The following is a 101253-nucleotide window of genomic DNA, read 5'->3' on the forward strand; positions in this document are numbered from 1 at the left end:
CTCGGAGGACGCACGCCGGTGACGCCATCTCCACGCCGACGGCGGCGACGGCGTACAGGTCGGCGCGCGGGTCCGGGGTCGGCGCCGTACCACTGCTCGGGCGCCATGTAGCCGGGTGTGCCGATCGCCATCGACGCACGGGTCATCCGCGGCTCGTCGAGAGGGGCGGCGATCCCGAAGTCGGTCAACCGCACGTGCGGGCGTCCACCGCCGGTGGAGCTCGAGCAGGAGGTTGGCCGGCTTCACGTCGCGGTGGACGATGCCGGTCGCGTGCACGGCCTCCAGTGCCTGCAAGGTCTGGTCGAGGATCTCGCCGACCCAACGGACCCGGGAGTGCCCCGTGGTCGCGAAGGAGGTCGGCGACGGACCCGCCACGCACCATCGGCATGGTGAAGAGCACCCGGTCGTCCACGCCCGCCCAGGACTGGGGGGTCACCACGTGTCGGTGGTCGATGCGCATCGACTGCTCGCGTACGAAGCGGAGCAGCGAAGCGGCGTCGGACTGGCCCAGGATCTTGGCCGCCTTCACCTGACCGTCGGCGTGGATCACGGACGCACCAGACCGAGCCCATGCCGCCGGTAGGCGATCTGCTCGAGCAGCTCGTAGCGGCCAGCGAAGTAATCGGTCACGGCGCTGACCCTACCCATTTGGCGCATGCTCACCCCCCATCAGGGAAGATGGATGTCATGAGTCAGCAGCCGTTCTCGCGTCCCGGTGCCTTCGACCTCTCCGGCCTCGGCCAGCCTGCCCCCGGTGTCCCGGCGAACCCCGCCGGCGCAGCTGCAGGAGACCGTCTCGGCTCCGCCTACGCGGTGGAGATCGATGAGCAGAACTTCCAGTCGGTGCTCGAGGAGTCACGCATCGCCCCGGTCGTGGTCTTCTTCCACTCCGCCTCCCGCGCGCCGGAGAGCGCTGCGATGGCCAGCGACCTGGTCACGGTCGCCGATGAGAACGCGGGCCGCTTCCTGGTCGCCCTCGTCGACATCGATGCCGTGCCGCAGATCGCGCAGGCGATGCAGATCCCGCAGGTGCCGATGATGATGGTGCTGCTCGATGGTCGCCCGGTCACCCAGCCGGTGCCCGGTGCGCTGTCGATCGACGAGCTGCGCACCCTCTTCGGCCAGCTCACCCAGCAGCTCACGGCGCAGGGCATCGTCGACCGTCACCAGCCGCGTTCGCAGGCGGTGGCGGGTGACGAGGAGAGGAACTCGACCCGCGTTACGCTCCGGCCCAGGACGCACTGGCTGCTGGTGACATCGACGGCGCGGTCGCCGAGTACGAGAAGCTCGTCGACGCCAACCCGGCCGACACCGAGGCCGCCGCCGGCCTGGCGATGGCCAAGGTGCTCCAGCGCACCCAGGGCGTCGACCTCAATGCCGCTCGCGCTGCCGCGGCGGAGCGCCCCGACGACATCGCCGCGCAGACGATGGTCGCCGACCTCGACATGCTCGGCGGTCACGTCGACGACGCGTTCAACCGCCTGATCGACCTCGTGCGTCGTACCTCCGACGACGACCGCGACGCCGCCCGTACCCATCTGCTCGGCCTCTTCGCCGCCGTCGGGAACTCCGACGAGCGGGTCATCCGGGGTCGGCAGAACCTCGCGTCGGCGCTGTTCTGAGCTGCCGGGGCTGAGCCCGCAGCGCGCTCAGGCCCGGCCGGACTCCGTGTAACCGGGGCCGCCGTCGAGCGCTGCCAGCGCCGCCTCGATGCGGCGCGCGGTGAAGTCGGCCGCCCGGTCGCGGATCTCGTCGAGGGTCAGGAAGCGGGCCTCCCGGATCTCGCGGGCCTCGTAGATTGCACGGTCGAGGAGTGCGGCCTCGTGGACGCCCCCGTCGAAGACGAGGCAGACCGCGTCGTCCCAGCCGCCCCACGGCGGCAGCCAGTCGGTGAGGAGGAGCTCGCCGGCCGGCAGCTCGAGGCCGAGCTCCTCCTCGAGTTCGCGAGTGACCGCGAGCTTGGGTGACTCGCCGACCTCCACCACCCCGCCGGGCAGGTCCCAGTCGCGCTTGTAGGTGAGGTGGCACAGCAGCACCCGGCCCTCGGGATCGCGCACCAACAGCTGGCCGATGGCGCGCTTGCGCGGCAGGAACGAGTTGAGGAGCGCCCGGAACGACGAGGGGTCGCTCAGCGGGGGATCAGTGGCCATCCTCGCCAGCAGGACCTGCTCGGTCTCGCTCTGGTGACCGGGCACCAAGCGGCTGACACCTTCGCGGAGCAGGCCGGCCCGGGTGGCGACGCCGAGGGCTTGCCGGTTGTCGGCAGGCACCCGGGCCTCCACCCGTCCGAGCCCGCGTCCACCCTGTCCGGTCTCGGTCATCGCCCAGTCGGTGAGCAGGCGCAGGGCCCGGGTGGCGCTGCCACGACCGCGGTGCGCTTCCCCGAGCCGCCACACCAACCGACCGGTGCCGGCGCCGACGTGGTGCAGCTCGACGGTGCCCACTGCGGCACCGTCACGGACGACGGTGAAGGTCTCCCGGTCGCCATCGCGGACGTGGTCGGCGAGTCGGACGGTGCCGTCGGTCAGATCGGGGAAGGACACGGCCTCACCCTATGACCCCGTCCCCAAGCCAGCCGCCCTCCCGGAAGCCCGGAAGGACGGCGAACTCGGCCGAGCCGACCGCGGTGGTCCACTCGTTGAGGGCGTCGGACTCGTCGAGGCTCTGCTGGATCCGGGTGAACTGACGTTCCACGTCGACCTGGTAGGAGGAGAAGAGCAGGCCGGTCTCCACCCGGGTGCCGCGTGCGTCGGTCACCGTCTCGGTGAAGTTGGCACCGATCCGATGGATCCGGGCACCTCCGTTGAGGCTGGGATGGGCTCGCAACGCGTGGGCGTCACGGGCGATCACCCAGCGACCCTCCTCGCGGGCGTCCGGGTCGATGTCGGTGAGCTCCTCGCCGCCTGTCAGTGGTGCTCCGGTGGCCAGGTCGCGACCGACGGAGGCCTCCATCTCGACACGGGTCAGCCGCTCCCACTCATCCATGTCCATGAGGATCCGACGCACGACAAGGGTGGTGCCGCCCGTCCACGGGCCGCGCGGGATCCACACGGTCCGGTCGAACAGATCGGTGTCGGGAAGTGCGTTGGCCGATCCGTCGACCTGCGCGAAGAGGTTGCGCCCGGTCACCCTCTTGCCTGCACCGTCGGTGCCCCGCCAGGTGCCCGACTGCTGCCAGCGCACGGACGCGAAGGGGCGAGCGTCGCGCACCAGTGTGCGTACGGCGTGGGCCACGCTGGTGCCGTCGGCTCCACCCACGACCAGGACGAGGTCACCACCACTCCAGCGTTCCTCGAGTCGGTCGTGCTTCATGGCGGGGACGGCCACCAGCCCGGGCGCGTCCAGGCCGAAGCGGCGTACGGGGGCCCGGCCCAGGCCGACGGTGACGGTGAGCCGGGCAGGCTGGGACAGGTCACGGGCAGGATCGCCCGGCACTGCGCGTCCCTCCGCGAGGGCCACGACATCGGTGGTCCACACCTTCATCAGGCGTACGACGGCAGCGCGGTCGACGTCATCGTGCAGGTCGAGTGCCACCAGGGTGCTCGCTGCGGGAGGCGGGGCGGCGATGCCGGGTTGGTGGGCGCCGTACGGACTGATCACGGGGGTGGCCGCGATGCCGCCGGGGCTGCGCGAGCCACGATCACTCGATCGGGAGTCGAGCAGCGCCGCCGTGGCGGGAGCGGCGATCGCCGCTCCCGCCACAGCACTGCCCACGTGACCGAGCAGCTTGCGCCGCCCGATGCCACGGGTCTCCATCAGTGTTCGTGCCCGTCTTCCTCGACGACCTTGTCGTCACCACCGTGGGTGTGCTCCGGGGTGCCGGGCTCGTGGTAGTGCCCCTCCTCCTCGGTGAACTCCTTCACCGGGACGGTCACCGTGACCGAGCTGCCGTCGGAGAAGCCCAGGGTGAGGTCGATCTCCTCACCAGGGGTGAGCTCGCGGGTCAGGTCCATCAGCATCACGTGGTAGCCGCCGGGCTGGAGCAGCATGTCCTTGCCGGCCTCGATGACGATCCCGCCGTCGACCTGCTGCATGACCATGTCGCCGTCCTTCATGGCCATCTCGTGCAACTCGGTCCGTCCGGCCACATCGGTGCTGGCGCTCTCGAGCGTGATGTCCTCGTCGCTCGGGTTGTCGAGCAGCATGAACGCGGCGCTCATCGTCGAGTCGGTGCTGCCGACGGTGCCGCGGGCCCACGGTTCGGAGATCGAGATGCGGGCCGCGACGGCTTCGGTGGTCCCGTCACTGGGTGTCGACGAGTTGCTGGTGGTGCCGGACGCGTTGTCGTCGCTGTCGTCGCCGCAGGCTGCGAAGCCGGCGAGGGCGGCCACCAGGACGGCGGCCAGGGCGGTGCGGGTGGTCAGGGTCTTGCTCATGTGCGTGCTCCTCAAGGGCAGGCGGAATCGCGCTGCCTCGTGGGTCAGCGCGCGGGAAGGGGTGTGCTCGGGGCGAGGAGCGCCGGTGGACCGCGGTGGGAGACGACCCGGTGCACGAATGCGGGATGCGGCCTGGCCACCCTGAGGGCAGCGGTACGCCGCAGCGCGGCAGGAAAGCGTCGCAGTGCGGTCGTGATCGTGGCGGCAAAGACCAGCAGGGCCACGGCCTGACGGGGCGAGGCGGCGTCGACCCGATCGGCGCTGAGGGCGAGCAGGGTGGCCAGGGCGCGTTCGCCGGAAGCCAGCCACAGCGCCACGACAACGGCGGCCAGGGTGTGGGTGAGCACCATCAACGGGCTCGTGCCCACGAGGTGCTCCCACTGGTGGAGCAGGACCGCTGAGGGGTCGATGGCGGTGTGTCCGCTGGCAGCGGCGATCGCGTCCTGCCTCGCGGCGTACTGATCGAGGAGGGAACCGGCACCGGTGGGAGTCGCGACTGTCGGGCCGGCAGCGGTCTGGCTGACTCCGTGGCCGGCCATCACACTCAAGAAGGCGTGGAGCACCGCCTGCCCGCCGACGACGAGGGCCAGCAGACGCATCCGGCTGGCCGGGTGGTGCAGGAACCAGCGGACCACGACGGCCGTGCCCAGCAGCAGCCAGCCGAGGCTGGAGGTCGACGGCAGCAACCCGTCGGCGATGACATGGGAGAAGGCGGCGCACGACAGGATCACCGCTGCGAGCAGGAGCGCGCGCAGCAGCACCACGGGTGCGCCCAGGCGGCCTGCCGGGGGCGAACTGCTCAGCTGCATCGCCTCATCCTCCGAGCCGAAGTCTAGGCACGGCGGTCAGGCGAGTCGCAGCCAGTAGTAGCCATGGCCCCCAGGCTCAGTGCGTAGGGGGTGTCGGTGATCTCGGGGAAGGCGGTGCCGCCGAGCAGTTCCATCGGCGTGTGGCCCTTGTGGTTGCCGAGATCGAGCTCCGTGGCCTGCGGGAAGCGGGAGAGGTTGAGCAGGCACAGCAACACCTCGCCGTCGTGTTCGCGACGGAACGCCAACACGGCTTCGTTGCTGCCGCCGAGATCGGTGAAGTCACCCAGTCCGAAGGCAGGATGCAGCTTGCGCTGGTGCACCAGTCGGCGGGTGCGGTGCAGCAGTGAGGCGGTGTTGGCCAACTGGTGCTCGACGTTGGCCACCTCGAACCCGTTCCACGGGTCCTGGACCATCGGGAGCGGGAGTGCCTCTGCGGGTGCGGACGAGAAACCGCCGTTGCGGTCCTGGCTCCAGTGCATCGGCGTGCGGACGCCGTCCCGGTCACCGAGCCAGATGTTGTCGCCCATGCCGATCTCGTCGCCGTAGTAGAGCACCGGTGAGCCGGGCAGGGAGAGCAGCAGGGCGGTGAAGAGCTCGATCTGGTCGACCTCGTTGTCGAGCAGGGGAGCGAGGCGTCGCCGGATGCCCAGGTTGGCCTTCATCCGAGGATCCTTGGCGTACTCGGACCAGAGGAAGTCGCGCTCCTCGTCGGTCACCATCTCCAGGGTGAGCTCGTCGTGGTTGCGCAAGAAGGTGCCCCACTGGCAGTTCTCGGGAATCGCTGGCGTCTCGGCGAGGATCTGGGTGATCGGCAGTCGCGACTCCTGGCGCACCCCGAGGAAGATGCGCGGCATCAACGGGAAGTGGAAGGCCATGTGGCACTCGGTGCCGATCATCGTGCCGGTCTCGTCGGTTTCGGCGCCGAAGTAGTCGACCAGCTCGGTGGGCCACTGGTTGGCTTCGCAGAGCAGCACCCGGTCGGGCCAGCGCTCATCGACGAAGCGACGTACCCGGCGCAGGAAGGCGTGGGTCTCGGGAAGGGACTCGCACGCGGTGCCGTCCTCCTCGAAGAGGTAGGGGACCGCGTCGAGGCGGAAGCCGTCAACACCCTCGTCGAGCCAGAACGCCATGGCGTCGAGGATCGCGTCTCCGACGGCAGGGTTGGTGAAGTTGAGGTCAGGCTGGTGGTGGTAGAAGCGGTGCCAGAAGTACTGGCCGCGCACCGGGTCCCAGGTCCAGTTCGAGGGTTCGTCGTCGCAGAAGACGATGCGTACGTCGGCGTAGGGCTCGTCGGTGTCGGACCATACGTAGAAGTCTCCGTAGGGGCCGTCGGGATCGGAGCGGCTGGCCTGGAACCAGGGATGCTGGTCGCTGGTGTGGTTCATGACGAAGTCGAGGATGACCCGGATGCCGCGCCGGTGCGCCTCGGCCAGGAAGGCGCGGAAGTCGTCGATGGTGCCGGTGGCCGGATCGATCGCGGTGTAGTCGGCGACGTCGTAGCCGCCGTCGCGCAGCGGGGAGACGTAGAAGGGCGGTACCCACAGGCAGTCGACGCCGAGCCAGTCGAGGTAGTCGAGCTTCTCGATCAGGCCGTTGAAGTCGCCGATGCCGTCGCCGTCGGAATCGCGGAACGAACGCACCAGGACCTCGTAGAAGATGGCGGTGCGGTACCACTCCGGCTGGGGCGGTTCATTGCTGCCGACTGCTGGGAGATGGCCCGTCATGACGTGAGCCTTGCCGATCCCCGGGGCACGTTCAACTCAGGCGCGCCGCGCTCAGTAGGCTCGACGGCGATCAGTCCGAGACTTTCGCCGAGGAGGCACAGCATGGGTGAGTTCGTGAAGTTCGAGGTGGCTGACGGGGTCGGCACCATTCGGCTCGACCGTCCCAAGATGAACGCACTCAGCCGCGCGGTGCAGGAGGAGCTCCGCGAGGCGGCCACGGAGGCGACCCGACGCGATGACGTCAAGGCGGTCGTCGTGTACGGCGGCGAGCGGGTCTTCGCGGCCGGTGCCGACGTCAAGGAGATGGCCGACATGTCGTACGCCGACATGGTCAAGGAGTCGGGTGACCTGCAGTCCGCGTTCACCGCGGTTGCCCAGATCCCCAAGCCCGTCGTGGCTGCCGTGACCGGGTATGCGTTGGGTGGTGGCTGCGAGTTGGCTCTGTGCGCCGACGTACGGTTCGCGGCCGACGACGCGACCTTCGGCCAGCCGGAGATCCTGCTCGGCATCATCCCGGGCGCCGGCGGCACCCAGCGTCTCACCCGTCTGATCGGACCCAGCAAGGCGAAGGACATCATCTTCACCGGGCGGTTCGTCAAGGCGGACGAGGCACTCGCCATCGGTCTCGTCGACCAGCTCCACCCGGCTGCCGAGGTCTACGAGCGGGCCGTGGCGTGGGCCAAGCAGTTCGCCAACGCGGCGACCCTCGCGGTGCGTGCCGCCAAGCAGAGCATCGATGCCGGTCTGGAGGTCGACCTCACCACGGGCCTGGAGATCGAGCGTCAGCAGTTCGCCGGCCTCTTCGCCACGGAGGACGGCCCCATCGGCATGAAGTCGTTCGTCGAGAACGGCCCGGGCAAGGCCCAGTTCCTCGGTCGCTGACCCGACGAACCCCTCGCTTGCGCGCGTCGTCCTCGTTTTCCTGGACGGATGGGGCCCTGTGCTGGATAGGGTGCGGCGGACACATCCGATGAGTGAGAGGCGGGGACGGTGCGCAAGCAGATGGAACTGAGCACGGTGCGGGTACGTGTGGCCCAGCTGGTGTGGGCGTTGTGCGCGCTGGCCGCCGTGCTGCTCGCTCTCGGAGCGCTCACCTATGCGCTGAAGGCCAACTCCGACAACGGCGCCGTGACCTTCATCAGGGACGCGGCCGGGTGGCTCGACCTCGGGATCTTCGACGTCGACAACGGTGTCAAGCAGTTCTCCGGGGACTCCGCCGAGACCAAGAACGCCCTCTTCAACTGGGGACTTGCTGCCGTCGTCTGGCTGATCGTCGGTCGGATCGCGGACCGACTCATCAGGCCCTGACGTCGCGGGGCAGGGTGATTGGGTCAATTGTCCCTGAATTGGCGTGTGACCCTTCCCACATGCGTCATTTCGTGATCTAGTTACCGGCGGGTCACGAGGGTTTCGGTCTCGGCAGGAGACCACTTGGCGACCTCTGGCGGCGTTCAGCCGCCGCCGGTTGATTTGGGAGGATCAAACCGCATGCGTCAGATTCATCTGCGTCGTTTCGCTGTCGGAGGCGCCGCCGCCGCGCTCGCAGTGAGCGGGCTCGTCATCACTTCGCCGGCCCACGCCGACAGTGCTCCGTTGAACTACACCTGCGAAGTGCCGATTCTCGGCGCCCAGCAGTTCGTAACCACGTTGTCCGCCCCGGCCACGGTGGAGGTGGGTGCCCAGCCCACCCTGAACGCCGATGTCGAGGTGCCTGAGGGCCTGGTGAGCAGCCTGCGCGACCTCCTGGGAGGGAAGAGCGTCATGGGCGACGCCGACGCGCAGGTCATTGCCAACGAGACGCCCGCCACGGCGTCCCTGAAGATCCCCAAGACGGCGGTGCCCGCGTCGGGTTCGTTGGTCGTGAAGGCGTCGGGCAAGCTGGCGCTCCCCGGCAGTGCCGCAGTCGGCTCCACGGCCGCTCTCGTTGCCGGTGACTACACCGTGAACCTCACGGTGAACACCGACGGCGACCCGTTGGGGCCCCTGGCGGTTCCGTGCACCCTCGATGAGGGACAGGACAACGCGATTGGCACCGTCAAGGTCGTCAAGGCTGGCTCGAAGTCCAAGGTCACGGCCAAGGGCAAGAAGGGCAAGGCCGTCGTCAAGGTGAAGGTCGCCTCCACCACGTCGGTCAAGGCGACCGGCAAGGTGAAGGTCACCCTGAAGGGCAAGAAGAAGGTCACCAAGAACGTCAAGGTGAACAAGAAGGGCGTCGCCAAGGTGGCGGTCAAGAAGCTCAAGAAGGGCAAGTACAAGGTCACCGCGAAGTACGCCGGCGACAAGAACGTCAAGGCCTCGACGGCCAAGGGCAACGTGAAGGTCAAGTGACCTGATCGTCCTCACGGCGACCCCGTTCGGCTTCGGTCGGACGGGGTCGTCGGGATTTTCGACAGTACTTTGTGACTTATCGCATCGTGGGCTGTATTCCGTGACCTGATGACTACCTAGTAGCCTCCACGATGCTGGCCGCACTGCGGTTCAGGAACCGACTGCACACAGGAGGGGCCGTCCAGGCCACAACCACCATGAACATTGTTGTCTGCGTGAAGCACGTGCCCGACGCCACCGCCGACCGGCGGTTCGAGTCGGACAACACCGTCGACCGAGTTGGCGTAGACGGGCTCCTGTCGGAGCTCGACGAATACGCCGTGGAGCAGGCTCTCCAGATCAAGGAGAAGCTGGGCGACGACTCCGAGGTCACCGCACTCTGCATCGGGCCCGAGGGCGCCGTTGACGCCGTTCGCAAGGCCCTGCAGATGGGTGCCGACAAGGGCGTCATCGTCTCCGACGACGCCATTGCCGGTTCCGACGCGCCTGCGACCTCCCTCGTCCTGGCCGAGGCCATCAAGAAGATCGGTACGCCGGACCTCGTCGTCTGCGGCATGGCGTCCACCGACGCCGGCATGAGCGTCGTCCCGGCGATGCTCGCCGAGCGGCTCGGTCTGCCTCAGGTGACCTTCGCCTCCGTGGTGGAGACCCAGGGGGACCAGATCCGCGCGAAGCGTGACGGCGACGCCGCCACCGAGGTCATCGGCGCGACCCTTCCGGTCGTCCTGTCGGTCACCGACCAGACCGGTGAGGCCCGCTACCCGTCCTTCAAGGGCATCATGGCCGCCAAGAAGAAGCCGCTCGAGACCTGGGCGCTCGGCGACCTCGGCGTGGATGCCGGCCAGGTCGGCCTCTCCGTCGCCTGGTCCTCCGTCGAGGAGACCACCGCCCGCCCGCCGCGCACCGCCGGCGAGATCGTCAAGGACGAGGACGGTTCGGGCGCCAAGGCGCTGGCCGAGTTCCTCGCGTCGAAGAAGTTCATCTGAGGAGTTTGAACATGGCTGAAATTCTGGTTCTGGTTGACCACGTCGACGGCGCGGTCAAGAAGCCGACCCTCGAGCTCCTCACCATCGCCCGCCGTCTCGGCGAGCCGTCGGCCGTCTACATCGGCTCCGGCGACGCCCCGGCCGAGGCGCTGGCGAAGTTCGGTGCCGAGAAGGTCTATGCCGTCGACGACGCGCAGATCAAGGGCTACCTCGTCGCCCCCAAGGCCGAGGTGCTCCAGCAGCTGGTGGAGAAGACCTCTGCCGGCGCCGTGCTGATCCCCTCCTCCGCGGAGGGCAAGGAGATCGCGGCCCGCCTCGCCGTCAAGATCGACTCCGGTCTGATCACCGACGCCGTCGACGTGCAGGCCGGTCCGGTCACCACGCAGTCGGTCTTCGCCGGCTCCTTCACGGTGCAGGCCAAGGTCACCAAGGGCACGCCGATCATCACGGTCAAGCCCAACTCGGCCGCTCCCGAAGAGGTTGCCGGCGCCGGTGCCGTCGAGGCCTTCGCCCCGACGATCTCCGACGCCGCCAAGGCTGCCCAGATCGTCGCCTCGCAGCCGCGCCAGTCCACCGGCCGCCCGGAGCTGACCGAGGCCGCCATCGTGGTCTCCGGTGGTCGTGGCACCGGTGGCGACTTCTCCGCAGTCGAGGCCCTGGCCGACGCGTTGGGTGCTGCAGTCGGTGCCTCGCGTGCCGCGGTCGACTCCGGCTGGAAGCCGCACACCTTCCAGGTCGGTCAGACCGGCAAGACCGTCTCGCCGCAGCTCTACGTGGCCAACGGCATCTCCGGTGCCATCCAGCACCGCGCCGGCATGCAGACCTCGAAGACCATCGTCGCGGTCAACAAGGACGAAGAGGCTCCGATGTTCGAGCTCGTCGACTTCGGCGTGGTGGGCGACCTCCACACCGTGCTCCCGGCCGTGACCGAGGAGATCAACAAGCGCAAGTGACGCGCTGATCCTCACTTCACGCACGACACAGGACGCCGTGGCCCGATCGGGCCACGGCGTCCTCGTGTCTTCGGTCAGGGGCGACCGGGTCAGTACATGTCGCCGGAGTATCCGCTGTCGTCGATGATGCCGACGGGGAAGACCTTGACCTTGCGGTTGGCTCCCTTGCCGCTGAGCTTGACCTTGCGCAGCGCCACGTTGTTGGTGGTGTCGGACTCGACGAGGTTGCCCTCGGGGTTGCCCTCCACCGCGATGTAGTAGACGCCGTTGGGCAACTTGTTGACACGGAACGCCTGCCCGGCACGGAACTGGGCGTAGGTGTCGCCCGAGCCAGCGGCCAGCACCTCACGCAGCGAGACCGAGGAGCGGTCGCCGCAGTCGGTGGCGAGGTCGGTGTTGTCGGGGCGCCAGTCGGCGCCGTCCACCGTGTAGTCGATCGCGTCGGTGTTGGCCAGGCAGAAGGACTCCTTGCGGGAGCGCACCGCCTCGGTCTTGTCGGCCCGCAGCAGGGTGTAGCGGGCGAAGTCCTCGAAGTGCCAGTGGTTGTGGGTGGCAGCCTTGTGCCAGATCATCGTGCCGACCTTCTCGTACCCGGTCTGGTTGCCGTCGGCGTCCACGAAGTACTGGTAGGCATCCATGATGTCCTTGTTGCCGCGCCGGAAGCCGTCGACGAGCATCGGGCTGTTGCCGGCGTTCCACACGGTGGCGGAGAACCTCAGGTTCTTGCCGTTGCGCGACAGGCCGATGCCGTAGGCGGGGATCGACTGCAGGTCGGGCAACGGTCCGGCGGGAGCACCCGCGCTGTCGGCGGTGGGCTTGGCCGCGGGCTTGAGTGTCGTCGTACGACGCTGCTGTGTGCGTGGTGCGGTGCGGTGGGCGTGCTCCTCTTCTTCACTCCACTTCTTCACCACGAGGCGGAAGGTGTGGGTGGCGTCCGAGGCGGAGATGCCGAGTGCCTTGCGCCACTTGGGGGTGATGGTGGCGGTGACGTCGTACTTGCCCTTGCCGACCTTGAGATGGCCGATGGCCTCCGAGACGTTGCTGATCCAGCCCTGCTGGATGCCCTGGACCGAACCGATCGTGAACGGGTTGTAGGGGCATCCGTCGGGATACGGGTTGCGCAGTGGCGCGTCAGGGTTGCTGCGTTGGGTGCTCCACGAGTTGAGGCAGACGTTGCGCTTCTTGGTCTGCACCAGCTTCCCCATGGTGTTGCGGACCTCCACCTTGAGGAACTTGCTCAGACCGTCCCAGTCCTTCTGGATGCCGTCTGGCAGGGCAACTTCGCCGTCGGGGGAGTGCCACACCGTCGTGAGGGGGCTCTTCCAGTCGGCACGGTGGGTGCGGATCTCCATCGCTGCGTCCGGTGCCGACAGCGCGAGACCGTAGTCGCCTTCGGCGCGCTTGGCCTTGCCGTAGGTGTAGACGACTGCCTTCTTCGCACCCTTCAGGACCAGCGGCGAGCTGTCGGCAGCCGTGTCCGGCGCGACCGCATGGGCTGCCTGCCCGGTCGAGTGGGCGGCACCGGGTAGGACGAGACCGAGCGTCGCGAGTGCGGCGATCGGGAATCCGAGACGTTTCACGCTTCCTCCTTCGTGAGTGGGGAGAGTTCCCACACCGGGTAGACGCGTCACCGGGGCTCCAGGTTGCTTGTCGGACCGAACTATTTCTGTGCCGGGTGAGACGAAAGCCGCGCGAAGGGCGTCGCTGACTAGGCTTGTGGACATGAGCACCGAACAGGAAGTCGTCGACGCTGCCCGGCGGGCCCGAACTGCCAGCCACGCCCTCGCCCTCGCCACGCGCGCCACCAAGGACGCAGTGCTCCACGCGATGGCTGACGCCCTGTTGGAGTCCTCTGGCCCGATCCTTGCGGCGAACGCAGAGGATGTGCGCCGTGCCGAGGATGCGGGCACGGGTGCCCACATGATCGATCGGTTGCGTCTCGACCGGAGCCGCCTCGAGGCGATGGCTCAGGGACTGCGCGACGTCGCCGGCCTGCCTGACCCGGTCGGTGACGTGGTGCGCGGCAGCACTCTCGCCAACGGGCTGGAGATGCGTCAGGTCCGGGTGCCCTTCGGCGTGATCGGCATGATCTACGAGGCTCGTCCCAACGTGACCGCCGATGCGGCAGGCATCTGCCTCAAGTCCGGCAACGCCGTCCTGCTGCGTGGTTCCTCGAGCGCACGCTCAAGCAACGTGGCGATCGTCGAGGCGCTGCGCGGTGCGGTGGAGAGTGCGGGGCTGCCGGCTGACGCGGTGCAGCTCGTCCCGGGAGACAGCCACGAATCGGTCAAGCACCTGATGCGTGCCCGCGGCCTGGTCGACGTACTCATCCCGCGGGGCGGCGCCGGGCTGATCCGCAGCGTGGTGGAGGAGTCCACGGTGCCCGTGATCGAGACCGGAACCGGGAACTGTCATGTCTATGTGGACGCCGGCGCAGACTTCGCCAAGGCGCTCGACATCGTGATGAACTCCAAGACGCATCGCACCAGCGTGTGCAACTCGGCCGAGGCGTTGCTGGTGCACTCCGCGATCGCCGACGAGTTCCTGCCGACCGTCATCGAGGCCCTGCAGGAGGCCGGCGTCGAGATCCACGGTGACGACAGGTTCGGCGAGTACGACGGCATCACCCCGGTCAACGACGAGTCCTACGCCGCGGAGTTCCTCGGCCTGGAGATCTCCGCGAAGGTGGTCGCCGACATCGACGAGGCCATCGCACACATCCGTGAGTTCAGCACCGGTCACACCGACGCGATCGTCACCGAGGACCAGAGTGCGGCGCGCAGGTTCGTGGCCGAGGTCGACTCCGCTGCCGTGCTCGTCAACGCCTCGACGCGCTTCACGGACGGTGGGGAGTTCGGCTTCGGTGCGGAGATCGGCATCAGCACGCAGAAGCTGCACGCGCGTGGACCGATGGGTCTGCCCGAGATGACCAGCACCAAGTACGTCGTCACCGGCGACGGCCACATCCGCTGACCTCCGGCCCGTGGCCTGACTCCCGAACCGATCAATTAGGATCTGCACCATGTCGCTGACCTCCTTCGTCATCACCGCGTCCGAGTCCACCGGTGACCCGGCAGTCAACCCGTTCGTCATCGGTGGCATCGCGCTCGGGACCCTGCTGTTCTCCCTCTTCGTGCTGCTGATGATCGCTGGCGGCCGAGAGCACAGCTGAGCCACATGAGCTGCCCCGCCGGTGAGTGATCAGGAGCCCGGACGCCGTCGGATCGGTGTCATGGGAGGCACCTTCGACCCCATCCACCACGGCCACCTGGTGGCGGCGAGTGAGGTGCAGTCGTGGTTCGACCTCGACGAGGTGATCTTCGTCCCCACCGGGGCGCCGTGGCAGAAGTCCGATCGGGTCGTGTCGCCGGCCGAGCACCGCTATCTGATGACGGTGATCGCGACGGCTTCGAACCCGAGGTTCGGGGTGTCGCGCGTCGACATCGATCGCATCGGGCCGACGTACACGATCGACACGTTGCGCGACCTCCAGACGCAACATCCTGACGCGGAGCTCTACTTCATCACCGGTGCAGATGCGCTGGCCAACATCTTCACGTGGCGCGATGCGCGCGAGCTGTTCGAGCTCGCGCACTTCGTGGGATGCACCCGCCCCGGCTACGAGATGGACCCGTCGATGCTCACCGACATCCCTCCCGAGCAGGTGACGCTCGTGGAGATCCCGGCGCTGGCGATCTCGTCCACCGAGTGCCGCAAACGCACCATGCGCGGCGAACCGGTCTGGTACCTCGTGCCGGACGGCGTCGTCCAATACCTGGCCAAGTACGACCTCTATCCTGCGGAGAACTCATGACTGCCACAGACCACGCCCTCGGCCTCATCCACGCGGCGGCGCTGGCAGCCTCCGACAAGCTCGCACAGAAGGTCGTCGCCTTCGATGTCTCCGAGCAGCTTGCCATCACCGATGCCTTCCTCCTCGCCTCTGCCGGCAACGACCGGCAGGTGCGTGCGATCGTCGACGAGGTCGAGGACAAGCTCCGCGAACTCGGCGCCAAGCCGATCCGTCGCGAGGGACACAAGGACGGGCGCTGGGTGTTGCTCGACTACGGCGACATCGTGGTGCACGTGCAGCACGAGGAGGAGCGTGACTTCTACGCTCTCGAGCGGCTCTGGAACGACTGCCCCGCGATCGACCTGCCCGAAGAGGCACGCGGAGAGCAGTGAGCCGCCGCATCGTCCTGCTGCGCCACGGACGGACGGCCTGGAACTTCCAGCGCCGCGTCCAGGGTCACGTCGACGAGCCGCTCGACGAAGTCGGGCATGCCGAGGCACGTGCCGCTGCGTCGTGGGTCGCCGGCTTCGAGCCGTGCCTGCTGTGGACGTCTGACCTCGTGCGCGCGCGGGTGACCGCTGAGTACGCCGCCGAGGTGCTCGGGCTGCCGGTGCACGTCGACGGACGGCTCAGGGAGTTCAACTTGGGGGAGCGGGCCGGACTGACCTGGGACGAGTACCGTGGCCAGTTCCCCGAGGAGTTCGCGCAGTTCCGACGCAGCGACTTCCGGTTGATCCCCGGCGCCGAACAGGTACCCGATGTCGCCAAGCGGATGTGCGAGGCGCTCAACGACGTCGCTGCCGGACTTCCTGAAGGTGGTACGGCGCTCGTCGCGTCGCACGGCCAAGCAATCAAGGCCGCCGTGCTCGCGATGACAGGGCAGCCGGTCGTGCTCAACGCGCTCGGAAGCCTGCCCAACTGCAGTGTCGCGGTCCTGGCCGAGACCCGGACCGCGCCAGCCGGATGGAGCCTCGCAGCCTTCGCGCTCACCGCACCCGCCTGACGCCGCCCTCCACCAGAGCCCGCCCCCATTGGTCGAGCTGGCACCCCGGTGGTCGAGCCCGTGCCCCGTTGGTCGAGCTTGTCGAGACCCCTGCCGCATCCTCGCTGGTCGAGCTTGTCGAGACCCGCGCCACCGTTGGTCGAGCTTGTCGAGACCCCTGCCGCATCCTCGCTGGTCGAGCTTGTCGAGACCCCGACCCGGGCCGTGCCGTCCGGGGCAACCTCCGTCGCTGGGGCGGCGCGTCGTGCGCGCGGCTCTTTGGGTGGGTTGCGTTGGGTGGGCGCCCGCCGCGGCCAAGCCCCTTGACGCTCCGTCGGCAACCCCGGACGTCCCACCCCGGCCCTGTGCGCCGTTGGTCGACCTGTACGCCGTTGGTCGAGCTTGTCGAGACCTTTCCCCGCGGGTCAGAGCTGGTCTCGACAGGCTCGACCACCGGGATCCTGTTCGCGAGCCCATGGCATCCCCGCCGGTCGAGCTTGTCGAGACCATTGCCGCACCCCGCCGCTCGAGCCCGTACGCCGTTGCCCGAGTCCCTACGTCGGTGGTCGAGCCCGTACCCCGTTGGTCGAGCTTGTCGAGACCCCTCCGGTCGGTGTGTGGGCGTGCCTGTGCCCCGGGAGACGTGTGTTCTCCCGGGGTGGGCGGGTGGTGCTTGTTCGGCAGGCGCTGCTTGTGCCCCGTGCTGTTGGCCGATGGCTGGTGGTGCTCAGCGGGGCTCAGCTGGTGTCGCTGGTGTCGTGGGTGCCTTGTGGGGTGACCAGCCAGGTCCTGCCGTGCTGGCTGGTCCAGATATACGTTCCGTCCCTGGCCCGGCGATAACGCCACCTACCGTGGGTCTTCATCAGGTGGTGACGCCGACACAACGGCGCCAGATTCTCGGGCCGGGTTTGCCCGGGCGGACCACCCTCACCAAGTGGAAGGTAGGGGTCGATGTGGTCCAGGTCGGCGTCCCAGCTGGAGCGTTCACAGTTGGGATACACACAGTGCGGGTCACGCAACCGGACCAGGGTGTCCATCCATTCGGGTGGATCATGACGATCCACCGCATCGGTCCTGTTCAAATCGACCACCGGGGTGATGGTCGCAAGCGAACCGTGACGGGCCAGCCAGTCGCGTAGCTGGGTGGTGAGGACCTGCCCCAACCGGTCGGTGGAGGCGATGCCGTCGCCGTCCAACCCCAACTCGTGGGGGTCGAGGCCCAACGCGAACAGGTCCGCGAGGTTGACGTGGGCCATCACCCGCAACCCACGACGGCGTCCGAACGGGCCTGGGGTCGTGGCCAACCGACCCGGCTTCACCCCGACCACCGGCTCGCCCACCACCGGCTCGCCGCCCACCGCCGCAGTGTCGTCGGTGAGCCGCCCGATCGCTTTGGCACGGCGTTGGTCGATGGTGTCGGTGTCACCCAGACGCCGCATCGTCTCGGCCTCGGCAGACAACAAGTCCATGAACCTGGTGAGGTCCAAGGATTCACCGACGGCCTGCAACTCGGAGGTGCCGGCGATGCCGCCGGCTCCTTCTTCGTGTCCGGCGTGGGGGTGGTGCAGCCACACACCCCAATCAGCCTTGCCCTTCGCCGCGCTGCGGTCTTTGACCAGTTCGGGGTGGAATTTGGCGATGGCCATCGCCAACCACTTCTCGATCGTGGGCCAGCCGGTGAGGCCGGTGGCGGCGAGGTGGTCGTCGAACCACCGTGCCGCCTCATAGGACAGTTTCCTGGTGAGCAGGGCGACGCGGCGGGCGTTCCACCCCGGCATCTCCAGGGCCTCGACCTTCGCCCACAACAGCGGCAACCGGTGCACCAGATCCAGGGCATCGGCGACCAAAGCGAACCCAGCAGCACGCGAGATCCCGGCCGATGCGGCGAGCTCCTCCACCGCGAACAGGGCGACATCAGGGGTGCCGTCACCCGAGATCCTGTCTTCACAGTCGGAGGGAAACAGGGTCTCGTCACCCACCACCGCCTTCGGGTGCTCCGGAGACGGCGGGTGCAGGATCGCCCACTGATAAGCCAACCGCAGCTTGCTGCGGACCATCTTGAGTTCAACGACGCGGTTCTCAGCCATGAAACCAAGCAGGGTCCCGCCATCGAGGTCAGAGACCTCGTACGGCTGGTGACGGGCGTCGATTTCGATCATGGAACCAGTCCAACATTTGGCTCCGACACAACCTGGGGCACCGGGACTCAGGCTGTGGACAACCACCGGCCGCACTGCCGGAACGAGGTCTCGGCGGGCTCGACCAACGAACGGTCTCGGTGGGCTCGACCTCCGGGTGGGCGAGGCGAGGTGGTCTCGACAGGCTCGACCACCGGATGGGGCGGTGGGTGGGGGCCCGATTTCACATCTGGATCGGGACATGGTTAGTATTCTCGACGTTGCGGGGCCGGGAACGGCCACGAAACAGATGGGGCTGTGGCGCAGCTGGTAGCGCATCTGCATGGCATGCAGAGGGTCAGGGGTTCGAGTCCCCTCAGCTCCACCAACACGTAGGTCACGGGCCGTGCTTGAGTCCTTAACAAGGGGTCGAAGCATGGCCCGCTGGCGTTTCCCAGCACTTTGACTGGATCTTCAATCTCCGCAGGGATCACGTTCGGCGAGCATCGGGTGCTCTCGGATCGGGTCGTGCACCTGATCGGCTTGACTCGTACGACCATGGACGCGTCCAGGGCTACGTCCTGTCCCTGGCCGATGACCGGCTCACGATGTACGCAATCGCAGACAGGCTCTACTTCGACCACGTGGTCCTGATGCACCTACGCGACAATCTCGTCGGTTCGTGACCAGCACAGCGCCTACGTCGACCGTGCGGTCGCCAGCTTCGGTTCACCGGTGGCAGCCTTCACTTGTCCGACAGAGGCTACGACCCGCGACTTGCCTCTCATGGCCGCTGAGCTCCACCCCTTCATGATCGGTCGACTGCGGACGGCTGGAGAAAGCGCATCGCGCATCGCCTCCTGCGTGCTGACGGGACCTGGGTGGACGAGATCGACAAGTGGAACTACGACCAGATCGCAAGCACTCAAATCGGCGGTCGCTGCACCGATTCTCCAGCCGCGTTCGGAGATCCGTGCCCCGACGATGCAGCGACGAGGGGAGGCGTCACGCCGTCCGACGCGGAATCCTGAACGCCGTGAAGTGACGATCCCATCGAGGGACATGGCAGACCTGTGGGCTACCGACTGTCGCTGGGATCCACTCCCCAGAGACGGACGAGTCCGCTGCGGCCAAGGTCGCCACACTCCGCGTAGACGACGACAGTCTGATCGGGGGTGGCTCGTGCACGAGCCCAGCCGAGGATCTCCTCCACATCGGTCACGTCGGACAATCGATACTCTTCGCAGTGCCACATCAACTCTGTCGGCGCGACGCCAGCGGGCGCGGGTGGTTGGTGCCAGAAGTAGACCCGGTAGGCCGGCCGGTCCACTTCCCACTCGATGTTTCGCGGGTCCACGCCCTCAACGATCACCCGCAGATCCTACGGCGGGAATGCGCTGCCTGAGACGAACCCGTGCCGCTCACGGTTCGCTCCGGCCGCTTGGCAAGGGGAGTCGCCGATACATTGGGCCGGTGAATGTTCTGGGACTGCGGCGGGTCGAGCATCGCGTCCCGAACCTCGACGACCAACCGGACAGCCACGTCGTCAGTTGGGACTTCACCATCGACGGGATCACCCTCAACGAACTGCACCAGGATGACAACGTAGGAATGCTTGGGGGCATGGATGAGGAGTTCGCGAAGGAGAACCTTCTGCGGTTGCTCGGCGAACCGGTCCCGGCGCCGACATTCGAGATCCAGTGGTATCGAAAGCCGAAGCGCATCCTGGGTCTCTTCCCTCGATCCGGCGTCCCGTACGCCGTGTCAGAAAGTGCATTTCGTGACGGGCGCGTCGGTCTCACCTACTGCTTCTGCGGCGATATGGACTGTGGAGTCCTGTCGGCCAGCATCGAACTCACCCCGGCCTGGGTGGCGTGGCGTGAGGTGGCATTCCAAGTCACCTACGAAGACGCCCCGCAACGGGCCGCTCACGCCGGGCTGCCGACGTACGTCGCCGCGTCATGGTGGGTGTGACGTCAGCGACCTGACCTGTCCCGCAGAAGAGATGCTCCTTCCCTGGCGTGACGACTGCGAGCCCGTCGAGTCGGCTGCTAGCGGCAGCGGTTGGAGAGGATGGCCAGGTCTGCCTTCGCCTCGCGCACCTTCGTCTGGGTGTTGCGGACCTTCTTCTTGAGCTTGGTCACCTTCTGGCTGAGTTTGCGGACCTTCTTCTTGGCCGCTTGCTTCTTGGCCGGCTTGCTCGCCTTCTTCTTCGCCACCTTCGCGGCCTTCTTGGCGACCTTGGCCTTCTTCAGGCGCTTCTTGAGGGTGGTGAGCTTCTTCTTCACCTTGGCGAGCTTGGCCTGCGCGGCAGCCGTGGCGCCCGGCTCGACCACGCAGCCTGGATCAGTTGTCTCGTCCAGCACGAAGGCCACCAGGGCCAGCCGGTCGATGGTGGTCTGCAGCAAGGGGTCGGCGCGGAACTCCACCGGGGGCACCGGATCCGTCGCAGTACCCTTGATGTGGTCCGTGATGTGTCCCTCCAGAGCCGTCAGACGCGCGGTGGCGGTGGCGTTGAGCACGTCCTGTGGGTTGATCGACTCGGTCTTGCTGTTGTCGTGGGCATCGATCCACGGACCCTGCAGATCGCCCTCGTCATCGATGAGGTCCTCGGTGCCCGCAATGAGGCCGCGCAGTTCGCCGTCCACCAGCAGATCAGCAGGTACGCCGACCTCCAGGTAGGACTGGATCAGGCGCTTGGTGGCATACAGCTCGGCGGCGGCCGACTGCGCCGGTGAGCCGCCGGCCCTGGTGAAGGTGTTCTTCACGGCGGCATAGACCTCGTTCTGCTTGGTGCGCATCCAGCCGTCGACCATGCCGGTGATCTCGCCCTGGATGTCTTGGTCGTCGTTGGTCCAGTCGAAGCTCGGCCCGTTGCTGCCCCACTTCTGCTGCAGCGTCAGCTCGGGCGAGGTGCCGGCGCAGGTGTCCTCGACGTCAGTGACCCAGTCGTCCGGGTCGAGCGAGCCGCCGTCGTCGACGGTGGTGATCGTCTTGCAGATCTCCTGCTCGGGCCAGGTCCGCTGGGCATGCGCCAGCCACCTGCCCTGGGGAGTTCCAGCAGTGTGGGTGTAGTCCCACCGCACCTTCGCGTTCGGCTTCGCGAAGAAGGTGTCGGTCGTCGTCGTGATGATCCGACCGAAGCGACCGACCCTGGTGACCTTGATGTCATGGCGCTCGTCGACATAGCTGGCGTCGGCGCACATGTTGACGACGCCGATCCTGAGCGCCACGGCGACCGTGACCTGTGGGGGCACGTGGTCGGCATAGGACAGCCCCGGGCCCAAGGGCAGCTGCTGATTCGACGTGCAGGGACGTGTCGGGTCTCCGGTTCCGACCTTCAGATTGGTGTTCGCAAGGACCGGAGCCGGCACGGACTGGCGGGGTCCCTTCCACAGATCGACCCCGCCGGGCACGGTGTCCAGCACCGGCTGCATCGCCGCGCGCACAGCGCCGTCCACGGCCCGCCAGTCGGTGCGGTACTCGAGGAGGAGCGAGTTGAACAGCGCGCTGCCGGTGCCGCTGGCCGCGTCCTCGGCGTGGATCTTGGCCAGTGCGGTGCGCAACTTGACCCCTTCGGTCCGCACCTCCGCGAGGCGTCGCCGCCAGGTCGGGGTGACGAACTCCGGATTCTCCAGCATCAGGAGCTCCAGCGCCCGCGCTGAGAGCGCCCAGTCGCGCGGGTTGACCAGGCTCCCAGCGCTCGCGAGCCGGGTGCCGCCGGCTTCGGCCGCGTACTGGCTGAGGAACTCGACGTTCATGTCGAGCGGGTTCTCGTCCAACTGGTGCGCGATGCTCACTGCGTCGTAGCTGGCGGCGACCGGAGCCATCGCGACGGCGTCCTTGGCCGAGCTGGTGGCACCGGTGTAGAAGAAGCCGGCCCAGTCCTCGAACTGCTGCAGCAGCATCGGGGCGCCGGTGCGTTCGCGATAGCCGATGGCGGAGTTGATCGCCTGCGCCACCTGGCGACCCTCGACAGCGCGGAAGCTCGTGAAGAGGCGGGCCTCGAGGCGGATCAGGGAGGACTGCACGTTCACCAGGTTCGACTTCACCTCGCTGAGGTCGGCGTTGACGTCGCCGAGGGCGACGAGGATCTGGTTGAGACCGTCGGTCATCGCCGTGAAACCGGTGTTGAGGGCAAGGTCGATCCGGTCGAAGCGCTCGTGCATCTCCTGCCTGAAGTCCTCGATCTGCACCGTGAGGTCCTCGAGCGCCACCAGGACCGGGTCGGGAGCCGGCTGGGAGCTCGAGTCGTCGAAGAGTCCGAAGACCCCCATGATCCCGCCGATCAGGTTGCCGGCCGCCGCGACCCAGTTGCCGCTCACGACGTTCATCACGCCGTTGAGGACGTGGGTCCCGATCTCGATCAGCTGGTTGGCCGTCTTGGTGACGACCTTTCCGACCTCCTCGATCTGCTTGGCGGCCTCCGGGTCGAACTTGTCGACGATCCACACCGAGAGCTTGAGGACCGATTCCGTGGTCTTGACGACGTCCTTGGCTGTCGAGAGGTGGCCCTCCCACTGCTTCTTGACCTGCTCACGTCGTTGCTCGGCGGTGAGCTTCTCCTCAGGCGTCTTGGCCTTGGCGACGGCCTCTTCGGCATCAGCGAGCGCTGCTGCGGTCCTCAGCGCCGCGGCGTTGGCCACGCCGAGGCCGTCCGGCCCGTTGAGAGCCTTGTCCGCCTCGGTCAGTGCGTCCTGGCCCGACATCGTGAGGGTCTCGCCGCTGATGCCGTCAGTGATCCCGCTGGCCCCGGCCAGGTCCGGATCGGCGACGCGTTGCTGGATGCTGGAGGAGGTCGTGGACTGACCGGATTCAGCGGCCCACTCCTGGTCACGCGCCTCGGCGTAGTAGCTGTTGATCGCGGCCTGTCGGAACGAGTCCCGTGCCACCTCGTCGCCCGAGAAGTAGCCGTAGTCGCCCAGTCCGCTCCAGATCTCCTGGGTGGGGCTGATGGCCAGCAGCGACTTCTCGTCGGCCTGCTTGACCAAGGACTCCTTGACGACCTTGCGGGCGGCCCGCTTGGCCTTCTCGGTCTTCGCCGCCTGGGCGGCCTCCTGCTCAAGCATCTCCAGGTAGTGACGGACACGGAAGATCCCGGACACGCGGTCCGGGCCGGTCGGGGCCTCACCGTCGGCGGCGGCCCTGCTGGCAGTCTTCTTCGCCGCGGCCCGCTCAGAGGCCGCAACCTCGTCCATGTCGGCACGCATCTGCTCGATCTCCGCACGCGCTTCAGCGACCGGCAGCTGCGGCTCCAGCTCATACATTGCCTGCAGCACACGCTCCAGGACCGCCTCGCGCGGATTCTGGTTGAGGCGGGACATGTCGCCGGCGACGAAGAGCGCCTCGTGCAGTTCCTGACCCGAGATGGTGACGACCTCGTCGGCGTGAGCGGGGGATACGGGCAGCACCGTGAGGGTGGCGGCCGGAAGTGCGGCGAGGGCTGCCAACGCGGCCAACCGCTGGAGGGACCGAGAGATCTTCATCCGTGACCTTCTGTGCGGGTCGCGCTGAGACAGCGTCGACCACCGGGTGGGCCTTGCACGGTAGCGACGGGGGTGGCGGGTTCGCGTCGGCCAAAGGAGGACAACCGAAGTCAACCTTTCGGTGACGGTCGGCCGGTCGCTGATGCCCTGAGCAGTGGCGATTCGCCGACCCCGAGACGTCACTCGTCCTGTTAATCTATTGAGTCGGGAGAGTTTATGAACTTAATCTGGAGGTTGCGATGTTCGAACCCGCCTGTCCCGGTGGCGCCCGCCCGCGGATCGTCGTGATCGGTGCCGGCGCCGGGGGCACCCTGACCGCCCTGCACCTGGCCCGCAGCGCACGCCGCCGCACCACCCCCGTCGACCTGGTGCTGCTCGACCCGACCGACCGTTGGGCGCGGGGCGTCGCATTCGGGACGCCGGACGAGGACCACCTGCTCAACGTGCCGGCGTCCGGCATGACCGCGTTCCCCGAGGAGCCCGGTCACTTCGTCTCCTGGCTGGCCCGCGAGCAGCAGGGCATGGGGGATCCCAACGCGTTCGTGCCGCGCCGTTGGTTCGCCCGCTACCTCGACGACGTGCTCACCCAGGAGCTCGCAGCCGCCGACGACCTGGTCACCGTCCAGCACCGGCGACTGCTCGCCACCGGCATCGTGCGTGACGGCGAGGGATGGGCGGTTGTAGGCAAGGACGGCTCCCGGATCGCGGCAGACGCGGTCGTGGTGGCCACCGGCCTGCCCGAGGTCGGTGCCCGCTGGGCGCCTGCCACGTTGCGCGACTCCGCGTTCTTCGTCCCCGACCCGTGGGCCCCGGGCGCGCTGGACGTCATCCGACGTGACCGGACCGGACCCAGCGACGTACTCATCGTGGGCACCGGGCTCACCATGGTCGACGTCGTCCTCTCCTCTCGGGCGCCGGCAACCGCCCCGATCGCCGGCTCCTTGCCGTCTCCCTGCAGCGGCCGGCTGCCCCGCCGCCACCTCGTCGAGCCCAAGCTGGCCGTGATCCCCGACATCGCCGACTGGCCGCACGACCTCGACGGCCTGGTCGAGCGGGCCACGCGGCACCTGAGGGACGTGCGCACGAGCACGGGCGACTGGCGTCCCGCCGTCGACGGCCTGCGGTTCCGCGTGGCCGAGCTCTGGAGCCGGCTCGACGACGAGGGACGTGCCGCGTTCCTGACGAGGGTCGCCGCCGAGTGGGAACGCTCCGCCACCGGATGCCACCGTCCAGCGCGCTGCTGATCGAGTCGCTGCGTGAGTCGGGGCGACTGCGGATCGACGCCGCTCAGGTCGTCGACGCGAAACCCCTGCCGCGGGGCGGCCTGGACGTGACCCTCTCCGACGGCACCAGCCGCGAGGTCGGCTGGGTGGTCAACTGCACCGGACCCGGGCTCGACGTCCGCGAGCTGGGAAACCCGCTGCTCGACGACCTGCTCCGGCCCCGTGCGGGCGGTTCCTCGCGACGCCGGCCACCGAGGGCATGGGCTTTCTCACGGACGCCGGCCGACTGGTCCGGCCCGAAGGGGCCGCCGCGCCCATCTGGGTGCTCGGTGCGCTGCGGCGCGGTGAGCTCTTCGAGTCCACGGCCGTGCCGGAGATCCGGATCCAGGCCCGTGCCGCCGCGACCGCGGTGCTCGACGCGGTCCGCGCCGCTGCCACGCCGGCCGGAGGACGGTCGCCTGGTCGGTGGTCACCACCCGATCGCCCGACCGCGGGACCCCTCGGCATGCCGCTGTCGACCACCGCAGAGGCGGCGAACGCGTTCAATGCCGGACTGGAACGGGTGATGCGGTTGCAGTCGGGCGGTGAGGAGTTGATCGCGCGAGGCCGCCACCTCGACCCGGACTTCGCGGTCGCCCACCGCTGCGCTCGCCATGCCCGGTCACGAGGCCGGGGCCTCCTGCGACGTGACGGCCAGCCTCGAGGCAGCCGCCGAGGCGATCAGTCGTCGCGGGGACGCCCGCGAGGCGAGCCTGGTGGAGGTCGTACGACGACGCGTGCACGACGTCCGGGACACCGGTGCGCAGGCACTCATGCCGCACATCGCGACCTACCCTCGCGACGTGCTCGCGGTCTCGGCGGCAGTGCCGACAGATTGCGTTCTCCGGGCGTCACCGATGTGCAGCGGGAAGCCTGGGACCTGGTCGAGGGCCTGGCCCCGGCGTACGGCGACCACTGGTGGTACATCTCGCTCCTGGCGTTCGCGCGGCAGGACCAAGGACGCTTCGAGGAGGCCGGGCTGCTCGCGGAGAGTGCGCTCGTGCGAACTGTCCTCCGGTCATGCCGTCCACGCTCAGACCCACGTGCCTCTACGAGACCGGACAGCACGAGCTCGGTCGGACCTGGCTGGACCACTGGGTCATCGAGAGCAGGTCGAGCTGCCAGTCACCGGGCGCACTTCTCCTGGCACGCGGCCCTGCACGAGCTCGCTCTCGGGGACACCGAGGCCGTGCGGCAGCGCTACTACTCACAACTGGCACCGCCCGCGGTCACCGGCGTCCGTTCCCTGATCGACTCCGCCTCGATCCTGTGGCGCTGGCGGCTGAGCGTCACCGACTGGGATGTCGCCGCCGCGACCGTGGGCGCGACGCCGGTCTTCGCCGGCGAGGCGCCGCCGGCCCCGGTGGCGTCGGTGATCGGCGCGCTGGACCCGGCCCTGCTGACCCGCCCGCAGACGCCGTTCGTGGCCCTTCACGCCGCTGTCGCGCTCGCCGCTGCTGACCGTGCCGACGACCTGCGGCGCTTGGCGAAGCACCTGTCTACGCGCCGAGGAGACCGTCTGGCGTGCCGTCGTGGCGCCGGTGTGTGAGGCATTCGCGTTCATGATTCGGAAGGAATGGGCCAGCGCGGCACGCCTCCTCGACGAGGTGCTGCCCGACCTCGCCCGCGTGGGAGGCTCCGCCGCGCAGCGCGAGATCGTCGAGGAGGCGCTGCTGTTCTGCCAGGTCAGCGCCGGCGACGCGGCTGGCGCGACTGCCATCCTCGACGCCCGCCTCGACCGCCGCCCAGCCCATCTGGACCGGTGCCGCCGGGTCGGCCTCGACCCGGCCGGAGCGCCGGTGGGCTGAGAAGTGACTGACCGCAAGGCCTCGCCTCAGAAGGGTTGGGGTGCGTCCGCCGTCCGGAGCTGGCCGATCCGCTCGATCTCGCCAGTACCTCCGAGCGCGCGGGCGATCGCGGGAAGCTCGGCCCTGTCCACCGGGTCCAGCCCGTCGAGGCAGAGCCGGTCGCCGTCGTCGAACGTGATCCACAGTTGTGGGCGATCCCGCAGCTGCGACTCCCACGGCTCCTGCCAGCACACGTAGCGAACGTTGGCGTTCGCCCAGGAGTACCCGACCCCTGTCTCTCGGCGATCGCGCCGCCTTCGTAGATGTGGATGCGTGCGCCCTTGCCGCGCAGCCTTCCCACCGCGGTGGACACGAACATCACGGACAGCACGATGTAGATGAGCCCGGTGACGCCGGAGACCAACATGGCGAGGACACTGCTGCTTCCGCTGCGATCTTCGCCGCGTCGGAGGAGGGGCGCTGCACGTTGGCTGCTGATCGGGGGTCATGTGTCGGTCCTCCTTCAACGGCGCCGGCTCTCCCAGCGTGCGCCGACCTACGCCGAGCGCGAACGTCCTTGCTCCATCCTGCGCGAACCGCTGGACTTGCAGGATGCGCATTCTCGTTCTCGGCGGCACCGGGTGGCTGGGTCGCACCATCGCCCGAACGGCCGTTGCGGCCGGCAACCACGTCACCTGCCTGGCCCGAGGTGAGACCGGCGGTCTCGCCGAAGGTGTCCGCTTCGTGCGGGCCGACCGTGCCGATCCCGGCGCATACGCCTCCGTCGCGGTCGAGCGTTGGCAGGCCGTCATCGACGTCGCCCGCCACCCCGGGCACGTGCGCAGCGCAGTTGCCGCGCTGTCCGGATCCACCGAACGGTGGGCCTTCGTCTCGACCGGCAACGTCTATGCCGATCACAGCACGCTCGATGCCGACGAGGCCGCCCCGCTGCTCGATCCCCTCGTCGGCGACGTCATGGCCTCCATGGAGGAGTACGGCGCTGCGAAGGTCGCGTGCGAGCAGGCGGTGCTTGCTGGACTGGGGGAGCGGGCCGTCGTGGCTCGTTCGGGACTCATCGGCGGGCCGGGCGACGAGAGCGGACGATCGGGCTACTGGCCGCGCAGGTTCGCGCACCCGTCCAACCCTGCAGCCGAGGTGCTCGTGCCGGCAGCCGACCTGCCGACGTCGCTGATCGACGTACGCGACCTCGCGGCGTGGCTCGTGGCGGCCGTCACCGGTGACGAGCTCTCGGGGACCTTCGATGCGATCGCCAACCGCGTAACACTGGCCGAGCACCTCGAGACCGCGCGGGAGGTGGCCGGCCACGTAGGTCCGCTCGTCGCTGCCAGCGATGGGTGGCTCGCCCAGCAGGGAGTCGAGGAGTGGTCGGGACCGACGTCGTTGCCCTTGTGGCTCCGCGACCCCGACTGGCGGGCCTTCGCCGGTCGCAGCGGCGCGAAGATCCTCAGGTCCGGGCTCCAGCCACGGCCGCTGCGCGAGACCCTCGCCGACACCTTGGCCTGGGAGGAGTCACGCACCCCGACGGGCTGGCACGGCGCCGGTCTCACCGACGCCGAGGAGTTGGAGCTCCTTGCGTCCTACCACGGGGCTCCCTGATGCCCTCCGACATCACCCTGCGCGCGGCGCGTGCGGACGAGGCTGCGCTCCTCACCGAGCTGGCGCTCCGGTCCAAGGGGCACTGGGCCTATCCGGAGGAGTTCCTCGTGGCCTGCCGCGACGAGCTCACTGTCAGCGAGCGACTGCTGCCCCGGGTCACGGTGGCAGAGGTCGGCGGCCAGGTCTGCGGTTTCGCCCTCCTGGCCACCGAACGACGTGGTGACGAAGGCGAACTGGCCATGCTGTTCGTCGACCCGCCATGGATCGGGAAGGCGGTGGGCGGCGTACTCATGCAGGCCGTCCTGCGCGAGGCCCGCTCGCGGGGCCTGCGTACCCTCGTCCTCGATGCCGATCCGGGAGCCCAAGGCTTCTACGAGCGGTACGGCGCCACGAAGGTGGGGGTGTCGCCCAGCGGTTCGATCCCCGATCGGGTGCTGCCACGGATGCGTTTCACACTCTGAGGAGTCACGACCATGTCTGAGAGCGAGCGGACGGCCTCCGACGACTCCGAGCAGCGGACCGTCGGGGGTTTCGACGGCCCTGGTCGGGTGCTGGTGTGTGGACTCTTCGCCGCGGTGGGAGCCGTGCTCGGCGCCGTCGTGCCCCTGCTCGCGAGGTGGGCGAGCGATCTCCCGTGGGCTCCGTTCAGCGGGCCACTCGAACTCCTCGGCTCCTTCGACCAGGCCTGGCTGGTCTGGGGACGGCCGGCGCTGGTGGCCCTGGTCGGGCTCGGCTTCGCCGGCTGGGTCATCGCGGCCTCGCCGGTGCTGCAGGTCAGCAGCACCGAGATCCAGGTGCAGCGGCACGGACGGGTCGAACGCGTGATTCCGCGGGAGAAGGTGGACTCGATCCACCGGCGCGGTGCCAAGACCGTCATCGAGTCGACACAGGGACGCGAGCTCTTCGCCGACGAGGTCGAGGGCGGGATCGGCCCGGTCCGCGCGGCCTTCGTCGAGACCGGCTGGCCCTGGGAGGGCCCCGGGACTGAAGCGACGCGACGCGCGGCTCAGCCGCGGCGCGCGGAGCACCAGAGCGCCACCGGAGCGAACGCCAACGAGACGAGCCCACCGATCAGCGCGAGTGCGGCGAAGCTGGTGAGGCCCATGATGACCCCCGACAGCGCTGCACCGGCCGCGCCGGCGAGCGCGATCAGGACGTCGACGCTGCCCTGCGTGCTGGCACGGGTCGACAGGGAGTCGCATCGATGAGCAGCGCCGTGCCGGCGATCAGACCGAAGTTCCAGCCGAGGCCGAGAAGCACGAGGGAGAGCGTCAGCAGCGGCATCGAGTCACCGGGGGCGAACGCACCGACCAGGCCAGCCAGCAGCAACGTCACCGCCGCTGCGACCGCCATGGGGATGCGCCCGACGCGGTCGACGAGTCGTCCGGTGATCAGTGACGGCAGATACATCGCGGCGATGTGCAGGCCGATCACCAGCCCGATGTGGCTCATGGCGTGGTGGTGGTCGCGCATGTGCACTGGGGTCATCGTCATGATCGCGACCATGGCGAACTGCGTCAGCACCATCACCGTCGCGCCGAGGACGATCCCGGGCGTCCAGCCCGGCGCCTCGGCGACCCGGTCGGTGTCCGGGTCCGGTCGCGGGGTCGTCTCGGCAGCGGCTGCTGCCAGGGCTCGTGCCGTCAGCAGGGGATCGGGTCGCAGGAAGCAGAGGAGCACGAGCGCGGCAGCCGCATAGGCGACAGCCGCGAGCAGGAACGGTCCACTCAGCGTCGGGATCCCCAGTGCATCGGCCAGGTCGCCCAACGGTTCCACGAGGTTGGGGCCGGCGACCGCGCCCAAGGTGGTCGCGAGCATCGCGACGGACGCCGCGGTCGCCCGTCGCTCGCTCGGCGCGAGGTCCGTGCCGGCGTACCTCGCCTGCAGGTTGGTCGCACTCCCGGCCCCGTAGACGAAGAGAGCGACGAAGAACAGCACCGGGTTGTCGAGGACAGTCGCGACCACGATGCCGACAGCACCGAGGGCGCCTGCGGCGAAGCCACCCGCGAGACCCCAGCGGCGTCCGGCGACCTGCGACCAGCGCCCGACGAGGAATGCGGCCAAGGCGGATCCCAGCGTGAACAAGCCAGCGGGAAGGCCAGCGACGCTGTCGCTGCCCAGCATGTCCTCGGCGATCAGCGCGCCGACGGTGATGCCGGCGGCGAGACCGGCGCCGCCCAGCATCTGGGAGGCGACGACGGTCCTCAGCGTGCGCTGGTGGAGGGCAGCGACGTCGATCTCGCCGCCCAAGGCGTTGGCGGTGCTCAACTCTCCAGTCGCCTGCGTACGTCGGCCCGCAGGTCGGCGAGGGCACCCGTCAGCGCCGACATCTCGTCCAGCATCGCGCCGGCAGCCTCGGCCGTGCCTTCGGGGAGGTGAAGACCCCCTCGGCGATGTGTTGGGCGTGGAAGGCGATGTTGACCGATCCGAAGACTGGCACCATCTTCAGCGTCGTCACGACCTGCTTGAGCTGTTGCACGGCGCGAGTGCCGGCCGCGATGCCGCCGTACGACACGAAGCCGACGGGCAGGTGTGCCCACTCCTGGCTGAGGGTGTCGATGGCGTTCTTCACGGTGGCCGGGTAGCCGTAGTTGTACTCCGGCGTCACGACGACGACCGCGTCGCCGGCCAGCACCTGCTTGCTCCACGCCCAGGTCGAGTCCAGCGTGTACTGCCGCAGGCGCGGGTGGTGCGGCTCGGCCAGGAAGGGCAGGTCGAGCTCGGCCAGGTCGACCAGCTGCAACTCGTAGTCCTCCCGCTCCTTCACGAGATCGGCGAACCAGGTCCCGATCGGGAGGCCGGCGCGGCCGGGGCGGGTGGAGGCGATGACGACGGTGAGAACGGGGAGGGCCATGGCTCAGATTGAAACAGAGGAGGGGGTCGTGGGCCGGACTCGGCACGGCATCACCGTGGGTACGGCAGAATGGGCGCATGGCCGGCCAGAGTGATCAGACAGTTCGAGAGATCCGCCCTGAGGGTGGCGTCGTCGTCGGGGACGACGGTTCGGTCGGTGCGGCCGCGGCCGTCCGGTTCGCCGTCGAGGAGGCTGCTCGCCGCGGCACCACGTTGCACGTCGTCCGGGCGTGGTCGATCACCAGCGCGGTGCGTCCGGACGGTCTTCCGATCAACGTGACCCCGTCGCTGCTCGAGCTCGAGGAAGCCACCCTCAACGCTGAGCAGGCCCGCATCGCCGAGCTCCTGGGTGATTCACCCGAGGTGCCGGTGGAGGTCAACGTCGTCTACAGCCCGTCGGCCCAGTCGCTGATCAAGGCGTCCGAGACCGCCGACGTCGTCGTGGTCGGCGCCCGAGGCAAGGGTGGCTTCGCCGGACTCGTGCTTGGTTCGGTTGCCGAACAGGTGGTGGCCCATGCGGTCGGTCCGGTGATCGTTGCGCGTCCCAGCAGGACCGACTGAACCTCAGGTGATCGTCAGCCCGCCGTCGACAGGCAGCGTCTGTCCGGTGATGTAACCGGCGGCGTCGGAGGCGAGGAAGACCACCGCAGCGGCCAACTCCCTGCTGTCTCCCTTGCGACCAGCGGGGATCCGGACCGCCATCTGGTCGAGGTAGCCCTCGGGGTAGGTGTCGGTCATCTCCGAGGCGAAGAAGCCCGGGGCGATGGCGTTGACCCGAATGCCCTTGCGACCCGTCCACTGCTGGGCCAGGTCGCGGGTGAGTCCGATGAGCGCTGCCTTGGAGGCGGAGTAGGCGGCCTGGGGAGGCCGGCCGTGGTGAGGCCCAGCACCGAGGAGATGTTGATGATCGACGAGCCCGGCTGCATGACCCGACCGCACGCCTGTGCCATCCAGTAGCAGCCGTTGAGGTTGATGTCGATGACTCGACGGAACTCCTCCGGCGTCTCCTTGGTGGCGGGGACGGCGGTGCCCAACCCGGCGTTGTTGACCAGGATGTCGACCCGCCCGAACTCGGCCATTGCTGCGTCGACGAGCGCCTGGCAGGCGCTCGGGTCGGCGACGTCGGTGGACACCGACAGGGCACGGCGGCCGTGACCATCGACCAGGGCTGCGGTGTCGGCCAGCCTCTCGACCCGGCGAGCGCCCAGCGCCACGTCGGCGCCGGCCTCGGCCAGGGCATCGGCGAAGGCGACACCGAGGCCGCTCGACGCACCGGTCACGACGGCCACCTTGCCGTCCAGGCGGAAGAGTTCACTGAGAGTCATGCGGGTCACCCTAATGGCCCGAGGAGGAGTATCATCGAGACCGTGCACCGCATCCTCCTTCTTGCCCAGCCGCGCTGACAGACGAACCAGCGTGGCCGCCCTCCTGTCCGGAGGGCTTTTTTGTGCCAGATGGTGGCAGGCAGAAGGACCAGCAGAGGAGTGAGATGAGCGAGCAGGACGCCAACCGGGAGACCACCGAGGGTCCGGCGTACGACGTCGAGGCCGTGCAGGAGAAGTGGCGCGCGGTCTGGGACGAGCTCGACCTCTTCCGTGCCGACGACGCGGTGGTGCTGTCGGGGGAGCGCGAGAAGCGTTATGCCCTGACGATGTTCCCCTACCCTTCCGGCGACCTGCACATGGGTCACGCCGAGGTGATGGCACTGCACGACGTGGCGGCGCGCTACTGGCGGATGAAGGGCTACGAGGTGCTCAACCCGATGGGTTGGGACTCCTTCGGACTGCCCGCGGAGAACGCGGCCATCAAGAACGACGAGCACCCGGCGACCTACACCTACGGCAACATCGCCACGCAGCTGGAGTCGTTCAAGCGCTACGGCGTCGGCTTCGACTGGGAGCGCCGGTTCAACACCTCCGATCCCGAGTACTACCGCTGGACCCAGTGGCTCTTCCTGAAGCTGCGGGAGCAGGGGCTGGCCTACCGGAAGAACTCGCCGGTCAACTGGTGCCCCAACGACCAGACCGTGCTGGCCAACGAGCAGGTCGTCGACGGCGCCTGTGAGCGCTGCGGCGCCGAGGTCACCAAGCGGGAGCTGACCCAGTGGTACTTCCGCACCACCGCCTACGCCCAGGAGCTGCTGGACTCCCTGGACGACCTGGCCCTCACGTGGCCGAGCAAGGTCGTCAACGCCCAGCGCAACTGGATCGGTCGCTCCGAGGGTGCCCACGTCACCTTCGAGGTCGAGGGCAACGACCCGGTGACGGTCTTCACCACCCGCCCCGACACGCTCTTCGGCACCACCTTCATGGTGATCGCCGTCGACTCACCGCTGGCCGACACCTTGGTCACGGCCGAGCACCGCGCCGACTTCGAGTCCTACCGCGACGAGATCCGCAAGGCCAGCGACATCGACCGGTTGGCCACCGACCGCGAGAAGACCGGGGTCTTCCTGGGCGTGCACGCCACCAACCCGCTGACCGGCGCGCAGCTCCCGATCTGGGCAACCGACTACGTGCTGGCCGACTACGGCACCGGCGCCGTGATGGGCGTGCCGGGCGGCGACCAGCGTGACTGGGAGTTCGCCACCGCCTTCGACCTGCCGATCATCCGCACCACCGAGCCGCCGGCCGACTGGGACGGCGAGGCCTACGCGGGCGAGGGTGCTGCGATCAACTCGCCGGCCGCGGGCGTTGCCTGCGAGCTCGACATCAACGGGCTGGGCGTCGAGGAGGCGAAGCAGGCCACGATCGCGCACCTGGAGAAGATCAGCCGCGGCACCGGGACGGTCAACTTCAGGCTTCGGGACTGGCTGCTGTCGCGCCAGCGCTACTGGGGTGCGCCCATCCCGATCATCCACTGCCCGGTCGACGGCGAAGTGCCGGTGCCCGATGACCAGCTTCCGGTGCTGCTGCCGGAACTGAAGGGCGCCGACCTGAAGCCGCGTGGCACCTCTCCGCTGGGTGCGGCCACCGAGTGGAAGTCGGTCGCCTGCCCGACCTGCGGTGGCCCGGCCGAGCGCGACACCGACACGATGGACACCTTCGTGGACTCGTCGTGGTACTTCCTGCGCTATGTCTCCCCGAACGACGACACCCAGGCGTTCGACACCGCCCTGGCCAACGCCTGGGGCCCCGTCGACCTCTACGTCGGTGGCGACGAGCACGCGGTACTGCACCTGCTCTACTCGCGCTTCTTCACCAAGGCCCTGCGCGACATGGGACTGATCGACTGGGACGAGCCGTTCTCCGCCTACCTGAGCCAGGGCAAGGTCCTCAACGAGGGCCGCAAGATGAGCAAGTCGCTGGGCAACGGTGTCAGTCTGGGGGACCAACTTGCGGAGTTCGGGGTCGACGCAGTCCGGCTGACCCTGGTCTTCGCCAGCCCGCCGGAGGACAACATCGACTGGGCCGACGTGTCGCCGGCCGGTTCGCTGCGCTTCCTGCAGCGCGCACTGCGACTCAGCGGTGACGTCACCTCTGCCCCCGGCACGTCGCCGGTGGGCGGCGACCAGACGTTGCGGCGGGTGACGCACAAGATCGTGCACGAAGCCGAGCGACTGCTCGAGACCCATCGTTTCAACGTGGTCGTCGCCCGCACCATGGAGCTGGTCAACGCCACCCGCAAGGCGATCGATTCCGGGTGTGGCCCCGCCGACTCGGCGGTGCGTGAGGCTGCCGAGACCGTGGCACAGCTGCTGTCGCTGGTGGGGCCCTACACGGCCGAGGAGATGTGGGCGGAGCTCGGCCACCAGCCCGGCATCGCCGCAGTGCCGTGGCCCACCGTCGACGAGGCCCTGCTGGTCGAGGACTCCGTCACCGCGATCGTTCAGGTCAAGGGCAAGGTGCGCGCGCGCCTGCAGGTTGCCCCGGACATCTCCGAGGCCGACCTGGAGGCCGCTGCCCTGGCCGAGCCCGTCATCGCCGGCCTCATCGAGGGACAGACGGTGCGCAAGGTGATCGTGAAGGCCCCGAAGCTCGTCAACATCGTCGTCTGAGCCTGCGCCTTTTCCGCGATAGTCCCTGACGTATTTGTAGTCCGCCGCACGGATCGCGACAAATACGTCAGGGACTATCTCGATTTCGCGGGGCAGACTGGGGAGTGGACCAGGCGGAGATGTCTCGCGACCGGTGGGTGCTGCACGTGGACCTCGACCAGTTCCTGGCCGCGGTCGAGGTGCTGCGGCGTCCTGAGCTGGCGGGGCTGCCGGTCGTGGTCGGCGGGCGGGGTGACCCGACGGAGCGGGGCGTGGTCTCGACGGCGTCCTACGAGGCGCGCGCCTTCGGGGTGCGGTCGGGAATGCCGTTGCGTACGGCGCTCAAGCGGTGCCCGGAGGCTGTCTTCCTGCCGGTCGACTTCCCGGTCTACGAAGCGGCCTCGGCACAGGTGATGGATACGTTGCGCGGGTTGCGCTGGGAGGGGCGCGACGCCGTGGTCCAGGTGCTCGGCTGGGACGAGGCCTTCCTCGCGCTTCGTTCGGAGGACGATGCGCGGCACGAGGGCGATCCGCCGATCGATCCGCAGGGACTTGCCCAGAAGGTGCGGGCCGACGTGCTCGAGGTGACGGGGTTGCGCTGCTCGGTCGGGATCGGCAACAACCCGGTGCAGGCCAAGATCGCGACCGACTTCGGCAAGCCCGAGCCCGGCGTGCACACCATCGGCCATGCGACCTGGGGTGAGCAGATGGGACACCGCCCGACCAGGTCGTTGTGGGGAGTCGGAACGAAGATCTCCCAACGCCTCGCGAGGCTGGGCATCGAGACCGTCGACGACTTGGCTGGGGCCGGCATCGACGTGCTCGCGGACGAGTTCGGCCCCGGCACCGGGCCGTGGTTGCAGCAGCTGGGGCGTGGCCTCGACACGCGGCGGGTCGACGCCACGCCGTGGGTGCCCCGAGCGCACGGCCGCGAGGAGACGTTCCAGGCCGACCTCGAGGACTGGACAGAGGTGGAGGCGGAGTTGCGCCGGATCACGGCGCGGGTGGTGACCGACATCGATGCCGAGGGGCGACTGGCCGAACGGGTCGGCATCAAGGTGCGGTTGAAGCCGTTCCTCACCTTCACCCGGGTGCACAAGCTGCCGGCGCCGAGCAACGATCCAGAGGTTCTCGGCAACGAGGCGGTCGCGCTGCTGGAGCGGATCGAGCGGCGGGCTCCGGTCCGGCTGTTGGGGGTCCGGTTGGAGATGGTCGAACCGCCGGGAGGCTACTGACGGGTCCCCCCGCTATTCTCAGCGCATGTCACGGATCGCGATCGTCACCGACTCGCCGGCTTCGTTGCCGCCGGAGGTCGTCGAGGAACACGGGATCTTCGTGGTGCCGTTGCAGGTGATCATCGGTGCGACTGCCTACGACGAAGGTGTCGACGAGGGCGCCAGCCCGGCGATGGTGGCGAAGGCGTTGAAGGAGTTCACGCCGGTCTCCACCTCGCGTCCCTCACCGGCGCGGATGCTGGAGATCTATGCGCGCATCGCCGAGCAGGGTTACGACGAGATCATCTCGATCCACCTGTCCGGTGAGATGAGCGGCACCTTCGAGTCGGCGCTGGTTGCCTCGCGGACCGCGGTGGTGCCGGTGCACCCGGTCGACTCTGCGTCAGGTCGGCCCGGCCACGGGTTATGCGGCAGTCGCGGCAGCGGTCGCGATCACCGGCGGCGCCTACGCGGCCCAGGACGCCGCTGCTGCAGCCGCGGCGAGGGCGGCAGGTTCGGCGTCGCTGTTCTACGTCGACACGCTCGAGTACCTGCGCCGCGGCGGGCGAGTCGGCGCGGCGGCCGCACTCTTCGGCGGGGCCCTCGCGGTCAAGCCGCTGCTGCGGATCGACGAGGGAGGATCGAGTCGTTCGAGAAGGTGGCACCGCCGGTCGAGCGCTCGGCCGGCTCGAGGGCATGCCGTGCAGGCGGCGGGAGAGCAGCCGTCGAGGTGACCGTGGCCCATCTCGCGAGTCCCGAGCGGGCCGAGATGTTGGCGACCAAGCTCGCGGCACGGGTGGCGCTGGTGGCTCCGGTCCGACTCGCGGAACTCGGCGCAGTGCTCGGTGCGCACGTCGGCCCGGGGATGGTCGCCGTGTGCGTCACGCCGGCCATTGACGGTGCCGTGCCCTCGCGGACGTCGAGGCCGAGGAAGGCCTCGATGAGGAACCGGAGACCGGCTCCGACTGAGCCCGCCGGTCTCGGCTGCTCTTCTTGTGGATGACGTTCCTCCACAGCGGGCCGTACGCCAGCGCCGACAGCGCCAGGCGATGCCTACGGTCGCTGGCATGCGGTTCCCGTGCCAGCTCCGCCCATGCCGAGGCCCTCGCCCGCCGGCTGAGCAACTGAGCGGGGGAGTTGTCGGGCAACACCCGGCCGGGCCTCCACGGACCTGCGTCGAGCCCCGGGCCGCTCACCCTCACGACGACGGGTGGGACGACTACACCCGGATCCGTTCGGTGCCTCTGCTGGGAGCGGAGCCTTCGCCCGTTCCGCCGGTTCCGGAACCGGTCGTGGACTCGGGCCACCGCCCGCCCCGAGCCTGGCCGTCACGCAGCTCGACGGGGCGGTCCTTGGCTGGACGTCTCCGGATTGCGGGGCGGGTGGCCCTGGGGCCGGGCCACGTGGCGCTGGTGGCCGTGCTGGCACGCAGTCGGCCTCGGGATCACCTGCTGGTGGGTGCTGGCCGATGACGCGGGCGAGCCGTTGCCAGCCGCATACGCGCCGACGGGGCTGGTGACGCCGTCGGGCGAGGCACCGGCAGCACCGGCTCCGACCTCGGCCACCGAGGTGATCGTCGACGTGGCGGGGAAGGTCCGCAACCCGGGACTCGCCGTCCTGGGGCTCCGGGGCCCAGCGCCGTCGACGCCGTCGAGGCTGCGGGTGGGGCCAACGGGTGGCGCCGACCTTCCGGCCTCAACCTAAGGCGGGTGTTGGCCGACGGCGAGCAGATCGTGGTGGGGAGCCACAGCCGCAAGGGTTCGCTGCAACGGCTGCACCATCGGCCGCTCCGGGGCGCCGGGCCGACAGGCGCACTGGTCACATCAATGACACGGCTGGCGGTCGCCGAGCTCGACGAAACCGCCCGGCGTGGGGCCCGTGACGGCGCAGAAGCGGTCACCAGACCGGCGTGACGCCATAACGGTGGGTTCCGGCTTCGGTCGACCAACTGCTCGACGTCCAGGGCATCGGGGAGAAGACCCTTGCCGAGCTCGCGCCACTGGTCACCCTCTGATGGGAGCTGCCGTCGATCGGGCGACGGAGCGCGACCTCCGGCCTTCCGGTGGTGGCCTGGTCGCCTGGCTGGAGCACTGGTCGGCCTGCAACCGGGGTCGTGGGCAGCGGTGCCACGGGCGTGGTTCCTGGCTGCTGCGGCGGCGTTGGCCCGGTGGGCGGTGCCGCAGCGACGCTGGATGGTGCTGGCTCTGGGTGTTGGTGGCCCTGGCGGTCGCGGCGGGGGCCGATTTCGCCATCAGGTGGTCGGGGAAGGGCGGTGTCTCGCTTGGCGCAACCCGCGCCGCGGTCGAGGTGGAGGTGCGCGTGGTCGACGACCCCCGGGCGATCTCGGGCGGCTTCGGCGAGGGCCATCGAGTGCGGGTGCTGGTCCGGGTGCAGCGCATCGGCTTCGACGGCAACCAGTGGCGGTCCGCTCGCCGGTCCTCGTGTTCGGCGACGGAACGTGGCGGAAGGTGGAGACCGGCAGCGTGCGCCACGGCGAGGCTGCAGGCTGGCGCCGAAGACGACGCCGATTCGCCGCGACCGCGGTGCCGCTCACGCGCGCGGTCGCGAGAAGAGTCTCGGCGGGGGCCTTAAGTGGGCGGCGGTGGGCAGGGTGCGCAGGGTAGTGAGGCCGTCCCGGCGGCCGGGCATCCACAGAGCGCGTTGGTGCCAGCCCTCGCCGACGGGGACGATGCCGATCTCGCCGGAGCGGCGTGAAGGCCGACTTCCGCACGACCGGCTTGACGCATCTGTTGGCGGTGTCGGGCACCAACTTGGCGCTCGTGGTCGGTGCGCTGGTGCTGGTCGGACGGTGGTGCGGGTGCGCGCGTCGATGGCACTACCTGTTGGCGGCGCTCGGCATCGTCGGCTTCATCCTGCTGGCGCGCACCGAACCCTCGGTGGTGCGAGCCGCGGCGATGGGCACGGCGGCACTGCTCGGCCTCGCCCACAACTGGCCGCGATCGCGGGATCCGCGCGCTGGGCCTGGCGGTGCTCGTGTTGCTCGTGTGGGACCCGTGGCTGGCAGTGACCGTGGGCTTCGCCTCAGCGTGTTGGCCACCGCCGGAATCCTGCTGCTCACGCCCGCCTGGGTGGCGGCGATGGAACGTTGGACGCCGCGTTGGGTGGCGCGAGGCCGTGACGGACGCCGCTGGCTGCGCAACTCGCGTGCACGCCCGTGGTCGCGGGCATCTCCGGCGGAGGTGAGCCTCGTGGCGGTGCTGGCCAACCTGCTGGCCGCTCCCTGGGTCGCGCCGGCGACGATCCTCGGCCTCGTCGGTGGCCTGACCGTGCTGGTGGCCCCACCCGCTGGGGCACCTGCTGGGTCGCGGGGCGGGTTGGTCGGCGGCCGCGATCGTCTGGATCGCGGAGCGTTGCGCCCGCACGTCGCTCCCGGCGATCACGTGGGGCACCGGCGCGCTCTCCCTGACCGTGCTCGTCTCCGTGTGCCTCCTGCTGATCCTGATGGCCGGGCCGGTGCTGGCCCGGCGGGGAGTCGCCCTCGGCACCGGATGCATGCTGACGGTGGTGATGCTGGTGCCGTTGCCACGCCCCGGATGGCCACCCGACGGTTGGGTGATCGTCGCCTGCGACGTCGGCCAGGGCGACGGTCTGGCGCTGCGCAGCGGGCCCGGTGAGGCGGTGGTCTTCGATGCCGGACCCGATGCTCGTGCGATGCAGCGCTGCCTCGATCGACTGGGCATCGAACGGGTGCCGCTCCTGGTGATCACCCACTTCGATGCGGACCATGCGGATGGGCTCGCTGGCGTCCTCCAGGGGCGACAGGTGGGCACCGTCTGGGTGAGTGCTCGAGCAGATCCGCCCAGCTCCGCCGATCGGGTGCTCGCCCTCGCTGGCGCGCGGGCGGAGGTGCCGACGTACGCCGAGACGAGGCAGATCGGTGACGTCACGTTGCAGGCGGTGGGCCCGGTCCCCGGCGCTCCGATCACCGGCCCCAACGACTCCTCCGTCGTGGTGCTGGCCGAGGTGCGCGGGGTCCGGATCCTGATGACCGGCGACGTCGAGCCGGCCGGCCAGCGACTGCTCGCGCAGTCGCTGGCGGGATTGCAGGTGGACGTGCTCAAGGTGCCCCATCACGGGAGCCGCCACCAGGTCTTCGACTTCCTCACCGGGCTGGGGCCGAAGGTTGCGTTGGTGTCGGCGGGCGCCGACAACGACTACGGCCATCCCGCGCCCGAGACACTCGAGGCGCTGACCGATGCGGGGGTGAGCGTGCTGCGCACCGACGTGGACGGCGACGTGGCGGTGGTACGTCGCGGCGGAGTGCTGCGGGCGGTGCGTTGAGCCGAGGTCACTCGATCATGGCGACGACGAACGGAGAGTCGGCCCGAATGGGGCGTGGCCCGGCGGCGCGATGCCCTAGGCTCGGGGCGGTCGAGAGGAGTCGTCTTGTATCTGAAGAGCCTGACCCTGAAGGGGTTCAAGTCCTTCGCGTCCTCGACCACCCTGCAGCTCGAGCCCGGCATCACCTGCATCGTCGGTCCCAACGGCTCCGGCAAGTCCAACGTCGTCGACGCGCTGGCCTGGGTGATGGGGGAGCAAGGCGCCAAGTCGTTGCGCGGCGGCAAGATGGAGGACGTCATCTTCGCCGGCACCGCCGGGCGGCCGCCACTGGGGCGCGCCGAAGTCGCACTCACCATCGACAACTCCGACGGCGCCCTGCCGATCGAGTACGCCGAGGTCACGATCAGCCGCACCATGTTCCGCAACGGCGGCTCGGAATATGCCATCAACGGCAACTCCTGCCGGTTGCTCGACGTGCAGGAACTGCTGAGTGACTCCGGTATCGGCCGCGAGATGCACGTCATCGTCGGTCAGGGACAGCTCGACTCCATCCTGCGAGCGACCCCCGAGGACCGTCGCGGCTTCATCGAGGAAGCCGCCGGGGTGCTCAAGCACCGCAAGCGCAAGGAGAAGGCACTCCGCAAGCTCGACGCCACCGAGGGCAACCTCAACCGGCTCAACGACCTCCTCAGTGAGATCCGCAGGCAGCTCAAGCCGCTGGGACGACAGGCCGAAGTGGCGCGCAGGGCAGCCACCGTGCAGGCCGACGTGCGCGACGCCCGCGCCCGGCTGATGGCCGACGACCTCGTCAGGGCCCGCACCAACCTCGAGCAGGAGCTTGCCGACGAGACGATGCTGCAGGAGCGTCGCCGCAAGGTGGAGGCTGACCTGACCGCCGCTCGGGAGCAGGAGGCCGCGCACGAGGCGGCGTTGCGTGAGAGCCTGCCCGCGCTGTCACGGGCCCAGGACACCTGGTTCTCGCTGTCCGGGTTGCGGGAGCGACTCCGAGGCACGCAGTCGCTCGCCTCCGAACGACTGCGCAACGCCCAGGCGCAGGCACCCGAGGAGGACTCCGGGCGTGATCCTGACCAGCTCGACGCCGAAGCGGAACGCGTCGGTGTGCAGGAGCAGCAGATCTCGGCCGAGGTCGAGCAGCAACGTGTTGCGCTCAACGCGGCGGTTACGGCCCGCAAGGCGGCAGAGGATGCGGCCTCCGAGGAGGAGCGGCGGGTTGCCGGTCTCCAGCGTGCCGCCGCCGACCGCCGCGAGGGCCTGGCTCGGCTCCACGGGCAGGTCAATGCGCTGAAGTCACGCGCTGCTGCTTCCGACGAGGAGGTCGGTCGACTCCGAGCTGCACGCGAGGAGGCCGCGGCCCGTGCTGATCGGGCGCAGCGGGACTTCACCGCCCTGGAGACCCAGGTGGCGGGACTCGACGCCGGCGAGGAGGGCCTTGACGCGGAGCACGAGGACGCCAGCAACGCACTCGACGACATCGAGGAACGGCTGGCCCAGACCCGCGATCAGGCCCGCGCGGCCGATCAGGAGCGCACCGGCCTCGCCGCGCGCAAGGAGGCCCTCGAGATGGGTCTCACCCGCAAGGACGGCGCCGGCGCACTGCTGGCCGCCACCGACAGCGTCTCGGGCCTGCTCGGTTCGGTCGCTGCCCTGCTCACGGTGAAGGCCGGTTACGAGGTCGCCGTGGCTGGGGCGCTCGGCCAGGCCGCCGATGCGGTGGCCGTCTCGGGTGGCGGTGCCGCCATGGACGCCCTCGGGCACCTCAAGGAGGGCGACCTCGGTCGCGCGGGCCTGCTGGTGGGCGGCGCCGAGGGAGACCGGCTCCGGCAGCTGGCCGGCCCTGTCGCCCGGTGCCGTCTATGCCGTCGACGTCATCGACTGCCCCACCGACCTGCGTCCGGCCCTGACCCGGCTGCTCCGCAAGGTCGCCGTGGTCGACGACCTCGCTGCTGCCCGCGTCCTGGTCGACCAGCACGCAGACGTCGACGCGGTGACCCGCGACGGCGACCTCTTCGGTGCCCACTTCGTCTCCGGCGGCTCCAGTGCCAGTCAGTCACTCATCGAGATCCAGGCCGCGCTCGACGAGGCGACGGACTCGTTGGGCGAGGCGACGACGAGGGCCGAGCGGCTCACCTTCGAGATCTCTCGTCTCGAGGGGAGCGGTTGGAGGCGCAGAAACGCGTCGACGTGGCGCTCGCCCAGCTCCACGAGTCCGATGCGGCGTTGGCTGCCGTGGCCGAGGAGCTCGGGCAGTACGGCTCGCAGGCCCGCGCTGCCCGCGGCGAGGCCGAGCGCCTGGCTGCCGCGATCGTGAAGGCGCAGGAGTCTCAGGAGTCGGACCTTGCCGGTCTGGCCGAGCTCGAGGCTCGCCTCGCCACCGCCGAGTCCGCCCCTGAGGAGGACCCGGACACCGGCGAGCGGGAACGCCTGCTCGACGTCGCGCGTGAGTCGCGACAGGGTGAGATGGATGCCCGGTTGGCGTTGCGCACCGCCGAGGAGCGTGCCCGTGCCCTGCACGGGCGTGCCGACGGCCTGCGTCGCGCTGCCCGTCAGGCGCGTGAGGCCCGGGCCAGGGCTGCCGAACGCCGCGAGCGGATGGCTCGTGAGGCGCGGGCTGCCACCGCGGTCACCCGGGGTGTCGACTTCGTGCTTGAGCGACTCGAGCACTCGCTGGCCCTCGCGACTCGGGAACGCAGCGAGGTGGAGGAGTCCCGCGCCGGGCGTGAGGAGGCGCTCATGCAGGTGCGGGCCGGGATGCGTGACCTCAGTCGGGAGCTCGACGAGCTCGTCAACTCGGTGCACCGCGACGAGCTCGCTCGCGCCCAGCAACGCATGCGCATCGAGCAGTTGGAGGAGAAGGCGCTCGAGGAGCTGGGACTCGACCCGGACGGGCTGGTGCGCGACTACGGACCGGACCAGTTGATCCCGCTGCCGGAAGGTGACGACGCGACACCGGAGCCGCCCGCCGGCGTACCGTTCGTGCGCGCGGAGCAGGAGAAGCGGCTCAAGGCGGCCGAGCGGGCGTTGGCGATGCTCGGCAAGGTCAACCCGCTGGCGCTCGAGGAGTTCTCAGCGATGGAGGAGCGACACCGCTTCCTCACCGAGCAGCTGGAGGACCTCAAGACCACCCGTCGCGACCTGCTCGACATCGTCAAGGAGGTCGATGCCCGCGTGGAGCAGGTGTTCACCGAGGCATGGGAGGACGTCAGGGAGGCGTTCGACCACGTCTTCAAGCGACTCTTCCCGGGCGGCGAGGGCAAGTTGGTGCTCACCGACCCCTCCGACATGCTCACCACCGGGATCGAGGTGGAGGCCCGACCCGCCGGCAAGAAGGTGAAGCGGCTGTCGTTGCTCTCCGGCGGTGAACGCTCGCTGGTCGCCGTGGCGTTCCTGGTCTCGCTCTTCAAGGCACGCCCTTCGCCGTTCTACATCCTCGACGAGGTGGAGGCAGCGCTCGACGACACCAATCTCGGACGCCTGCTGGAGATCTACGAGGAACTGCGGGAGAACTCGCAACTGCTCGTGATCACCCACCAGAAGCGGACGATGGAGGTCGGCGACGCCCTCTACGGCGTGACGATGCGGGGTGACGGCGTGACCACCGTGATCAGCCAACGTCTGCGTGAGACGGAACACGCCTGAGGCTCCCCTGGGTGGGCCGGTAGCAACCTCTCCCAACGGTTCGTTAGGTTAGGTATGCCTAAGCAGTACGCATGCTGCTGCATCCCTCCCGACCGAAAGCGATCCATGAAGTCGTCACGCCTCCGCACGGCTGGTGCCGTGCTGCTCCTGTCCACCACGTTCCTCCTCGGCGCCTGCGGCTCCGGGACGGACGACGACCAGGAGCGCGCCGGTGGCGACGCTGCTGCCTTCCCGGTCACCATCGACAGCGCTCTGGGCGAGGCGGAGATCCTCGAGGCGCCGAAGCGCGTCATCACCCTCGGGCAGGGATCCGCCGAGACGTCGATCGCGCTGGGCAACATCCCGGTCGGCATGGAGGAGTACGCGTGGGGTGCCGATCCGGAGACCGGCTACCTGCCGTGGGTCCACGACGCGGTGACCGAAGCCGGGGGTGAACTGCCCGAGCTGGTCGGCTCCGGCGAGGAGCTCGACACCAAGAAGATCCTCAGCCTCGATCCCGACGTGATCCTGGCCCCGTGGTCCGGGCTCACCCAGGAGCAGTTCGACCAGCTCAACGCCATCGCTCCCACCGTCGCCTATCCGGACAAGGCGTGGAGCGTGAACTGGGACGAGCAGATCGAGATCATCGGCAAGGCCCTGGGGCAGTCCGAGGCGGCCGACGCCCTGATCGATGACCTCGAGGACCAACTCGCCGCCGCCGCGGAGGAACACCCGGAGTACGCCGACTACACGTTCTCCTACGTCTACACGACGCCGGACACCCTCGGCGTCTTCCTGCCCGACGAGCAGCGGGTGGCAGTCGTGCGGGCGCTCGGTCTCCAGGTCGACCCGGCGGTCGACGACATGGAAGAGGTCGAAGGCACCGACTCCGCGATCATCGGCTACGAGAACGCCGACCAGCTCGACGACTCCGACCTGATCTTCACCTTCTACTCCGACGAGGCGCAGAAGAAGCAGGCGCTCGCGAACAAGCTCTACGCCCAGATCCCGGCGATCCAGAACGACGCCGTCGTGGCCAGCGACGAGAACTCGTTCGTGACCGCGTCGTCGATGATCAACCCGCTCACCCTGCCCTATGCGCTCGAGCGCTACGTGCCGATGATCGACGAGGCCATCGCCAAGGTTGCGAAGTGACCTCGGCGCAGTGAGCACCGATTCACTGCACGCGCGGGGCGCCGAGAGGACTCTCGGCGCCCCGCGCTCGGGTGCGTCCGGGAGAGGACGCGCCGTCAGCGTCTTCTGCGGTGCGTTCCTGGTGCTGCTGCTCGTGTGTCTGGCCAGCCTCGCCTTCGGCCACAAGTCGGTCGCCTTCGGCGACCTGGTCGACGTGCTGACCGGTGACGGGGACCCCTACCTCGAGCTGGTGATCGACTCCCGCATCGAGCGCACTCTGCTGGCGGTTGGCGTGGGCGCCGCCCTGGCCGTCGCCGGCGCGCTGATGCAGGGCGTGACCATGAACCCGTTGGCAGACCCGGGACTCTTCGGCGTCAACGCCGGCGCCGCTGCGGCCATGGTCACCGCGAGTGCCTGGTTCGGCGTCTCCGCCGGCACCACGACCTCCGTCTGGATCGCGCTGCTCGGCGCTGCCGCTGCGGTGCTGGTGGTGCACACGATCGGCACGGCCGGCAGTGCCGGGGCGAGCGTCGTACGCCTGGTGCTGGCGGGGGCCGTGGTGGCGGCGATCCTCACGGCCTACGTGCAGGCGGTCGCATTGAGGATGCCCCAGCACTTCGACAACTACCGCTACTGGGTGGTCGGCTCGCTCGGCAACGGGCGCCTGGACCAACTCACGCTCGTGCTTCCGTTCATCGCGGTGGGGCTGCTGCTGGCGCTGGCCTGCTCGAGTGGCCTGAACGCCCTCGCGCTCGGACAGGAGAGTGCCACCGCGCTCGGCGTCAACACGTTGTGGACCCGTGCCGGTGCCCTGGGTGCGGCCACCCTCATGAGTGCCGCCGCCACCGCCGCCGTCGGGCCCATTGCCTTCGTCGGACTCGCCGTGCCCCACATCGTGCGGGCACTGGTCGGTCTCGACATGCGCAGGCAGATCCTCGGCTGCCTGCTCATCGGGCCAAGCGTGGTGCTGGTCGCCGACATCGTCGGGCGTCCGCAGGAGTTGATGATCGGCGTGATGACGGCATTCGTCGGTGCGCCCGCGCTGCTGCTCGCCGTACGGCGGCTGGGGGACCGGGCATGAGCGTCGCGAACCGCATTGCGCGGGAACCCGTGGTGCGCGTGGGTCGGCTCGTCGCGCTCCCGGTGCGACGGCGTACGGCGCTGCTCGGCGTCGTGCTGGGGGTGCTGATCGCGGTCGCCGCGACCGCGACCCTGACGATGGGACTGCTCGCGGTTCCGCTGGCCGAGGTGCCCGGCGTCTTCTTCGGCGACGCGAGCCCGATGGCCCTGCGGGTCTACGACCTGTTGACCGGGCCGCGGCTGATGGTGGCCCTCGGTGCCGGAGTCGCGCTCGGCGTCTCCGGGGCGCTCTTCCAGTCGGTGACCCGCAATCCGCTGGGCAGCCCCGACGTGATCGGGGTGAGCGCGGGCGCGGGCGCCGGCGCGGCCTACGTGGGCCTCTACCTTCCGGGGTTCTCGATCCCCCTCGGTGCGGTGATCGGCGCAGCGATCGCGGTGGGGCTGGTGGCCGTCAGCACCGGCAGTGGTCTCGCCAACCCGATGAAGATGGTGTTGGCCGGGATCGGGGTCTCGGCGCTGGCCGTGGCCTTCACCCAGTACGTCGTCTACGTCGCCAACCGCGACCAGGCGTTGGCGCTCACGGCCTACATCAACGGGAGTCTCAACGCACGCAGCTGGGACCACGTCCACACCATCTGGTTGGTGCTCGCATGCTGCGCCCTGCCGCTCCTGCTGATCTCCAAGCCGCTCGGACTGACCGAGATGGGCGACGAGGTGGCGGCATCATTGGGCGTCGACGGCGCGACCACCCGACGCTGCGCGGTCGTCCTCAGCGTCGTGCTCGCCGGGGAGCGGTCGCCGTGGCCGGCCCCATCGCCTTCATCGCGCTGACGGCACCCCACATCACGCGAAGACTCGCCCGCAGCGCCCAGCCGCTGCTGCTCCTCTCAGGGGCGATGGGTGCGTTGTTGCTGACCACGGCCGACCTGGCCACCCAACAGACCGAGATGTTCCGAGGTCTTCCCGTCGGGATCCTGACCCTGGCGATCGGCGGCGCCTACCTGGGCATGCTGCTGGTCGCGGAATGGAGGAAGAAGCCATGAGCGACGTGCTGCTCGCCGCCAACGACGTCAGCGTGGACTACGGCGGGGCGACGGTGATCCGCGGTCTCTCCCTCGACGTCCATCGCGGAGAGTTCGTGGTGGTCGTCGGTCCGAACGGTTGTGGCAAGTCCACGCTCCTCAAGACCTTCGCCCGGGTCAACAGGCCGGCCGCGGGACACGTCGAGCTCGACGGGCACCGGATGGCCCGGATGCGTGGTCGTGCCATCGCTCGCCGGGTCTCGTTGCTGCCACAGAGCGCGGTCGCCCCCGAGGGGATCACCGTGGGGGAGCTGGTCGCCCGCGGCCGGCACCCCCACCACACGATCCTGCGCCAGTGGTCACCCGACGACGACCTGGCGATCGAGTCCGCACTCGAACGCACTCGGCTCACCGAGCTGGTGCGCACGCCGGTGGCCTCGCTGTCGGGCGGGCAGCGGCAGCGGGCGTGGGTGGCGATGGTGCTCGCCCAGGACACCGAGGTGATCCTGCTCGACGAACCGACCACCTTCCTCGACATCGCCCACCAGTACGACCTGCTCGAACTGGTGTCCGACCTCAACGCCGAGGGGCGCACCGTCGTGGCGGTGCTCCACGACCTCAACCAGGCGGCCCGGTTCGCCTCACGGCTCGTGGTGATGCGCGACGGTGAGATCTGCGGCGACGGCCCACCCCGCGACGTACTCACCGGGGACCTCGTGGAGCGCGTCTTCGGGCTCGGGGTCGAGGTGATCGACGACCCGCAGGCAGGTACGCCGATGGTCGTGCCGCACGTCAGGTCGTGAGGGCCGCGTCGGGGCGCCCGGACGGCTAGGGTGCTGGCGTGAGCGAACGCCCCCGCTGCCCACCCGCGCCGACTACGTCTCCTGGCGGATCATCACCACGCGCTGGCGTGACGACGATGCCTACGGGCACCTCAACAACGCCACCTACTACGAGTTCTTCGACACCGCGGTCAACGCGCACCTCTACGAGGCGACTGGTGTCGACATCCGGGAACTGGGTCAGATCGGGATCGTCGCCGAGACCTCGTGCCGCTACTTCCGGGAGATCGGCTTCCCCGGACCCGTCGACTCGGGACTGGTGGTGGAGAGGATCGGGACCTCCTCGATCATCTACCGGATCGGGCTGTTCCAGGGGGACTCGGACGAGGCGGCCGCCGAGGGGCGATTCGTGCACGTCTACGTCGACAACACCCGCGGCGCGGGAGACCGCCCGGTCGTACCGATCCCCGAGGTGATCCGGGCCGCCGTGTCCCCGTTGCTGCGCCCCGTCGGCTGAGCCCGGGTCCGCCCTGAGGCCGCGCCCCCACCCTCTGGTTGGATTGGCGCCATGGACTTCCTGCAGGACTGGCTCTATCTGATCATCGGCATCGTGGTCGTGGGCGTCGTCGCCCTCGGCTTCGTCTTCACCGGCGGCAAGCGGCGTACGCCGGAGCGCGGCACCGATGTCGTCGCGGCTCCCGCCCCCACCACCCCGGCGGAGGTCGAGGAGCCCGGGACCGAACCGGTCGTCGTCCCCGAGACGGAAGCCCCCGCCGCGGAGCCCGAGCCCGCGGCTCCGGTGCTGGACCGGCCCGAGGGCACCAAGAGCCGCTTGGTCCGGTTGCGTGAGCGGCTCTCGCGCTCCCAGGGTGCGCTCGGCAAGGGCTTGCTCGCGCTGCTCTCGCGCGACCGTCTCGACGAGGACACGTGGGAAGACATCGAGGACACGCTCATCACTGCCGACATCGGCGTGGGCCCGACCCAAGAACTGGTCGAGAAGCTCCGCACCCGCATGCGGGTCGAGGGCGGCAACGCTCCCGATGCCCGCGCGGTGCTGCGTGAGGAGCTGGTCAACCTGGTCGACCCGACCATGGACCGTCGTCTGGGCGTCTCGGGTGCCGACGGCAAGCCCGGCGTGGTGCTGGTCGTCGGCGTCAACGGTGCTGGCAAGACCACGACCGTCGGCAAGATCTCGCGCATCCTCGTCGCCGAGGAGAAGCAGGTGGTGCTCGGTGCCGCCGACACCTTCCGCGCCGCGGCCGTCGAGCAGCTGGCCACCTGGGGCGAGCGGGTCGGCGTACCCGTGATCCGCGGTCCTGAAGGCTCGGACCCAGCATCGGTCGCCTTCGAGGCGGTCAAGCAGGGCGTCGACGAGTCCCGCGACGTGGTGCTCGTCGACACCGCGGGCCGGCTGCAGAACAAGGCCGGCCTGATGGACGAGCTCGGCAAGGTCAAGCGCGTCATCGAGAAGCAGGCCCCGGTCACGGAGGTGCTGCTGGTGCTCGACGCCACCACCGGCCAGAACGGCATGATCCAGGCGCGGGTCTTCTCCGAGGTCGTCGACGTCACCGGCATCGTGCTCACCAAGCTCGACGGCTCCGCCAAGGGCGGCATCGTGGTCGCCGTGCAGCGTGAACTCGGGGTCCCGGTGAAGCTCGTCGGCCTGGGCGAGGGCCCCGATGACCTGGCGCCCTTCGACGCCGAGGCGTTCGTCGACGCACTGCTGGGCTGAGGCTGCTGCCACGGCCGAGATGACAGTCTCGGTCCTCGCGGGACCCGACCGCTGCCGGGCTCGGGCCGTCGGCGTGCGGATCCGTGCGCTTGGTGCGTTGGCCGTCACACAGCCGTAACACACTGGCCGAAGACGTTTCGTGGTCGAAACAACACGCGCGACGTGGTGTTACGACCGGATACGAGAGTTGTGCACGTCAAGGCGCCCCCGCTGACAACGACGAAGTTGGCAGGGCTGGGAGGGCGCCCATTCAGCAACTCCTTGTGAGGTCCTTGTGGACGGTTACCACGCCTGGATGCTCATCGCAGCGTCCCTCGTTCTCCTGATGACAGCTCCTGGTCTCGCCCTCTTCTACGGCGGCATGAGCAGGTCCAAGTCCGTTCTGAACATGATGATGATGTCGTTCGGCGCGCTTGCGATCGTCGGTGTCGTCTATGTCCTGTGGGGCTATTCGATGTCATACAGCGACGATGACATCGGCACCCTGTTCGCCAACCCGTTCACGCTCTTCGGGCTGGACGGTCTGGACCCGGCGGACTACATCACCGTGTCGTTCCAGCTCACCTTCGCGGTGATCACCGCAGCACTCATCAGCGGCGCCATCGCCGACCGGGTGAAGTTCTCCTCCTGGATGGTCTTCGTGCCGATCTGGGTCACGCTGTCCTACTTCCCGCTGGCCCACATGGTCTGGGGTGGAGGCTTCCTCAGCGACAACCCCGACGGTCTTGCCGCGCTGGTCTTCGGCACCGTCGGTGAAGCCGGCGCCAAGGTCGCCGAGATCGCTCCGGTCGACTACGCCGGCGGAACCGTCGTGCACATCAACGCCGGTGTCGCCGGACTGGTCCTCGCCCTGATCATCGGAGCCCGCATCGGCTTCGGCAAGAGCCCGATGAAGCCGCACAACCTGCCGCTCACCATGATCGGTGCCGGTCTGCTCTGGTTCGGATGGTTCGGCTTCAACGTCGGCTCGATCGTCTTCGCCAGCGACGACCCGGACATGATGTACACCCAGTTCGTGAGCGAGACCGGACTGGTCTGGCTCAACACCACCGTCGCCACCTGCGCTGCGATGCTCGGCTGGCTGCTGCTGGAGAAGATCCGCGACGGCAAGGCCACCAGCCTGGGCGCCGCGTCGGGCATCGTCGCCGGTCTCGTCGCCATCACGCCTGCATGTGGCTCGCTCTCCCCGGTGGGTGCGATCATCATCGGCCTCGTCGCCGGTGTGCTCTGTGCCCTGGCCGTCGGCCTCAAGTACCGCTTCGGCTTCGACGACTCGCTCGACGTGGTCGGCGTCCACCTCGTCGGTGGTCTCGTCGGAACGATCGGCATCGGCTTCCTGGCCCTCGAGGGTGGCCTCTTCTACGGCGACGGCGTCAAGCTCCTCGTCATCCAGGTCCTCATCGCCCTCTTCGCGATGTTCTGGACCGCCATCATCACCGCCATCATCGGCTTCGCCATCAAGGCCACCATCGGCTGGCGCATCGATGACGAGGACGAGGTCAACGGCATCGACTTCATCGAGCACGGTGAGTCGGGCTACGACCTCACGACCACCACGGGCACCCGCCGCGGCGGCGCGTCGACCAAGGACAAGGAAGGAGTCCCGGCATGAAGCTGGTGACCGCGGTGGTGAAGCCGCACAAGTGGGAAGACGTTCGCGAGGCGCTCGAGACCTTCGGTGTCACCGGCATGACGGTGAGCGAGGTCAGCGGCTACGGCCGGCAGAAGGGCCACACCGAGGTCTATCGCGGGGCCGAGTACGACATCGCCCTCGTGCCCAAGATCAAGATCGAGATCGTGGTCGAGGACGTCGATGCCGATGACATCGTCGGGATCGTCGTGAAGGCCGCCCAGACGGGCAGGATCGGCGACGGGAAGGTGTGGGTCTCTGCCCTGGACAGTGTCGTCCGGGTCCGCACCGGTGATCGCGACAGCGACGCCGTCTGATCAGAGGTCGAAAGACCTCAAACTGCCCGACGCCCGTCGCACCGCGAGTTCAGACAAACCCCGGTGCGGCGGGCGTCGCCCCTTTGCCCGACCTGACGCCACGAACGATTCATTTCAGGAGGCAGCGTGACTGCGGAAGAACGTGCCCAACGCACCGAGGCGGCCGACGACCTGTGCCGCGCGGCGTACGTCGAGGCCGGCGGTCCGGACGCCGGCTTCTGTCTGCTCGCGGTCGGCGGTTATGGCCGAGGCGAGTTGGCGCCGTACTCCGACCTCGACGTGGTGCTCGTGCACGCCGATGACCTCGACGCCGGTGAGCTGGCCGAGAGCCTCTGGTACCCGCTCTGGGACGCCGGACACCGGCTCGACCACTCCGTGCGCTCCTTGAGCGAGATGCTGGCGGCGGCGGAGGGGGACCTGAAGGTCGCGCTCGGAGCGCTCGACCTGCGCCACCTGGCGGGCGACCCCAACCTGACGCTCCGGCTGCGGACGATGCTGCTCGCCTCCTGGCGTCGCGACGCTCGCCACCGCCTGCCCAACCTCGCGCTGATGCGCGAGCAACGTCATGAGCTCATGGGAGAGCTCGCCCACGCGTCGGTGCCCGACATCAAGGAGGCCGAGGGCGGGCTGCGCGACGCGGGCATCCTCACGGCGCTGGTGGCCACGTGGCTGGTCGACGCCTCGTGGCCCGACCTCGAGCCGAGCCGGCGGGCGTTGCTCGACGTCCGCGACGAGCTGCAGCGCTTGGCCGGGCGGGCCAGCGACCGCATCGGTCCCGAGATGTGGGCGCAGCTGGCCGGGCCTCTGGAACTGCCCGACGCCGAGGCGGTGCAGGTACACGTCCGTGAGCTCGGTCGTCGGATCACCCATCTCTCGCGGCTGACCTGGCGCCGTGTCGGCGCGGTGCTCGCCCGCCCCGTGTCGGTGCGTGGGGCCCGGCGGCCGGCACTGCAGTCCGCTGCCCGCGGTGTGGCCATCTCCCGCGGTGAGGTGGTGCTCGACGGCAAGATCGCTCCGGCCGACGACGCGGCGCTGCTGCTGCGGGCAGCCACTGTCGCCGCCGAGCGCGATCTGGTGCTGGCTCCGGCCACGGCGAGTCGCCTGGCCAGGGAGAGTCCGGTGCTGTCGGAGCCGTGGAGCTTCGAGGCGCGCACCCTGTTCGTCCGGTTGCTGGCTGCGGGCCGCGGGCTCCTGCCCACCTGGGAGACCCTCGAGGAGACGGGGGCGCTGCGCCTGATCCTTCCCGAGTGGGAGCGGCTGCGGGCCCTCCCGCACGCCTCGGTGATCCATCGCTTCACCGTCGACCGTCACGTGGTGGAGACCTGCATGGAGTCGACCAAGCTGCTGGCGGACGTCTCCCGCCCGGACCTGTTGGTGATCGCGGCGCTGCTGCACGACATCGGCAAGGGAGAGGCCGGCGATCACGCGATCAACGGGGAACGCATCGCCCGTGAGATCGCTGCACGCTTCGGGTTCTCGAGCTCCGACGTCGAGATCATCGCGATGTTGGTGCGGTGGCACCTGCTGTTGGCGGAGACCGCGACCACGTGCGACCCGCAGGACCCGGTGACGGTGGCGAGGGTCACCGACCGGATCTCCGACCGGCTCACCATCTCGCTGCTGCTGGCCCTGACCGAGGCCGATGCCCGCGCGACGTCGCCCAAGGCGTGGTCGTCGTGGCGCGCCGGCCTGGTCCGCGACCTCGCATGGCGTGCCGACCAGACCTTGGCCGACCAGGGTGTGACGCTGGTCGACGAGGAGTACGCCGACGTGCCGCTTCCCGACGGGGTGCAGGCCGACCCGGACCGGGTGGCGGTGCGCGTCATCGACGCCGAGGAGGGGCGGTGCTGCAGGTGTTCGGTCGGGACCGAGTGGGCCTGCTCGCCGACGTGTCAGCGGTGCTGGCGCACCTGCGGGTGCCGGTCTTCGCCGCCCGCGCCTGGCCGCAGGGTGAGGTCGGGGTCTCCGAGTGGCACATGGGGGAACAGACCCTCGGGGCCGCGTTGCTGCGGGAGCGGATCCAGGCCGAGGTCGACGGCCGTACCCAGGTGAAGGAACGTCTGGCCCGGCCACTGGGCCACCCAGCCAGGGTGCTGGTGCGTGACGGCGCGTCACTGACCGCGACCGTGCTCGAGGTGCGTACGCCGGACCGGCCCGGTCTCGTGCACCAGGTCTGTGCTGCCCTGGCGGGAGTCGAGATCGCCGTGCGCTCAGCCCATGTGGACACGCTCGGACCACAGGCGGTCGACGTCTTCTACGTGCAGGAGCCGGCCGGGGGACCGCTCAGCGCGGTGCGTGCCGCGGAGGCGCGGGAGGCCGTACTCACGACGCTGACCGGTGTCAGCGTCGACGCGTGATCCGCGCGGTGCGGATCGAGCCGTCAGGTCCGCGGGAGAGCTGCATCGCGGAGCCCGACGGGTCGTCGCCCGTGGGCGCGGGCACGACCTCGGTCATCTCGTCGACGTGGCGAAGCTCCTCCTTGGCCCGATGGGCAGCCGGGTGGAACACCTCGTCCATCGCGCCGAGCGGGTTGGCGTGCACGCCGCCGCCTCCGCCCGATCGACGCATGTCGCGAGCGATGGCCCACGTGCCCACGGCGATCACGGCCACGACGGAGATCACCACCGCGAACGAGCCCCAGAACCATGAGTCCACCATGCTGATCAGCGTACGTCGCCAGTGGCCGGTTAGGCTGGGACTTCGTCATCCGTCAGGCCAGAACTAGGACACCGACTTGTTCGCCACTCTTTCCGATCGCCTCGCAGACACCTTCAAGAACCTGCGTGGCAAGGGACGGCTCTCCGAAGCCGACATCGACGCGACCGCCCGGGAGATCCGGATCGCGCTCCTCGAGGCCGACGTGGCCCTGCCTGTCGTCAAGGAGTTCGTGGGCGCGGTCAAGGAGCGGGCGCGCGGAGAAGAGGTCTCGCAGGCGCTCAACCCCGCGCAGCAGATCGTCAAGATCGTCAACGAGGAGCTCGTTGCGATCCTCGGCGGTGAGACCCGGCGACTGCGTTATGCGAAGACCGGTCCGACGGTCATCATGCTGGCTGGTCTGCAGGGTGCTGGAAAGACGACGCTGGCCGCGAAGCTGGCGCTGTGGCTCAAGGAGCAGGACAAGACCCCGCTGCTGGTCGCCTGCGACCTGCAGCGGCCCAATGCGGTCAACCAGCTCCAGGTCAACGGTGAGCGGGTCGGCGTGCCCGTCTTCGCCCCCGAGCCGGGCAACGGGGTCGGTGATCCCGTGTCCGTCGCGCGCGCCTCGATCGAGGAGGCCAAGCGCAAGCTCCACGACGTCGTGATCGTCGACACCGCAGGTCGCCTCGGTGTCGATGCGGAGATGATGCAGCAGGCTGCCGACATCCGTGCCGCCGTACAGCCCGACGAGGTCCTCTTCGTCGTCGACGCGATGATCGGCCAGGACGCGGTCAACACGGCTCTTGCGTTCCAGGAGGGCGTCGGCTACGACGGCGTGGTGCTGACCAAGCTCGACGGCGACGCCCGTGGTGGCGCTGCCCTGTCGATCGCTTCGATCACCGGCAAGCCGGTCATGTTCGCCTCCAACGGCGAGAAGATGACCGACTTCGACCTCTTCCACCCCGACCGGATGGCCTCGCGCATCCTCGACATGGGCGACATGCTCACCCTGATCGAGCAGGCCGAGAAGAGCTTCGACCAGGAGTCCGCTCGCAAGGCGGCGGAGAAGCTCACCGGACAGGGCGGAGACTTCACGCTCGAGGACTTCCTCTCCCAGATGCAGCAGATCCGCAAGCTCGGGTCGCTGTCGAAGATCATGGGGATGCTGCCCGGGATGGGGCAGTTCCGCGAGCAGCTCGACAACTTCGATGACCGTGAGATCGACAAGATCCAGGCTGTCATCCAGTCGATGACTCCCGCGGAGCGCGAGAACCCGAAGATCATCGACGGCTCCCGTCGCCTGCGGATCTCCAAGGGTTCGGGTACCCAGGTCTCCGACGTCAACACTCTGGTCGACCGCTTCTTCGAGGCACGCAAGATGATGCAGCAGATGGCCAAGGGCGGAGGCGTTCCCGGGATGCCGGGGATGCCCGGGCTGCCGGGGCCAGGCGGCGGCAAGAAGCAGGCCAAGAAGAAGGGCAAGTCGAAGCGGGTGTCGGGCAACCCGGCCAAGGCCGCGCAACAGCGCAAGGCCGAGGCCGCGAAGTCGCCCGCCGACGGCAACCCGTTCGGCTCCCCGGCCGGCATCGACTACGAGTCGGCCGCTGCCAACCTCGAGCTGCCGAAGGACTTCTCCAAGTTCCTCAAGTGAGCGCGCCCCGGCCGCAACGTGACGGCCGGGGCGCGGATCATTCGTCGCGTCAGTTGAGTTGGATGCTGCCGCTCATCTGAGCGTTCAGGGTGTTCACCAGGGTGACTCCGGTGGACTCGGCGGAGAAGACGAGCGCGGCCGTTGTCCCGGCGGTGATCGGGATGTTCAAGCCGGTCACGGTGCATTGGCCGACCGTGCCGATGGCGACGACCCCGGTCAGGGACGGCGCCATGGTGCAGGTGCTGCCCGGGACCGGGGACAGGACGTTGTCGCCGCCGCTGCTCGTGTAGAGCTGAGCCCGAACGTGCAGTGTCGTGCCGATCAGGGACATCGCGGTGGTGGTACTGAAACGTGCCGTGATCGATTTCAGTGTCGTGTCGCTCGGGATGAGCTGCAGCATCGATCGCTGCCCTGGCATCGGCGTCAGATCGATGAGCGGTCCGACTGGTGTGACGCCCGACAAGCTGTCGGAGCCGGACAACGGCAGGACGGTCACGGTGCCGGTGAGGCCGCCGACGACCGTCGTGAGGCTGCCCGGCAGACCGCTGCTGGAGGCGAGGACGGTGCCGGTGCCTGTGCCCGCGGGTCCCTGGGGCCCGGGAGGGCCGGCGGGGCCCACTGCACCCTCCGCGCCGGCAGGGCCTGGGGGACCCTGCGGACCCTCGGGACCGACCGTGCCGTCGACTCCGTTGGCGCCGTCGACTCCGTTGAGACCGTCGGACCCGGCTGGGCCGACCGGACCTGCGGGACCTGCCGGCCCCATGGGGCCGATCGCGCCGTCGATCCCATCGATCCCGTCGACACCGTCGCGGCCGTCACGACCCGGTGCACCGGCCGGGCCGACGGTGCCTGCTGCCGCTCGCTTGCCCGTCCGCTTCTTCTTCCACTTCAAGACGGTCTCGCCACGGTCGCACTTCTTGGCCTTGCTGACGACGCGGAGGTCGCCGGACTTCTTGTCCACGCAGGCGACGACTGTCCTGTTGCCCTTCGCCGGGGCACCCTGAGCGGTCGTCGAGGTCAGGACGACGGCCGCCAGACTGACGGCGACCACGAGGACGCTGCGGGATTTCTTCATGTGGTGACTTCCTGTCGGAGGAGCGGACCCGAGGATTGATGTGCACATGGTGGCGGATCCGCGACTGCGCCGCAGCGAGAAGGAGAAAATCGAGCCGACCGGCTAGCGTTCTCCACGTGATGGGTCGATGAGTTCCGTGCTCGTGGTGGACGCTGCCAACGTGGTGGGCAGCCGTCCCGACGGCTGGTGGAAGGACCGCGCTGGTGCGGCGCGCAGGCTGCACGAGGGACTGATGACGGCCGACACGCCGTACGACGAGATCGTGCTGGTGCTCGAGGGCGCCGGCAAGGGTGGTGTGAAGGCCGGTCGCGACGCCCACGTCCACACCGTGCATGCGAAGGGGAGTGGTGACGACGAGATCGTGGCCCGCGCCCGGGCAGCGGCCGAGGCAGGCAGTCGGGTCACCGTCGTCACCGCCGACCGCTTCCTCCGTTCCCGAGTCGAGGGCCTCGGCGCGATGACGCTCGGCCCCGCCTGGCTCCTCGACCGCCTCTGACGCGGCCAACCCTTTGGTTGACTTGGTCAACCAAAGGCGATCGTCCCTAACAGATTTGTAGTGGATCCGGGATTTGGCTACAAATCTGTTAGGGACGATCTGGGTGGGGTCAGGGAAGTTGGACCTTCACCACGGCGCCACCGCCGGCGCAGACCGAGCAGGTCGTCAGGTAGGCCGAGCGGCCCGACATCGCGACGCCGTACGGCGCGGGGAGGTTCCCGACGACGGTGCGGTGCGCCCCGCGGGGAGCAACGCGGACCAGTGAACCCATCGGCAGGCCCTCCTCGTTGAGCAGGCCGGCATCGGAGAGCTGCACCGCATAGAGCACGCCACGGTGCCAGGCGAGATCGGTGACGTTGGTCAGCCCGGTCGCCCAGACCTTCGAACGGCCGTCGGCGGTCACCCGGTGGATCCGCGACGTGCCCGGAGCGAACGGGAACCCGGTGAGCTCACTGACGTACCAAGCTCCGTCGGGACCGCGCACGACCGAGGTCGGCACCGACTGCATCGGTACCTCGTCGAACGGCGGGAACGGCATCGGCGCCGTGCCCGGGGAGTCGAACACCGCAAGGGTGCGAACCCGGCCGGACTGCGAGACCGCGAGGAGCGAGTTGCCGCCGGAGTCGGTGGTGACGATGCTGGCGCGCCTGTGATGCCTGCCGTGCTTGCTGTGGTGCTTGCGTGCGTGCTTGCCCAATTTGCCGTGCTTGTGCCCGTGTTTTCCCCGCTTGTGCCACGCGTGCCCGGGAGAGAGGGCCAGCCCGGTCGGATTGCTGTCGGGGCCGACGCCGTCGGGATCCGTGGCGGCTTCGTGCGCGGCCAGGTCGGCGATGACCCGATTGCCCTTGCGCCCCAGCTGTCCGGTGAGCAGCGTGCCGAACAGCTGGGACGGGAGAGTGGCGCGGACTGCGGGGTCGGCACCGAGCCCGACGGTGATGGTCCAGCGGCCATGCTGCACGAGGACGTCGGCGGGACCACCAGCGCTGGAACCGTCCGGGCCGGCGAGGGATGGCAGTCCGGTCACCACGCGGCGCTGACCGCGGTGGCTGATCTCGGTGATCGCCCCGGTGGTCCCGAAGCAGGCTTCGCCCTCGGGACCTTCGAAGCAGGGGCCGGCACCGCCGGTGCCCGACTCCGCCACATAGAGCTTGGTGCCGTCGAAACTGAGCAGGCGTGGATTGTCGAGACCGCTGGCCACCTCGGTCCATGCGGGTCTGTCGCCGCCACGACCTCCCTGCTGCGGCGCGGCGGCGCCCGGCGGGCTGGTGAGTACGGCGGCCAGGGTTGCGCCAAGCGCGAGCGAGCTGGCGGAAGCGAGCAACTGAACGGTTCTGGACATGTCTCCTCCTCGTTCCCCAGCTGCCCCAGCATGGTCTTGTCCTTCGGTGCTTCGCATCTGCCAGATTGGTGAACTCCTGTGGGTAGCCTCGGCCCATGACTGTGTTGCGGTTCCGGGGGCCGGTGTTGCCCGGGGAAGAGAGTCGAGACGTCTACGTGGTGGACGGACGCGTCACGTTCGAGCCGCAGGCGGGGGTGGTGACCGCGGCGACGGGCTTCCTCGTGCCGGGGCTGGTCGATGCCCACAACCACCTCGGGCTGGAGGACCACGGTGCGATCAGCGACGCGGACGTCGTGGAGCAGGCGGTGCTCGACCGCGATGCAGGCGCGTTGCTGTTGCGTGACTGCGGGTCGCCGACCGACACCTCCTGGGTGCACGAGCGTGATGACCTGCCCCGGTTGGTCCGGGCCGGTCGCCACATCGCCAGGACTCGCCGCTACATCCGCAACTTCGGCCACGAGGTCGAGCCGGTCGACCTCGTCGACACGGTCCGACAGGAGGCGCGGCGGGGGGACGGCTGGGTCAAGCTCGTCGGCGACTGGATCTCACGCGAGGAGGGTGACCTGGCACCCTCCTTCACCGACGAGGACTTCGCCCGGGCGATCGAGGCCGCTCACGAGGAGGGCGCGAAGGTCACCGCCCACTGCTTCGGCAGCGACGTGGTACCGTGGCTCATCGAGTCGGGCATCGACTGCATCGAGCACGGCACCGGTCTCACCACCGATCACATCGGTGCGATGGTCACCCGTGGCATCGCCCTGGTGCCGACCGTCCAGCAGACCGGGAAGTTTCCCCAGTTCGCGGCCGACGGCAGGGAGAGGTTTCCCGCGTACGCCGCCACGATGGACGACCTCTACGCGCATCGTCGCGAGACGCTGATGTCCGCGCACGAGGCAGGGGTGGCGATCTATGTGGGCTCGGACGGCGGTGGGGTGGCCCGCCACGGTGAGCTCGTCGGTGAGATCGAGGCGATGGTGGAGATGGGCCTGCCTGTCGCCGACGTGATCGCCGCCGCCTCGTGGAGGGCACGGGACTGGTTGGGCTTCGACGGTCTCACTGAGGGAGCCAGTGCCGACTTCGTCGTCTACGACGCCGACCCGCGCGTCGACCTGTCCACCCTGCGTCGCCCGGTGCGCGTGGTGTTGCGGGGCAGCGTCGTCGCCTGACAGGAGGCGTGCATGCCCGCTAGCCTCGTGGCATGCCCACGTTGTCCGACTTCACCGCCACCACCCTCACCGGCCAGGAGCAGCCGCTGTCGGCGTACTCCGGCAAGGTCGTGCTGGTGGTCAACACCGCCTCGAAGTGCGGACTCACCCCGCAGTACGAGGGGCTGGAGGAGCTGCACCGCACCTACGGCGACCAGGGACTCGTCGTCCTCGGGTTCCCGTGCAACCAGTTCGCCAGCCAGGAGCCGGGCGACGAGGAGGCGATCGGTGCATTCTGCGAGCGCAACTACGGCGTCAGTTTCCCGATGTTCGCCAAGGTCGACGTCAACGGTCCCCGGGCGCACCCGCTCTACCAGTGGTTGCGTGACCAGAAGGGCGGGGTGCTGGGGGATCGGATCAAGTGGAACTTCACGAAGTTCCTCATCGGCCGCGACGGGCGAGTGATCTCGCGATGGGCTCCTGCGACGAAGCCGGAGAAGCTGGTCGGCGACATCGAGAAGGCGCTCGGCTGAGCGACGGGTTCCCGCCGTCGCCCTGCGGGCGAAAACGTGGCTCCAGCCCGGTTTTGGCCGTGGTCGGGACCTCTGGCAGAATCTCCTGCTGAGTCCTGTGCTGTCGGCCCCTCTCATCCGGCTTCACAGTTCCCAGGAGATGTGAGTCCCCGGTCCCCACCTGGTGCACCCACCTCTCAACCCAACACAACTTTCGAGGAGACACCACAAACGTGGCCGTCAAGATTCGCTTGAAGCGCCTGGGCAAGATCCGGGTGCCGCAGTACCGCATCGTCGTCGTCGACTCGCGCAAGAAGCGCGACGGTCGAGTCATCGAGGAGATCGGCAAGTACCACCCCAAGGAGGACCCGTCCTTCATCGAGGTGACTTCCGAGCGCGCCCAGTACTGGCTCGGCGTCGGCGCCCAGCCGTCCGAGGCCGTTGAGGTCCTGCTCAAGATCACCGGCGACTGGCAGAAGTTCAAGGGCCTTCCGGGCGCCGAGGGCACCCTCAAGGTTGCCGAGCCGAAGCGCGACAAGCTCGAGATCTTCAACGAGGCCCTCAAGGACGCCCAGAGCGAGCCCAAGGCCGCCGCGGTGACCAAGAAGAAGTCGGAGAAGAAGGAGGAGGCCCCGGCTGCAGAAGCTGCCGAGACCCCCGCCGACGCTCCCGCGACCGAGGCTCCGGCCGAGGAAGCCGCTGCCGAGAGCACCGAGGGCTGACGTGCTGGCTGACGCACTGGAGCACCTCGTTCGAGGCATCGTCGACCACCCCGACGACGTGATCGTGCGCGACAAACAGTTGCGCCGCGGTTCCGTGCTCGAGGTGCGGGTCCACCCCGAGGACCTGGGCAAGGTCATCGGTCGTGGCGGTCGCACCGCGTCGGCCTTCCGCACTGTCATCTCGGGCCTTGCCGGCCGGGGCGGTGCTCGCGTCGACTTCGTCGACGTGGATCGTCGCTGAACAGTCATCGACTGCGCCGTGTGGGCGTGACCCTGACCGGGTCACGCCCACACCTGCATTTGAGGCAGGCAGCATCCCTTAGGGTCGTGTCCGTGGACAGTGAGATCGAGGTCGTGGTCGGCCGTATCGGCAAGCCGCACGGCATCCGCGGCGAGGTGACCGTCGACGTACGCACCGACGAACCGGAGCGCCGGTTCGCCGTGGGCAACGTGCTGCGCGGAGCGCCGCCGAAGGGATCGGCACTCAAGGGCGGCCCGGTGACCGTGCGCAGCACCCGCTGGCACCAGGGCACGCTGTTGGCGACGTTCGAGGGGATCCCTGACCGCAATGCAGCCGAGGCCTTCCGTGGCACTGTCCTGCACGCGACCATCGCGACGGACGAGACTCCCGATGATCCTGAAGAGTTCTACGACCACCAGCTCATCGGCCTGACGGTCCACGACCTCGACGGCGCCGAGCTGGGCACCGTGGCCAGCCTCGTCCACGGTGGCGCGCAAGACCTGTTGGTCGTGCGTACACCGGAGGGCCGCGAAGCGCTCGTGCCCTTCGTCCAGGCGCTGGTCCCCGAGGTCGACCTCGACGCCGGTCGGGTCGTCGTGGCCGACCGCCCGGGGCTGGTGACTCCGCTGGACGACGACGAATGAGGATCGACCTCGTCTCGATCTTCCCCGACTACTTCGCGCCGCTGCAGCTCTCACTGCCGGGCAAGGCCCGTGACAAGGGGCTGCTCGACATCGCGGTGCATGACCTGCGTGATCGGGCCCGTGACAAGCACCGCACCGTCGACGACACTCCCTACGGTGGCGGTGCCGGCATGGTGATGAAGCCGGAGCCCTGGGGCGAGGTGCTGGACGAGCTCGTCGAACCCGGCACCACGATCGTCTTCACGACGCCGAGCGGTGCACCCTTCAGCCAGTCGATGGCCCGCGAGCTCTCGACGAAGCAGCACCTGGTCTTCGCGTGCGGTCGCTATGAGGGCATCGACCAGCGAGTCCTCGACCACGCCCACTCCGTGGCCGAGGTCCGAGAGATCTCCATCGGCGACTACGTGCTCAACGGGGAGAGGTCGCTGCGCTCGCGATCACCGAGGCAGTGGTGCGGTTGTTGCCCGGCTTCATGGGCAACCCCGAGTCGTTGGTCGAGGAGTCCCACGAGGACGGACTGCTCGAGTACCCGGTCTACACCAAACCCCAGACGTGGCGCGGCCACGAGGTGCCCCCGGTGCTGCTCTCCGGCAACCACGGCGCGATCGCCGGCTGGCGCCACGAGCAGGCGGTACGCCGTACGGCCGCCAGGCGCCCCGACCTGCTGCCGGCCTCGGCTGCGGCGGCAGGGCTCGAGCTCGTGCCGGCCGTGCCCGCCGATGCCGGCGAACTGATGACGCTGCAGCGGGCCTGCTGGGTGCAGGAGGCGATCGAGAACGACATGCTCGACATCCCGGCGCTGCACGAGTCGCTCGACGGGGTCCGTGCCTGGATCGCCGAGTGGCGGGTCTGGGTGGCCCGGATCGACGGACGACTGGTGGCTGCCGCGCGCGCGAGGGTTGAACGTCGTGAGTCGGGTGAGCCGGTCTGGTCGATCGGGCGCGTCATGGTCGCCCCCGACCTCCAGGGACGCGGCTTCGGACGTGGCGTGCTGGAGTTCGCCGAGGGCGCGGCGCCTGCGGAGGCGACGACGTACGAGCTGTGGACCGGGGCCAGGAGTACGTCCAACCTGCGGTTCTACCGCAAGGCGGGTTATCGGCAGAGCAGGCGACTCGAGGACCAGGGGCTGGTCGTGCTGACCAAACGGACGTCGCGGAGTGGTCGCTGACGCCCGACTTCGGCGGCGGGCGAGGGTCTGCACCCCTGGATTTCTGTCCCGCCCCTCGGATGTGGCAAAGTTCTTCCCTGGTCCAGTTGGCCGACGTCGCCCGGAAGCTCGTCCCGGGGACTGCACCCGCACCTGCCACAGGGGAGCGTGGAGCGCCGGCCATCCAACTGGGCCGTCCAGACATGGTTTCACCGAAACCGCAGCCGACCTGTGGCGAGTTGCGAGGAGTTGACATGACGAACGTCATCGACCAGATCAACGCTGGCGCCAAGCGCGACGACGTCCCGGCCTTCCGTGCCGGTGACACCGTCAAGGTTCACGTGAAGGTCATCGAGGGCTCGCGCTCGCGTGTCCAGGTCTTCCAGGGCGTCGTGATCCGCGTCCACGGTTCCGGCATCGGCCGCACCTTCACCGTCCGCAAGGTCTCCTTCGGCGTCGGCGTCGAGCGCACCTTCCCGCTGCACTCCCCGATCTTCGAGAAGATCGAGGTCGTCACCCGCGGTGACGTGCGTCGCGCGAAGCTCTACTACCTGCGCAACCTGCGCGGCAAGGCTGCCAAGATCAAGGAGCGCCGCGAGGCCTGAGCACGACGCCCGACCATTCGCTGGTTAGGCTCTGCCGCGTGACTTCTGAAGACCGCGACCCCCTCGTCGATGAGGCTGGTTCCACTGAACCGCTCTTGGGGGAGTCGCGGTCTTCGCATTTCCCGGGGAGCTCGGCTCCCGGCAAGACGAAGCGGAAGCGCAAGCAGCTTCCGGTCTGGCAGGAGACGATCCTGCTGCTGGTCGTTGCACTGGTGATGGCCGTCGTGATCAAGGCCTTCTTCGTGCAGGCCTTCTACATTCCCTCGGAGTCGATGGAGCCGGGGCTGGTGGAGAACGACCGGATCCTCGTGCAGAAGGTCTCCTACTGGGGCGACGACGGCCCGGAGCGCGGTGACGTGGTGGTCTTCAAGGATCCCGACAACTGGCTTCCCGCCGAGGACAGTGCGGAGCCGACCAACATCGTCTCCAAGGCGCTCACCAAGATCGGACTCTTCCCAACCGGGGGCCACCTGGTGAAGCGCGTCATCGGCGTGCCCGGAGACGTCATCGCGTGTTGTGACGACGACGGCCGGTTGACGGTCAACGGATATGCCCTGGACGAGAGCGACTACGTCGCGGAGGACGCCCGGTGCGCTGCGCCGCTGGTCGGCTGCAAGATGCGCGAGGTCACCATCCCTGAGGGTTATCTTCTGGTGATGGGCGACAACCGCGAGCACAGCGCCGACTCCTCGGTGCACATGTGCCGCAACCCCAAGGCGCAGCAGTGTCCGCCGACCCGTGGCCTGGTGCCGATCGACAACGTCGTCGGCAAGGTCTGGACCCTGATCTGGCCGAGCAGCCGCTGGGACCACCTGGAGCGGCCGAAGGTCTTCGACAAGATCCCCGAGCCGTCGAAGTGACCCCCACGCTCCGCCTGGAACGCCGCCTCCTGCGCGAGGGTGTGCTCCTGCTGGGGTGTGCCGACGAGGTCGGACGCGGCGCCCTGTGCGGGCCGGTCACGATCGGCATGGTGGCCGTCGATCTGACGACGCGGACGGCGCCCCGGGGGTGCGCGACAGCAAGTTGGTGGCGCCCGAGCTCCGGGAGCGCCTGGTGCCGCGGATCCGTCGGTGGGCCCTGGCCAGCGGCGTCGGGCATGCGAGCCCTGCGGAGATCGACCGCTTCGGGATCATGACGGCCCTGAGGCTCGCTGGTCACCGAGCGTTGGTGGAGATGCGGGTGGAGCCCGATCTGGTGCTGCTCGACGGCAACTACGACTACTTGACCCCGCCGGCGCAGTTGGACCTGCTGGATCCTGCTCCGACGGTCGTGGCCCAGGTGCCCGCTGTGCGCACCGAGATCAAGGGTGACCTGCGGTGCGCGGCGGTTGCGGCTGCGAGCATCCTCGCCAAGACCGCGCGAGACGCGCTGATGGTGGAGCTGGCGGGCGACTTCCCGGCGTACGGTTGGGAGCACAACAAGGGCTATTCCGCGCCGGAGCACCTGAAGGCGCTCGTCGAGCACGGACCGACCGAGCACCACCGGCGTTCGTGGAACCTGCCCGGTGTGTCGGGGAGCCCACGCACCGTGCGGTGGAGGAGCGAGCGGCAGCAGGTGTGTTCCAACCACCCACGCTGTCGTCGGACGTCGGGGCGACTATGGTCGCCCCAGCAAGTCAGTTCGCCGAGGAGGGCACATGAGCGTCGAGGATCTCGAGAAGTACGAAGCCGAGATGGAGCTCAACCTCTATCGCGAGTACCGCGACGTGGTGAGCATCTTCAAGTACGTCGTGGAGACCGATCGCCGCTTCTACCTCTGCAACCAGGTCGACGTGAAGGCGCGCACCGAGCAGGGCGACGTGTTCTTCGAGGTGTCGATGTCGGATGCGTGGGTGTGGGACATGTACCGCCCGGCGCGCTTCGCCAAGAACGTCAAGGTGCTGACCTTCAAGGACGTCAACGTCGAGGAGCTCTCACCCTCCGACATCGAGCCGCCCAAGCCCTGACTCGGATAGCCCTTTCGGGTGGTGTTCGCCCGCCTGTCTAGACCATTCCTGTCTCGCGGCGGGCGATTTCGGGACACATCCGGCGCTCGGACCCTAGGGTGACCCCGTACGCCGAGTGGCGTGGGGCCGATTCATGGGTGGGGCAGGCATGGCTGGAGTGCGCGTACGACGTCGTCGTGACGAGGACGGCGCTGCCGCGGTCGAGTTCGCCCTGGTGCTCATCCCGCTCGTCCTGATCCTGTTCGGGATCATCTCGTACGCCTACATGTTCTCGGTGCGGCAGGCGCTGACCCAGGCCGCCGCCGAAGGGGCGCGGGCGGCAGCGGTCGCACAGACGAATCCGGAGGGCGCTGCGAAGGCCGCGGTCGACAATGCGCTGGACGGTTTCGGCGGATTGAAGTGCGACAACGGCAAGCTCACCTGCACGTTCGTGCCGGACCCGGCCTGCCGGACCGGAGCGACGTGCGTCAAGGTCTCGGTGAGTCTCAACTACGGGAACAACGGTGGCTACGACCCCTTCAACCTGCCGCTGATTCCGATGCCCGGCACCCTCGCCTTCAGTTCGAGCGCCGAGGTGAACTGATGGTCATCGCCAAGCCGCGAGACGAGCGCGGCGCGGTGGCGCCACTCGTTGCCGTCTTCGTGGTCATCCTGGTCGGTTTGGCGTCCTTCGCCGTCGACCTGGGGTACCAGCGCGTTGCTGCTCGCGACATGCAGGCGGTGGCGGACATCGTGGCCATGGACATGGCGCGGCAGTTGGACGGCAAGACGACGGCTCAGCTGGGTGGCACTGCGGGTTGGCAGTCCGCCCTGTCCTCGAGCCTGGCGCGCAACCAGGACCGCGCGGTCGGTGACTCCTTGGCCGTGACCACCTGCGCCGCCACACAGACATCGGTCTCCTCTTCCCAGGTGTGCGCCACTCCCGGGATCTACCGGAAGGGGCAGAGCCCCGAGTTCGTCGACAGCGGCTCCGCCCCAGCGACCCACGTGCGAGTCATCACCCGAACCAAGGTCGACTACTTCTTCCCCGTGTACGCGAACGACGGGTGGGTGACGAAGACGGCGTACGCGCAGGCAGAGGCGGGAGCCTGCTTCTCCGTGGGGACCTACGCCGCCCGAATCCGACTCGGTGACGGACAGATCCTCGGCCCGTTGCTGAAGGCGCTGGGCACGGACGTCGGCCTCTCCTTGCTGGACGCGCAGGGCCTGGCCGCGGCCGACATCAAGCTGATCGACCTCGTCGACACGAACCTCGGCGTTGGCGGCTACGACGAGCTGGTGGACGCCGACGTCTCCTTGGGCAGTTTCTACCTGGCGATGGCCCAGGTGCTCGAGCGCGAGGGCGGGCAAGCGGCACAGGTTGCGGTGCTTCGACGCCTGGCCACCGTCGCGGCCCGCGACGTGGTGGTCAAGATCAGCGACATCGTGGGCATCGACACCACGAACTCGGCTGGTCTCGACGCAGTCGTGAACCTCTTCGACCTCGTCAGCACGGCGGCCTTCGTCGCCAACGGTGAGAACTCGATAGCCATTCCCGACCTGAACGTGAACGTCCTCGGCGTCAGCAAGCTGAAGGCGAGTCTGAAGATCGGGCAGAAGCCGATCGCTCACTGTGGTCGGCCCAGGAGCGTGCGGGGCGAGTCGTCGCAGGTGGAGCTGCTGCTCAGCGGCAACCTGGCAAATCTCAACCTGGGGGTGGCCTCGATCAGCGCGCCCATCGCCATCAGCCTGAAACTTGCGCCGGCGGTGGTCGATCTTGATGCAGTGGTGTGCCTGAGCCCCAAGAAGCGCTTGGAGTTCATGGTCACGAGTGGTCTCGTCGACCTGGAGATCACCATCGGCAACCCCGCCAACAAGAGGGACCTCGCGGTCAAGCTCCTGCTGGGGCTCATCACGGTGGTCGACGGCTACCTCCGTCTCTACACGTCACCATCGTCCGGCCAGACCGAGACCGGGTCTGTCACCGTCGACATGGATGACTACGAAGCCGCGCTTCCCGCGGAGTTCGGCTCCAACTCGATCGGCGTGCCCCACCTCAACCAGGACCTCAATCTCAACGTCCTGGGGATCCTGCCCGTCGGCGGGCTGCTGGGGGTTGTCGTCAACCCGTTGCTCAGCCTGGTCGTCAATCCGCTGGTGGCTGCTCTCGACTCCTTGCTCCTCTCGCCGCTTCTCCAGGCCCTGGGCATCAACATCGCAGGAGCCGACGTCTATGCACGCCCGACGGCCGGGTGTGGTCTTCCTCGACTCACCGGCTGAAGCCGGTCTGGACCGAGTGGTCAACGTCCGCGGCTGACCCACTACGGTGCTCCCTGGGCATCTCTGGGGAGGGAACGCTGTGAAGTTGCTGTGCCGTGCGCGCTCGGGACCACGTGGTCGCATCCAGGTCTTCGGCTGGTCTGCCAGGGAGCGTGACGAGCGCGGCGCGGTCGCACCGTTCGTGGCGATCGTGACGGTGCTGTTGGTGGGCGTTGCCTCGTTCGCACTCGACCTCGGCATGCAACGGGTCGCTCGGCGCGACATGCAGGCGCTTGCCGACATCGTGGCGATGGACATGGCTCGCCGGCTCGACGGGCGGACTGCTGGAGCGCTCCAGGCAGAGATGGTGAGTGCTCGGGACGCGAGCGTCGAACGCAATTCGGACACCACGGTGGGGGACACCCCGGCGGTGTCGCACGAGCTCGGGGTGCTCGCGACCGACGGCAGCTTCACGGCGGTCGGGAGTGGCGCCGTACCCAGCGCGGTGAGGGTGACGGCTCGGACCAGCGTCGACTACGCGTTCCGGACCGGGGAGGGCGCGGCGAGTCGTCGCGCCGTGGCAACATCGCGCTCGGAGGCGTGCTTCTCGGTCGGCTCCTACGCCGCGGCGGTGAGGTCCGACTCCTCGCCGGTCCTCGGCCCTCTCCTCGGCATCCTCGGCGCGAAGCTCGACATCACGGTGGCGGACGCAAGGGGACTGGCCAACGTCGACCTCCCGCTCCTGGGATTCATCGACGCCGGCCTCGGTGTGGGCACGTTGGACGAGCTCGTCGCGTTGCGTGGAGTGAGACTCGGAGACTTCTACCTCGCCATGGCCGACGTGTTGCGTCGCGATGTTGGCAACACCGCCCAGGTGATGCTGCTGGAGGCGCTTGCCGTCCGGGTCCCGGGGCTCGATCTGGATCTGGCCGACATCCTGACTCTCGGGACGGGCGGGGGCGCCGGCCTGGAAGGTCGACTGAATGTCTTCGACCTCGTGTCGTCCTCCCTCTTCGCCGCCAACGGGGAGAACGCCTTGGCGCTGCCCGATCTGGCCGTGAATCTCGGTTCCCTGGTGAACCTCGACGCGTCACTTGAGCTGATCCAGAAGCCCAACAATGCATGTGGTCCCCGCGGGACGACGGCATCGACGTCGCAGCTTGCGCTCCGGCTGAGTGGTGACGTGATCCGCCTCGACCTGGAGATCTTCCGCATCAGGATCGGATTGGACGTCGAGGTCGAGCTGGCACCGGCGGAGGGCAGCTTGACGTCTGTCAGTTGCACCCCGGGAGCGGACACCATCGTCGTCGCCGTGGGCGACGGTCTCCTGCGTCTGAGGATCACGCTCGACACGTCGATCCGGTTGCTCGGTGACCTGATCAAGGTTGCCGAAGGACCGATCAGTCTCTACTCGACCCAGTCTCGACCGCCCCAGGACGTGACGATCACCGCCACCGACGGCAACTACGACGTCGCGGCGTCCGTCGGTCCGGGCAGCCTGGGGGTGCCGAACCTCCACGCGGACACCAGTCGGTTCAGGTTGCTCGGTCTTCCCGTCGGCTGGGCCCTGCAGCCGCTGCTGAACCTCCTCACTGGCAGCATCGTGAATCCGCTCGTGCAAGGACTCGACAGGGTGCTGCTCACGCCGATTCTCGAGACGCTGGGCATCCAGGTCGCGGGTGCGGAGGTCCGCCAGAATCCCAAGGCCGTGTGTGGCACTCCCGCGTTGCGGGGCTGACCCCACCAGTCGGCCACTCTCGGAACGCAAGCTGTGGAGCGTGGTGTCACTCCACAGGGGGCGTACGAGCGCTGGGCCGTGTCGGGCGCACACGTGAACCTTCTGCCAGGAGGTCACGATGACAAGGACTCAGGCACTCGGGGCATACGGCGAGACCCTCGCGGCACAGCACCTCGTCAAACGCGGGATGGTGCTGCTCGACCACAACTGGCGATGCGACGCCGGTGAGATCGATCTGGTGCTGCGTGACGCCCGCACCTTGGTCTTCTGTGAGGTGAAGACCCGGCGCACCGTCTCCCGGGGCACTCCGCAGGAGGCCGTCACCGCGACCAAGGTGGCCCGGATGCGACGGCTGGCGGCGCAGTGGATGGCCGACCACGACGTGCACGTTCCGTTGGTCCGGCTCGACCTGGTTGCCGTGCTGGCGCCCCACAGCGGTGCGGTCGAGATCGATCACGTGGTGGGGATCGGCTGATGCCCATCGCCTCCACCCGCACCATCACGCTGCAGGGTGCGACCGGACACCTCGTGCACGTGCAGGTCGACGTCTCCCAGGGCATGGTCGCCACCCAGCTGGTGGGGCGCGCCGACCCAGCGATCAGCGAGGGCCGAGACCGTTGCCGGACCGCCGTCAGCAACAGTGGTTATGGCTGGCCCAGCACGCGTCGGGTCACGATCCTGCTGTCGCCAGCCGACCTCCCGAAGCGGGGTTCGCACTTCGACCTCGCCATCGCAGTGGGGGTCATCTGTGCCTCCGACGAGCGGATGTTCAAGGCCGACCTCGAAGATGCGGTCTTCATCGGGGAACTCACCCTGGACGGACGGTTGCGACCCGTGACCGGGGTGCTGCCGATGGTGATGACCGCTCGGTCACGGGGGATCAGCAGGGTGTTCGTGCCCGAGACGCAGGCAGCGGAGGCGTCGCTGGTGCCTGACGTCTCGGTGCTGGGAGTGCGATCGCTCGCCCAGGTGGTTGCGCTCGTGGCCGGTTGGGAGGTGCCCGAGTCGCCGCCGATCGAGGCGAGCTCGGCCACCTCCTTCCTGCAGTGGCGAGGAGATGATCGCCTCGACGAGGTCGACCTCGCCGATCTGCGGGGGATGGAGGACGCCCGGTTCGCGCTGGAGGTGGCTGCTGCCGGTGGACATCACCTGATGTTGAGTGGGCCGAAGGGATCGGGCAAGACCTCACTGGCCGAGCGGCTGCCGGGGATCTTGCCGAACCTGTCGGTGGAGGAGGCGCTGGAGGTCACCGCCGTGCGGTCGTTGGCGGGGCAGGTCGATGCGGCTGAAGGCCTGGTCAGGCGGCCACCGTTCTTCGCCCCGCATCACAGTGCGACGCGCGCCAGCCTGCTCGGTGGTGGCACGGGCTGGGTGCGCCCCGGAGAACTCAGCAGCGCTCATTGCGGTGTGATGCTCCTGGATGAGTTTCCCCTGTTCAACTCCGACATCCTCGAAGCGCTGCGGCAGCCGTTGGAGTCGGGGGAGATCACCATCTCCCGTGGTGAGGAGACCGCGACCTTCCCAGCTCGCGGCATGTTCGTGCTCGCGTGCAACCCGTGTCCCTGCGGCAACTACTCGTCGGATCCACGGGTCTCCCGGTGTGATTGTGCCGAGCCGCAGCGACGGCGATACCGCAGCCGCATCTCGGGGCCGATCACCGACCGCATCGACATCGTCCGTCACGTCGAGCCCATCCGTCGGCCCCGCGTGGACCTGCCCTTCGAGCGCCCGGAGGCGAGTGCCGACGTACGCCGTCGCGTTGCTGCTGCACGCACGCGTCAGGCGGAGCGGTTCGGCGGTGCGTCGTGGCGACTCAACGCACACGCTCCTGGTCCAGCCCTGTCCGAGCACTGGCCACTGGAGCCATCGGCTGCGGAGGCAGTCGCCGACGCGATCTATGACGGTGAGCTGACGCAACGTGGCGCCACGCGGGTGCACCGCCTGGCATGGACCGTCGCTGATCTTCGGGGCACTGCGCAGCCCGGTGCGGGCGAGGTCGCGACTGCCTTGGCCCTGCGGACGGGAGCTCCACTGGGTGCCGACTTGCTCCTGGGCAGGAGCGCCAGATGACGGGCCCGCTGGAGGCCGAGCGGCATGCACGGCTGGTGCTCAGTCGGGTGATCGAACCCGGCACGGTCAAGGTCCATCGTTTGGTGTCGGATGTCGGACCTGTTGCCTTGCGCGACCACCTGGCCAACGACCGCCACCTTGGTGAGCCCACGGAGGTCGCTGCGCGGATCGCGGAAGTCGATCCGGTACGGACCCTCGAGCAGGCGCGAAGGCTGGGGATCCGCTACGTGGTCCCGGGTGACGACGAGTGGCCCGCATCGGTGGAGAGGCTCGACGCGGCTGATCCGCTGCACGACATCGGAGGATCACCCTTGGGGTTGTGGGTGCGCGGGCCGGTTCGTCTGGATGAGCTGGTGGACTCCGTGGCCGTCGTGGGGTCGCGTTCGGCCACCTCCTACGGCATGGCCACGGCTCAGGAGTTGGCAGGCGGGATCGCCCAGGATGGGAGGATCGTCGTCAGCGGGGCGGCGTTCGGCATCGACTATGCGGCCCACCGAGGCGCGTTGGCGGCAGGCGGTCGGACGGTCGCAGTGCTGGCGTGCGGGGCCGACCGTCCCTATCCGACCGCCCACCGCGAGTTGATCAGCTACATCGCCGAGCACGGCGCAGTGGTCTCGGAGATGCCGCCCGGCTACGCGCCGATGCGCAACCGGTTCCTCAGCCGCAACAGGGTGATCGCAGCGCTGTCTGCGGGCACGGTGGTGGTGGAGGCAGCGGCTCGCAGCGGCGCCCTCAACACCGCGGGGTGGGCGGGCCGGTTGATGAAGCCGCTGATGGCGATGCCCGGCCCGATCAACAGCGGCACCTCGCGCGGGGCGCACGACCTGATCCGCTCCGGGGCAGCGGTGCTGGCGACTTGCGTTGAAGACGTCCTGGAGCAGTTGTCGGCGGTGGGGGAGGCCTACTCGCCGGTGCTGCGCGGGCCGGAGGCGGTGCGGGACCGGTTGAATCGCGACCAGGCTCGGATCCTCGAGGCCGTGCCCGTCCACAGGCCGGCATCTGCCGACGCCATTGCCCGGACCGCGAGCCTCGGCTCGACGGTCGCCAAGGATGCGCTTGCCGAGTTGCGGGAACTCGGTCTGGTCGTGGAGGACGACAGGGGATGGAGGCTCGGTGACCGGGCGCGCGCGTGATCGAGGCTCTTCCGCGATGGGCGGAGGCTGTCTAAGCCCGGATCCACCGATGAACTTGGTCTGGTGAGCGCGCCGTAAACGAGAATGCCCTTGTGTAGCGGGAGAATCGGAGTTCTTGAGGCAACGATTCGACCGAACACAAGGGACATCTCTGAGGTGAAACTCTCTCACACGTCGCGGGCGACGTCGGCGGTCTTCGATGATCCGAATCTCGTGTCGGCCGGTGGTCTGGTTCCGGTGCTCGCGTTGGCCGAGTCCGCTGGGCTGCGTGATCTGGCGGATCAGCACTTGACGGTGCCGGGCGACAAGGGCGCGAACGCCGGGTTGAAGGTCGCCTCGCTGGTCGGTGGGATGGTCGCTGGTGCCGATTCGATCGATGACATGGCGCTGTTGCGTCACGGCGGCATGGGGAGGGTATTCGCCCGCGCCTACGCGCCTTCGACGTTGGGTTCCTTCCTGCGGGCGTTCACCTTCGGGCACGTGCGTCAGCTCGACGCGATCGCGTCGAGGTTCCTCATCGCGCTGGCAGGACTCACCGAGCTGTTGCGTCCGTCAGCCGAGGTGAGCCCGGATGCAGACGCGAGTGCTGACTACGCGTTGCTCGATGTCGACGACACGATCATCGAGGTCCATGGCCACGCCAAGCAGGGCGCCGGGTTCGGCTACTCAGGTGTCCGTGGCCTCAACGCCCTGCTCGCCACCCTCACCATCGCCGGCGCCGTCCCGGTGATCGTGGCCCAACGGCTCCGCAAGGGCTCGACTGGGTCACCACGCGGTGCGAAGCGACTGGTCGGCGATGCGGTGCGGACCGCCCGACGACTGCTCGACAAGTCCCACCCGGTCCTAGTGCGGATGGATTCGGCGTTCTACGGCCGCGGACCAGTTCACGCCGCCCTCAAGGGTGGGGCCGCGGTGTCGGTGACCGTGCGGATGGACAAGCGGGTCAAGGCCGCCATCGCCACCATCGACGACGATGCGTGGACCACCATCGAGTACACCGATGCCGTCTTCGACGAAGCCAGTGGCCGGTGGGTCTCACGGGCCGAGGTCGCCGAGATCGGTTTCACCGCGTTTGCCGCCCAGAAGAAGACCGACCACGTGCCGGGCCGGCTGGTGGTCCGGCGGATCCCGGACTTCAACGCCGAGAAGAACAAGGCAGCCGGCCAAGACACCCTGTTCGACACCTGGCGGTTCCATGCGTTCTTCACCACCACCGACGCCGACGTGCTCGACACCGTCGCCGCCGATGCGATCCACCGCCATCACGCGGTCATCGAGCAGGTCCACGCTGACCTCAAACACGCAGCGTTGGCGCACCTGCCGTCCGGGGTGTTCACTGCCAACGCGGCCTGGTTGGTGCTCGCCGTGATGGCGTTCAACCTCACCCGAGCCGCCGCCAGCCTCACCGACCCGCAGATCGCGAAGGCCACCACCGCCACGATCCGTCGCAAGCTGATCACCGTGCCAGCACGGGTCGCGACCTCAGCACGACGGGTCACTCTGCATCTGCCACAAGCCTGGCCCTGGGAGACCGCCTGGACTGCCTTGTTTGACCGAGTCAGCGACCCGCCACCCGCCCTCGCGGCCTGACCAACCAGCAGCCACAGCTGCGCGACGAGGAACAACGTGGAACACCCCGGACAGTGAGGTCCGGCAGATCATCGCGCCCCGGCGCCCTCACCCGGCGACGACCACCATCACCTCATCCCGGCCATGCCGATCGGTGGATCCGGGTTCAACGAGGGTTGGGGCCAGTTCGACGCGGAGGAGGTGACCACCCGCATCCGTGCGCTGGACCCGACCCGGCTCGTCGACGCGACCTCGGGGTGGCACGACCAGGAGACCGGCGACATGATCAGCCGGCACGTCTACTTCCGTCCCTATCGGCTGAGCTGGCGTGATCGTGACGATCCGCGTGCGTGTGTGCTCAGCGAATACGGCGGCTACTCCCACCGGGTGACGGGTCACACGTGGAGTGACAAGGAATTCGGTTACCGCCGAATCGCCGATCAGGGAGTCTTCCAACGCGCCTTCCTCGACCTGCAGCAGCGACAGGTGCGACCGGCCGTCGAAGCGGGGTTGGCCGCATTCGTCTACACCCAGCTCAGCGACGTCGAGTCGGAGACCAATGGCCTGATCACCTATGACAGAAGGGTTCTGAAGGTGGACGAGCAAGAGGTGCGCCGGTCCAACGAACGGTTGCGGGCGTCGTACGACGTGGCGCTGGGGCGCGCCGGGCGACCGATCCCCGTCACGGAGCGTGAGATCACCGCGCCGGTGTCACTCACCCTGCCCTCGGGACACCTCAACCCCGATGCGGTCGGCTTCACCCGTACGCCGCTGCTCACCACTGACGGCATCGGCCGAGGTCGGGTGGGCAAGGGGCGCAACAAGCGGTGGGAGTACTGGGCGGTGACCACCCCGAGTCATGTGGTGGCGGTCGTGGTCTCCGACATCGACTACGCCGGCGTCAACGGGTTGTGGGTGCTCGACCGTGCCTCCGGCACTCCGATCAACCTCGACGTGATCACGCCGTTCGGAGCCGGTGTGCACCTGCCGGGCACGTTGGGGCAGGGGCTGACCACGCTCGACAGCAAGGCACTCAAGGTGCAGATCGAGGAGGTGCCCGGCGGCACCCGGCTCCGGGCCCGTTCGGAGCGGGTCGAGGTCGATGTCGTCGCGCACCGTCCCGAGGGGCACGAGTGCCTCGGTGTCGTGGTCCCGTGGACCGAGCGGCTCTTCCAATACACGGTCAAGGACGTCGCTCGGCCGGCGTCGGGCAGCATCCGCATCGACGGGGTCGAGCACCGCGTGCCCGAAGGCGAGTCGTGGGCGACGCTCGACCACGGCCGCGGCCGGTGGCCGCACCGGATGCACTGGAACTGGGGTGCTGGCTCCGGGCGCACCGACGGTCGGGTGATCGGGGTGCAGGTCGGGGGCAAGTGGACCGACGGCACCGGCTCGGTGGAGAACGCGCTGGTCGTCGACGGCACCCTCCACAAGCTCAGCGAGGAGTTGGTCTGGGAGTACGACGTCGAGCAGCCGCTGCTGCCGTGGCGGATCACGGGCGAGGGCGTCGACCTGATCTTCACACCCGAGTACGACAAGCACTCGGAGACCGACCTCAAGCTGATCTCGTCACGCACCCACCAGTGCTTCGGCACCTGGACCGGGCGGGTGCGGATCGCCACCGCCGACGGCGACGAGTGGATCCCCGTGGCCGATGTCTTCGGCTGGGCGGAGGATGTCCGCCAACGCTGGTAGTTGCTGGATCGTCCCTAACAGATTTGTAGAATTTGTGATCATAGATTCTACAAATCTGTTAGGGACGATCCAGCGGGCCAGGAGACCCACCACGTGGGGGTGGGGTGCGGGTGGGGTGCGGGTCATTCGAAGCGGATCACCACGCGGCCGGCCCCGGCGTCGCGCATCTGGTCGAACCCCTCATTGACCCGGTCGAGGGGAGGACGGTCGACACCAGGGAGCCCAGGTCGATGCGTCCCTGCAGAGCCAGCTCGGCCAACATGGGGATGTCCTGGCGGAATCGGTTCGAGCCCATCAGCAGCCCCTGCAGTCCCTTCGCCTGCGTGAGCATGTGCAGCCCGGGCAGGTCCAGCGTCGCGCCCGCGGCGGGCACCCCGATGAGGTACGCCGTACGACCGGCCCGGAGCATGCCCACGGCCTGGTTGACGGTGGCGGAGATGCCCACGACGTCGAAGGCGTGGTCGACGCCACCGGGAAGCAGGTCCCGCACTGCCGCAACGGGGTGGTCGTCATCGACCAGCACGGAATCAGTGGCGCCGAAGGTCGCTGCCAGCTCGAGCCCTGCCGCTGAACGGTCCACGGCGACGATGCGTTGGGCACCCGCCAGTCTCGCTCCCTGGATGATGTTGAGCCCGACGCCGCCACACCCGATGACGGCCACCGTCTCACCGGGGCGGACGCCGGCACCGTTGATCGCAGAGCCGATGCCGGTCATCACGGCGCACCCCAGGAGCGCCGCCTGCTCGAACGGCAACTCCTTCGGCACCCGCACCAGCGCGTGGTGATGCACGATCGCCGCACCGGCGAGGCCGCCGAGTCCCGCCACCTGGCCGACCGGCGCGCCGTCACGGCTCAATCGAGGGCGGGCTCGGTCGGGCCACCCGATCTCGGCCCGTCGTTCGCACAGCCAGCTCCGGCCAGCGCTGCACTCGCGGCAACCGCCGCAGAACATGGAGAGACAGGCCACCACGTGGTCGCCCACCACGAGGTCGCCGACGGCGGAGCCGACTTCTTCGACCACGCCGGCGAGTTCGTGCCCGGGGACCGTGGGCAGCGAGGTGGGGAGGTCGCCCTCGAGCATGTGCAGGTCGCTGTGGCACAACCCGCAGGCGACGACGCGAACCCGGACCTCGTCAGGCTCCAACTCGGAGTCGAGATCGAGTACGCCGACCGTCAGCGCACCGGGTGCCTCAGAGAGCACAGCCGCGGGGACTCGCAGGCCGCTCATCGCTGGATCGCCTTGGTCTCGAAGTATTCGGCCAACCCGAACCTTCCGCCCTCGCGGCCGACCCCGGAGAGCTTGTAGCCACCGAACGGTGCCTGCAGATTGAATCCGCCACCGTTGATCGCGACCTGCCCGGTCCGCAGGCGACGGGCCACCGACATCGCACGCTCCTCGGTGCCCGCCCAGACCGCGCCGGAGAGTCCGTACGGCGTCCCGTTGGCCACTGCCACGGCTTCGTCCTCGGAATCCACGGGGATCACGCAGAGCACCGGTCCGAAGATCTCCTCCTGGGCGATCCGCATGTCGGGCGTCACGTCGGTGAAGACGGTCGGCGACACGTAGTTGCCCCGGTCGGGAAGTTCCGCAGGCCGCTCCGGGCCGCCCGCCAACAAGCGTGCGCCTTCGGCAAGTCCGGATTCGATGTAGCCGACCACCCGGTCGCGCTGCGCCGCCGAGATCACCGGGCCGACCGTCGTACCCTCCGCCAGCGGGTGGCCCAGCTGGGACGCTGCGAGTACGTCGACCAGCGCCTCCTCGATCTCGGCCAGCTTCGTGCGCGGCACGACCAGGCGGGTGAGGGCGGCGCACGTCTGCGAGTTGTTGACGAGCCACCCGCGCACGGATTCAGGCACGGCGACGGCGAGATCGGCATCGTCGAGGATCACGTTGGCGGACTTGCCACCCAGCTCGAGAGCCACGCGCTTCACGCCCGGCGCAGCGAGTTCGCCGATGCGTTGGCCGACCTTGGTGGAGCCGGTGAAGCTCACGACGTCCACGTCGGGGTGGGTCACCAGTGGTTCGCCGACGTCGGGACCGGTGCCGATCACGAGGTTGGCGACCCCGGTGGGGAGGCCTGCCTCGACGAGCGCTTCGAAGAAGATGATGGTGCTCAGCGGTGCCAGTTCGGAGGGCTTGGCGACGACCGTGCAGCCCGCGGCGAGCGCGGGAGCCACCTTCGTGGCGAACTGGTAGAGAGGGTAGTTCCATGCGGTGATCGCGACTGCGACACCGGCCGGCTCGTGGATGACCAGTGAGTTGCCCACCTCCTCCTCGAGTCGGAACTGCTCCGCCTGCGCCACCACGTCGCGGATGGCTGCGGCTGGCAGGTGCGCGTGGATCCCGGCAGCGACCATCAGCGGTGACCCGATCTCCAGGGCGCAGCACTGCGCGATCTCGGCGGCGCGCTTCTCGAGGAGGTCGGCGGTACGGAGCAGGATGGCCCCGCGCTCGCCGACGGAGAGTGATGCCCACGCCGGCCAGGCTGCTCGCGCAGCGGCAACCGCTCGCTCGGCGTCGGCCCGACCGGCACCGCTGAAACGCGTCATCTCGGTACCGTCCGCGGCGCTGGTGAGCACGACGTCGGTGCCGGATGTTCCCTGCTGCCACCGTCCGTCGATCAGGCAGCCCCGGACATCGTCCATCACGTTCCCGCTCATCTGGATCCCATCACGTCGAGTATGTCGAACAGTCATGGTCCTGAGTGAACGAGTCGGGCACAAGGCGCGGCTGCCGCTGGGAGGGAGTGGTCGTGGGTCTCGACAGGCTCGACCACCGGGGCAGGGCTCGACCACCGGGGCGGGGCTCGACCAACGGCAGCGTCAGCTGCTGAGCACGTGACGCGCCATCACCAGACGCTGGATCTGGTTGGTGCCCTCATAGATCTGGGTGATCTTGGCGTCACGCATCATCCGCTCGACGGGGAAGTCCTGGGTGTAGCCGTAGCCGCCGAGGAGCTGTACGGCGTCGGTGGTCACCTCCATCGCCGCATCGGAGGCGTAGCACTTGGCGGCGGCGCCGAAGAAGCCCAGGTCCTTGTCGTTGCGCTCCGACTTGGCCGCGGCCACGTAGACCATCTGGCGGGCGGTCTCGACCTTCATCGCCATGTCGGCCAGCATGAACTGGAGGCCCTGCAGGTCGGCGATGCGCTTGCCGAAGGCCTGACGCTCCTTGACGTAGCCGGTGGCGAAGTCGAGGGCACCCTGCGCGATGCCGACCGCCTGCGCGCCGATGGTGACGCGGGTGTGGTCGAGGGTCTGCAGCGCCAGCTGGAGGCCGGTGCCCGGCTCGCCGATGATCCGGTCGCCGGGGATGCGCACGTTGTCGAAGAGGAGCTCGCGGGTCGGGGAGCCCTTGATGCCCATCTTCTTCTCCTTCTCGCCGAAGGTGAAGCCCTCGTCACTCTTCTCGACGATGAACGCCGAGATGTTGCGGCCGCGCGCACCGTCAGGATCGGTCACCGCGAGCACGGTGTAGTAGTCGGAGACGCCGGCGTTGGTGATCCACGACTTCTGCCCACTGAGCACCCAGTCGTCGCCGTCGCGTCGCGCCCGCGCCTTCATCGATGCGGTGTCGGAGCCCGCGTGCGCCTCGGAGAGGCCGTAGGAGAAGGTGCCCTTGCCCTGCGCGAGCGGCGTCAGGTACTTCTTCTTCAGCTCCTCGTTGCCGCCCAGGATCAGCGGCATCGAGCCGAGCTTGTTGACCGCGGGGATCAGTGACGACGAGGCGCAGACACGAGCAACCTCCTCGATGACGATGCAGGTGGCGAGTGCGTCGGCGCCTGCGCCGCCGTACTCCTCGGCCACGTGTGGGGCAAAGAAGTCGGTCTGCACCAGGGCGTCGTGCGCCTCCTGGGGATAGCGCGCCTGGTCGTCGACCTCGGCGGCGTACGGCGCGATGCGGTCCTCGGCGATGTTGCGGATCGCGGCGCGCAGCTCGTCGTGGTCCTCGGAGACCTGGTAGAGGTCGAAGTCAGGGTTGCTCATCGATGCTCCTTCGGCGGGCGAGCGGGGTCAGTAGGTGTAGAAGCCGCGGCCGGTCTTGCGGCCGAGGAGGCCGGCGTCGACCATGCGGTTGAGCAGCGGGGGAGCGGCGTAGAGCGGCTCCTTGAACTCTTCGTAGAGCGACTCGGCGACGGCCTTGGTGGTGTCGAGACCGATGAGATCGGCGAGCGCCAGCGGGCCCTGCGGGTGGGCGGCACCGAGCACGAGGCCCTGGTCGATGTCCTCCGCGGTGGCGAAACCCGATTCGAGCATGCGGATGGCGGAGAGCACGAAGGGGATCAGCAGCGCGTTGACGACGAAGCCGGCGCGGTCCTGGCAGTCGATCGCGGTCTTGCCGAGGGTGCCCTCGACGAACCTGCGCGAGCGTTCGGTGGTCTCCTCGGCGGTCAGCAGGCTGGGGACCAGCTCGACCAGCTTCAGCACCGGCACGGGGTTGAAGAAGTGGATGCCGAGCACGTTCTGCGGACGCGAGGTGACCACGCCGAGCTTCATGATCGGGATCGAGGAGGTGTTGGAGGCGAGGATCGCATCGGGGTTGGTGACGATCTTGTCGAGCTGGCGGAAGAGTGCCGTCTTGGCGTCCTCGTCCTCGACGATCGCCTCGATGACCAGGTCGCGGTCGGCAAGCCCCTCCAGGCTGTCGATGACCCGGATCCGCGCCATCACATCGGCTGCACTGTCGATCTTGCCGCGCTGCTCGGCGCGGTCGAGTGACTTCTGCAACCGGGCGCTGCCGGCGCTCGCCGCCTCCGGGCTCGACTCGGCGACGACCACGTCGAGACCGGCGCGAGCGCTGACCTCGGCGATGCCGGCTCCCATGAGTCCACAACCCACGACACCGATCTTCTGCATCTCTACCTCCCAGAGAATTGTGTGATACTCAGTACCGTACTACTGGGACTGGGTATCACCAAAGTCGTGCGGAGGAGTGCCGATGAGTGCCAATGACACCCGTGAGCGGACCGTCGCGGCGGCGTACGAGCTCTTCGAGGAGCGGGGTACGACGGCACGTCCGTCGACGACATCGCCGAACGGGCCGGCATCGGTCGGAGCACGTTCTTCCGCATGTTCGGCTCCAAGGAAGACGTCATCTTCCCCAAGCACGACGCGCTGCTCGGCCGGGTCGAGGCTCGCCTGGCGGGGGCGGTGACCCATGAGACCCGTTACGTGGCGGTCGCCGAGGCGGCGCGGCTGGTGCTGCTGCACTACCTGCAGGAGGGGAGGTGGCGCGGGCTCGGTATCGGCTGACCAGGTCGGTGCCGGTGTTGCGGGCCCGTGAGATTGCCGGTGGCCAGCAGTACCAGCGCCTCTTTCGCACTTGGATCCACCGTTGGTACGAGGGTGCCCCCGAGGCTGCGCTGCGGGCCGAGATCATGGCCGCCGCCGTCGTCACCGCGCACAACCATGTGTTGCGAGGTTGGCTGCGTGGGCTGACGGAGGATCCGATGCCGGGCTTCGACCGGGCGATGGTCGAGGTGACCGGGCTGTTCGCGCGCGAGAGCGGCGGCGACGTGGGCACGACCGTCGTGGTGCTGCGGACCCCGAACCGGATCGAGTCGGTGCTGCCCGCACTCCGCGCTGCGCTCGTCGCGGAGGAGTGATCAACTCGGGCGGTGCCGGCTCAGCGACTGCCCCCGAGCATCGACACGGCCAGTCGGGAGAACTCCCGGGCGATGTCGTCGGCCGACAGTGACCCATCCGCGCGGAACCACTGCGGCAAGCTGGTGCACATCGTCGAGACGGCGCGGAGTGCCGGTAGCGGGTCGTCGACGGTGAAACTGCCGTCGTCGATGGCAGCCAGCGCCTGCTCGTCGATCAGGTGTTGGAGGGCATTGCGTTCCTTGCGGACCCGGGTGAGGTGGGGCTCCTCGAAGCTGCGCATCTCGCTGGCGCCGATGAAGGCCAGGTCGGGACGGTGCGCGTGGAACAGCGCCAGGGCCTCGACCATCAGCGCGAACCGTTCGGCGGGGGAGCTGCCCTCCTCACGAGCCGCGGCGACCCGCTCGTGCAACTCCGTCATCGTCAGATCCAGTGCGGCGACGAGCAGATCCTGCTTGTGCGGGTAGTGGTGATAGACCCCCGCGACGCTCAACCCCGCCTCCTGTGCGATCTCGCGCATGGTGGTGGCGGCGTACCCGCGGCGTACGACGAGGCGTACTGCGGCAGCGAGCACCGGGTCGAGGTCGAGCGGCTCGAAGTGGCGCCAGTCGGTCCTCGAGGTCGGTTCGGCTCGCGCCGGTTCGCGGAGGGTGGCAGCCGTCGTGCCCAGGGCCTCGGCCAGGGCGGCGAGGCGTTCGTCGGAGAGGGAGGTCTTCGCGGTCTCGATCCCGCTGAGCGTTCCGGCACTGATGCCTGCCTTGGCTGCGAGCGCACGCAAGGTGGTGCCACGGGCCTGCCGGGCGGCCCGCACTGCTGCCGCCAGTGCGGGATCGCCGGCCCGGTCAGTCACGGACGTGCCTCTTGTGCATGAACTGAACAATACCGTACGCTCGTTCAGAATTCACTGAACACGCAGGAGGACGGATGGCCATCGATGCCGCCGAACTGGTCTCCTTGGACGCGCTGCGTCCGCGACTGGTCGAGATCACGGGCGACGACGCGTGGGGGAGTGCGGAAGCCGCGCTGATCAGCGGGGGCAAGTCCAACCTCACGTTCCTCGTCAGTTCTGCGGCCGGCGAAGTGGTGCTTCGGCGGCCCCCACGGGCGACCTGTTGCCCAGCGCCCACGACATGGGCCGGGAGGCGCGCGTCCAGCAGGCGCTCGCCGTCACGTCGGTGCCCACGGCGAAGATCCTCCTCGTCGACGACGGCGAGCTCGTCGGGCGCCCCTGCTACGTCATGGAGAAGGTGCCCGGCCAGATCGTCCGCGGCGACCTGCCCGATGGATATGCCGAGACGGCGGAGCAACGCCGTGCCATGGCTGACGTCTTCATCGACGTGCTGGTCGACCTCCACGCCGTCGATCACGAGGCCGTCGGCCTCGGTGACTACGGACGACCCGCCGGCTTCCTCGAGCGTCAGGTGCGACGCTGGACCGGGCAGTGGGAGAAGAGCCGTACCCGCGACGTACCCGAGGTCGATGAGCTGGCGCGCCGCCTGGCCGCTGCCATCCCCACGCAGCAGCGCAGCAGCATTGCCCACGGCGACTACCGTTTCGACAACGTCGTCTTCGCCCCCGATGACCCCGGCGCCATCGGTGCCGTCCTCGACTGGGAGCTCTCCACGATCGGCGATCCGCTCGCCGACGTCGGCATGCTGATGCTCTTCTGGCGTGAGCCCGGGGAGTCCTTCCCGCCCCTCATCCCCGGTGTCACCAACCTGCCGGGCTTCCCGACCCGCGCGGAGGTCCTCGATCGGTACGCCGCCCGCTCCGGTGCCGATCTCTCCGACCTCGATCCCTACATCGCCTTCGCCCACTTCAAGTTCGCGGTCATCGCCCAGGGCGTGGCCGCTCGATCGGCTGCCGGTGCCATGGGCGGACAGGACTTCGGCAACCTCGACGCCGAGATCCGACGCCTGGCCACCGAGGGCCTCGAGCTCGTCTGACCTCCGCTCACCCACTCCAGGAGACACCATGGACTTCGCACCGTCGCCCCGAGCCGCCGAATACACCGAGAAGATGTGGGAGTTCATGCGCGAGCACGTCCTCCCGGCCGAACCGGTGTGGGCGGCGTACCTGCGCGAGCACGGCGAGCACGCCTACCCCCGGTGATGGACGAGCTCAAGGCCGAGGCCAGGCGCCGCGGTCTCTGGAACCTCTTCCTCCCCAAGGCCTCGGGCCTGTCGAACCTCGAGTACGCCGAGGTCGCCGAGGCCACCGGATGGTCGCCGGTGCTCGCCCCGGAGGCGATCAACTGCCAGGCACCCGACACCGGCAACATGGAGACGTTGGAGCTCTTCGCGACCCCCGAGCAGCGGGAGCGGTGGCTGGAGCCGCTGCTGGAGGGCCGGATCCGCTCGGCCTTCGCCATGACCGAGCCCGACGTCGCGTCGTCGGACGCCACCAACATCGCCACCTCGATCCGACGCGACGGTGACGACTACGTCATCAACGGTCGCAAGTGGTGGATCACGGGCGTCGCCGACGAGCGCTGCGAGATCTTCATCGTGATGGGCAAGACCGACCCCGATGCGGAGCCCCACCGGCAGCAGTCGATGATCCTCGTCCCGCGTGACACCCCCGGCCTGACCATCGAGCGCCACCTCCCCGTCTTCGGCTACCAGGACCAGCACGGCCACTCCGAGTTGCTCTTCGAGGACGTGCGGGTGCCGGCGAGCAATCTGCTCGCCGGCGAGGGCGACGGGTTCAAGATCGCCCAGGCTCGCCTCGGTCCGGGGCGTATCCACCACGCGATGCGGGCCATCGGTATGGCTGAGCGAGCGTTGGCGCTCATGGTCACCCGCGCCCAGGAACGGGTCGCCTTCGGTCACCCGCTCGCCGAGCAGGGCGTGGTGCGTGAGCTGATCGCCAATTCCCGCATCGAGATCGACCAGGCCCGGTTGCTGGTGCAGAAGGCCGCCTGGCTGATCGACCACCACGGTGCGCGTGGCGCCCGCACCGAGATCGCTGCGATCAAGGTCGCCGCCCCGCAGGTCGCCTGCACGGTCATCGACCGCGCGATCGAGGTCTTCGGCGCTGCTGGCGTCTCCGACGACACTCCGCTGGCCTATTTCTATGCGTGGGCGCGGGTGCTGCGCATCGTTGACGGGCCCGACGCCGTGCACCGGCGCACCATCGCCCAGCAGGAGCTGCGGCGCGAGCGTCCCTACGTCGGCTGACCCGCGAACCCTCGCCAAGATCCAGCGAACCCGCAGGAAGGTGCAGCGGCGCACGACTTCCTGCAGGTTCGCTGCTACTTCTTGAAGGTTCGCGCGAGGTAACTGCGGGTTCGGCGGCGTACGGGGAGACGGCCGGTGACCACGTCGTCGAGCAGGGTGGCGACGGTCTCGGCGGAGCAGCGTCGGTTGGTGCCGATGCCGCCCGAAGGGCCGCGCTTGATCCAGCCGACGACATAGGTGCCGGGCACCGAGGAGACACGGCCGGCCTCGTTGGGGACGGTGCCGCTGGTTGCCTCGAAGGGAAGGCCCTCGACGGCGTTTCCGCGGTAGCCGATCGCCCGCATCGCGATGGCGGCAGGGATCTCCAACTCGCCCGTGACTCCCGTGACCTGGACGCCAGCGACCGCCTCGTCACCGGTCACGGCCACGGGGAGGAGTGGAAACGCAGCACGATCCGACGCCCTGCAGCGGGTTGGCGGGACCAGTCGACGGCCTCGCGGCGTACGCCGGCCAGCACCGACGCGTGGTCTCGCGGTCCGGCGGTGTCGATCGCCTCCCCAACCCGGGGGTCGTGGTCATCGACGACCAGCTCGGCACTGGGCAGATGGGTCAGTGCCATCGCCTCGGGGCGGGTGTAGGCGGCATGCTCGGGGCCGCGCCTGCCGAGGACGACGACCTCCCGGACCCGGGACGAACGCAGCTCAGTCAAGGCGTGTGAGGCGATGCTGGTGTCGGCCAGCACGTCGGGGTCGCTGACGAGGATGCGGGCCACGTCGAGGGCGACGTTGCCGTTTCCGATGACGACGACCCGCTCTGCGTCGAGGTGGAAGGAGTCGGCCGGCACGTCAGGATGCCCGTTGTACCAAGCGACGAACCGGGTGGCCGAGATGCTGCCGGGCAGCTCCTCGCCGGGCACGCCGAGGCGTTTCTCCGCATGTGCTCCGACGGCGTGGATGACGGCGTCGTGGTCAGCCGCGAGCTGCTCGGGGCTGACGTCACGACCCACTTCCACACCGAAGCGCACGGTGACGCGTGCGTGCTTGCGCAGCCGAGCGAAGTTGTGAGCGACCTGTTTCGTCGCCGGGTGGTCGGGCGCGACGCCGAAGCGGACCAGGCCGTCGGGGACCTGGAGGCGTTCGAAGACGGTGATGTCGGCGTCCGTGTGGAGCAGCAGGTCCTCGACGGCATACATGCCGGAGGGGCCGCTGCCGACGACGGCCACGCTGAGCCTCGGGAAGTCGGCGGGGAGCACCCGGTCGAAGCGTGGCCTGTCCCAGTCGTGGAACGTCGGCCGGTCCGGTCGGGGGCCGGGAGCGGGGGCGCGGTCGGTCGACCCAGGTGTGACCGTGTCGAACCAGCTCGCGTTGATCTCGGCGTATGCCTGTTCGGGGCCGGTCAGGGAAGAGATCGGAAGAATCGCGTCGACCGGGCAGGCGTCGGCGCACGCACCGCAGTCGATGCACGACCTCGGGTCCACATAGAGCATGTCGGTGCTGCCGAAGTCGGGCTCGTCAGGAGTGGGGTGGATGCAGTTGACGGGGCAGACCGACACACAGGTGGCGTCGGCGCAACAGGTCTGGGTGATCGCGAAGGGCACGTCCGGTCCCCTGCTCAGAGGAGGCCGGCGTAGCGGTAGATGCGCGCCGCGGGCCGGGTGAGCATGCCGCAGGAGTCGAGGAACTCCATGAGGCCGGCGCAGCTGGAGCGGAGCATCGAGGTGAAGTGCTTGTTGGCCCGCGCCTCGCGCCGCGCACGACGGTGGTCGAGTCCGGCGTTCTCGTAGACCGCCGGGTTCCACATGCTCCTCACGATGGCGTGGGCCGCAACGGCCACGACCACGGCGCTGAGGTGGCGGCGGATCGGGCCGGCCTTGCGCAGCCGATCCCGCGTCTCCTCGCGTGCGAAGGCCATGTGGCGCGACTCCTCGATCACGTGGATGTTGTTGATGGTGCGCACGAAGGGCACCACTCGCTCGTCGCGCATCCAGTCGCGCTGCATCACGTCGAGGACCTCCTCGGCAACGAGGATCGCGGCGTAGGCGGTCTCACCGAAGGCGAGGGTCTTGAAGGCGCGACCGAGCTCGATCACCACCCGGTGTGGGCGATAGGCCGGCGCCTCGAGCTTTGCGGCGCCGCGGGCGAACATGATCGAGTGGCGGCACTCGTCGGCGATCTCGGTGAGCGCCCACTGGAACTCCGGGTCGGTGGGGTCCTTGGCATAGAAGTCGCGCAGCATCATCTGCTGCAGGATCATCTCGAACCAGATGCCCGTGCTGGCGACCGACGCGGCCTCCTGGCGGGTCAGCGCAGTGCGCTGCTCCTCGGTCATCTCGTCCCAGTAGGCCGTGCCGTAGAGGGTCGACCACTCCGGGGAGGTGCCGTGCATCGAGCGATCGAGCGGCGTCTCCCAGTCGACCGCGGTGACCGGGTCGCACGAGAGCTGCTCGGCGGAGGCCAGCAGTCGCGATGCAACGTCGTGCGACTCGGGGGCCTCGGGCTTGTGGACCGTGCTCATCTCTCACTCCCGCCTTCGGGCCGCGGCAACGGATGCGCCATCGGCTATGTGACATTGAGAATGTTACATAGATCGTGGCGCGATGCAAGAGTGGAGTAGCCAGGCCCGATGGCTGCCGGGGAAGCCCTTGAGGTCGAGGTCGCGTGGATCGACGCAGCTCCAGTCCTCGCCGAGCAGGGCCCGTACGTCGTCACTCACCAGCACCTCACCTCCTGCGGCCGCTGCGGCGATCCGGGCAGCCAGCGCCACGTTGCGGCCGAAGTAGTCGCCGTCCTTGGCGATGGTGGGGCCGCGGTGGATGCCCATGCGTACTCGGATCGGGGTGACGACGAGGGCGGGGGACTGGGCATCCGCGAGGTTCGCCTGGATCCCGGTGGCTGCCTGGGCAGCGCGTTGGGAGGAGCCGAAGACGATCATGAACCCGTCGCCCTGGTGCTTCACCACGTGACCGCGGTGGCGTCGTACCTCCGCACGCACGACGGCGTCGTGCTCGCCGAGCAGCGCCATCCAGTCGTCGTCGCCGAGCTGCTCGTTCAACGCGGTGGAGCCCTCGATGTCGGAGAAGAGCACCGTGACCGTCCCGTCGGGACCGGCGAGCTTGTTGATGCGGAGCCGGTCGGCGACCGACCAGCCGGTGACGTCCTCGATGGAGGCGGCCAGGAACCCGCCGACCCCGTGCTCACGCACACCGCGCGCGGTGGAGACGACCGCCTTGAGGGCCAGATCCGCGGCCCGGTGGGAGAGGCTGCGCGGTCCTTGGGGGAGTTGCGCTTCGAGGTCGCGGACGCGCTCCTGGCTCTGTGCCAACAGGCTCCGGGTCCGGTGGAGCCGGGTCACTGACGCGAGCGTGGCAGCGAGGAGCACGATGCTGAGCGTCAGCAGTGCGATCACGGCGGGGGTCACGGCGCTCACCCTAGAGGTCACCTCGGGGTCAGCGCTGCTGATCGATCCGGCCAGCCTCGCGGGCCGTCAGTGGGCAGGTGCCGGTCGGCTACTTCTTCTTGAGCACGCCGCGGACCTGGACCTTCGTCTTGTTGTGCTTGGCCTTCACCGAGGTGTTGGCGACGGTGAACGACACCCACTTCACCTTGTTCGTGTTGAAGGCGACGGCTTTGCCGCCCGTCCCCTTCTTGATCACCACTTGCTTCCGGGCCCACTTGCCACCGGCGCGCTTGACCAGCATCATGCCGCGGACCCGCTGGGGGCCCTTGACCTGCACCCGCAGCTTCCACTTCTTGCCCAGGTCGCCCTGCGGGACGTAGCGCACGGTCGTCGACGAGAGGTGCTTGACGGTCGACGTCTGCCATGCGGTCGTGCGCTTCTTCTTGCCCAGCTTGGCCTTCTTGGCCGGCTTCGCCTTGGGGTAGGCGGACCCCTCGGAGTAGGCCATGCCCGGCGCAGCGTTGTCGGCAGCGAACCGGGTGAAGGTCTTCTTCAAGTTGGTGCCGCGCTTCTTCAGCGCCTTGTTGATCGCCGTCGTTGCCTTCTTGCCGTTGCCCACGCGCTGCCAGATGTCGCGGACGATCACGTCACCGTGGGTCTGGGAGAGATGCTCGAAGAAGATCCAGTTTCCGTAGAAGTACGGGAATCCCTTGTCCAGCGGTACGCCGGGCCTCCGCAGCGCGCTGTAGGCGAGGTATTGGCGGTTGTCGTTGATGTCGTCGTGGACCCGCTCCTCCATCCACGTCGCCGTCGTCTCCATGAGCCAGGCGTCGGCGCGCAGGTTGTAGCCGAACTGCACGGCGTGGAAGAACTCGTGGGCAGCGGTCACCTTGAGCGAGTTGAGCGAGGGCCCGGGCACGTTGGAGTAGTCGTTGTCGAGCACCAGGTAGGGCCCCGAGGCACCTGCCTCCTGCGTCGCGTAGCCGTAGTAGCCGTTGTTGCTGATCTCGCCGAGGTAGACGTCGAGGCGATAGCCGGTGGTGCCGGACGGGTTGCCCTTGTTGCCATCGGACTGCGGGCTCTTGTATCCCATCGAGGTCACTTCGGTCTGCCAGACGCTGTCGACCTGGTTGCGCACCGTCCGGGCCCACGCGGCCGTTGACTTGTGCTTGCCGGCCTTGTTGCCCTCCACCCAGTGCACGCAGATCCGGGTGTTGCAGTCCTGCTTGACCGTCGCGCCGGAGGGATAGACCAGCAGCCCGCCGCTGCCGCTGTCGGTGGGGCGCGCCAGCAGTCGCGCCGCCCGCGAGCGCTCCGCGACCGGGAGGTCGTCGTAGACCTCGGTGAGCGAGGCGAGCTGAGTGGTCAGGTCGGGGGCCTCACCGGGCTCGTCGGCCTGGGGGCCGAACGTCTGCGGTGAGGCTGTGTCAGTGGCCTCCTCGATCGTCTCGACGACCTCGTCGAGCACCTCGACGGCCGCCTCGGCTGCAGGGTCGAGCGGAGAGTCGTCAGGCCCCGTGGCAGGGGCAGCTCCGGCCCCTTGGAGTGGGGCGAGCACGATTCCGGCGATGGCCAATGACAGGGCGGTCCTCCGTGGAGCACCCTGCAGGGCCGAGATCCCGAGCAGACGCATGGTCGTCAGCCTACGTGGCGATGCGCAGAACTCAGACGGTGCCTGAGATCTTCTCGATGAGCGCGGTCGTGGAGATCGCCGGCGTACGCGGCAGGTAGACGACCTCGCAGATGTCGTTGAACTCGTCGAAACGCCCGGCCCAGTCGTCGCCCATCACGAGCACATCGGCTGCGAACTTCTTGATGTAGTCGCGCTTCAGCTCGAGGCTCTCCTCCACGAAGACCTCGTCCACGGGCTTGAGCGCGGCGACGATGGCCAACCGCTCGGCCTGGCTGAAGACCGGCACCCGGCCCTTCTTGCGCTCGTTCAGCGCGTCAGCGGAGACGCCGACGACCAGCCGGTCCCCGAGCTCGGCTGCGCGCTCGATCACGCGGAGGTGTCCGACGTGGAACACGTCGAAGGTGCCGAAGGTGATGACGGTGCGCGACATGCGCGGAATCGTACGCGGATTGCACCGACCCTGACACAATCGCGGCGATGACTCTCCCGCTGGTGACTCCTGCCCCCGAGGCCGACGCAGAGCGTCGCCGTTCGCTGCGACGGATGCGCAGCGTCGCTCTCGGACTGCTCGTCCTGGCAGCAGTCGTGTATGTCCTGACGCGCGACAGCACCGGGTTCCTCGGCTACGTCAACGCGGGCGCGGAGGCCAGCATGGTCGGCGCCATCGCCGACTGGTTCGCGGTGACGGCGCTCTTCCGCCACCCGCTGGGGCTGCCGGTCCCGCACACGGCGCTGATCCCACGTCGCAAGGACGACCTCGGTCGGGGGCTCGAGGAGTTCGTCGGCGAGAACTTCCTGCAGCCCGGCATCATCACCGAGCGAGTGCAGAGTGCCGAGCCGACCCGCCGGTTCGGGGCCTGGCTCGCCCACCCGGCGCACTCAGCTCGGGTGGTCGCCGAGGGATCGGTGCTGGCGCGTACGGCGTTGTCGAAGATCGAGGACCGCCACGTCGTCGAACTCGTCGAGCAGGTGCTGGTGCCCCGCTTCCGCGAGGAACCGATCGCCCCGGTCCTCGGCACGTTCGTCGTCGAGGCGGTCCGTGACGACCTCCACCACGGCCTGGTGGATCTCGCGGTCTCCGAGCTCCACGACTGGCTCGTCGTCAACCACGAGACCTTCACCGACATCCTCGCCGAGCGCGCGCCCTGGTGGGCGCCGCCCAAGCTCAACGACGCCGTGACGTCGCGGCTGCACTCCGAGGCGGTGCGCTGGCTCGTCGACATCCGCGACGACCCGCAGCACCGGGCCCGCGCCGCCCTTGACTCGCTGCTGGCCCGTCTCGGGGACGACCTGCTGCACGACGAGACCACGGCGCAGCGGGCCGAGAACCTCAAGCTGCGCCTGCTCGAGCACCCGCAGATGGTGGCCACCGGGGTCAGCCTGTGGAAGGGGCTGCGCAACGTGCTGCGCGATGCCCTCGCCGACCCCGAAGGCGCCCTCGCCACTCGGGTCCGCGACGAACTCGTCCGCCTCGGGACGCAGATGCGTGACGACACCGCCATGCAGCAGCGCTTCGACCGGGTGCTCAGCGACGCGACCGTCTTCGTGGTCGAACGCTACGGCCAGGAGGTCACCTCGGTGATCACCCAGACCATCGAACGTTGGGACGGCAAGGAGGCGGCGGAACGGATCGAGCTCCACGTCGGGCGCGACCTGCAGTTCATCCGCATCAACGGCACCGTCGTCGGTGGACTCGTCGGCGTGCTCATCCACGCCGCCTCCCACTTCCTCTGAGTGTGAGCTGGGCCGACACTCGACTCGTCACCGTCAGGTCAGCGACCGGTCAACCGAGTGTCCAGCTGCGCCGTGCGGTGGAGACGAGATCGAGGCCCCGGTTGGCGCCGAAGCGATCGCAGCTCTCCCTCATCAGCCCCATGCGGCGCTTGAGCTCGGCGTTGTCGCCGTCGGAGCCGTAGAACACGTGCCAGTCACCGGCGGCGGCCTCGTGGAAGAGCTCCTCCACGATGGCGACGACGGGCGGAGCGCTGGGGGTGATCGCCTCGGTGACCCGGTTCTGCACGTAGCCGAACGTGTCCTGCGTGTCGATCGCGATCTGGGTGTGGCTGTCCTGCCAGATCGAGCGCCACTCCTCGTAGGGAAGGTCCACGGGCTTGCGCAGGAACGCGATGTTGGCCAACGCGGAGACCCGCTCGCCGTCCGCCACCTCGGGGCCGGGAAGCGGCTCGCGCTCGTCGATCTCCCAAGCGTGGTGCGTGATCCCGGCGTCGGTGAGCACGGAGACCACGGCGTCCGCGACCGCGCTGCGCTCGGTGTCGTACCAGACGCCGACGGTGCCGATGATCGGCTCGGCAAGGGTCTGGATGTTGTGAGCAGCGGCGAAGGCTGCGTCGACGACGTTGACCTGGATCCGCGATGCGCCGGCCGCGGCGACCCGCTCGCGCAGCGCGGGGGAGAGTGCGGTGTCGATCGCGGCGGCGGAGGACTCGGCGGGGGCCAGGAGGGCGAAGATCAGTTTGTTCACCCGGCGACGATCACACGTCGACGAGGCAGGGTGCTGAGGGATCCCGCACAATGGGCGCATGGACGTCCCGATCAAGGACGAGTCGATCCGGCTCGGTCAGTTTCTCAAGCTCGCCAACCTCGTCGAGGACGGTGCCCAGGCGAAGGCGGTGATCGCCGAGGGTCTGGTGCAGGTCGGCGGCGAGGTGGAGACCCGCCGGGGGCGGCAGCTGCTGGACGGTGACGAGGTGGTCCTCGGCGGTCTTGTTGCCAAGGTCGTGACCGGGGAGGCCGCCGGCACCGACGACCTCCCTGGTGAGCGGGTGAGGCTCAGCTGACCTTCAGCAGGTCGACGACGAAGATCAGGGTCTCGCCACCCTTGATCACGCCCCCGGCACCGTGGTCGCCGTAGCCCAGGTGCGGTGGGATGACGAGCTGGCGACGCCCACCGACCTTCATGCCCTGCACGCCGGTGTCCCACCCGGAGATGACCTGGCCGATGCCGAGGCGGAAGTCGAGCGGAGCGCCGCGGTTGTAGGACGCGTCGAACTCCTCGCCGGTGGAGTGGGCAACGCCGACGTAGTGCACCGACACGGTGGAGCCGGCCTTGGCCTCGTCGCCGTCACCGACGGTGATGTCCTTGATGACCAGGTCGGTCGGGGGAGTGGGGTCGAAGTCTTCGATCTCTGGTTTCTGAGCCATGCGCCCAGCCTACGTGTTGCTCCCGACGGGCCGGACGAGCCCGAGGGCCACGGCGCCTCAGCTCTGGTGGAGGTACTGGTCCAGCTGGTCGCGCTCGAACTCCAACTCGTCGATGCGGTGCTTCACCACGTCGCCGATGCTGACGATCCCGGTCAGTGCGCCGTCGGTGAGCACCGGCACGTGTCGGATCCGGTGCTCGGTCATCAGCTGCATCAGGTCCGTCACCGCCTCGGTGCCCTCGCAGGTGCGCACCCCGGTCGACATCAGCTCGCCGACGATGCCGTCGAGGGCCGCGGCTCCCTCGGTGAGGCGCCGCACCACGTCACGCTCGGACACGATGCCGTCGAGGCCGGTGCCGTCGGCGGAGACGATCACCGCGCCGACGTTGTGCTCGGCGAGCAGGGCGACGAGATCTCGCACGCTCGCCTCTGGTCGGATCGTGACCACGTCCTGGCGGGTCTTGCCTCGGAGCACGTCGTTGATGCGCATCGGACCTCCTGCAACGGAACCGGTGTGATGGCGGTCACGCTAGCGTCCCGGTGCGGGGTTGACCAGAGCCGTGCCTCAGCCGAGCGGCGGCTCGTCGGCCGGTGTACGCCGCCGCGCGTGCAGGTCATGGACCTGGGCTCCGGAGCGCGGGTCATCGGGATCAGTGGCGTCGTCGACCGAGCCGAGGAAGGCCAGGGCCGCCTCGTGCAGGTGGCCGTTGGACGCGATGGCGTTGTCCCCCCAGGGGCCGTCGTGCCCGTCCAGGGAGGTGAAGCGACCTCCGGCCTCACGCACGATGATGTCGAGCGCGGCCATGTCGTGCAGCGCCAGCTCGGGTTCGGCGGCGAGGTCGACGGCGCCCTCCGCCAGCATCATGTAGCTCCAGAAGTCGCCGTAGGCGCGCGTGCGCCAGCATCGACGGGTGAGGGCGATGAATGCATCGAGCTGCCCGCGCTCCTCCCAGCCGGAGAGCGAGGAGTAGGACAAGGAGGCGTCCTCCAGGTGGCGGACGTCGGAGGTGTGGCACTGCGTGGCCTTCAGCAAGGAGCGTCCCGTCCAGGCGCCGTTGCCCCTGGAGGCCCACCAGCGACGCTGCAGCTGCGGAGCGGAGACCACGCTGAGCACGACCTCGTCATCGACCGCGAGGGCGATCAGGGTGGCCCACACCGGGACGCCGCGCACGAAGTTCTTCGTTCCGTCGATCGGGTCGACGATCCAGCGGCGCTGGCTGTGCCCGGTCGCCCCCTGCTCCTCGCCGACGATGGCGTCGCGTGAGCGCACCCGGGAGAGGGTGCGACGGATCGACTCCTCCACCGACTCGTCGGCGTCCGACACCGGCGTGAGGTCCGGCTTCGTCATCACGTGCAGGTCGAGCGCCTTGAAGCGAGCCTGGGTGATCGAGTCGGCGTCATCGGCGAGCACGTGGGCCAGCCGGAGGTCGTCGGTGTAGTCGGACATGGGCACAGGTTATCGGCGACCGTCTCGGCGTCGCTCGGCACGGACCACCGGCGGCCATCGCCGACCGCCCGGCGCCACCCACTAGTCTTTCCTCCCATGGAGATCAACGGCCTGCCGATGCACCCCTGATCGTCCACCTGGCGGTCGTCTTCGTGCCGCTGGCGGCGATCTTCGGTGCGGTCTACGTGCTGGTGCCCCGCTGGCGCTGGTCCACCCGGTGGCCGATGGTCGGCACCGCGGTGATCGCCACCGCATCGGTCGTCTACTCCTGGTTCTCCGGTCGCAACTACCGCGACGAGCTGGTCGAGGCCGGTGCCAGCCAGCTCCACTTCCAGGACCACGCGGAGCATGCCGACGTGCTCCTGTGGGTCTGCATCGTCTTCCTCGCGGTGGCGCTGCTGGCCGCGTGGGCGCTCGGCGGCCCTTCGCCTCTTGCCTCGGGCAGGGGAGCGCGACCCAAGCACGCACCCCTGGTCGAGTGGTCGACGACGGTGATGCTGCTGATCCTCGTGGTCTGCATGATCACCATGACGGTGGCCACCGGCGAGGCCGGCGCCCGTCTCGTCCACGGCTGATCCCACCGGCGCCCCACCTGTCGCCCCACCTGTCAGTAGGAGCTGGACTCCCGGGCCGCCAGCAGACGTCGGAACGACTCGACCCGCTCCGGGTCCGCGACCCCCTCGGCCAGCGCCTCGTCGAGCCCGCACTCCGACTCCCCGGCGCCGTGTGAGCAGCCGCGTGGGCAGTCCTCGGTCAACTCGTCGAGGTCGGGGAACGCCTCGATGAGGTTCTCCGGCTTCACGTGGGCGAGCCCGAACGAGCGGATGCCCGGGGTGTCGACGATCCATCCGTCGCCGCCGGGCAGGGGAGGAGCAGGGCAGAGGTGGACGTGTGTCGACCGCGACCGGTCACCTCGTTGACGTGGCCGACCGCGCGGTTGGCGTCGGGCACGAGCGCGTTGACCAGCGTCGACTTGCCGACGCCGCTGTGCCCGAGGAAGACGCTGATCTGACCCGAGAGCTGTGTGCGGAGGTCCGACAGGTCGCCGCCGCGTTGCGTGACGACGTACGGCACGCCCAAGGAGCGATAGGTGCTCAACAGCTCGTCGGGTGACTTGAGGTCCGACTTGGTGAGGCAGAGCAACGGCCGCATGCCGGATACGTACGCCGCCACGAGGGCCCGGTCGATCAGGCGCGGCCGGGGCTCCGGGTCGGCCAGGGCGGTCACCACGACGAGTTGGGTCGCGTTGGCCACGATGACGCGTTCGACCGGGTCGTCGTCGTCCGCGGTGCGGCGCAGCGTCGTGGTGCGTTCGTTGACCTCCACGATGCGGGCCAGGCTGCCCTCGGCGCCCGAGACGTCACCCACCACGCGGACCCGGTCACCGACCACCACGCCCTTGCGGCCGAGGTTGCGCGACTTCATCGCGGTCACGGTGCGCTCGTCGAGCAGGAGGGTGTAGCGGCCGCGGTCGACCGTGACCACGAGTGCCTCGACGGCGTCGTCGTGGGAGGGCCGGTCCTTCGTCCGGGGACGGGTGTGCCGTCGCGGCCGCTCGTAGTGCTCCTGGTCGTGCTCGGTGTAGCGCCGTCCGCCCATGCTCAGCCCTCGGCGCCGGTGAACAGGCCCGACCAGGTCCCGGGGAAGTCGGGGAACGTCTTGCCGGTGGTGGTCACGTTCTCCACCTCGACCTGGTCGACGACCGCACCGAGCACCACGGCCGCGTGGGCCATGCGGTGATCGGAGTAGGTGTGGAAGAGGCCGCCGTGCAGGGGAGCGGGCCGGAAGGAGAGTCCGTCCTCGTGCTCGGTGACGTCGGCACCCAGGGCGCCGAGCTCGGTCGCCAGTGCGGCGAGCCGGTCGGTCTCGTGACCGCGGATGTGGGCGATCCCGCGCAGGTGGGAGGGGCCGTCGGCCAGCGCGCACAGCGCGGCCACCACGGGAGCGAGCTCGCCGACGTCATGAAGGTCGAGGTCCACGCCGACGAGGCGGTCGGGGCCGGTGACGGTCAACCCCTCCTCGCACAGGGACACCTCGCAGCCCATCGAGGAGAGGATGTCGCGTAGGGCCGCTCCCGCCTGGGTGGTCTCGGCGGGCCAGTCGCGCACGGTGATCCGCCCGCCGGTGGCCGCCGCCAGGCCGAGGAACGGCCCGGCGTTGGAGAGGTCGGGCTCGATCAGGTGGTCGACGGCCTTGACCGGGCCGGGAGCAACGGTCCACCGATCGGGCACGGAGGCGTCGACCTGGACACCGTGCTGGCGCAGCATCGCCACGGTCATGTCGATGTGGGGCAGCGACGGCACCGGTGGGCCGTCGTGGACGACGTCGACGCCCTCCTCGTAGCGGGCCCCGGCCAACAACAGGGCGGAGACGAACTGGCTCGAGGCCGACGCGTCGATGACGACACGACCCCCGCGCACGGATCCGGTGCCGTGCAGCGTGAACGGCAGCCGGTCGGTGTCGTCCATCCTCACGCCGAGGCCCCTCAGGGCGTCGAGCATGACGCCGACGGGTCGGTTGCGCATGTGCGGGTCGCCGTCGAAGGCGACCGGACCGTCGGCGAGCGCCGCGACCGGCGGCACGAAGCGCATCACCGTGCCTGCCAAGCCACAGTCGACCTCCGCATCGGCGCGCCACGGACCGGGGGTGACACGCCAATCGCTCCCGCTGGTGTCGACCGCTGCGCCCAGAGCGGTGAGCGCCGCGGCCATCAGCACGGTGTCGCGCGATCTCAGGGCTCGACGTACGACCGACGGCGCGTCAGCCAGCGCAGCCAGGATCAGGGCACGGTTGGTCAGGGACTTGGAGCCCGGCAGTGAAACGGTGAGGTCGACAGGGGAGAGGGCACGCGGGGCAGGCCAAGGATCCGGGATGGTCACCCCGCCACCCTATGAGATCGCGTCACGGCCACGACCAGGAGTTGTTGCTCCCGTCGGAGTCCTCGAAGCCGACCGGTGTCAACGTGGCCGTGAACCGGCCGATGGCGAGGTTGACCAGGCTGCCGGTGGCCGACGGGTTCGCGGCGTCGAGCCTGCAGCTGGCCGACGTCAGTCCGGTGCGCTGGCAGCCTCCCGGGACGGTGCCGATCACCAACCCCTCCCAGTCGAGCGCGAGGGTCGCCGTGCCGCCGGGGGCGAAACCGCTGGCGGTGAAGGTCACCGAGGTGCGCAGGACGTCCGAGCTGGTCGTGGCCGTGAGCACCAGGTCGTACGTCGGTTCGGTCGGCTCCGTCGGTTCGGTCGGCTCGTCGGTCGGCTCGTCCGTGGGAGTGGGTTCCTCGGGTGACCCGGCATCGGGTCCCTCGGTCTCCGTCGGTTCGCTCGGCTGGTCGGTGGGGGGAGTCGAGGTCGGTTCAGGCGGCGGCGGGGCCTGCGTGGGCAGGTTCTGTGTCGGTGCGTCCTGCGTGCTGGGGGCCGGATCTGCGGGGGTGGCCACCGGTGCGGTGCCAGGCTCGGAGGCCCGGTCCGAGGGCTGTTGGGCGGGGTCGGCCTCTGACGTCGGCGCCGACTGGGGCGTCGGCGCCGTGGTCGGCCGTGCCTCGGCGACGTTCCCCGGGCGCGGTTCCGGGTCTCCTGACGTGGCAACGGTGTAGGTGATGCCAGCCGCGATCGTGACGGCAGCCACGCCCGCGACGGCCGCAGCCTGGGTGTTGGCGGCGATCAGGTCACGACCGCGCTCGAAGAAGAGGAGCAGGCCGCCCTTGAGCGCCATGCTCGACGTGCCCGCCAGGTAGGCGGCACCAGCAGCGCCCAACAGCACCGGTGCCAGCAGCGCGCCGAGTCCGGAGTTGACCTCGGTGAGCTCCAGGTAGATCGCCATGCAGCGACGGCACTCGTCGAGGTGCTTCTCCACCTTGTTGGCATCACGTCGCGACAGGCCCTTGCGGACGTAGCCGCCGAGGTGGTCGTGGGCCCAGCGGCAGGCCTCGTCGTCGGCAGTCGCGGCATGCGAGTTGAGGAAGGCCTGCCGCAGGCCTTCGCGGGCCCGATAGGCCAGCGCCGAGACGGAGTTGGCCGACATTCCCAGCAGCTCGGCGACCTCCGCCGGCTTCTGCCCTTCCACCTCGGTGTGCCACAGCACCATCTGCCAGCGCTCGGGCAGGGAGGCGAAGGCCGCGGCAGCGGCCTCGTTCTCGAAGCCCGCGACGGCGGTGTCCTGGAAGGGCACCCCGGGATCGAACGGCTCGAGGTCGTCCGTGGTCTGCACGCGCGCACCGGCCCGGATCTTGTCGATGTGCAGGCGGCGCACGGAGGTCAGCAGGTAGGCGCGGAAGGCCAGATCCGGCCCGCCACCACTCTGCAGCACCTTGAGCACCTTGCTGAAGGCGTCGGAGACCAGGTCATCGGCGTCCGTCGCATTCGTGAGCTGGCGGGCCAGGCGTCGGGCAGCGGCGACGTGTCTCTCGAAGAGAGTGCCGTAGGCCGACAGATCGCCACCGCGCACGGCGGCGATCAACTCGGCGTCGCCGACCGCATCGAGGTCGGCAGTGGACTGGCTCACGGTGGCTCAACGACCCTTTGGCAGAAAGATGACGGTGTCGACTCTAGCGAGGCGGCCCGCTCAGGACCGGCTCAACTCATCGATCAGCAGGACGGCGGACCGTTCGCTGGCGGGAAGGCCCTCGATCCAGATCCGGCCCGCGTCGTCGGCCAGCTGCTTGAGCAGCCGCACGCGGCGACCCAGCATGTCGTCACGGGGGATCAGGCCGGCCACGCGGTGGGTGCCGATCCGGCCGACGGCGCACAGCGGGAAGACGGTGCGGTGGGCCTCTCCGATGCGGGTCAGTCCCAGTGCCTGGTCCATGGTCGTGCCGAGCCCGGAGCGGGCGTCGATCTCGCTGATCACCAGCGCATGGGCGTCGGAGATACCGCCGTGGCCCCTGTAGATCTCGGCCAGGACGGTGCGCAGGTGCGTGGTGGTCGCCAGGCCCGTCATCGGGTCCTCGCAGGAGATCTGGTGGAGATAACTCAACGTCGCCTCGCTCCAGGCGCGACACAATGCCTGCACGTCGGCGAACGGCGGGTCCCCTCCCAGGACCAGCCGACTCGCCGCGCGCAGTCCCTCCAGAGCCTCGTCGAGGCTCGTTCCCGACTCGGCCAACTGGCGCCCCGCGATCTCGCAGGCAGCTGCGTTGTCGGCACCGGTGACCCACCCCTCGCCCACCGCGACGAACCACGGTGCGAGTTGCCGCTCTATCCGTTCGGGCAGCGGCGGCTGGATGGTGGTAGCTGTGGGCGCTGTTCGCGATCGAGTGGCAAACAGGCCCACAGCTACCCTCCCGGTTTCTCATGCCCCCACATGGGCTCACGGATGAAACGGGCGTGCCTCCGGGCCATGACGCGGAATCTGGAGAAATTTCTGGACGAGAAGTTTCCACACTGGCCACGTGTGCGGCAGATATGCGTCTTCGCGAAGGCCCGAGGACCTCGTCGAGGAGTTCGAGGTCGAGGAGAGTCACCTGCCCGAGCCCTTGGCGCCCGACTTCAACGTGGCTCCCACCAAGGAGGTCTACGCGGTTCTCGAACGCCCCGCCAAGGCGGAGCGAGCGCAGCAGCGACAGTTGCGTGCGCTCAGGTGGGGACTGGTGCCGTCGTGGGCGAAGGATCCCGGCATCGGCAATCGCATGATCAATGCGCGCATGGAGACCGTCGCCGAGAAGCCGGCCTACAAGCGTGCCTTCGCAGCCCGACGCTGCCTGCTGCCCGCCGACGGCTACTTCGAGTGGTACCCGAGCGACGCGAAGGACGCCGGGGGCAAGCCCGCAAGCAACCTTCTTCATCCGTCCCAGGGACGGGGCGTGCTGGCGATGGCAGGGCTCTACGAGTTCTGGCGCGATCCGGCGGTGGCCGATGGGGAGCCGGGATCCTGGCTGTGGACCTGCACCGTCATCACCACCGACGCGGAGGACGACCTCGGTCACATCCATGACCGGATGCCCTTGATGGTCCCGCGAGAGCGGTCGGGGCAATGGCTCGACCCGGAGCTGCGCGCCACCGATGTCCTGCTCGGCCTGCTCGAGCCGGCGGCGCCCGGACGCCTGGAGGCCTACCCGGTCTCGACCCTGGTCAGCAACGTGCGCAACAACGGGCCCGAGCTCGTCGAACCCCTTCCCCGGAGTCCTGATGGAGCAGTACGTCGACACCCCTGGTGGACCTGCACGTGTGATCACGCACCGGGCGAGCGAGCGCGCGCGGCGTCCTGCTGCTCGGTCACGGTGCCGGGGCAGGTGTCGACACCGCCGATCTGACAGCGCTCGCCGATTTTCACCCCAGAACGGAGATCACACCGTGTGAAGCGGCGCGAAAACGACGTAGCAGTTTGCGACCACAAGTC

At 69.0% G+C, this 101253-nt stretch carries 101 protein-coding genes, 1 tRNA gene and 5 pseudogenes; 69 read left to right on the forward strand and 38 right to left on the reverse strand.

Annotated elements, in window-relative coordinates:
• Both L1066_RS17670 and L1066_RS27970 read right to left on the reverse strand, forming a co-directional pair.
• On the reverse strand, positions 1-276 hold a 276-nt coding region (locus L1066_RS17670), incomplete at its 3' end, for a hypothetical protein (protein ID WP_376707700.1).
• Complete coding sequence (locus L1066_RS27970) at positions 185-550, reverse strand: hypothetical protein (protein WP_235737541.1); 366 nt, start codon at positions 548-550, stop codon at positions 185-187. The genes L1066_RS27970 and L1066_RS17670, both read right to left, overlap by 92 nt.
• 137 nt (positions 551-687) lie before the next feature.
• Here L1066_RS27970 and L1066_RS17680 point away from each other — a divergent pair.
• A pseudogene (locus L1066_RS17680) lies at positions 688-1050 on the forward strand (thioredoxin domain-containing protein); the annotation flags it as partial.
• Between the two features lie 284 nt (positions 1051-1334).
• Positions 1335-1622 (forward strand): tetratricopeptide repeat protein, encoded by a 288-nt coding sequence (locus tag L1066_RS17685; protein ID WP_235737542.1) that lies wholly within the window; start codon positions 1335-1337, stop codon positions 1620-1622.
• Positions 1623-1649: 27 nt separating this feature from the next.
• Here the strand turns inward: L1066_RS17685 and L1066_RS17690 are convergent, their stop codons facing one another.
• From L1066_RS17690 to treS, 5 genes are read right to left on the reverse strand one after another with little or no spacing between them, the layout of a single operon-like run.
• The gene (locus L1066_RS17690; protein WP_235737543.1) at positions 1650-2543 is read right to left on the reverse strand and encodes an NUDIX hydrolase; all 894 of its coding nucleotides are present in this window, start codon (positions 2541-2543) and stop codon (positions 1650-1652) included.
• A 4-nt stretch (positions 2544-2547) separates the two neighbouring features.
• Positions 2548-3756, reverse strand: a complete 1209-nt coding sequence (locus L1066_RS17695) for a Dyp-type peroxidase (protein ID WP_235737544.1) — start codon at positions 3754-3756, stop codon at positions 2548-2550.
• Positions 3756-4376 (reverse strand): copper chaperone PCu(A)C, encoded by a 621-nt coding sequence (locus tag L1066_RS17700; RefSeq protein ID WP_235737545.1) that lies wholly within the window; start codon positions 4374-4376, stop codon positions 3756-3758. The genes L1066_RS17695 and L1066_RS17700 overlap by 1 nt, the downstream gene beginning before the upstream one ends.
• Positions 4377-4420: 44 nt before the next feature.
• Positions 4421-5185, reverse strand: coding sequence for a hypothetical protein (locus L1066_RS17705; RefSeq protein WP_235737546.1), 765 nt, complete (start codon positions 5183-5185; stop codon positions 4421-4423).
• A gap of 23 nt (positions 5186-5208) precedes the next feature.
• Positions 5209-6909, reverse strand: a complete 1701-nt coding sequence (treS, locus tag L1066_RS17710) for a maltose alpha-D-glucosyltransferase (protein WP_446499919.1) — start codon at positions 6907-6909, stop codon at positions 5209-5211.
• Between the two features lie 102 nt (positions 6910-7011).
• On the opposite strand from treS, the gene L1066_RS17715 reads away from it, so the two are divergent.
• The 5 genes from L1066_RS17715 to L1066_RS17735 all read left to right on the forward strand — a co-directional run bounded on the left by L1066_RS17715 (position 7012) and on the right by L1066_RS17735 (position 11176).
• On the forward strand, positions 7012-7791 hold the full coding sequence (locus L1066_RS17715; RefSeq protein WP_235737547.1) for an enoyl-CoA hydratase/isomerase family protein: 780 nt from the start codon (positions 7012-7014) through the stop codon (positions 7789-7791).
• A 108-nt stretch (positions 7792-7899) separates the two neighbouring features.
• Positions 7900-8217 carry a hypothetical protein gene (locus L1066_RS17720; protein WP_235737548.1) on the forward strand — a complete coding sequence of 106 codons (318 nt, stop codon included), beginning with the start codon at positions 7900-7902 and terminating at the stop codon, positions 8215-8217.
• Positions 8218-8397: 180 nt separating this feature from the next.
• Complete coding sequence (locus L1066_RS17725) at positions 8398-9237, forward strand: DUF6801 domain-containing protein (protein WP_235737549.1); 840 nt, start codon at positions 8398-8400, stop codon at positions 9235-9237.
• 215 nt (positions 9238-9452) lie between these two features.
• A complete protein-coding gene (locus L1066_RS17730; RefSeq protein WP_235737550.1) occupies positions 9453-10223 on the forward strand; it encodes an electron transfer flavoprotein subunit beta/FixA family protein in 771 nt (256 codons plus the stop codon).
• A gap of 11 nt (positions 10224-10234) precedes the next feature.
• Positions 10235-11176: an electron transfer flavoprotein subunit alpha/FixB family protein gene (locus L1066_RS17735; protein ID WP_235737551.1), complete on the forward strand. Its 942-nt coding sequence runs from the start codon at positions 10235-10237 to the stop codon at positions 11174-11176.
• 89 nt (positions 11177-11265) lie between these two features.
• On the opposite strand, the gene L1066_RS27975 is transcribed toward L1066_RS17735, so the two are convergent.
• A complete protein-coding gene (locus L1066_RS27975; protein ID WP_235737552.1) occupies positions 11266-12756 on the reverse strand; it encodes a lysyl oxidase family protein in 1491 nt (496 codons plus the stop codon).
• Positions 12757-12898: 142 nt separating this feature from the next.
• On the opposite strand from L1066_RS27975, the gene L1066_RS17745 reads away from it, so the two are divergent.
• From L1066_RS17745 to L1066_RS17765, 5 genes are read left to right on the forward strand one after another with little or no spacing between them, the layout of a single operon-like run.
• Entirely contained in the window at positions 12899-14149 is a 1251-nt protein-coding gene (locus L1066_RS17745; RefSeq protein WP_235737553.1) for a glutamate-5-semialdehyde dehydrogenase, read from the forward strand.
• 49 nt (positions 14150-14198) lie between these two features.
• Complete coding sequence (locus tag L1066_RS17750; RefSeq protein ID WP_235737554.1) at positions 14199-14348, forward strand: hypothetical protein; 150 nt, start codon at positions 14199-14201, stop codon at positions 14346-14348.
• Positions 14349-14369: 21 nt separating this feature from the next.
• The gene (gene nadD, locus L1066_RS17755; RefSeq protein ID WP_312008161.1) at positions 14370-14990 is read left to right on the forward strand and encodes a nicotinate-nucleotide adenylyltransferase; all 621 of its coding nucleotides are present in this window, start codon (positions 14370-14372) and stop codon (positions 14988-14990) included.
• The gene (gene rsfS / locus L1066_RS17760) at positions 14987-15361 is read left to right on the forward strand and encodes a ribosome silencing factor (protein ID WP_235737555.1); all 375 of its coding nucleotides are present in this window, start codon (positions 14987-14989) and stop codon (positions 15359-15361) included. Before nadD ends, rsfS begins: the two co-directional genes overlap by 4 nt.
• The gene (locus tag L1066_RS17765; protein WP_235737556.1) at positions 15358-15972 is read left to right on the forward strand and encodes a histidine phosphatase family protein; all 615 of its coding nucleotides are present in this window, start codon (positions 15358-15360) and stop codon (positions 15970-15972) included. Before rsfS ends, L1066_RS17765 begins: the two co-directional genes overlap by 4 nt.
• 716 nt (positions 15973-16688) lie before the next feature.
• Here the strand turns inward: L1066_RS17765 and L1066_RS17770 are convergent.
• Positions 16689-18110 (reverse strand): HNH endonuclease signature motif containing protein, encoded by a 1422-nt coding sequence (locus L1066_RS17770; RefSeq protein ID WP_235737557.1) that lies wholly within the window; start codon positions 18108-18110, stop codon positions 16689-16691.
• 270 nt (positions 18111-18380) lie between these two features.
• On the opposite strand from L1066_RS17770, the gene L1066_RS17775 reads away from it, so the two are divergent.
• Together L1066_RS17775 and L1066_RS17780 are read left to right on the forward strand one after the other, a co-directional pair.
• A tRNA-Ala gene (locus tag L1066_RS17775) sits at positions 18381-18456 on the forward strand.
• Between the two features lie 1085 nt (positions 18457-19541).
• Positions 19542-20042, forward strand: a complete 501-nt coding sequence (locus L1066_RS17780) for a hypothetical protein (protein WP_235737558.1) — start codon at positions 19542-19544, stop codon at positions 20040-20042.
• A gap of 77 nt (positions 20043-20119) precedes the next feature.
• Here L1066_RS17780 and L1066_RS17785 read toward each other — a convergent pair whose 3' ends face one another.
• Positions 20120-23554 carry a hypothetical protein gene (locus L1066_RS17785; RefSeq protein ID WP_235737559.1) on the reverse strand — a complete coding sequence of 1145 codons (3435 nt, stop codon included), beginning with the start codon at positions 23552-23554 and terminating at the stop codon, positions 20120-20122.
• Positions 23555-23793: 239 nt separating this feature from the next.
• Between L1066_RS17785 and L1066_RS17790 the strand changes: the two genes are divergently transcribed.
• The 3 genes from L1066_RS17790 to L1066_RS17800 all read left to right on the forward strand — a co-directional run bounded on the left by L1066_RS17790 (position 23794) and on the right by L1066_RS17800 (position 26624).
• Complete coding sequence (locus L1066_RS17790) at positions 23794-24798, forward strand: FAD/NAD(P)-binding protein (RefSeq protein WP_235737560.1); 1005 nt, start codon at positions 23794-23796, stop codon at positions 24796-24798.
• A 238-nt stretch (positions 24799-25036) separates the two neighbouring features.
• Positions 25037-26365, forward strand: a complete 1329-nt coding sequence (locus L1066_RS17795; RefSeq protein ID WP_235737561.1) for a tetratricopeptide repeat protein — start codon at positions 25037-25039, stop codon at positions 26363-26365.
• A 13-nt stretch (positions 26366-26378) separates the two neighbouring features.
• Positions 26379-26624: a hypothetical protein gene (locus L1066_RS17800; protein WP_235737562.1), complete on the forward strand. Its 246-nt coding sequence runs from the start codon at positions 26379-26381 to the stop codon at positions 26622-26624.
• 26 nt (positions 26625-26650) lie between these two features.
• Here the strand turns inward: L1066_RS17800 and L1066_RS17805 are convergent, their stop codons facing one another.
• On the reverse strand, positions 26651-26857 hold the full coding sequence (locus tag L1066_RS17805; protein ID WP_235737563.1) for a hypothetical protein: 207 nt from the start codon (positions 26855-26857) through the stop codon (positions 26651-26653).
• Between the two features lie 358 nt (positions 26858-27215).
• Between L1066_RS17805 and L1066_RS17810 the strand changes: the two genes are divergently transcribed.
• From L1066_RS17810 to L1066_RS17820, 3 genes are read left to right on the forward strand one after another with little or no spacing between them, the layout of a single operon-like run.
• Positions 27216-28220 (forward strand): NAD-dependent epimerase/dehydratase family protein, encoded by a 1005-nt coding sequence (locus L1066_RS17810; RefSeq protein ID WP_235737564.1) that lies wholly within the window; start codon positions 27216-27218, stop codon positions 28218-28220.
• Positions 28220-28681: a GNAT family N-acetyltransferase gene (locus tag L1066_RS17815; RefSeq protein WP_235737565.1), complete on the forward strand. Its 462-nt coding sequence runs from the start codon at positions 28220-28222 to the stop codon at positions 28679-28681. Before L1066_RS17810 ends, L1066_RS17815 begins: the two co-directional genes overlap by 1 nt.
• A gap of 12 nt (positions 28682-28693) precedes the next feature.
• Positions 28694-29428, forward strand: a complete 735-nt coding sequence (locus L1066_RS17820; protein ID WP_235737566.1) for a YqeB family protein — start codon at positions 28694-28696, stop codon at positions 29426-29428.
• Here L1066_RS17820 and L1066_RS17825 read toward each other — a convergent pair.
• On the reverse strand, positions 29370-30488 hold the full coding sequence (locus tag L1066_RS17825; RefSeq protein ID WP_235737567.1) for an MFS transporter: 1119 nt from the start codon (positions 30486-30488) through the stop codon (positions 29370-29372). The two genes, L1066_RS17820 and L1066_RS17825, sit on opposite strands and share 59 nt — an antisense overlap.
• A 49-nt stretch (positions 30489-30537) precedes the next feature.
• Entirely contained in the window at positions 30538-31074 is a 537-nt protein-coding gene (locus L1066_RS17830; protein ID WP_235737568.1) for an NADPH-dependent FMN reductase, read from the reverse strand.
• A gap of 77 nt (positions 31075-31151) precedes the next feature.
• Here L1066_RS17830 and L1066_RS17835 point away from each other — a divergent pair, with 77 nt between their 5' ends.
• Positions 31152-31634: a universal stress protein gene (locus L1066_RS17835; RefSeq protein ID WP_235737569.1), complete on the forward strand. Its 483-nt coding sequence runs from the start codon at positions 31152-31154 to the stop codon at positions 31632-31634.
• Positions 31635-31637: 3 nt separating this feature from the next.
• Here L1066_RS17835 and L1066_RS26975 read toward each other — a convergent pair whose 3' ends face one another.
• Both L1066_RS26975 and L1066_RS26980 read right to left on the reverse strand, forming a co-directional pair.
• Entirely contained in the window at positions 31638-31901 is a 264-nt protein-coding gene (locus L1066_RS26975) for an SDR family oxidoreductase (protein ID WP_312008190.1), read from the reverse strand.
• Positions 31808-32398 carry an SDR family NAD(P)-dependent oxidoreductase gene (locus tag L1066_RS26980; protein ID WP_312008167.1) on the reverse strand — a complete coding sequence of 197 codons (591 nt, stop codon included), beginning with the start codon at positions 32396-32398 and terminating at the stop codon, positions 31808-31810. Before L1066_RS26980 ends, L1066_RS26975 begins: the two co-directional genes overlap by 94 nt.
• Before the next feature lie 164 nt (positions 32399-32562).
• On the opposite strand from L1066_RS26980, the gene leuS reads away from it, so the two are divergent.
• From leuS to L1066_RS29195, 3 genes are all read left to right on the forward strand, one after another.
• Positions 32563-35070, forward strand: a complete 2508-nt coding sequence (leuS, locus tag L1066_RS17845; RefSeq protein ID WP_235737570.1) for a leucine--tRNA ligase — start codon at positions 32563-32565, stop codon at positions 35068-35070.
• A gap of 119 nt (positions 35071-35189) precedes the next feature.
• On the forward strand, positions 35190-36284 hold the full coding sequence (locus L1066_RS17850) for a DNA polymerase IV (protein ID WP_235737571.1): 1095 nt from the start codon (positions 35190-35192) through the stop codon (positions 36282-36284).
• A 25-nt stretch (positions 36285-36309) separates the two neighbouring features.
• Positions 36310-37266, forward strand: coding sequence for a DegV family protein (locus L1066_RS29195; RefSeq protein ID WP_235737572.1), 957 nt, complete (start codon positions 36310-36312; stop codon positions 37264-37266).
• A 325-nt stretch (positions 37267-37591) separates the two neighbouring features.
• Here the strand turns inward: L1066_RS29195 and L1066_RS17860 are convergent, their stop codons facing one another.
• On the reverse strand, positions 37592-37864 hold the full coding sequence (locus L1066_RS17860) for a hypothetical protein (protein ID WP_235737573.1): 273 nt from the start codon (positions 37862-37864) through the stop codon (positions 37592-37594).
• 326 nt (positions 37865-38190) lie between these two features.
• Between L1066_RS17860 and L1066_RS28845 the strand changes: the two are divergent.
• The 15 genes and pseudogenes from L1066_RS28845 to L1066_RS17925 all read left to right on the forward strand — a co-directional run.
• Positions 38191-38277, forward strand: a pseudogene (locus L1066_RS28845) (hypothetical protein); the annotation flags it as partial.
• A gap of 697 nt (positions 38278-38974) precedes the next feature.
• The gene (locus L1066_RS17865) at positions 38975-39898 is read left to right on the forward strand and encodes a ComEC/Rec2 family competence protein (protein WP_235737574.1); all 924 of its coding nucleotides are present in this window, start codon (positions 38975-38977) and stop codon (positions 39896-39898) included.
• Positions 39837-40565, forward strand: coding sequence for a ComEC/Rec2 family competence protein (locus L1066_RS17870; protein ID WP_235737575.1), 729 nt, complete (start codon positions 39837-39839; stop codon positions 40563-40565). Before L1066_RS17865 ends, L1066_RS17870 begins: the two co-directional genes overlap by 62 nt.
• Positions 40566-40670: 105 nt before the next feature.
• Positions 40671-44222, forward strand: coding sequence for a chromosome segregation SMC family protein (locus L1066_RS17875; protein WP_235737576.1), 3552 nt, complete (start codon positions 40671-40673; stop codon positions 44220-44222).
• A 105-nt stretch (positions 44223-44327) separates the two neighbouring features.
• On the forward strand, positions 44328-45356 hold the full coding sequence (locus L1066_RS17880; protein WP_235737577.1) for an iron-siderophore ABC transporter substrate-binding protein: 1029 nt from the start codon (positions 44328-44330) through the stop codon (positions 45354-45356).
• Positions 45357-45366: 10 nt separating this feature from the next.
• Positions 45367-46416, forward strand: coding sequence for a FecCD family ABC transporter permease (locus tag L1066_RS17885; RefSeq protein ID WP_235737578.1), 1050 nt, complete (start codon positions 45367-45369; stop codon positions 46414-46416).
• Entirely contained in the window at positions 46413-47246 is an 834-nt protein-coding gene (locus L1066_RS17890) for a FecCD family ABC transporter permease (RefSeq protein ID WP_283095492.1), read from the forward strand. The genes L1066_RS17885 and L1066_RS17890 overlap by 4 nt, the downstream gene beginning before the upstream one ends.
• Complete coding sequence (locus L1066_RS27000; protein ID WP_312008173.1) at positions 47216-47458, forward strand: iron chelate uptake ABC transporter family permease subunit; 243 nt, start codon at positions 47216-47218, stop codon at positions 47456-47458. Before L1066_RS17890 ends, L1066_RS27000 begins: the two co-directional genes overlap by 31 nt.
• A complete protein-coding gene (locus L1066_RS17895; protein WP_235737579.1) occupies positions 47455-48240 on the forward strand; it encodes an ABC transporter ATP-binding protein in 786 nt (261 codons plus the stop codon). Before L1066_RS27000 ends, L1066_RS17895 begins: the two co-directional genes overlap by 4 nt.
• Before the next feature lie 91 nt (positions 48241-48331).
• Complete coding sequence (locus L1066_RS17900) at positions 48332-48736, forward strand: acyl-CoA thioesterase (protein WP_312008196.1); 405 nt, start codon at positions 48332-48334, stop codon at positions 48734-48736.
• A gap of 51 nt (positions 48737-48787) precedes the next feature.
• Complete coding sequence (gene ftsY, locus L1066_RS17905) at positions 48788-49951, forward strand: signal recognition particle-docking protein FtsY (RefSeq protein ID WP_235737580.1); 1164 nt, start codon at positions 48788-48790, stop codon at positions 49949-49951.
• A gap of 295 nt (positions 49952-50246) precedes the next feature.
• Positions 50247-51563 carry an ammonium transporter gene (locus L1066_RS17910; protein WP_235737581.1) on the forward strand — a complete coding sequence of 439 codons (1317 nt, stop codon included), beginning with the start codon at positions 50247-50249 and terminating at the stop codon, positions 51561-51563.
• Positions 51560-51898 carry a P-II family nitrogen regulator gene (locus L1066_RS17915; protein WP_235737582.1) on the forward strand — a complete coding sequence of 113 codons (339 nt, stop codon included), beginning with the start codon at positions 51560-51562 and terminating at the stop codon, positions 51896-51898. Before L1066_RS17910 ends, L1066_RS17915 begins: the two co-directional genes overlap by 4 nt.
• 126 nt (positions 51899-52024) lie before the next feature.
• On the forward strand, positions 52025-53950 hold the full coding sequence (locus tag L1066_RS17920; protein ID WP_235737583.1) for an HD domain-containing protein: 1926 nt from the start codon (positions 52025-52027) through the stop codon (positions 53948-53950).
• Entirely contained in the window at positions 53875-54255 is a 381-nt protein-coding gene (locus L1066_RS17925) for a hypothetical protein (RefSeq protein ID WP_235737584.1), read from the forward strand. Before L1066_RS17920 ends, L1066_RS17925 begins: the two co-directional genes overlap by 76 nt.
• Here L1066_RS17925 and L1066_RS17930 read toward each other — a convergent pair.
• Positions 54239-54556 (reverse strand): hypothetical protein, encoded by a 318-nt coding sequence (locus L1066_RS17930; protein ID WP_235737585.1) that lies wholly within the window; start codon positions 54554-54556, stop codon positions 54239-54241. The genes L1066_RS17925 and L1066_RS17930 overlap by 17 nt on opposite strands.
• 76 nt (positions 54557-54632) lie before the next feature.
• Here L1066_RS17930 and ffh point away from each other — a divergent pair, with 76 nt between their 5' ends.
• Positions 54633-56186 (forward strand): signal recognition particle protein, encoded by a 1554-nt coding sequence (gene ffh, locus L1066_RS17935; protein WP_235737586.1) that lies wholly within the window; start codon positions 54633-54635, stop codon positions 56184-56186.
• A 49-nt stretch (positions 56187-56235) separates the two neighbouring features.
• Here ffh and L1066_RS27005 read toward each other — a convergent pair whose 3' ends face one another.
• Complete coding sequence (locus L1066_RS27005; protein ID WP_283095493.1) at positions 56236-57261, reverse strand: exosporium glycoprotein BclB-related protein; 1026 nt, start codon at positions 57259-57261, stop codon at positions 56236-56238.
• Positions 57262-57388: 127 nt separating this feature from the next.
• Here L1066_RS27005 and L1066_RS17945 point away from each other — a divergent pair, with 127 nt between their 5' ends.
• Positions 57389-57757, forward strand: coding sequence for a hypothetical protein (locus L1066_RS17945; protein WP_235737588.1), 369 nt, complete (start codon positions 57389-57391; stop codon positions 57755-57757).
• 109 nt (positions 57758-57866) lie between these two features.
• Here L1066_RS17945 and L1066_RS17950 read toward each other — a convergent pair whose 3' ends face one another.
• Positions 57867-59096 carry a ScyD/ScyE family protein gene (locus tag L1066_RS17950; protein ID WP_235737589.1) on the reverse strand — a complete coding sequence of 410 codons (1230 nt, stop codon included), beginning with the start codon at positions 59094-59096 and terminating at the stop codon, positions 57867-57869.
• 95 nt (positions 59097-59191) lie between these two features.
• On the opposite strand from L1066_RS17950, the gene L1066_RS17955 reads away from it, so the two are divergent.
• The 19 genes and pseudogenes from L1066_RS17955 to L1066_RS18045 all read left to right on the forward strand — a co-directional run bounded on the left by L1066_RS17955 (position 59192) and on the right by L1066_RS18045 (position 76500).
• Positions 59192-60262 carry an amidohydrolase family protein gene (locus tag L1066_RS17955; RefSeq protein ID WP_235737590.1) on the forward strand — a complete coding sequence of 357 codons (1071 nt, stop codon included), beginning with the start codon at positions 59192-59194 and terminating at the stop codon, positions 60260-60262.
• 32 nt (positions 60263-60294) lie between these two features.
• A complete protein-coding gene (locus L1066_RS17960; protein WP_235737591.1) occupies positions 60295-60774 on the forward strand; it encodes a glutathione peroxidase in 480 nt (159 codons plus the stop codon).
• Between the two features lie 212 nt (positions 60775-60986).
• Positions 60987-61475 (forward strand): 30S ribosomal protein S16, encoded by a 489-nt coding sequence (rpsP, locus tag L1066_RS17965; RefSeq protein ID WP_235737592.1) that lies wholly within the window; start codon positions 60987-60989, stop codon positions 61473-61475.
• Between the two features lies 1 nt (position 61476).
• The gene (locus L1066_RS17970) at positions 61477-61716 is read left to right on the forward strand and encodes an RNA-binding protein (RefSeq protein ID WP_235737593.1); all 240 of its coding nucleotides are present in this window, start codon (positions 61477-61479) and stop codon (positions 61714-61716) included.
• Positions 61717-61808: 92 nt separating this feature from the next.
• Positions 61809-62360 carry a ribosome maturation factor RimM gene (gene rimM, locus L1066_RS17975; protein WP_235737594.1) on the forward strand — a complete coding sequence of 184 codons (552 nt, stop codon included), beginning with the start codon at positions 61809-61811 and terminating at the stop codon, positions 62358-62360.
• A pseudogene (trmD, locus tag L1066_RS17980) lies at positions 62357-62967 on the forward strand (tRNA (guanosine(37)-N1)-methyltransferase TrmD); the annotation flags it as partial. The gene rimM and the pseudogene trmD, both read left to right, overlap by 4 nt.
• Positions 62968-63141: 174 nt before the next feature.
• On the forward strand, positions 63142-63528 hold the full coding sequence (locus L1066_RS17985) for a GNAT family N-acetyltransferase (RefSeq protein WP_235737632.1): 387 nt from the start codon (positions 63142-63144) through the stop codon (positions 63526-63528).
• A 233-nt stretch (positions 63529-63761) separates the two neighbouring features.
• Positions 63762-64112, forward strand: coding sequence for a 50S ribosomal protein L19 (rplS, locus tag L1066_RS17990; protein WP_235737595.1), 351 nt, complete (start codon positions 63762-63764; stop codon positions 64110-64112).
• A 38-nt stretch (positions 64113-64150) separates the two neighbouring features.
• Positions 64151-64972 (forward strand): signal peptidase I, encoded by an 822-nt coding sequence (gene lepB, locus L1066_RS17995; RefSeq protein WP_235737596.1) that lies wholly within the window; start codon positions 64151-64153, stop codon positions 64970-64972.
• Between the two features lie 193 nt (positions 64973-65165).
• A pseudogene (locus L1066_RS18000) lies at positions 65166-65549 on the forward strand (ribonuclease H family protein); the annotation flags it as partial.
• Between the two features lie 199 nt (positions 65550-65748).
• Positions 65749-66057 (forward strand): DUF2469 domain-containing protein, encoded by a 309-nt coding sequence (locus L1066_RS18005; RefSeq protein ID WP_235737597.1) that lies wholly within the window; start codon positions 65749-65751, stop codon positions 66055-66057.
• A 148-nt stretch (positions 66058-66205) separates the two neighbouring features.
• The gene (locus L1066_RS18010) at positions 66206-66640 is read left to right on the forward strand and encodes a TadE/TadG family type IV pilus assembly protein (protein WP_235737598.1); all 435 of its coding nucleotides are present in this window, start codon (positions 66206-66208) and stop codon (positions 66638-66640) included.
• Positions 66640-68316 carry a Tad domain-containing protein gene (locus L1066_RS18015; protein WP_235737599.1) on the forward strand — a complete coding sequence of 559 codons (1677 nt, stop codon included), beginning with the start codon at positions 66640-66642 and terminating at the stop codon, positions 68314-68316. Before L1066_RS18010 ends, L1066_RS18015 begins: the two co-directional genes overlap by 1 nt.
• Before the next feature lie 79 nt (positions 68317-68395).
• Complete coding sequence (locus L1066_RS18020) at positions 68396-70033, forward strand: pilus assembly protein TadG-related protein (RefSeq protein ID WP_235737600.1); 1638 nt, start codon at positions 68396-68398, stop codon at positions 70031-70033.
• A 118-nt stretch (positions 70034-70151) separates the two neighbouring features.
• Positions 70152-70508, forward strand: a complete 357-nt coding sequence (locus L1066_RS18025) for a YraN family protein (RefSeq protein ID WP_235737601.1) — start codon at positions 70152-70154, stop codon at positions 70506-70508.
• Positions 70508-72103, forward strand: coding sequence for a YifB family Mg chelatase-like AAA ATPase (locus L1066_RS18030; protein ID WP_235737602.1), 1596 nt, complete (start codon positions 70508-70510; stop codon positions 72101-72103). The genes L1066_RS18025 and L1066_RS18030 overlap by 1 nt, the downstream gene beginning before the upstream one ends.
• Positions 72100-73236 (forward strand): DNA-processing protein DprA, encoded by a 1137-nt coding sequence (gene dprA / locus L1066_RS18035; RefSeq protein ID WP_235737603.1) that lies wholly within the window; start codon positions 72100-72102, stop codon positions 73234-73236. The genes L1066_RS18030 and dprA overlap by 4 nt, the downstream gene beginning before the upstream one ends.
• Positions 73237-73392: 156 nt before the next feature.
• The gene (locus L1066_RS18040; protein WP_207082367.1) at positions 73393-74826 is read left to right on the forward strand and encodes an IS1380 family transposase; all 1434 of its coding nucleotides are present in this window, start codon (positions 73393-73395) and stop codon (positions 74824-74826) included.
• Between the two features lie 123 nt (positions 74827-74949).
• Positions 74950-76500 (forward strand): DUF2804 domain-containing protein, encoded by a 1551-nt coding sequence (locus tag L1066_RS18045; protein ID WP_235737604.1) that lies wholly within the window; start codon positions 74950-74952, stop codon positions 76498-76500.
• 136 nt (positions 76501-76636) lie between these two features.
• On the opposite strand, the gene L1066_RS18050 is transcribed toward L1066_RS18045, so the two are convergent.
• The 4 genes from L1066_RS18050 to L1066_RS18065 all read right to left on the reverse strand — a co-directional run bounded on the left by L1066_RS18050 (position 76637) and on the right by L1066_RS18065 (position 81357).
• The gene (locus L1066_RS18050) at positions 76637-77728 is read right to left on the reverse strand and encodes an alcohol dehydrogenase catalytic domain-containing protein (protein ID WP_235737605.1); all 1092 of its coding nucleotides are present in this window, start codon (positions 77726-77728) and stop codon (positions 76637-76639) included.
• Positions 77725-79161 carry an aldehyde dehydrogenase family protein gene (locus L1066_RS18055; protein ID WP_235737606.1) on the reverse strand — a complete coding sequence of 479 codons (1437 nt, stop codon included), beginning with the start codon at positions 79159-79161 and terminating at the stop codon, positions 77725-77727. The genes L1066_RS18050 and L1066_RS18055 overlap by 4 nt, the downstream gene beginning before the upstream one ends.
• Positions 79162-79323: 162 nt before the next feature.
• The gene (locus L1066_RS18060; protein WP_235737607.1) at positions 79324-80487 is read right to left on the reverse strand and encodes an acyl-CoA dehydrogenase family protein; all 1164 of its coding nucleotides are present in this window, start codon (positions 80485-80487) and stop codon (positions 79324-79326) included.
• Positions 80488-80514: 27 nt separating this feature from the next.
• Complete coding sequence (locus L1066_RS18065) at positions 80515-81357, reverse strand: 3-hydroxybutyryl-CoA dehydrogenase (protein WP_235737608.1); 843 nt, start codon at positions 81355-81357, stop codon at positions 80515-80517.
• A gap of 213 nt (positions 81358-81570) precedes the next feature.
• On the opposite strand from L1066_RS18065, the gene L1066_RS18075 reads away from it, so the two are divergent.
• On the forward strand, positions 81571-81753 hold the full coding sequence (locus L1066_RS18075; RefSeq protein ID WP_235737609.1) for a hypothetical protein: 183 nt from the start codon (positions 81571-81573) through the stop codon (positions 81751-81753).
• Positions 81729-82106 carry a hypothetical protein gene (locus L1066_RS18080; RefSeq protein ID WP_235737610.1) on the forward strand — a complete coding sequence of 126 codons (378 nt, stop codon included), beginning with the start codon at positions 81729-81731 and terminating at the stop codon, positions 82104-82106. The genes L1066_RS18075 and L1066_RS18080 overlap by 25 nt, the downstream gene beginning before the upstream one ends.
• A 20-nt stretch (positions 82107-82126) precedes the next feature.
• Here the strand turns inward: L1066_RS18080 and L1066_RS18085 are convergent, their stop codons facing one another.
• Positions 82127-82954: a TetR-type transcription factor C-terminal domain-containing protein gene (locus L1066_RS18085; protein ID WP_235737611.1), complete on the reverse strand. Its 828-nt coding sequence runs from the start codon at positions 82952-82954 to the stop codon at positions 82127-82129.
• A 262-nt stretch (positions 82955-83216) separates the two neighbouring features.
• On the opposite strand from L1066_RS18085, the gene L1066_RS18090 reads away from it, so the two are divergent.
• Genes L1066_RS18090 through L1066_RS18095 form a run of 3 tightly spaced genes read left to right on the forward strand, consistent with a single transcriptional unit; the run spans position 83217 to position 85283 of the window.
• The gene (locus L1066_RS18090) at positions 83217-84050 is read left to right on the forward strand and encodes a phosphotransferase family protein (RefSeq protein WP_235737612.1); all 834 of its coding nucleotides are present in this window, start codon (positions 83217-83219) and stop codon (positions 84048-84050) included.
• Between the two features lie 28 nt (positions 84051-84078).
• The gene (locus L1066_RS26145; protein ID WP_249225008.1) at positions 84079-84216 is read left to right on the forward strand and encodes a hypothetical protein; all 138 of its coding nucleotides are present in this window, start codon (positions 84079-84081) and stop codon (positions 84214-84216) included.
• A complete protein-coding gene (locus L1066_RS18095) occupies positions 84216-85283 on the forward strand; it encodes an acyl-CoA dehydrogenase family protein (protein ID WP_249225009.1) in 1068 nt (355 codons plus the stop codon). Before L1066_RS26145 ends, L1066_RS18095 begins: the two co-directional genes overlap by 1 nt.
• A gap of 74 nt (positions 85284-85357) precedes the next feature.
• On the opposite strand, the gene L1066_RS18100 is transcribed toward L1066_RS18095, so the two are convergent.
• From L1066_RS18100 to L1066_RS18125, 6 genes are all read right to left on the reverse strand, one after another.
• Positions 85358-85711, reverse strand: coding sequence for a hypothetical protein (locus tag L1066_RS18100; RefSeq protein WP_235737613.1), 354 nt, complete (start codon positions 85709-85711; stop codon positions 85358-85360).
• Positions 85702-86880 (reverse strand): FAD-dependent oxidoreductase, encoded by a 1179-nt coding sequence (locus L1066_RS18105; protein ID WP_235737614.1) that lies wholly within the window; start codon positions 86878-86880, stop codon positions 85702-85704. The genes L1066_RS18100 and L1066_RS18105 overlap by 10 nt, the downstream gene beginning before the upstream one ends.
• A 14-nt stretch (positions 86881-86894) precedes the next feature.
• Entirely contained in the window at positions 86895-87797 is a 903-nt protein-coding gene (locus L1066_RS18110; protein ID WP_235737615.1) for an AurF N-oxygenase family protein, read from the reverse strand.
• 63 nt (positions 87798-87860) lie between these two features.
• Positions 87861-88700 (reverse strand): adenylate/guanylate cyclase domain-containing protein, encoded by an 840-nt coding sequence (locus L1066_RS27010; protein WP_235737616.1) that lies wholly within the window; start codon positions 88698-88700, stop codon positions 87861-87863.
• 88 nt (positions 88701-88788) lie between these two features.
• The gene (locus L1066_RS18120; protein ID WP_235737617.1) at positions 88789-90312 is read right to left on the reverse strand and encodes an MXAN_6640 family putative metalloprotease; all 1524 of its coding nucleotides are present in this window, start codon (positions 90310-90312) and stop codon (positions 88789-88791) included.
• A 31-nt stretch (positions 90313-90343) separates the two neighbouring features.
• Entirely contained in the window at positions 90344-90742 is a 399-nt protein-coding gene (locus L1066_RS18125) for an FAD synthase family protein (protein WP_235737618.1), read from the reverse strand.
• Positions 90743-90789: 47 nt separating this feature from the next.
• Between L1066_RS18125 and L1066_RS18130 the strand changes: the two genes are divergently transcribed.
• Positions 90790-92046 carry a DUF445 domain-containing protein gene (locus tag L1066_RS18130; protein ID WP_235737619.1) on the forward strand — a complete coding sequence of 419 codons (1257 nt, stop codon included), beginning with the start codon at positions 90790-90792 and terminating at the stop codon, positions 92044-92046.
• Positions 92047-92095: 49 nt separating this feature from the next.
• Here L1066_RS18130 and L1066_RS18135 read toward each other — a convergent pair whose 3' ends face one another.
• Complete coding sequence (locus L1066_RS18135; protein WP_235737620.1) at positions 92096-92794, reverse strand: hypothetical protein; 699 nt, start codon at positions 92792-92794, stop codon at positions 92096-92098.
• Between the two features lie 58 nt (positions 92795-92852).
• On the opposite strand from L1066_RS18135, the gene L1066_RS18140 reads away from it, so the two are divergent.
• Entirely contained in the window at positions 92853-93110 is a 258-nt protein-coding gene (locus L1066_RS18140; protein WP_235737621.1) for an RNA-binding S4 domain-containing protein, read from the forward strand.
• On the opposite strand, the gene L1066_RS18145 is transcribed toward L1066_RS18140, so the two are convergent.
• From L1066_RS18145 to L1066_RS18155, 3 genes are all read right to left on the reverse strand, one after another.
• A complete protein-coding gene (locus L1066_RS18145) occupies positions 93103-93474 on the reverse strand; it encodes an FKBP-type peptidyl-prolyl cis-trans isomerase (RefSeq protein WP_235737622.1) in 372 nt (123 codons plus the stop codon). The two genes, L1066_RS18140 and L1066_RS18145, sit on opposite strands and share 8 nt — an antisense overlap.
• A 57-nt stretch (positions 93475-93531) precedes the next feature.
• Complete coding sequence (locus L1066_RS18150; RefSeq protein ID WP_235737623.1) at positions 93532-93963, reverse strand: CBS domain-containing protein; 432 nt, start codon at positions 93961-93963, stop codon at positions 93532-93534.
• A 75-nt stretch (positions 93964-94038) separates the two neighbouring features.
• The gene (locus L1066_RS18155) at positions 94039-94920 is read right to left on the reverse strand and encodes an inositol monophosphatase family protein (RefSeq protein ID WP_235737624.1); all 882 of its coding nucleotides are present in this window, start codon (positions 94918-94920) and stop codon (positions 94039-94041) included.
• Between the two features lie 152 nt (positions 94921-95072).
• Here L1066_RS18155 and L1066_RS18160 point away from each other — a divergent pair, with 152 nt between their 5' ends.
• Positions 95073-95495 carry a hypothetical protein gene (locus L1066_RS18160; protein WP_235737625.1) on the forward strand — a complete coding sequence of 141 codons (423 nt, stop codon included), beginning with the start codon at positions 95073-95075 and terminating at the stop codon, positions 95493-95495.
• A gap of 32 nt (positions 95496-95527) precedes the next feature.
• Here L1066_RS18160 and rsgA read toward each other — a convergent pair.
• The 4 genes and pseudogenes from rsgA to L1066_RS18180 all read right to left on the reverse strand — a co-directional run bounded on the left by rsgA (position 95528) and on the right by L1066_RS18180 (position 100083).
• Positions 95528-96519, reverse strand: a pseudogene (gene rsgA / locus L1066_RS18165) (ribosome small subunit-dependent GTPase A).
• Between the two features lie 2 nt (positions 96520-96521).
• The gene (gene aroA / locus L1066_RS18170) at positions 96522-97799 is read right to left on the reverse strand and encodes a 3-phosphoshikimate 1-carboxyvinyltransferase (RefSeq protein ID WP_235737626.1); all 1278 of its coding nucleotides are present in this window, start codon (positions 97797-97799) and stop codon (positions 96522-96524) included.
• A gap of 22 nt (positions 97800-97821) precedes the next feature.
• The gene (locus tag L1066_RS18175; RefSeq protein WP_235737627.1) at positions 97822-99420 is read right to left on the reverse strand and encodes a sigma-70 family RNA polymerase sigma factor; all 1599 of its coding nucleotides are present in this window, start codon (positions 99418-99420) and stop codon (positions 97822-97824) included.
• A 60-nt stretch (positions 99421-99480) separates the two neighbouring features.
• Entirely contained in the window at positions 99481-100083 is a 603-nt protein-coding gene (locus tag L1066_RS18180; protein WP_235737628.1) for a hypothetical protein, read from the reverse strand.
• A 223-nt stretch (positions 100084-100306) separates the two neighbouring features.
• Here L1066_RS18180 and L1066_RS18185 point away from each other — a divergent pair, with 223 nt between their 5' ends.
• Complete coding sequence (locus L1066_RS18185; RefSeq protein ID WP_235737629.1) at positions 100307-101167, forward strand: SOS response-associated peptidase; 861 nt, start codon at positions 100307-100309, stop codon at positions 101165-101167.
• Positions 101168-101253: the final 86 nt, after the last annotated feature.

Source organism: Nocardioides alcanivorans, from assembly GCF_021555175.1.
Lineage (GTDB): Bacteria > Actinomycetota > Actinomycetes > Propionibacteriales > Nocardioidaceae > Nocardioides > Nocardioides alcanivorans.

Bases quoted from the DNA above. Each gene is read 5' to 3' on its own strand.
- L1066_RS17685 (WP_235737542.1), top strand. From the start codon at position 1,335: ATGGCCAAGGTGCTCCAGCGCACCCAGGGCGTCGACCTCAATGCCGCT.
- L1066_RS17695 (WP_235737544.1), bottom strand. From the start codon at position 3,756: ATGGAGACCCGTGGCATCGGGCGGCGCAAGCTGCTCGGTCACGTGGGC.
- L1066_RS17700 (WP_235737545.1), bottom strand. From the start codon at position 4,376: ATGAGCAAGACCCTGACCACCCGCACCGCCCTGGCCGCCGTCCTGGTG.
- L1066_RS17705 (WP_235737546.1), bottom strand. From the start codon at position 5,185: ATGCAGCTGAGCAGTTCGCCCCCGGCAGGCCGCCTGGGCGCACCCGTG.
- treS (WP_446499919.1), bottom strand. From the start codon at position 6,909: ATGACGGGCCATCTCCCAGCAGTCGGCAGCAATGAACCGCCCCAGCCG.
- L1066_RS17715 (WP_235737547.1), top strand. From the start codon at position 7,012: ATGGGTGAGTTCGTGAAGTTCGAGGTGGCTGACGGGGTCGGCACCATT.
- L1066_RS17725 (WP_235737549.1), top strand. From the start codon at position 8,398: ATGCGTCAGATTCATCTGCGTCGTTTCGCTGTCGGAGGCGCCGCCGCC.
- L1066_RS17735 (WP_235737551.1), top strand. From the start codon at position 10,235: ATGGCTGAAATTCTGGTTCTGGTTGACCACGTCGACGGCGCGGTCAAG.
- L1066_RS17745 (WP_235737553.1), top strand. From the start codon at position 12,899: ATGAGCACCGAACAGGAAGTCGTCGACGCTGCCCGGCGGGCCCGAACT.
- L1066_RS17750 (WP_235737554.1), top strand. From the start codon at position 14,199: ATGTCGCTGACCTCCTTCGTCATCACCGCGTCCGAGTCCACCGGTGAC.
- rsfS (WP_235737555.1), top strand. From the start codon at position 14,987: ATGACTGCCACAGACCACGCCCTCGGCCTCATCCACGCGGCGGCGCTG.
- L1066_RS17770 (WP_235737557.1), bottom strand. From the start codon at position 18,110: ATGATCGAAATCGACGCCCGTCACCAGCCGTACGAGGTCTCTGACCTC.
- L1066_RS17785 (WP_235737559.1), bottom strand. From the start codon at position 23,554: ATGAAGATCTCTCGGTCCCTCCAGCGGTTGGCCGCGTTGGCAGCCCTC.
- L1066_RS17790 (WP_235737560.1), top strand. From the start codon at position 23,794: ATGTTCGAACCCGCCTGTCCCGGTGGCGCCCGCCCGCGGATCGTCGTG.
- L1066_RS17795 (WP_235737561.1), top strand. From the start codon at position 25,037: ATGGGCTTTCTCACGGACGCCGGCCGACTGGTCCGGCCCGAAGGGGCC.
- L1066_RS17800 (WP_235737562.1), top strand. From the start codon at position 26,379: ATGATTCGGAAGGAATGGGCCAGCGCGGCACGCCTCCTCGACGAGGTG.
- L1066_RS17810 (WP_235737564.1), top strand. From the start codon at position 27,216: ATGCGCATTCTCGTTCTCGGCGGCACCGGGTGGCTGGGTCGCACCATC.
- L1066_RS17815 (WP_235737565.1), top strand. From the start codon at position 28,220: ATGCCCTCCGACATCACCCTGCGCGCGGCGCGTGCGGACGAGGCTGCG.
- L1066_RS17820 (WP_235737566.1), top strand. From the start codon at position 28,694: ATGTCTGAGAGCGAGCGGACGGCCTCCGACGACTCCGAGCAGCGGACC.
- L1066_RS17830 (WP_235737568.1), bottom strand. From the start codon at position 31,074: ATGGCCCTCCCCGTTCTCACCGTCGTCATCGCCTCCACCCGCCCCGGC.
- L1066_RS17835 (WP_235737569.1), top strand. From the start codon at position 31,152: ATGGCCGGCCAGAGTGATCAGACAGTTCGAGAGATCCGCCCTGAGGGT.
- L1066_RS26980 (WP_312008167.1), bottom strand. From the start codon at position 32,398: ATGACTCTCAGTGAACTCTTCCGCCTGGACGGCAAGGTGGCCGTCGTG.
- leuS (WP_235737570.1), top strand. From the start codon at position 32,563: ATGAGCGAGCAGGACGCCAACCGGGAGACCACCGAGGGTCCGGCGTAC.
- L1066_RS17850 (WP_235737571.1), top strand. From the start codon at position 35,190: ATGTCTCGCGACCGGTGGGTGCTGCACGTGGACCTCGACCAGTTCCTG.
- L1066_RS29195 (WP_235737572.1), top strand. From the start codon at position 36,310: ATGTCACGGATCGCGATCGTCACCGACTCGCCGGCTTCGTTGCCGCCG.
- L1066_RS17880 (WP_235737577.1), top strand. From the start codon at position 44,328: ATGAAGTCGTCACGCCTCCGCACGGCTGGTGCCGTGCTGCTCCTGTCC.
- L1066_RS17890 (WP_283095492.1), top strand. From the start codon at position 46,413: ATGAGCGTCGCGAACCGCATTGCGCGGGAACCCGTGGTGCGCGTGGGT.
- L1066_RS17895 (WP_235737579.1), top strand. From the start codon at position 47,455: ATGAGCGACGTGCTGCTCGCCGCCAACGACGTCAGCGTGGACTACGGC.
- ftsY (WP_235737580.1), top strand. From the start codon at position 48,788: ATGGACTTCCTGCAGGACTGGCTCTATCTGATCATCGGCATCGTGGTC.
- L1066_RS17910 (WP_235737581.1), top strand. From the start codon at position 50,247: ATGCTCATCGCAGCGTCCCTCGTTCTCCTGATGACAGCTCCTGGTCTC.
- L1066_RS17915 (WP_235737582.1), top strand. From the start codon at position 51,560: ATGAAGCTGGTGACCGCGGTGGTGAAGCCGCACAAGTGGGAAGACGTT.
- L1066_RS17925 (WP_235737584.1), top strand. From the start codon at position 53,875: ATGGGGGAACAGACCCTCGGGGCCGCGTTGCTGCGGGAGCGGATCCAG.
- L1066_RS17930 (WP_235737585.1), bottom strand. From the start codon at position 54,556: ATGGTGGACTCATGGTTCTGGGGCTCGTTCGCGGTGGTGATCTCCGTC.
- L1066_RS27005 (WP_283095493.1), bottom strand. From the start codon at position 57,261: ATGAAGAAATCCCGCAGCGTCCTCGTGGTCGCCGTCAGTCTGGCGGCC.
- L1066_RS17945 (WP_235737588.1), top strand. From the start codon at position 57,389: ATGAGTTCCGTGCTCGTGGTGGACGCTGCCAACGTGGTGGGCAGCCGT.
- L1066_RS17950 (WP_235737589.1), bottom strand. From the start codon at position 59,096: ATGTCCAGAACCGTTCAGTTGCTCGCTTCCGCCAGCTCGCTCGCGCTT.
- L1066_RS17955 (WP_235737590.1), top strand. From the start codon at position 59,192: ATGACTGTGTTGCGGTTCCGGGGGCCGGTGTTGCCCGGGGAAGAGAGT.
- L1066_RS17960 (WP_235737591.1), top strand. From the start codon at position 60,295: ATGCCCACGTTGTCCGACTTCACCGCCACCACCCTCACCGGCCAGGAG.
- L1066_RS17985 (WP_235737632.1), top strand. From the start codon at position 63,142: ATGCTCGACATCCCGGCGCTGCACGAGTCGCTCGACGGGGTCCGTGCC.
- rplS (WP_235737595.1), top strand. From the start codon at position 63,762: ATGACGAACGTCATCGACCAGATCAACGCTGGCGCCAAGCGCGACGAC.
- L1066_RS18005 (WP_235737597.1), top strand. From the start codon at position 65,749: ATGAGCGTCGAGGATCTCGAGAAGTACGAAGCCGAGATGGAGCTCAAC.
- L1066_RS18010 (WP_235737598.1), top strand. From the start codon at position 66,206: ATGGCTGGAGTGCGCGTACGACGTCGTCGTGACGAGGACGGCGCTGCC.
- L1066_RS18015 (WP_235737599.1), top strand. From the start codon at position 66,640: ATGGTCATCGCCAAGCCGCGAGACGAGCGCGGCGCGGTGGCGCCACTC.
- L1066_RS18025 (WP_235737601.1), top strand. From the start codon at position 70,152: ATGACAAGGACTCAGGCACTCGGGGCATACGGCGAGACCCTCGCGGCA.
- L1066_RS18030 (WP_235737602.1), top strand. From the start codon at position 70,508: ATGCCCATCGCCTCCACCCGCACCATCACGCTGCAGGGTGCGACCGGA.
- dprA (WP_235737603.1), top strand. From the start codon at position 72,100: ATGACGGGCCCGCTGGAGGCCGAGCGGCATGCACGGCTGGTGCTCAGT.
- L1066_RS18045 (WP_235737604.1), top strand. From the start codon at position 74,950: ATGCCGATCGGTGGATCCGGGTTCAACGAGGGTTGGGGCCAGTTCGAC.
- L1066_RS18050 (WP_235737605.1), bottom strand. From the start codon at position 77,728: ATGAGCGGCCTGCGAGTCCCCGCGGCTGTGCTCTCTGAGGCACCCGGT.
- L1066_RS18055 (WP_235737606.1), bottom strand. From the start codon at position 79,161: ATGAGCGGGAACGTGATGGACGATGTCCGGGGCTGCCTGATCGACGGA.
- L1066_RS18060 (WP_235737607.1), bottom strand. From the start codon at position 80,487: ATGAGCAACCCTGACTTCGACCTCTACCAGGTCTCCGAGGACCACGAC.
- L1066_RS18065 (WP_235737608.1), bottom strand. From the start codon at position 81,357: ATGCAGAAGATCGGTGTCGTGGGTTGTGGACTCATGGGAGCCGGCATC.
- L1066_RS18075 (WP_235737609.1), top strand. From the start codon at position 81,571: ATGTTCGGCTCCAAGGAAGACGTCATCTTCCCCAAGCACGACGCGCTG.
- L1066_RS26145 (WP_249225008.1), top strand. From the start codon at position 84,079: ATGGACTTCGCACCGTCGCCCCGAGCCGCCGAATACACCGAGAAGATG.
- L1066_RS18095 (WP_249225009.1), top strand. From the start codon at position 84,216: ATGGACGAGCTCAAGGCCGAGGCCAGGCGCCGCGGTCTCTGGAACCTC.
- L1066_RS18110 (WP_235737615.1), bottom strand. From the start codon at position 87,797: ATGAGCACGGTCCACAAGCCCGAGGCCCCCGAGTCGCACGACGTTGCA.
- L1066_RS18120 (WP_235737617.1), bottom strand. From the start codon at position 90,312: ATGCGTCTGCTCGGGATCTCGGCCCTGCAGGGTGCTCCACGGAGGACC.
- L1066_RS18125 (WP_235737618.1), bottom strand. From the start codon at position 90,742: ATGTCGCGCACCGTCATCACCTTCGGCACCTTCGACGTGTTCCACGTC.
- L1066_RS18130 (WP_235737619.1), top strand. From the start codon at position 90,790: ATGACTCTCCCGCTGGTGACTCCTGCCCCCGAGGCCGACGCAGAGCGT.
- L1066_RS18140 (WP_235737621.1), top strand. From the start codon at position 92,853: ATGGACGTCCCGATCAAGGACGAGTCGATCCGGCTCGGTCAGTTTCTC.
- L1066_RS18145 (WP_235737622.1), bottom strand. From the start codon at position 93,474: ATGGCTCAGAAACCAGAGATCGAAGACTTCGACCCCACTCCCCCGACC.
- L1066_RS18150 (WP_235737623.1), bottom strand. From the start codon at position 93,963: ATGCGCATCAACGACGTGCTCCGAGGCAAGACCCGCCAGGACGTGGTC.
- L1066_RS18155 (WP_235737624.1), bottom strand. From the start codon at position 94,920: ATGTCCGACTACACCGACGACCTCCGGCTGGCCCACGTGCTCGCCGAT.